This is a genomic window from Bacteroides sp. 1_1_30, from assembly GCF_020982715.1.
Classification (GTDB): domain Bacteria; phylum Bacteroidota; class Bacteroidia; order Bacteroidales; family Bacteroidaceae; genus Bacteroides; species Bacteroides xylanisolvens.
Window position 1 is genome coordinate 1 of record NZ_JAJKHN010000002.1, and the last position, 115343, is coordinate 115343.

67 protein-coding genes and 4 pseudogenes (1 of these 71 running past the window's edge) are annotated in these 115343 nt (G+C 42.4%); 26 read left to right on the forward strand and 45 right to left on the reverse strand.

Going from position 1 to position 115343, the window contains the following annotated elements; genetic code table 11:
• Nucleotides 1-251, reverse strand: a pseudogene (locus LPH68_RS00630) (DDE transposase); the annotation flags it as partial.
• Between the two features lie 136 nt (nt 252-387).
• On the opposite strand from LPH68_RS00630, the pseudogene LPH68_RS00635 reads away from it, so the two are divergent.
• The 9 genes and pseudogenes from LPH68_RS00635 to LPH68_RS00675 all read left to right on the forward strand — a co-directional run.
• Nucleotides 388-1161: pseudogene (locus LPH68_RS00635) on the forward strand (family 20 glycosylhydrolase); the annotation flags it as partial.
• Between the two features lie 123 nt (nt 1162-1284).
• Nucleotides 1285-2928, forward strand: a complete 1644-nt coding sequence (locus LPH68_RS00640; RefSeq protein ID WP_149953276.1) for a DUF6377 domain-containing protein — start codon at nt 1285-1287, stop codon at nt 2926-2928.
• Between the two features lie 210 nt (nt 2929-3138).
• Entirely contained in the window at nt 3139-6144 is a 3006-nt protein-coding gene (locus tag LPH68_RS00645; protein ID WP_074705711.1) for a TonB-dependent receptor, read from the forward strand.
• 14 nt (nt 6145-6158) lie between these two features.
• On the forward strand, nt 6159-7679 hold the full coding sequence (locus tag LPH68_RS00650; protein ID WP_009040967.1) for a RagB/SusD family nutrient uptake outer membrane protein: 1521 nt from the start codon (nt 6159-6161) through the stop codon (nt 7677-7679).
• 30 nt (nt 7680-7709) lie between these two features.
• Nucleotides 7710-9200: a glycoside hydrolase family 30 beta sandwich domain-containing protein gene (locus LPH68_RS00655; RefSeq protein ID WP_004309890.1), complete on the forward strand. Its 1491-nt coding sequence runs from the start codon at nt 7710-7712 to the stop codon at nt 9198-9200.
• A gap of 22 nt (nt 9201-9222) precedes the next feature.
• Complete coding sequence (locus tag LPH68_RS00660) at nt 9223-11220, forward strand: DUF5125 domain-containing protein (RefSeq protein WP_151923263.1); 1998 nt, start codon at nt 9223-9225, stop codon at nt 11218-11220.
• Between the two features lie 191 nt (nt 11221-11411).
• On the forward strand, nt 11412-13658 hold the full coding sequence (locus LPH68_RS00665; RefSeq protein WP_192923085.1) for a glycoside hydrolase family 3 C-terminal domain-containing protein: 2247 nt from the start codon (nt 11412-11414) through the stop codon (nt 13656-13658).
• Nucleotides 13659-14452: 794 nt separating this feature from the next.
• A complete protein-coding gene (locus LPH68_RS00670) occupies nt 14453-15262 on the forward strand; it encodes a Fic family protein (RefSeq protein WP_074705787.1) in 810 nt (269 codons plus the stop codon).
• A gap of 796 nt (nt 15263-16058) precedes the next feature.
• Entirely contained in the window at nt 16059-16547 is a 489-nt protein-coding gene (locus LPH68_RS00675; protein ID WP_008641706.1) for a hypothetical protein, read from the forward strand.
• A 165-nt stretch (nt 16548-16712) separates the two neighbouring features.
• On the opposite strand, the gene LPH68_RS00680 is transcribed toward LPH68_RS00675, so the two are convergent.
• The 6 genes from LPH68_RS00680 to dapB all read right to left on the reverse strand — a co-directional run bounded on the left by LPH68_RS00680 (nt 16713) and on the right by dapB (nt 21448).
• On the reverse strand, nt 16713-17114 hold the full coding sequence (locus tag LPH68_RS00680) for a putative toxin-antitoxin system toxin component, PIN family (RefSeq protein ID WP_008023883.1): 402 nt from the start codon (nt 17112-17114) through the stop codon (nt 16713-16715).
• A complete protein-coding gene (locus tag LPH68_RS00685; protein ID WP_022199954.1) occupies nt 17111-17317 on the reverse strand; it encodes a hypothetical protein in 207 nt (68 codons plus the stop codon). Before LPH68_RS00685 ends, LPH68_RS00680 begins: the two co-directional genes overlap by 4 nt.
• Nucleotides 17318-17455: 138 nt before the next feature.
• Complete coding sequence (locus tag LPH68_RS00690) at nt 17456-18094, reverse strand: WbqC family protein (protein ID WP_074705791.1); 639 nt, start codon at nt 18092-18094, stop codon at nt 17456-17458.
• An 80-nt stretch (nt 18095-18174) separates the two neighbouring features.
• A complete protein-coding gene (gene lepB / locus LPH68_RS00695; protein WP_074705722.1) occupies nt 18175-19116 on the reverse strand; it encodes a signal peptidase I in 942 nt (313 codons plus the stop codon).
• A 47-nt stretch (nt 19117-19163) separates the two neighbouring features.
• Complete coding sequence (gene lepB, locus LPH68_RS00700) at nt 19164-20648, reverse strand: signal peptidase I (RefSeq protein ID WP_004307501.1); 1485 nt, start codon at nt 20646-20648, stop codon at nt 19164-19166.
• Between the two features lie 35 nt (nt 20649-20683).
• Nucleotides 20684-21448 (reverse strand): 4-hydroxy-tetrahydrodipicolinate reductase, encoded by a 765-nt coding sequence (dapB, locus tag LPH68_RS00705; protein ID WP_004307500.1) that lies wholly within the window; start codon nt 21446-21448, stop codon nt 20684-20686.
• Between the two features lie 83 nt (nt 21449-21531).
• Here dapB and LPH68_RS00710 point away from each other — a divergent pair, with 83 nt between their 5' ends.
• From LPH68_RS00710 to LPH68_RS00720, 3 genes are all read left to right on the forward strand, one after another.
• The gene (locus LPH68_RS00710) at nt 21532-22821 is read left to right on the forward strand and encodes a DUF2851 family protein (protein WP_128858301.1); all 1290 of its coding nucleotides are present in this window, start codon (nt 21532-21534) and stop codon (nt 22819-22821) included.
• A 75-nt stretch (nt 22822-22896) separates the two neighbouring features.
• A complete protein-coding gene (locus LPH68_RS00715) occupies nt 22897-23457 on the forward strand; it encodes a hypothetical protein (RefSeq protein WP_032852245.1) in 561 nt (186 codons plus the stop codon).
• 67 nt (nt 23458-23524) lie between these two features.
• Nucleotides 23525-24565: a hypothetical protein gene (locus LPH68_RS00720; protein WP_128858302.1), complete on the forward strand. Its 1041-nt coding sequence runs from the start codon at nt 23525-23527 to the stop codon at nt 24563-24565.
• Nucleotides 24566-24570: 5 nt separating this feature from the next.
• On the opposite strand, the gene LPH68_RS00725 is transcribed toward LPH68_RS00720, so the two are convergent.
• From LPH68_RS00725 to LPH68_RS00745, 5 genes are read right to left on the reverse strand one after another with little or no spacing between them, the layout of a single operon-like run.
• Nucleotides 24571-25086: a DUF1573 domain-containing protein gene (locus LPH68_RS00725; protein ID WP_004307496.1), complete on the reverse strand. Its 516-nt coding sequence runs from the start codon at nt 25084-25086 to the stop codon at nt 24571-24573.
• Nucleotides 25087-25124: 38 nt separating this feature from the next.
• The gene (locus tag LPH68_RS00730) at nt 25125-27278 is read right to left on the reverse strand and encodes a DUF4838 domain-containing protein (RefSeq protein ID WP_128858303.1); all 2154 of its coding nucleotides are present in this window, start codon (nt 27276-27278) and stop codon (nt 25125-25127) included.
• Nucleotides 27253-30222, reverse strand: coding sequence for a hypothetical protein (locus tag LPH68_RS00735; RefSeq protein WP_004298137.1), 2970 nt, complete (start codon nt 30220-30222; stop codon nt 27253-27255). The genes LPH68_RS00730 and LPH68_RS00735 overlap by 26 nt, the downstream gene beginning before the upstream one ends.
• Nucleotides 30223-30252: 30 nt before the next feature.
• A complete protein-coding gene (locus LPH68_RS00740) occupies nt 30253-31728 on the reverse strand; it encodes a glycosyltransferase family 2 protein (protein WP_128858304.1) in 1476 nt (491 codons plus the stop codon).
• Between the two features lie 5 nt (nt 31729-31733).
• Nucleotides 31734-32906, reverse strand: a complete 1173-nt coding sequence (locus LPH68_RS00745; RefSeq protein ID WP_195443537.1) for a HEAT repeat domain-containing protein — start codon at nt 32904-32906, stop codon at nt 31734-31736.
• Between the two features lie 325 nt (nt 32907-33231).
• On the opposite strand from LPH68_RS00745, the gene LPH68_RS00750 reads away from it, so the two are divergent.
• From LPH68_RS00750 to LPH68_RS00760, 3 genes and pseudogenes are all read left to right on the forward strand, one after another.
• A complete protein-coding gene (locus LPH68_RS00750; RefSeq protein WP_117512389.1) occupies nt 33232-34599 on the forward strand; it encodes an LruC domain-containing protein in 1368 nt (455 codons plus the stop codon).
• 115 nt (nt 34600-34714) lie between these two features.
• Nucleotides 34715-35407: pseudogene (locus LPH68_RS00755) on the forward strand (DUF6250 domain-containing protein).
• 35 nt (nt 35408-35442) lie between these two features.
• Nucleotides 35443-38514, forward strand: coding sequence for a chondroitinase family polysaccharide lyase (locus LPH68_RS00760; protein ID WP_230296832.1), 3072 nt, complete (start codon nt 35443-35445; stop codon nt 38512-38514).
• Nucleotides 38515-38911: 397 nt separating this feature from the next.
• On the opposite strand, the gene LPH68_RS00765 is transcribed toward LPH68_RS00760, so the two are convergent.
• The 23 genes from LPH68_RS00765 to LPH68_RS00875 all read right to left on the reverse strand — a co-directional run bounded on the left by LPH68_RS00765 (nt 38912) and on the right by LPH68_RS00875 (nt 84145).
• Nucleotides 38912-40147 carry a DcaP family trimeric outer membrane transporter gene (locus LPH68_RS00765; protein ID WP_195443540.1) on the reverse strand — a complete coding sequence of 412 codons (1236 nt, stop codon included), beginning with the start codon at nt 40145-40147 and terminating at the stop codon, nt 38912-38914.
• A 54-nt stretch (nt 40148-40201) separates the two neighbouring features.
• Complete coding sequence (locus tag LPH68_RS00770; protein ID WP_128857396.1) at nt 40202-41146, reverse strand: tRNA-dihydrouridine synthase family protein; 945 nt, start codon at nt 41144-41146, stop codon at nt 40202-40204.
• Nucleotides 41147-41290: 144 nt separating this feature from the next.
• Nucleotides 41291-42391, reverse strand: a complete 1101-nt coding sequence (locus LPH68_RS00775) for a DUF5017 domain-containing protein (RefSeq protein WP_128857395.1) — start codon at nt 42389-42391, stop codon at nt 41291-41293.
• Between the two features lie 30 nt (nt 42392-42421).
• Nucleotides 42422-44194 (reverse strand): RagB/SusD family nutrient uptake outer membrane protein, encoded by a 1773-nt coding sequence (locus tag LPH68_RS00780; protein WP_128857394.1) that lies wholly within the window; start codon nt 44192-44194, stop codon nt 42422-42424.
• Between the two features lie 27 nt (nt 44195-44221).
• Nucleotides 44222-47380, reverse strand: a complete 3159-nt coding sequence (locus tag LPH68_RS00785; protein ID WP_049701569.1) for a TonB-dependent receptor — start codon at nt 47378-47380, stop codon at nt 44222-44224.
• A 159-nt stretch (nt 47381-47539) separates the two neighbouring features.
• Entirely contained in the window at nt 47540-49075 is a 1536-nt protein-coding gene (locus tag LPH68_RS00790; protein ID WP_049701570.1) for a sulfatase-like hydrolase/transferase, read from the reverse strand.
• Nucleotides 49076-49367: 292 nt separating this feature from the next.
• Complete coding sequence (locus tag LPH68_RS00795) at nt 49368-53426, reverse strand: two-component regulator propeller domain-containing protein (protein WP_151921802.1); 4059 nt, start codon at nt 53424-53426, stop codon at nt 49368-49370.
• A 195-nt stretch (nt 53427-53621) separates the two neighbouring features.
• Nucleotides 53622-54917, reverse strand: a complete 1296-nt coding sequence (locus LPH68_RS00800; RefSeq protein ID WP_004310359.1) for an acetylxylan esterase — start codon at nt 54915-54917, stop codon at nt 53622-53624.
• 5 nt (nt 54918-54922) lie between these two features.
• A complete protein-coding gene (locus tag LPH68_RS00805; protein ID WP_230296833.1) occupies nt 54923-55993 on the reverse strand; it encodes an endonuclease/exonuclease/phosphatase family protein in 1071 nt (356 codons plus the stop codon).
• A gap of 22 nt (nt 55994-56015) precedes the next feature.
• On the reverse strand, nt 56016-57788 hold the full coding sequence (locus LPH68_RS00810) for a RagB/SusD family nutrient uptake outer membrane protein (protein ID WP_230296834.1): 1773 nt from the start codon (nt 57786-57788) through the stop codon (nt 56016-56018).
• Between the two features lie 11 nt (nt 57789-57799).
• The gene (locus LPH68_RS00815) at nt 57800-60832 is read right to left on the reverse strand and encodes a SusC/RagA family TonB-linked outer membrane protein (protein ID WP_009039092.1); all 3033 of its coding nucleotides are present in this window, start codon (nt 60830-60832) and stop codon (nt 57800-57802) included.
• Between the two features lie 12 nt (nt 60833-60844).
• Nucleotides 60845-62683 carry a RagB/SusD family nutrient uptake outer membrane protein gene (locus tag LPH68_RS00820; RefSeq protein ID WP_004310363.1) on the reverse strand — a complete coding sequence of 613 codons (1839 nt, stop codon included), beginning with the start codon at nt 62681-62683 and terminating at the stop codon, nt 60845-60847.
• Nucleotides 62684-62702: 19 nt separating this feature from the next.
• Nucleotides 62703-65942 carry a TonB-dependent receptor gene (locus LPH68_RS00825; RefSeq protein ID WP_008641742.1) on the reverse strand — a complete coding sequence of 1080 codons (3240 nt, stop codon included), beginning with the start codon at nt 65940-65942 and terminating at the stop codon, nt 62703-62705.
• Between the two features lie 28 nt (nt 65943-65970).
• Complete coding sequence (locus tag LPH68_RS00830) at nt 65971-67719, reverse strand: leucine Rich repeat-containing domain protein (RefSeq protein WP_049701572.1); 1749 nt, start codon at nt 67717-67719, stop codon at nt 65971-65973.
• Nucleotides 67720-67756: 37 nt separating this feature from the next.
• Entirely contained in the window at nt 67757-71266 is a 3510-nt protein-coding gene (locus tag LPH68_RS00835; RefSeq protein WP_049701573.1) for an alpha-galactosidase, read from the reverse strand.
• Nucleotides 71263-73362, reverse strand: coding sequence for a glycoside hydrolase family 36 protein (locus tag LPH68_RS00840; protein WP_049701574.1), 2100 nt, complete (start codon nt 73360-73362; stop codon nt 71263-71265). Before LPH68_RS00840 ends, LPH68_RS00835 begins: the two co-directional genes overlap by 4 nt.
• A 12-nt stretch (nt 73363-73374) precedes the next feature.
• Nucleotides 73375-74529, reverse strand: coding sequence for a sugar MFS transporter (locus LPH68_RS00845; protein ID WP_008649023.1), 1155 nt, complete (start codon nt 74527-74529; stop codon nt 73375-73377).
• A 136-nt stretch (nt 74530-74665) separates the two neighbouring features.
• Nucleotides 74666-76267, reverse strand: a complete 1602-nt coding sequence (locus LPH68_RS00850; protein WP_008641751.1) for a hypothetical protein — start codon at nt 76265-76267, stop codon at nt 74666-74668.
• A 22-nt stretch (nt 76268-76289) separates the two neighbouring features.
• A complete protein-coding gene (locus tag LPH68_RS00855; RefSeq protein ID WP_004310374.1) occupies nt 76290-76868 on the reverse strand; it encodes an SIS domain-containing protein in 579 nt (192 codons plus the stop codon).
• A gap of 5 nt (nt 76869-76873) precedes the next feature.
• The gene (locus LPH68_RS00860) at nt 76874-77842 is read right to left on the reverse strand and encodes an ROK family protein (protein ID WP_004310376.1); all 969 of its coding nucleotides are present in this window, start codon (nt 77840-77842) and stop codon (nt 76874-76876) included.
• 5 nt (nt 77843-77847) lie between these two features.
• On the reverse strand, nt 77848-80250 hold the full coding sequence (locus LPH68_RS00865; protein WP_009039096.1) for a glycoside hydrolase family 2 protein: 2403 nt from the start codon (nt 80248-80250) through the stop codon (nt 77848-77850).
• Between the two features lie 122 nt (nt 80251-80372).
• Nucleotides 80373-83009, reverse strand: coding sequence for a family 78 glycoside hydrolase catalytic domain (locus tag LPH68_RS00870; protein WP_151923529.1), 2637 nt, complete (start codon nt 83007-83009; stop codon nt 80373-80375).
• Nucleotides 83010-83134: 125 nt separating this feature from the next.
• Nucleotides 83135-84145, reverse strand: coding sequence for a LacI family DNA-binding transcriptional regulator (locus tag LPH68_RS00875; RefSeq protein WP_008023950.1), 1011 nt, complete (start codon nt 84143-84145; stop codon nt 83135-83137).
• A 187-nt stretch (nt 84146-84332) separates the two neighbouring features.
• Between LPH68_RS00875 and LPH68_RS00880 the strand changes: the two genes are divergently transcribed.
• Nucleotides 84333-84974 (forward strand): carbohydrate-binding family 9-like protein, encoded by a 642-nt coding sequence (locus LPH68_RS00880; protein WP_004310385.1) that lies wholly within the window; start codon nt 84333-84335, stop codon nt 84972-84974.
• A gap of 84 nt (nt 84975-85058) precedes the next feature.
• Here LPH68_RS00880 and lpxA read toward each other — a convergent pair whose 3' ends face one another.
• From lpxA to LPH68_RS00910, 6 genes are all read right to left on the reverse strand, one after another.
• Nucleotides 85059-85829 carry an acyl-ACP--UDP-N-acetylglucosamine O-acyltransferase gene (gene lpxA / locus LPH68_RS00885; RefSeq protein WP_008023953.1) on the reverse strand — a complete coding sequence of 257 codons (771 nt, stop codon included), beginning with the start codon at nt 85827-85829 and terminating at the stop codon, nt 85059-85061.
• Nucleotides 85830-85847: 18 nt separating this feature from the next.
• Nucleotides 85848-87239 carry an efflux transporter outer membrane subunit gene (locus LPH68_RS00890; protein WP_049702253.1) on the reverse strand — a complete coding sequence of 464 codons (1392 nt, stop codon included), beginning with the start codon at nt 87237-87239 and terminating at the stop codon, nt 85848-85850.
• Nucleotides 87240-87250: 11 nt separating this feature from the next.
• Complete coding sequence (locus tag LPH68_RS00895; RefSeq protein ID WP_151923531.1) at nt 87251-90682, reverse strand: efflux RND transporter permease subunit; 3432 nt, start codon at nt 90680-90682, stop codon at nt 87251-87253.
• Between the two features lie 16 nt (nt 90683-90698).
• Nucleotides 90699-91874: an efflux RND transporter periplasmic adaptor subunit gene (locus tag LPH68_RS00900; protein WP_151923532.1), complete on the reverse strand. Its 1176-nt coding sequence runs from the start codon at nt 91872-91874 to the stop codon at nt 90699-90701.
• A gap of 181 nt (nt 91875-92055) precedes the next feature.
• Nucleotides 92056-95163: a glycoside hydrolase family 2 TIM barrel-domain containing protein gene (locus LPH68_RS00905; RefSeq protein ID WP_151923533.1), complete on the reverse strand. Its 3108-nt coding sequence runs from the start codon at nt 95161-95163 to the stop codon at nt 92056-92058.
• A 283-nt stretch (nt 95164-95446) separates the two neighbouring features.
• Complete coding sequence (locus LPH68_RS00910) at nt 95447-95923, reverse strand: HU family DNA-binding protein (RefSeq protein ID WP_149952748.1); 477 nt, start codon at nt 95921-95923, stop codon at nt 95447-95449.
• A gap of 361 nt (nt 95924-96284) precedes the next feature.
• On the opposite strand from LPH68_RS00910, the gene LPH68_RS00915 reads away from it, so the two are divergent.
• Entirely contained in the window at nt 96285-97241 is a 957-nt protein-coding gene (locus tag LPH68_RS00915; RefSeq protein ID WP_151923534.1) for an Rpn family recombination-promoting nuclease/putative transposase, read from the forward strand.
• A gap of 125 nt (nt 97242-97366) precedes the next feature.
• Here LPH68_RS00915 and LPH68_RS00920 read toward each other — a convergent pair whose 3' ends face one another.
• Complete coding sequence (locus LPH68_RS00920) at nt 97367-97978, reverse strand: DsbA family protein (protein WP_120143885.1); 612 nt, start codon at nt 97976-97978, stop codon at nt 97367-97369.
• A 337-nt stretch (nt 97979-98315) separates the two neighbouring features.
• Between LPH68_RS00920 and LPH68_RS00925 the strand changes: the two genes are divergently transcribed.
• A complete protein-coding gene (locus LPH68_RS00925; RefSeq protein WP_128859160.1) occupies nt 98316-100232 on the forward strand; it encodes an Ig-like domain-containing protein in 1917 nt (638 codons plus the stop codon).
• Nucleotides 100177-101052, forward strand: coding sequence for a DUF3108 domain-containing protein (locus LPH68_RS00930; RefSeq protein WP_008770449.1), 876 nt, complete (start codon nt 100177-100179; stop codon nt 101050-101052). Before LPH68_RS00925 ends, LPH68_RS00930 begins: the two co-directional genes overlap by 56 nt.
• Before the next feature lie 80 nt (nt 101053-101132).
• On the opposite strand, the gene LPH68_RS00935 is transcribed toward LPH68_RS00930, so the two are convergent.
• The 3 genes from LPH68_RS00935 to LPH68_RS00945 form a co-directional block, all read right to left on the reverse strand.
• Nucleotides 101133-101543 (reverse strand): PaaI family thioesterase, encoded by a 411-nt coding sequence (locus tag LPH68_RS00935; protein ID WP_118407466.1) that lies wholly within the window; start codon nt 101541-101543, stop codon nt 101133-101135.
• A 32-nt stretch (nt 101544-101575) separates the two neighbouring features.
• Nucleotides 101576-102568, reverse strand: coding sequence for a FecR family protein (locus LPH68_RS00940; protein ID WP_087317597.1), 993 nt, complete (start codon nt 102566-102568; stop codon nt 101576-101578).
• Between the two features lie 101 nt (nt 102569-102669).
• Entirely contained in the window at nt 102670-103266 is a 597-nt protein-coding gene (locus LPH68_RS00945; protein ID WP_151923535.1) for an RNA polymerase sigma-70 factor, read from the reverse strand.
• 407 nt (nt 103267-103673) lie between these two features.
• Here LPH68_RS00945 and LPH68_RS00950 point away from each other — a divergent pair, with 407 nt between their 5' ends.
• From LPH68_RS00950 to LPH68_RS00980, 7 genes and pseudogenes are all read left to right on the forward strand, one after another.
• A complete protein-coding gene (locus LPH68_RS00950) occupies nt 103674-105398 on the forward strand; it encodes a hypothetical protein (protein ID WP_151923536.1) in 1725 nt (574 codons plus the stop codon).
• A gap of 57 nt (nt 105399-105455) precedes the next feature.
• Entirely contained in the window at nt 105456-108956 is a 3501-nt protein-coding gene (locus LPH68_RS00955) for a TonB-dependent receptor (RefSeq protein WP_230296835.1), read from the forward strand.
• A 20-nt stretch (nt 108957-108976) separates the two neighbouring features.
• Nucleotides 108977-110809, forward strand: a complete 1833-nt coding sequence (locus tag LPH68_RS00960; protein WP_369798421.1) for a RagB/SusD family nutrient uptake outer membrane protein — start codon at nt 108977-108979, stop codon at nt 110807-110809.
• A gap of 26 nt (nt 110810-110835) precedes the next feature.
• Nucleotides 110836-111920: pseudogene (locus LPH68_RS00965) on the forward strand (family 43 glycosylhydrolase).
• 3 nt (nt 111921-111923) lie between these two features.
• Nucleotides 111924-113000, forward strand: coding sequence for a metallophosphoesterase (locus tag LPH68_RS00970; RefSeq protein ID WP_008649058.1), 1077 nt, complete (start codon nt 111924-111926; stop codon nt 112998-113000).
• A gap of 39 nt (nt 113001-113039) precedes the next feature.
• On the forward strand, nt 113040-114848 hold the full coding sequence (locus tag LPH68_RS00975; protein ID WP_151923832.1) for a glycoside hydrolase family 2 protein: 1809 nt from the start codon (nt 113040-113042) through the stop codon (nt 114846-114848).
• 282 nt (nt 114849-115130) lie between these two features.
• Nucleotides 115131-115343, forward strand: partial view of a glycoside hydrolase family 88 protein gene (locus tag LPH68_RS00980; RefSeq protein ID WP_004308000.1) — the 5' end (the start) only. 990 nt of this gene lie beyond the right edge of the window; the window shows 213 of its 1203 coding nt (coding positions 1-213); its start codon is at nt 115131-115133; the stop codon falls past the right edge of the window.

Sequence of the window (115343 nt, forward strand, 5' to 3'; positions counted from 1 at the left end):
TGTGCATCGGAAAAGTTGGTATAGGACTTCAAGACCATCAAGGCTATTTTACCTTCGGGAGAAAAATAACTTTTACGCCCAAAAGGAGAGGACTTCAAATGCATTTGTCGGGCCAGTTCCGAGAAAGGGAACAGAGAATGGAGGCGACCTAATTCACTCGTTGCAAAACTTTGACGATATTTTTTAAGCATATCGAACTCGGTAAAACCTAAACAAGGTTCGATTTCTGAGATTTTTTGTATCTTTACCATGTGTTTTTATTTTTAATTACCCCCGTTTTGGCCGTCAAACCGTTTTTTGGGGGGAATGCTTAAAGATACAAAAAAGGCAACTAACTCGCAATGAATTAGTTGCCTTAAATTTTATTATTTTAGGAATATCCCTACTTATTTATCCCAACGGGCAGCCGGTATCAATTCGTGGAAAACTGTTCCGGAATGGAAAGAGGATGAAATACCTTATCAGATAGCCAATAACGGTTATCCGGTCATCCTCTGCAATGTGAATAACTTCTATCTGGATTTGGCTTATGATGCTCATCCCGATGAACCGGGACACTTTTGGGGTGGCTATGTAGATGAATCCAAAGCATTCTCCATGCTTCCGTTCGATGTCTATCGTTCTTCACGTACGGATATGGCGGGCAATCCGGTTGAGATCAGTTCCGCGGGAAAAGGAAAAACGACATTGACTGCCTCCGGCAGGAAACAAATAAAAGGGGTACAGGCACAACTGTTTGCCGAAACAATTCGAGGATTTCAATGGGTAGAATATTATACGTTCCCTAAAGTGATGGGACTGGTAGAGCGTGGCTGGAATGCGCATCCGGATTGGGAAACCCTTTCTGGTGCAGCCGAGCAGCAAACCTTTGACCGGGATCTGGCACTGTTCTATGAAAAAATCAGTGTAAAGGAAATGCCTTATTGGAGCCGGATAGGGGTAAACTTCCGTTTGCCTCATCCCGGACTCACCATTCGGGACGGACTTCTGTATGCAAATACTTCTATCGAAGGAGCACAGATACGCTATACGACGGATGGGACTGAACCGACGGTTGAGTCGGAGCTATGGGAGACTCCCGTAGCCTGTCAGGCTGCTGTTGTAAAAGCAAAGTTGTTTTATAGGGATAAGCAAAGTGTGACCAGCTGTTATTGGCAGTAATTAGTGGAATAGTAGAATAGATGTACTTTTAATTTCTAGCCGTTTTATTCTTTAAAATACGAAGATTTTCTCTACATTTGTCTTTATTAGTCTTGTAATCTTCTATTAAAGTTTAATACTCCGATGAAAAAAAAGTACCTGATATTTCTTTTACTTCTCTCTTTTCCACTATATACCCGGGCCGATAAGACCTTGGACTCACTGTTGAATGTGCTTGATTTGACGATTCAAGAACATGAAATTTATGTGGTTCAACGTGAATCACGTATCAAGCACCTTAAAGAACTGACACACGGAATAGAACCTAATTCCGCGGAACAGTACAATCTGAACAGTCAGATATACAAAGAATATAAAGCCTTTATCTGCGACTCTGCAATTCACTATTTGAATGAAAATATCCGGATTGCAGAGCGCTTGCGTGATACGGACCGGAAGATAGAAAGTCAGTTGCAGCTTTCGCTATTATTATCATCAACTGGAATGTATAAAGAGTCTCTTGATGTGCTGGAATCGGTAGACCGTCGGAAAATCATTCCTCGTTTAATAGCCGATTATTACACCTGCTTTGACCATGTGTATGGCGAGTTGGGCGTTTATACACAGGATAAAACCCTTTCGGGACGTTATTGGAGTATCTCGCAGGCATATAGAGATTCATTATATGCTATATTGCCTCCGGAATCGGAAGAATACCTGCTGATGCGTGAAGCATCATTTCGCGATCAACGCCAGTATGAGGATGCCCTGAAAGTGAATGATCTCCGGTTGACGAAAATAGAACCATATACTCCCCAATATGCGATGGCTACTTATCATCGTTCTTTGATTTACAAGTACAGTAATGATAGTCTGGGAGAGAAACGGAATCTTTGTCTTTCTGCTATATCGGATATTCGTTCTGCCATTAAGGACCATGCTTCGTTGTGGATGCTTGCCCAGCTACTTTACGAAGATGGTGATATGGAACGTGCGTACCAATATATGCGCTTTTCGTGGAATGCGACCAAGTTCTACAATGCCCGTCTGCGTAGTTGGCAGAGTGCTGACGTGCTTTCATTGATTGATAAAACCTATCAGGCAATGATTGAAAAGCAGAACGACCGTCTTCAACAGAACCTGCTGCTTATCACTGCACTGTTGGTGTTGTTGATTGTAGCTTTGGGATATATCTACCGTCAGATGAAAAAGCTGGCAGATGCAAGAAATCATCTTCAGGTAGCTAATAAGCAGTTAAACGGATTGAATGAGGAGTTGAGGCAAATGAATAGTTGCCTGTCTTCTACCAATATCGAACTCTCGGAGTCCAATCAGATCAAGGAAGAGTATATTGCCCGTTTCATCAAGCTGTGTTCTACTTATATCAACCGTTTAGACGCTTACCGGCGGATGGTGAATAAGAAAGTGTCTGCCGGACAAATTGCGGAGTTATTAAAGATAACGCGTTCCCAAGATGCTCTTGACGAAGAGCTGGAAGAATTGTATGCTAACTTTGATACAGCCTTTTTGCATCTCTTCCCTAACTTTGTGGGAAAATTCAATGACTTATTACAGGAAAATGAACAGATTTTGCCGAAGAAAGGCGAGTTATTGAATACTGAACTGCGCATCTTTGCTTTGATACGTCTGGGTATTGAAGATAGTTCACAAATTGCGGAGTTTCTTCGTTATTCGGTGAATACAATTTATAATTATCGGGCGAAAGTAAGGAATAAAGCCCGTGGATCGAGAGAGGATTTTGACGATTTAGTGCGAAAAATTCGCTAATTCGGACTGTAAATCAACCACTTTTTTAGGTATACGTTCTGAATGTAAATAGATGAAAATAAGTGGATTACCGTTTTGCTTAATCCACTTATTGCCCCCTCCTTGTTAGCTCACTTTAATTTCTTTATACTTTTGACCTGTGCTTCGAAAGTAATGAGAGTAGCCCATTGCTGACGAGCGTCTTATTATTAACTTTAAAACTTAGTACGCATGAAAAAAAACAGGCGAAAAATCCTTTCGGGGAGTCGCAAGATTTTCTTTGCTATCTTGGCAATGTTTTTATCTTTGAGTGCATCCGCACAGCAAATTACTGCATCCGGTCAGGTCCTGGATGCTCAAAAAGAACCGCTAATCGGTGTTAGTGTACAAGAGAAAGGTACGTCTAACGGAGCAATAACCGATTTAGATGGTAACTTCACATTAAACGTTAAGCAAAACGCCATTTTGATATTCTCTTATGTGGGTTATAAGTCGCAGGAGGTAAAGGCAGCCCAACAGATGAAGATCACACTTCAGGAAGATAATGAAGTGCTTGATGAAGTGGTGGTCATCGGTTATGGTTCGGTGAAACGGAAAGATGTGACCACCGCTATCTCTTCCGTATCTACCAAGGATTTGGATATGCGGCCCATTGTTTCGGCCGGACAGGCCATTCAAGGTAAGGCAGCCGGTGTCTCGGTGATTCAGCCTAACGGTACGCCGGGCGGTGAAATGTCTATCCGTGTTCGTGGTACTACTTCAATGAATGGTAGTAATGATCCGTTGTATGTAGTAGATGGAGTGCCTGTAGACAATATCAAGTTCCTTTCTCCGAATGATATTGAGAGTATGCAGATATTGAAAGATGCTTCATCAGCATCTATCTACGGTTCGCGTGCCGCTAACGGAGTCATTCTAATTACTACGAAGGCCGGTGCAGCCGGTAATGCCAAAGTTTCTTTGACAGCCCAGTTCGGTTTGAACAAAGTAGCTGATAAAGTAGAATCCCTGAATGCAGCACAATATAAAGAATTGCAGGATGAAATCGGACTAGTGTCTTTGCCGGACGGATTACCCGATCGCACCGACTGGTTTGATGAAACGTATACGACCGGAAAGACTCAAAATTATCAGGTAGCTGTATCCAATGGTAATGAGAAAATGAAATATTACCTTTCTGCGGGTTACCTCAAAGAACAGGGAGTGTTGGACATCTCTTATTACAAGCGTTACAATTTCCGGGTAAATCTGGAAAATCAGGTTCGTAAATGGCTGACAGTAAGTGCTAATATCTCTTATTCAGATTATACAAGCAATGGAGGCGGAGCAATGGGAACAGGCTCGAATCGGGGTGGTGTTATTCTGGCTGTTATCAATACACCGACTTATGCGCCGGTGTGGGATGCTTTGAACCCTAATCAGTATTACAATAACTTCTATGGAGTGGGTAATATCACCAATCCATTAGAAAATATGGCCCGCGCGAAGAATAACAAAGACAAAGAAAACCGCTTGTTGGCATCGGGTAATATATTGCTGACTCCATTTCCGGAACTGAAGTTTAAGTCTACTCTTACTCTTGACCGTCGCAACGCCGTTAATACCACTTTTCTTGATCCGATTTCTACTGCTTGGGGCCGCAATCAGTACGGTGAGGCTTCGGACAATCGGAATATGAACACTGTGCTGACATTTGATAATGTATTGACTTATAATAAAAACTTCAAGAAACATGGTTTGGAAATAATGGCCGGTTCGTCATGGACGGATTCAGACTATTCAAATAGCTGGATCAATGGCTCCCACTATCGTAGCGATCAGATTCAAACATTGAATGCTGCCAATAAAATATCTTGGGATAATACAGGTACGGGTGCATCTCAATGGGGGATTATGTCATTCTTCGGACGTGTAGCTTATAACTTCGACAGTAAATACCTGGTAACGGCTAATCTTCGTGCCGATGGCTCTTCTAAATTGCATCCCAATCATCGTTGGGGCGTATTTCCTTCATTCTCTGCAGCCTGGCGTATTTCTTCAGAGAAGTTCATGGAGGACCTTACATGGATTGACGATTTAAAATTGCGCGGTGGCTGGGGACAAACCGGTAACCAGTCGGGCATTGGTGACTATGCATATTTGCAGCGTTACAATATCGGTCGTATCGAATGGTTTAAGAAAGGCGGCGAAGGTGATTCTACTGATTATGCAAATGCTGTTCCTACCATTAGCCAGGCCAACTTGCGTACATCTGATTTAACATGGGAAACCACGACACAGACCAATATAGGTCTGGATCTGACCATATTGAATGGACGGTTGACGTTTAATGCCGATTATTATTATAAGAAGACCAAAAACATGTTGATGAATGTGTCATTACCTGCCGGTGCCGCAGCCGCTACGTCTATTGCCCGTAACGAGGGTGAAATGGTAAATAAGGGTTTTGAGCTTTCTATTAGTTCGAAAAATCTTCGTGGAGGAGCATTTACATGGGATACAGACTTCAATATCTCTTTTAACCGGAATAAATTGACAAAACTGGAATTACAGAAAGTTTATTACGATGCTAAAACTGCGGATGTGGTGAATGACTATGTGGTACGTAATGAGCCGGGCCGTGCTTTGGGAGGTTTCTACGGTTATATAAGTGATGGGGTAGATCCTGAAACCGGTGAATTGATGTATCGTGATTTGAACAATGACGGTAAAATATCATCTTCCGACCGTACCTATATCGGTGATCCGAATCCCGATTTCACCTATGGTATGACTAATACCTTTTCATGGAAAGGCTTTAACTTGAGTATCTTTATCCAAGGTTCTTATGGAAACGATATTTATAATGCTTCACGTATTGAAACGGAAGGTATGTATGATGGTAAGAATCAGTCGGCCCGTGTACTGAATCGTTGGAAAATACCCGGACAGATAACAGACGTGCCTAAGGCTAATTTCAAATTGCTCAATTCTACCTATTTTGTAGAAGATGGCAGTTATTTAAGATTGAAGGATGTTTCCTTGTCCTACAATGTTAAAGGCAAACTGCTGAAGAAATGGGGAATTACCCGTTTGCAACCTTACTTCACGGCTACTAACCTGCTGACATGGACCAGCTATTCGGGAATGGACCCGGAAGTAAACCAATGGGGTAACAGCGGTACGGTACAAGGTATCGATTGGGGTACTTACCCGCATTGCAGATCATACGTGTTTGGTATTAATGTTGAATTCTAATGAAAGGATAGATTATGAAACTAAGAACTATATTTTACGGATTAACCTCCGGCTTGCTATTGGGACTTTCTTCCTGCTCGCTGAATTATGAGCCATTAGACACCTATTCGGATGTGACGGAAGGAGTGACAAGTGATGGTACAAAAATCGTATTCAAGGATAAAGCTGCAGTTGAAAGTCATCTGACAACGCTTTATAATCAAATGCGTGACCGTCAGGAACATTGGTATGTGGATTTACTTTTGATTTCAGATTCCCATTCGGATAATGCTTATGCCGGTACTACCGGAGCGGAAGTTGTCCCGTTTGAGAATAACTCTATTGAAGGTTCCAATTCTGTGTTGGAACGTGACTGGAACCGTTATCTGGAGGATGTGGCCCGTGCCAATAAACTCATTTGTAACATTGACCTGGTGACAGATAATTCGTTGACTACTGCCGAACGGGCGCAATACAAAGCAGAAGCGAAGATATTCCGTGCCATGGTAATGTTTGACATGGTACGTCTTTGGGGCGATTTTCCGGTGATTACAACGGTGGCTGATGATATTACTTCTGAAAACATTGATGAGGTATATCCACAATATTTCCCCAAACAAAATACGGAACTTGAAGCTTATCAGCAGATTGAAAAGGATTTGTTGGATGCAGTATTGTATGCTCCGGACAATACGCCGGGGAATAAGACGTTGTTTTCTAAATCTGTAGCTCGTACCTTATTGGCTAAAATATATGCCGAGAAACCTTTGCGTGATTATACGAAAGTTATCCAATATTGTGATGAGGTGAAAGCAGACGGTTTTGATCTGGTAGATGATTTCAGTGATTTGTTTGGAATGAATGCTGCGGGAACAGATGCAAAGATGCGTAATACAAAAGAATCGATTCTTGAAGCACAATTTACATCTGGAGCAGGTAACTGGTGTACATGGATGTTCGGGCGTGATCTCGTGAACTGGAATAACAATTTCACGTGGGCGAAATGGGTGACTCCATCACGTGACCTGATTAGTGCTTTCAAACAGGAAGGAGATGAAGTCCGTTTCAAAGAATCAATAGTCTATTACGATTGTAATTGGAGCAACTATTATCCGTCTGATAATTATCCGTTCATGTATAAATGCCGTTCTGCCAACAGCAGTATTATCAAGTATCGTTATGCCGATGTCCTGTTGCTGAAAGCAGAAGCGCTGATTATGCAGGATACGCCGGATTTGGAAGGAGCCGCCGATATAATAGATGAAGTGCGCGACCGTGCCAAATTGGGAGCACTTCCCACCTCTGTCCGTTCAAACAAAAACGTCCTGCTGAATGCCTTACTTAAAGAACGTCGGTTAGAACTGGCTTTTGAGGGACAAAGATGGTTTGATCTGGTCCGTCTGGACAAGGTAGAAGAGGTGATGAATGCAGTGTATGCTAAGGATTCAGGTCGCAAAGCGCAGATTTATACTTTTGATAAGAACTCTTATCGTTTGCCAATTCCGCAGTCGGTAATCGACGCGAATGATAAGATTCACCAGAATCCGGGTTATTAATTCAACTAAAAACATAGAAAACTTAAGATTATGATAGACATGAGAAATATAGCATTGACCTTTTTAGGATGCTTCACCATATTAGCTGCATGCAGCAACAGTGACGATGCGGAGAAACCGGTTACACCTGTTCCGACCGGAGATGTGACTATTTATGCGACCACTAGCAGCCTGACTCGGGATTTGACCCGTGATGCCGTTAATTTCAGTTCGAAAGATAATTTGGCACCTACTTCAATCACATTGAATCCGACTGAACAATATCAGACAATGGACGGCTTCGGAGCTGCTATCACAGGCGCCACTTGTTTTAATCTTCTGCAAATGAAACCGGAAGATCGTCACGCCTTCCTTACGGAAACATTCTCTGACGACAAAGGCTTCGGATTTAGCTATATCCGTATCTCTATCGGCTGCTCCGACTTTTCATTGAGCGAATATACCTGCTGTGATACGAAAGGTATTGAACATTTTGCTTTGCAAAGTGAAGAGAAAGACTATATCCTTCCGATTCTGAAAGAGATTTTGAGCATCAATCCTTCTATTAAAGTCATTGCCGCCCCTTGGACTTGTCCAAAATGGATGAAAGTAAAGAGTCTCACAGACCTTACTCCGCTGGATTCATGGACAAACGGTCAGCTGAATCCAGCCTATTATCAGGACTATGCCACTTATTTTGTGAAATGGGTACAAGCCTTCAACGCCGAAGGCATTGATATTTATGCTGTAACTCCCCAGAACGAACCGTTGAACCGTGGTAATTCCGCTTCGCTTTATATGAGTTGGGAAGAACAGAGGGACTTTGTGAAAACAGCACTCGGACCTAAATTCAAAACAGCCGGACTGGCTACGAAAATTTATGCATACGATCATAACTATGATTATAGTGATATTGCAACGGAAAAGAACTACCCCGGTAAGATGTATGAAGACGCAGCTGCTTCCCAATACCTGGCCGGAGCTGCTTATCACAACTATGGCGGGAATCGCGAAGAGCTTTTAAATATACATAAAGCTTATCCTGAAAAGGAACTTCTTTTCACGGAGACTTCTATCGGAACATGGAATAGCGGACGTGATTTGTCGAAACGATTGCTGGAAGATATGAAAGAAGTAGCATTGGGTACGATCAACAACTGGTGTAGGGGAGTTATAGTGTGGAACCTGATGCTTGATAATGACCGTGCTCCTAACCGTGAAGGCGGTTGCCAGACTTGCTACGGAGCGGTGGATATCAGTAATAGCGACTATAAGACAATTATCCGCAACTCACATTATTATATCATCGCCCATCTCTCAAGTGTGGTGAAACCGGGAGCGGTACGTATCGGTGCATCCGGCTATGCTGATAGCAATATCATGTATTCTGCTTTCGAGAATCCGGATGGAACATACGCTTTTGTACTGATGAATAATAATGAAAAGACTAAAAAGATAACCTTAAGTGATGGTAAGCGTCATTTTGCTTATGATGTTCCGGGCAAATCTGTGACTTCCTATCGTTGGGCAAAGTCGGAATAAGAACTTTAAAACGATCAAGACAATGAAAAAAAACAGTTATATTATATTGGCTTTGGCAGGAATGTTATCCATGAATTCCTGTAATGATGACGAATTCTTGCCCGGTAATCCGAGTATGGAAATCAAAGCAGAGAATGCAGATGCTCTTTTTGGTGACAGTCTTCCGTTCACGATTAAAGCCTCGGATGTGGATGTGCCTCTTTCTACGTTGAAAGCACAGCTTTTTTATGGAGAAGAACAAGTGTCTGAAACGGTCATCCGTACAAAGACAAGCGGAAATGACTATACTGGTAAAATCTTTGTTCCTTATTATGCTAATATTCCTAATGGAAAGGCAACTTTGAAATATATCCTTCAGAACATTCATTTTACTACCACAGAAATGACGAAAGAACTTGCTCTGGCACGACCGGACTTCCCCTATCTGACATTAGTGGATGAGGAAGGAAAAGAGTACCGGATGGAACGTCAATCCATGTACAAGTATAGTGTGACAGGAGACTTCTCGCAAAAGATGAAAGCGTATATCAAGACTCCGAAAGTGGGAGAGAATGGGAACGAATTGACCTTCGGCTGGGAGAATGGAACGATTGAAGCCGGTTCTACTAATGCTATCTCATTTTCTAATACGGAACCGGGAAATTATGCTATCAAGTTTAATACGTTGACTTACGAGGCAGAACCATTTGCCAAATTAAAGGTGAACGGTGAAGATATGGAATTGGTAGAGAATGATATCTATGCAATCAAGTTGACTTTGAAGAAAAATGACATTCTAACGTTTGAAGGGGTGCCTGATTATGATAATTGGTGGATAGACCAGGATTATTTTGAAAAGCAGGAAGATGGAACATTGAAATTCCTGCCGATTGACGGAAGTTACCAAATAACAGCCAATGGTAAAATGAAGTATTTCTCTGTCATTGCTTTGAAGAATGGTGAGGCTGCCAAGTTGCAGGATGATGGAACAGGTGCTATCTGGGCTATTGGAACAGGAATCGGTAAACCGTCGGTGGCACTTTCTGAAGTAGGGTGGACTCCGGAAAATGGTCTGTGTATGCCACAGCTTACTGCGAAGAAGTATCAACTGACATTTATAGCTGGCGTTACCATGAAAGTGGATGATATTAACTTTAAGTTCTTCCATATCAATAAATGGGACAACGGCGAGTTTAAGGGTGATGCTATTTCTACAACGAGTGAATTGGTTAAAATTTCATCGGACGGAAACTTGGGACTGGAAGAAGGTCAGAAGTTCGAAAGAGGAGGTATTTACAGGTTTACAGTTGATGTGACGAAAGGCAATACCAAGGCTGTGTTGACAGTGGAGAAAATAGGGAAGGTAGATTTACCTGCACCGGATATTTTCTTTGGTAATGATAAGATGGAGGTGACAGATACTGATATATATAAGTCGGAACAGGTGTTTACACAAGGACAAATGATAACTGTCACGGGCATTGATAATTTGAATGAATGGTGGATCGATCCTGATTTCTTTGAGAAACAAAGTGATGGTGCATTGAAGTTCCTGCCGATTAACGGAGATTATCGGGTGACAGCTAATGCTGTTTTGAAGTATTTTTCTGTAATGGCTTTGAAAGATGGTAAACCGGCCAAATTGCAAGATGACGGAACGGGTGCAATCTGGGCTATCGGGAAAGGAATCGGTAAGCCTTCTGTTACGTCTTCCGAAGTAGGTTGGGAGCCAGGTAAAGCGCTCTGTCTGGCGCAAGTTGCTCCTAAAAAGTATCAGCTAACCTTGAAAGCCGGGGAAACGTTGAAGACTAGTGGTGACTCGGAAGTGATTAGTTTTAAGTTCTTCCATCAAAATGATTGGGGAGGAGAATTCGGCAATTATGCAAACTCTATTTTAGTGGAACAGCTTAAACTTACAGATTCCGGAAACCTGGAAATGCAGGATAATAAAGCATTTGAAGAAGGAGCTGTCTATCGATTTACCATTGATGTAACGAATGGTAATGCAAATGCTGATTTGAAGGTTGAGAAAATAAATTGATCTGAAGATTGATGTCGGATTTTTATTGAACTTATCCTGAAAGGGTATGATGAATTGTACCCTTTCAGGATTCATCTTTGGTCGGAATAATGTAAAAAACATTAATAAACCCGTCCGCAACTAGGAAATATCCCCTGTTTGGGAGTCTATATAAATAAAGTATTAACTCATTTCTTATATCATCAATAAACATGAAACTCAAAGCAATGTTACTTGGCTTGTCTGTGATGACTGCGTTGTCTGCCTTTGCGCAGAAGCCCGTGTATCTGGATACTGGTAAGCCTATCGAAGAGCGAGTGAAAGATGCATTGAACCGGCTGACCCTTGAAGAAAAGGTGAAGATGATTCATGCACAGTCTAAATTTAGTTCGGCAGGCGTTCCCCGCCTCGGAATCCCCGAAGTATGGGCTACCGACGGTCCTCACGGTATCCGTCCGGAAGTGTTGTGGGATGAATGGGATCAGGCAGGATGGACAAACGACTCTTGTATTGCCTATCCGGCGCTGACGTGTCTTGCTGCTACATGGAATCCCGAAATGTCGCATCTTTATGGGAAAAGTATCGGTGAAGAGGCGCGTTATCGCAAGAAAGACATCTTGTTGGGTCCCGGTGTGAATATCTACCGTACTCCCTTGAACGGACGTAACTTCGAGTATATGGGAGAAGACCCGTATCTATCCGCCACTATGGTGGTTCCTTACATCAAAGGTGTACAAGAGAACGGGGTAGCTGCCTGTGTGAAGCATTATGCATTGAACAATCAGGAGTTCAACCGTCATACCACCAATGTGCAATTGAGTGATCGTGCTCTTTATGAAATATACCTGCCTACTTTTAAAGCGGCTGTTCAGGAAGGTGGAACATGGTCGATTATGGGCTCTTATAATCTTTATCAGGGACAGCACGCTTGTCACAACAAACGTCTGCTTAAAGATATTCTTCGTGATGAATGGGGTTTTGATGGCGTTGTAGTGTCCGACTGGGGAGGTGTGCACAACACCGAACAGGCTATTCACAATGGTATGGACTTGGAATTTGGTTCCTGGACGAACGGACTGTCTGCCGGAACGAGAAATGCGTATGATAATTATTACCTTGCTTTCCCTTACCTGAAACTGATAAAAGAGGGTAAAGTAGGAACAAAGGAACTGGACGAAAAGGTTAGCAATGTCCTTCGTCTGATATTCCGCACTTCAATGGATCCGCACAAACCGTTCGGCTCTTTAGGCTCTCCCGAACACGGACAAGCCGGACGTCAGATTGGAGAAGAAGGCATTGTATTGTTGCAGAACAACGGTAACGTATTGCCTATCGATTTGAATAAAGCGAAGAAAATAGCAGTGATCGGTGAAAATGCGATAAAGATGATGACTGTGGGCGGTGGTAGTTCTTCTTTGAAAGTGAAATATGAGATTTCTCCGTTGGATGGACTGAAAAGCCGTGTGGGCTCAAAAGCGGAAGTGGTATATGCCCGTGGATATGTAGGCGATCCGACAGGAGAGTATAACGGTGTGAAAACCGGTCAGGATTTGAAGGACAACCGTTCGGAAGATGAACTGCTCGCAGAGGCTTTGCAAGTGGCTAAAGATGCCGACTATGTTATCTTCTTCGGTGGCTTGAACAAGAGCAATCATCAGGATTGTGAAGATTCGGACCGTGCTTCTTTAGGTTTGCCTTACGCGCAGGATAGAGTGATAAGCGAACTGGCAAAGGTGAATAAAAACCTGATTGTTGTCAATATCTCCGGCAATGCAGTGGCTATGCCTTGGGTGAATGAAGTGCCTGCTATTGTTCAAGGTTGGTTCCTGGGTTCGGAAGCCGGAACAGCTCTTGCTTCCGTATTGGTGGGAGACGCTAATCCTTCAGGAAAACTTCCTTTCACTTTCCCTGCAAAACTGGAAGATGTAGGTGCTCATAAACTGGGAGAATATCCGGGTAATAAAGAAGAACTGGCACAGTCTAAACATAGAGGGGACACCATTAATGAAATCTATCGGGAAGATATTTTCGTAGGTTATCGCTGGGCGGATAAAGAGAAAATCAAACCGCTGTTCCCGTTCGGACACGGATTGAGCTACACTACTTTCTCCTATGGAAAACCCTCGGCCGACAAGAAAACAATGACTGCAGATGATACCATTTCTTTCACAGTCAATGTGAAGAATACAGGCACTCGTGAAGGTCAGGAGGTTGTTCAGCTTTATATCAGTGATAAGAAATCCTCGCTCCCTCGTCCGGTAAAAGAGTTGAAAGGTTTCCAAAAAGTGAAATTGGCTCCGGGAGAAGAGAAAGCGGTAACGCTGACGATTGATAAGAAAGCATTGAGCTTCTTTGATGATGCCAAACACGAATGGGTGGCCGAACCGGGCAAGTTTGAGGCAATCATCGGTAGTTCATCCAGAGATATTAAAGGTATTGTACCATTTGAGTTGAAATAGGTAGATGTTTGGTTAGAGATCTTTTTTTAGGAGATGAAGGCGGTTCCGGGTACAGGAGCCGCCTTCTTTGTTTATAGTCAGGATAGAACTTACTACCATTCACCCTTAATTTGTATTATCTTCCCATATAGGAAAAAGTAGCTTTAAGTTCGATGAGAAAAGGATAAAATCGAATTTGTCCACAAACTGTGGACGATTTGCCTGTTCCGTACAGAATCGAATAATTTTTCCCACTGGATATTTATTTCCCACCTTTTCAACTCCCCTTTCACCTTTTCTCTGTTTCCTCGATGAATAAGGAGTTTATGGGTGAAGGGCAACAACTTCACCATCTCTTCACCAGTAGCGATTAGTTTCAAGAATTGTTTCAAGGCTTGAAACAATCCGTTTCTCGGTGTGAAACACTTTGTTTCCCTGCTTGAAACACTTTGTTTCAAGGCTTGAAACTTTTAGTTTCAAATAGGGTTGAAACTAATTGCGAAATAGCTTTATTAATCTTGCTCAATGGTGTACGAGTTTGAGGCAGTCATCGGTAGTGCATCCAGAGATGTGAAAGGTACTGTGCCGTTTGAATTGAAATAGGTTGATGTTTGGTTAGAGATTCTTTTAAGGAGATGGCGGCGAGTTTGGGTATTCGCAAGATGTTAAGTGGTTGTAACAAATCGACTTAGCGTTTTTTTATTACCTACATTTTCTCTGTGTTTGCAAAAAATAGTAAGAAAATAGTCGTTTCGCTTGGTAAAGTGTTGTATCATAAGTAATTTTGGGAAAAATAACAATCAAGGTAACCTATGATGGAAAAGGGTATTTGGCAGGAAATAGAGGAACTGTATATGGAGTTTCAGCAACTCGGTATCAGTCAGTCGGTAGACTATGAGAAGTACTATCTCTATTCTCTTATTACCCATTCTACAGCCATTGAAGGTTCTACACTAACCGAAATGGATGCACAGCTTCTTTTTGATGAAGGTGTAACAGCTAAAGGAAAGCCGTTGGTATATCATCTGATGAATGAGGACCTGAAGAAAGCATACGAGCTTGCCAAAGAGGAAGCGCAATGTAATACTGCTATAACTCCTGCTTTCTTGCAGAAGTTAAATGCTACTTTGATGCGGACAACAGGGGGGATACATAATACAATAGGCGGCTCTTTTGATTCTTCCAGAGGAGAGTTTCGTTTGTGTGGTGTTACGGCTGGTGTAGGTGGGCGTTCTTATATGGGTTATCAAAAAGTATCTGCTAAAGTAGAGGAACTTTGCTTCCTGTTGCAGGAGCGGCAAAAGAGTGTGGAAACATTTCGTGAACAATACGAACTAAGTTTTAATGCTCACCTCAATTTAGTGACTATTCATCCTTGGGTGGACGGCAACGGGAGAGCAGCTCGTTTATTGATGAACTACATTCAATTCTGCTATCATCTTTTTCCCGCTAAGATTTTTAAGGAGGATAGGGCAGATTATATCCTTTCTTTACAACAAGCACAAGATGATGAAACCAGCCAGCCTTTTTTGGATTTCATGGCGGTGCAATTGAAAAAATCACTGTCTTTGGAAATTCAAAAATATAAAGCTTCTCACAATAAAGGATTTAGTCTTATGTTTTAATCTTGTAGGGCTTCTTTTGATAAGACTTCCACCCGTTGTATATTGTGTTGTTTTAAGTATTAATACTTGAGTTATAGGCTATTAATACTTTGTATCTAGGTTATTAATACTTGAGTTGTTGGATATATATACTCAAGACGCAGGATATATATATCCAACGTGCAGGATATATATGCCCAATACATTGGATATATATACCCAACAAATTGGATGTATACACCCATTAATCTATATGATGTAAGCATCTCTACAGTGCTATCTTGTCATTTATCCTTCGGATTTTTATCTTTGTAAGCGTCTCTGCGATGCCGTATTGTTTTATTTGCCATTGTGAAGGAGGTGAAGGATGGTTCTTTCTGTATTTTGCATCCTCTTTCACCATAAAGTTTTGATTTATAGTCATTCAGCTAAAGGTGAAACCGGTGAACCTTCAAAATGAATCTTATAGTTGCAAGTAGTCTTTAGACGGTTCTGTCTTAAGCTTATTGCTGTAAACTTCAATTAATACTGATTTTCTTTTCTCTTTTCTGATTTTATATTCTATCTTTGCAATGCTCTTTATCAAAATCCACAGCAGGGAAGCCTGCTGTATCTAATGTGGCAAGCTTTTTTTATGCTTGTCCCATTTTCCTATATGGCGGTTTCGCACCCCCATGTAGGATGTTAATGCACCTACTGCCTGTTGTGGATGGTGAAGAGCAATGGGACAGGCGGAACCGCTTCTTTTATTCCTTAAAACTACCTTTCTGTATCGCCCCATTAAACTTAATTTATTCACCATTTAATTAAAATTCTTATGGAAGAAGTTTTAAGCAACCAGGAGGCCCGTCCGGGGGACGCGACGCAACTCATGCACGCTATCTTTTCATCCGATGATGAAATGATGTCTTTTTATCTGACCCTCAATTGTTTTATGAATCCTGAAAGCTATCTAGTGGAACGAACAGATCGAAAGAGACTGGAGGATTTAGCTAATACGCTTTATAGTAATGTGGCGGCCTTTGAAGCTATCCGTACTTATAAGTCGATAAGTGTGAAAGAGGTGATTAGAGGATTCGGCGCGCACATGATGAATACGCAAATCTCCAATACCAATCGTTTCCAGAGTGCTGATGCAGTGGGAACGTTAATGAATTGTATACTGAATACCACTAAAAACAGTTGGCAATTTAAAAAAATGGATCGGAATAACAATATACATCTTCAGAATGTACGATACTTATTGAATCGGTTGGATGCGGCAGAATCTAATGAAGAGAAGAATCGTGAAGAAGTAGCGGTATAAACAGCTTTATAGAGCTCATTTAGTGATTATGGTTTAGTTGAGAGTATGATATGAGATACATCACATGTGACGCTATCGCTAAACCCTAATCATTTTGTCAATGATAGAAATATTTATAGATAATGACAGTTTGAAGCGGTAAATATCTTCCTCCAGATGGGAGGGCTACAATAACTTCATGAACTCTGTTATAGTTACAATTTTTGTCCGGTTATGTTTTTCTAGGACTAATAAATCTTTGTCTCCAGTAACAATGTAGTTAGCTTTGATCGTATCGGCTAGAGAGAGTAAATAAAGATCTTTTTTGTCTCTAATCTCTGATTTGCTTTTTGTTTGGATGACGACATATTTTCCGTATAAATGGATAAGTTTAAGTGTATCGTCTAGATCTTCCGGACGAATATATTTTCGTATTTTCTCCCGCGAAGAAACATCATAGAATTCATCTAGCAGCTCACGGCATACATATATTTCTAACGAGGGATGGGTAAGTAATGTGCGCATAGTCGCAATCTTGCGTCCTAGCATGAATGAAATCCATAGATTTGTATCAATAATTATTCTCATTTCTCGTATCTTATAGCATTTAATTCTGCAAGAATTTCTTCTTCAGAAAGATTCACTCTTTTTGGACGTGATGCTATATAGTCTTTTAAAAAGTCTTCTCTGATATCAATGTCCCAACCCATTTTCTTTGCAAGCTCTTTGAAGAATTTTATATCAGACTTTGGTATACTCAAAAAAACACCTTGATTCATAGTTGTATCCATAACTATTTCCCTTTCATTATTAAGTATCTAACGAATACAAAGATAAGAAAGTTCTCTTGTTTCTCAAATCATTTATCATATCTTTATTTCACTTTAGCAAAAATGAAGGATAACATACTGGGCACAAACAATGTGAGGTTATCGCTTGCCCAGTACCAACAGGCTTTCCGGTCCCATATTGAACAACAGGTCTATGATACTCAAATTAGGTAGAAAACCCAGTTTGGACTCGAAAACCTGATAGTAAGGTTGCGGAACAAACTCTGTATCCACTTCCCTGAAATCCTTTTTCGGATGAATCACTTCCCGAAAATCGGATTCTCCGGGAGCAAACTCCATCTTATATTCGGAAGTGCGCTCAATGGTGGGGTGAATATCAATCAGTTCACAGACCATCCGGCAGAGTTCTTCGTTGAAATCGATTAAAAACTCGTATTTCTTTTCATAGAAGGGGCGGAAGTCGTCCTTGTAGTACTCAAAGAAAGGAGTATTGTTGTAGGCCGATTCGATGGCGTTCCAATGTAGATGTCTCCAGTTGCCGTGGTCGGAGATGCGGATATCCTTCATTGGGCACTTCAATGTATCGGGCTTTACGGTTGGGATGGAAAGAGCTAACTCACCCGATGGGCTGGCAATGGTGCACCGGTTGCGGTAGGTTTGTTTTATATAGTGGTCGTATTGTTCTACAAATACCTTGTCATAAGCCAGTAGTTTGGTATAATATTCAACGGGAGCGAGATAGGCTGAAGATAAATAAGCGATGTTCATTTCTTTCATTTTAATTCGTTTAGGAGGCTCTGTTATTAAGGATATTATGAGATATAATGAAGGGGTTGTTTCTTTTATGATCCGGAAGATTATTTCACTGTTCTGAAGAAACGCCTCCATCGATATCCGTCAAACAAACCTGTTTCTTTTTCTTTAGAGAACCAAATGATGGAGGCTTTTCCGATGATATGGTCTTGCGGGACAAATCCGAAGAGCCGTGAGTCGGAGAAGTTGACGGTATTGTTAGACCCCATCCAATAGTAATCTTTGGTGAAATAACAGTGTTGTGTGGGTTTTCCGTCCACGTAGAGAGTGTCGTTCTTTATTTCTGCCTGTTTGCCTTCGTGCATCACGAGGGTATTCCGCAGCAAGGTCATGTTCCAGGGATAGACCCGGATAAATTTCCCTTTTCCGGGGACAATCAGCGGATTTGGTTCGGCATTTTCTTTGTTTGACAAAGGTTGGACGAAGCTCTCTTTCCCATTCATGGCCTGTTCCAACAGATAATATTCGTAACGGCTGAAACTGCGTACATGGGTGCTGTCATTACTTCCCATCAATCCGTCGTTGGTGATGGAAAGGGTATGCATGAGTGACGTAATCAGATTTTCTTTTGAGGCGGGATACGAATAAAGTCTTTTCTTATCCGGGTTAAACTGTGCCTCCGGAGAAATAACGGAGAAAAGAGAATCGACCAATAACGTATCTCCCGGAACTCCGAGACAGCGGCTGATATAGATTTCCCGACGGTCGATGACAGGTTGCCGGATTCCGGCAGGATTATTGAATACTACGATGTCTTGCCGACGCACAGGACTCTCGCACCAGCGGTGATAAGAAAAAAGCGACATGAAAGGAACCCGCAGCCCGTAACTCCATTTGTTGACCAGGATACGTTCACCCTGAAAAATGGAATTCTCCATGCCGGTGGAAGGGATAAGGCAGGACGTAAAAGCAAATCCCCGGAGCAGAAGCACTACGACTACTGCTCCGGCAAATGCTAGTATCCATTTGAATTTACGAATGTTCATCAATATTTATCACCTTATCACTCTATTCTATCCTATCCGTACACTTATCAGTCTACCCACTTGAAGAGGCGGTTCCAGCGAATCTTACCGTCAAACCATCCACGGTCTTTGTCAAGCGACAGCCATACGACAATCGGCTTGCCCACTACGTGATCTTCGGGTACAAAACCCCAATAACGGGAGTCGGCAGAGTTGTGACGGTTGTCACCCATCATCCAGTAATAATCCATTTTGAAGGTATATTCATTGGTCTTTTCACCGTTGATGTAGATACCGTCCGGTTTCACTTCCAGCTTGTTGCCTTCGTAGGCTACGATGCAACGCTCATAGATAGGCAGGTTGTCTTCTGTGAGGGTAATGGTAGCTCCTTTGGCAGGAATCCAGATCGGACCGTAATTGTTGCGGTTCCATTTGGTATAAAGGTTCAGCGGATACATCTGTCCGGCGTATTCTTCCGGTTCCATTACTATTTTGCTGATTAGCTTTTTATTGCCAAGGAGAGTGTCATACATCTTTTTAGTCAATGGAAGATGATATACCGGATTCAGTTTGCCTTGCGCATTCCGGTTGTCCAGTCCCATATCCAATAATCCGCCTTCCCAGCCAGAGTCTTCTATCAGCATGGTGTCATCCTTGCTGATGCCTAATTCGCGGAGCATATCTTCCGGAATGTACGGGCCGGTAGTCTGTACGAAGTAGTTGAATTGCAGGTTTTCGGGGTTCTCAATCGCCTTACCGTCAATCATCACCTGTCCGTCTACAATTTGCAATGTATCACCGGGCAAGCCGACACAACGTTTCACATAATTCTCGCGACGGTCTACCGGACGCCACAGTACTTCACCGTAAGTACGCGGATTGTTTAGAATCTGTTTACGTCCGGCGTCATAGTAGAGGTCATAGATTGCACGTTGCTGTGAACGTGTCAGGCTATCCATTTCAATCTGTTTGGAGTAGATGCGTTGTCCTTCACCATAAGCCAGCGTATAGAAGTCCGTTGTCTGTTGGTAGTTCACTGCCACCGTGTCTCCTGCCGGGAAGTTGAAAACCACAATGTCATTCAGCTTCACTTTGCCGAAGCCCGGTACCCGTTTGTATTTCCATTGTGGCCACTCGATATACGATTTAGTATTGAAGACAGGCAGCGTATGTTGTGCCAACGGCATAGAAAGGGGAGTGTTCGGTACGCGGGGACCGTAGCTCATCTTGCTTACATACAGGAAATCGCCTACCAGCAATGATTTTTCCAGCGAAGAGGAAGGAATCTGGTAATTCTGGAAGATGTAGATATTGACGAAGTAGACGGCAACCAACGCAAATACGATGGCATCCACCCAACTCATCACACTGCGGACAGCCGGATTCTTCGACTTCTTCCAAAAAGACCAAGGTATTTTCTTTGTGATATAAATATCGAAAATGAAAGGAACAACAATCAATCCCCACCAACTCCGTACCCAGAGGAGGAAGACGAGGTAAAGTAGAATAGCAATGGCACATTTGATCCATTGTGCGCGTGTGGCTTGTCTCATAATGTTATATTTGTTTAGAACTAGCTTCTGAAATCTTAGTCGTTCAAGAATGGGAATAAATCACTCATGCCCAAAAAACCTTCGTGTGTGGCAGTATATTCGGCTGCCAGTACGGCTCCCAATACAAATCCGCCACGACTTTTGGCATCATGCGTGATAGTTATGCTGTCTACATCAGATTCATAGCGAATGGTATGAAGGCCGAACACTTCTCCTTCGCGGATAGAGGCGATAGGAAGTTCATTAGGGGCGCAATCGTTGGTTCCGCTAATGGTTCCGTCCGGTGCAAGGAAAGTGCCTTTCACCCATTTGTCCTTACGGTCCAGCTTTTCCAGAATACCTTCCGCCAATGTAATGGCTGTTCCGCTGGGAGCATCCAGTTTGTGGATATGATGTGTCTCGCTCATGGTGACATCATAAGCAGGGAACTGATTCATGATTTTAGCCAGATACTTGTTGAGAGCGGAGAAGATGCTGACTCCCAGGCTGAAGTTGGACGACCAGAAGAGTGTTTTGCCCCCTTCCGTGCAGAGCTTCTTGATTTCTTCGCCATGCTCGGCCATCCATCCGGTACTGCCCGATACCAGTTTTACACCGGCTTTGAACGCTTTCATATAATTGCTGTAAGCTACCATCGGATTGGTAAACTCAATGGCCACATCGGCCGATTTGAATGCTTCCGATTCGAAGTCATCCTGATTATTGATGTCAATGATGCAGACGATTTCATGTCCGCGACTACGGGCAACCTTTTCTATCTCTTTGCCCATCTTTCCGTAACCGATCAGTGCTATTTTCATTGTTTTCTGACTTATATTCAAAATAATAGTCGCAAAGATAAGATTTTTATTACATTTGCAGCGCACATTAACGTCTTGTTAACATGGAACATCTTCTCCACTACGTGTGGAAACATAAATTATTTCCCCTGAAAGTACTGCAAACCACCAACGGCTTACCGGTAGAAGTGATTGACCCCGGTCTGCAAAACCCCAACGCCGGTCCCGACTTTTTCAACGCGAAACTAAAGATTGACGGCGCCTTATGGGTGGGAAACATCGAAATACATACACATTCTTCCGACTGGTTTCGCCACGGACATCATTCTGACAAAACATACGACTCTGTGATTCTCCATGTAGTGAGTGAAGCAGATACGGAAATAACCCGTTCCAACGGTGAACAGATACCACAACTATTGCTGACTTGTCCGGAAAATGTGCAATCCCATTATCATGAACTTTGCGTAGCCGATCATTATCCGGCTTGCTATCCCATCCTTGCTTCTCTTCCCAAACTTACCATCCATTCCTGGCTGACCGCTTTGCAAACAGAGCGTTTGGAGCAGAAAGCACAGTTAATCATGCAGCGTCTCGAACTTTGCAACAATAATTGGGAAGATGCTTTCTTTATCACCCTTGCCCGTAATTTCGGTTTCGGCTTGAATGGAGATACTTTTGAAACGTGGGCGGGATTGTTGCCATTTCGTGCGTTGGGTAAGCACCGGAATGATTTGTTTCAGATAGAAGCTTTTTTCTATGGTTTGGCTGGGTTGTTGGAAGAAACATTTCTGAAAAAAGAACAGGAAGACGAATATAGTCTTCGTCTTTGTAAAGAGTTTCGTTATTTACAGCATAAATTTGAAATCGGGCAGGGGATGGATGCTACTTTATGGCGTTTTCTCCGGCTTCGTCCGGAAAACTTTCCGCATATTCGCCTGGCGCAGTTGGCTTATCTTTATCAGAAAGGAGACAAGCTGTTTTCACGTTTGTTGGAAGCGGAAACTCTGGCGGACGTGAGAGCTTTACTGGATACCCGTACGTCTCCCTATTGGGAGAATCATTATCTATTCGGACGACTATCTTCTCAAAAGGAAAAGACGATGGGAGAGCGTTCCAAGGATTTGATTGTCATTAATACGGTGGTTCCTTTTCTTTATACTTACGGATTGCATAAGGCAGATGAACGAATGTGTGAACGTGCCGCACGCTTTCTGGAAGAATTGAAGGCGGAGAGTAATCACATCATTCGTTCGTGGAGCGATACCGGACTTCCGGTAGTCAGTGCGGCGGATAGTCAGGCACTGATACAGTTACAAAAAGAGTATTGCGATAAGCGGAAATGTCTGTACTGCCGCTTCGGCTATGAATATTTGAAACATACAAAGATTTAGTTCTTAAAATAACCAAGATGCCAAACTTGTCATTATCTTTGCGCCGTTAATTAAACTCTTAATTTATATAGTATTATGAGAGCTAAAAAGTTTGTATGCTGCTTGCTGGCTATGATGCTGCTCGCAGGTGTTTCGTTTATCTCCTGCGGTAATAGTTCCAAGGCAAAAGCCGATAGTGAACTGACTACACAAGACGGTGAAGATTTCAAATCCTTTTTGGATAAATTTACTTCCAGTGCAGCCTTCCAGTATACTCGTATCAAGTTCCCATTAAAGACTCCGATCACTTTGTTGGCAGATGACGGAGAAACCGAGAAAACATTCCCTTTCACTCGGGAAAAGTGGCCGTTGCTGGATAGTGAAACTATGAAAGAAGAGCGTATCACCCAGGAAGAGGGAGGTATTTATGTTTCCAAGTTTACGCTGAATGAACCGAAACACAAAATCTTTGAAGCGGGCTATGAAGAGTCCGAAGTGGATTTGCGTGTTGAGTTCGAATTGCAGGCTGACGGGAAATGGTATGTGGTAGATTGCTATACAGGTTGGTATGGATATGACTTGCCGATTGGGGAGTTAAAACAGACTATTCAGAATGTGAAAGAAGAGAATGCTGCTTTCAAGGAGTTGCATCCTTGAGAATGAACGTAGAAAGAGCATTTATACTGGACACGATACGGCGGAATATTATGAATGGATATAAAAGATGAAGCAAAATAATAAAAATGAAAAACGTAAAAGGAAACTGCGAATAGCGGCAAGAAAACGTAAAGAACGTCTTGAATATCGTGAAAAATACAGCACTAGCTCTCCACAAAATGATGAATGGAACGATTACAACCTAAAACTTGAATCCAATAAGAAAAAGGCAAAGATTTGGTGGCTTATAGCTTTTCTATTCACTTTTGGATTGTTCTTTTTCTCTATTGTCTATATAAGGTCAGAGGAACTGGGGACTACCTTATATCTACTTATTTATATATTGTGCTATGTTTCAGTACCTATAACATTTTGGATGGGTACAAGTTTTCAAAGTAGGTGTCATCATGCAATACAATTGGGAGAATGCCCGATTAGCCCTATGGGTGTTTTCCCGAAGTTAATTGGGATCAGGTATTGTGACAAGGGTAAAAATGAATTCTTTGAAGATGTTAAAGATGATATTTTTACATATTGTAGTGCGAAGAAGATTGTACTAACAAACGATTTCGGTAGTTTAGGCTGGATTGTTTTTATGCTTCTATCTATTTTTTTTATACTATATCTTATGGGTGCTTCTATCTATAACGATTGGAAATCGGATGAGGCATTTATGGCAATGCTTATAGTTCTTGGTCTTTTATCTGCTACCGTGTTTCCTTATTTATATTTGAAGAAGAATATATTTATTATTGACCGTGAAAATAAAATGATTACCATCCCTTCGATTTATAGATTTGGTAAGGAGAAGATTTTACCTTATGATCAAGTCGTAGTTTCATTTTGTTCCGGGGTTGCACCTACTAATAGACGTGGGGCACTAGTAGATGATTATATATCTCTGACGGGGAAAGGAGATTTACCCTTTGGTCCTAGTGTTGGATTCAGAGGTGATGTAAGCACTAAATACAGATTTGCATGGTTTATTTGTGAATATATGAATGTGCCAGATTTGGAAGTTATGCCCGAAATAGAAGGATTTGAGGATATAATCAGTAAAATAAAGCAGGATAATGCTTTGCGCGACAAATCATCCTGTAACTCTTGAACATTCTAAGGATTCCCTACATAATATCCCAACTCCGATTCTTTTCCGTCCACCATCTCCCTGACAATGCCGTTTTTGGTGTTGAAATCCTGATAGAGTTCTTCATAATCACGTGTATAATCTGCGTCGGGGACTACGTTAACATCAAATTTTAGTTCTGCTTTTCCATTTGGGAGCATATTGCCGAAAATCCGGATGCGGTGAACCACTTCGCCTACATTCTTGATGCTGTTGTAGGTTGCTTTGAATTGCCTGATACCGTCTTCGGGAATGATGATATGCGAACTTTTATCCAGAATGATACAGCCACAGGAAGGTTGCATTTCTGAAATGATTAACGGAGCGTCTCCCGTGTTGGTGATGGTAAACATGATATCGAGTTGCTGACCTTGCTTGATAGGGTAATAGTGCCTGACGGAATCTTTTATCGTCATGCTGGTGGGACGTACTTCCTTTCTGCACCCTGTAAAGTAGAGCGGAAGTGCCGTCAGTAGTAAAATATAGAATATAGATTTATTCATTGTTGCCATTTATTTTTGTTATATCACTTTTTCAGCATTTAAGGGATGAATGCAATTTCATCGATACCCATTTGCGTTCCCGGCTTCTTTAAACAACTGATTTTTATGCTTAATTGTTCTGTTCCGTTCAAGTCTGCCGGAACGGTGGCTTTCATCATTTCTCCTTTTTCTGGGGAGTCTTCCGGTTTTAAGTCTATTGTTTTATAGGCTACTCCGTCTTTCAACAGTTGAACTTGCTGTGGAGCATAGATGCGATGGCGGGGAAGATTCAAAAAACTGATATAGAATGTTCCTGATGCATTGAGTCCTTTAACCGGCAGGTTGATGGTACATTCTTCTCCCGGAATGATAACCCAACCGCAATGATAGTCTCCGGGTAAACCGTGAGTGCCATCGGTCAGTTTCTTTGAATCATTTTTATTTAGTTTAGGGGTTGCGGAAGGATGCATTCCCAGAAACAAACTTTTCTTTATGTCGGAAGCAAGTATATATTGTTCCCATTCCTTTATATAATAGTCAATCTCATAAGCTGACTCATTATAATATCCCATTCCGGCAAATGCTTGATGCTCTTTGAGCTGGGTGACCCATTTACGAGCTTGGGGAAGCGGTTGAATATCCTTTCCATTCCGCTTGGCATATCCGTAAGCGTCGAAACTGTGGTCACGTGCTAATTCCATGCGCGTGAAAGACAAGGCGGTCTGGAGCTCGTGCAGCTTTTTGCGCTCTTTCCCTTTTGCTTCGGATACAAAATCTCCCATTTCATCATAGAATTTGATAAACTTCTCCGGATAGAGGAATCCTTTTTCCGATTCTCTGATACCGGCGTAAAGTCCGAGCCGCTTTCCAGATTGGGCGTTGTTTTCTAGCTCTGTGTAGTAATCGTACAGCCATTTTTTGGATACCGGGTATTCCTGATTGAAATAGCTTTTAATTAACTCATCAACCGGAAGTTCCGGGTTGATAAGAAGGGCTGATAATACAAAAGTCCTCATTTCATCGAAAGAAGAATAGCTGTAGCCGCTTCCGTTGAAAAATATGCCGCTGGCTCCGTGTTGTTTGAAAAGTTGGAGTCTTTGCTGGGCTATCTTTAATATGGGGAAAGGAGTGAGGTAGTCGTCGAAGTTGTTGATATAGTCCCATATATAGATGTTGTTCGTTACTTTCTTCCAGTTGTCGAGTTGTTCCGCAAATTTCTTGTCTTGCTCGTCCTTGCCGTCTGTCCGGCGGAGCGGGTAGTCGATAGCGCTGACAATTACCCCGACGTTAGGCGGGAGCTGTTTGTTTGTGACTTGTTGCGTAGTCAGGTAGGAAGTCGTAAAGAACGTGTGTTTGGGAAAACGCTGCGACAGGCGGAGGATCAGTTCCGTAACGGCGGGAGTTGCGTTCTTCTCTGTATTTCCCAATGCGGTGCAGGTGGCACACGTACAGGCGTACGGAGTATCATCCGGTGCGATTACAAAACGGAAATTCCCCTTTTCACCGAAGTTATCTACGATGTAACTTTCTATCTGGCGATACATATCCTCGGAAGAAAAACACAGTTGTGAGTCATCTGTCTTCCCGTGAATGGTGGCATATACTTTCTCTGCATCTTTTCCCAAGACTTTTCGCAGGTTGTGTCCCCATATTCCCCAGCTGTCGTCAAAGTTGTCCAGGCCGATAACGCCTGTATGATCGGCGTTCAGGCCGTATGGAGAATAAATACTTTGATAGTCAAATGCAAAAGCTCCGCAAGTATCGTTGAGATTGATAAGGGCGGGAGGAAGATCCGAACCGTCTATACGCGGGTCTTCTTTGCTGATCTTCTTTATCAGTTGGTATTGCAGCCATAACATTTGTTTGTCGTCACTTGCGGTCAGTCTGATATCAGAGCCTTTGCAGGCTACTTTGAATCCTCTCTGCAATGTTGGGTCTATCTGTATGATGATGCGCCACATGTCCATTTCGGAAACGCCAAAAGCTACTATTTCATCGTCGTTTGCACGCTTCTTGAGATGCTCGTACAGGTATTTCGCCCACCGGGTGTCTCTGTCGGTCGGATCCTCACCAATGGTGACGAGATACCCTTCTTTAGATGGGAACATCTCCGTGCGTGCCTGCATACGGCAGCCGGATAAAAGGCAGCAAATACATATCATTCCTGCCAATACAGGGCCAAGCGTATCAGAATGAAATATAAACTTGTGCATAGATGTTATATAAGTTTTTATAGCGTGTCGATATGGATTCTATCTGGTTGGACGGACTTGTCCCTCGCACCGTATTGGTTTGGTTATAATAGGTGTTCCAAGTGCCCATCAAGCCTATGGTAATGTTGGGACTGACCATATACTGACCTCCCAATCCCACCATGGTATTGGTGTGAGAGAAAGAGCCGGGCAGCGCATAGTCCAGTACGGCCGTTTCCGGTGCCGATCCGATGCTTGCCATGGCGTTGATATTTGTCTTTGTATCGCTCGCCGGGAAGTATTTGGCGCCAATCTGCGCATTGTAATAGAAGTTAGAGTTGAAGAAGTGCATATCGATCTTCGTGTTGAGACGAACCACTTCAATGGTCTTGGCTAATTCTCCGCCTACAGTGAGTAGGTTAGTCTTTGACTCATTCCAACCCGTAAACAGATAGCCATTGTCTCCGGTGCCGCCTGCAAAGAATTCATCGTTCCATTCATAACGCTTTGTGTAGGCGGCTACCCGTCTATAACCCACATGTGCGCCTATTTCCCAATCATTCTTGAGATAATGCCGTAAAGCGACATCAGCCGTTATGTCCGGGAAGTATTTGGTCGCAAAGGCTGCATTGGCCGTGAGGCTCCACTTCGGTGAGAAGTGATGCGTCCACTCACCTTGTACCTGAATGCCAACCCCTCCTGGTGTCTGTTCTTCAGCCTCCATGCTGTCGCTTGCCGAGCCACTTCGCCCTGCATAGTTGAGGCGTCCTGTGTAGCTGTTCTTCTGGCCTTTTCGGGTATATTCGGCTGTTGCAACAGAGGTAATGATATCTTCTTCTCCGTAGCGTGCACGGAGATAGGTCAAAGCAATCTCATTCTTGAGCATCATGCTTCTAAGGCCCGATAAATGTCGTTGGAAAGAGCGATATTCCATGATGGATGGCTCGTAGTACTTTTGGTAATAATAGGCTGAATCCGCTTGACGGTTGGCTTCATATACCACTCCCTTGGTGTACTTCAATGATTTGTTCTGACTGTCATAAAGCAAAGCTGTATCAAGAACAGCGAGAGCCTTTTCCGGTTCTTTGGCTTTTGTCAGTTGCAGGGCACGGTATTCACTGCTCTGTGAGAATGCACCTATAATCTCTTTGTTGCTCGGGTATTTATTGAGTATCGGCTTCAGAAATTCCAAAGAAGCTTCGTATCTCTTGTCACGTTCAAGCACGGTAGCTCTTTTAGCCTGATAGAATGGTTCTTCAGGATAATAATTGATTCCTTGTGCTGTATATTTCTCGAATTCATCGTATTTTCCGAGTAAACCGGACGAATTGATGGCATACCGTAATCCGAGATCGCTCGATGGATTCAGGCTAATTAGCTTAACAGATTCCTCGTATGCTTTCTTCGTAGCTCCGGCTTCCATACATTTCTTGATGTACGGCACTGCTAGTTCCTCGTATCCGATAACATAGAAAATGCGCATATCCTCATCACTCTGCTCGATGGCAGATAGATACAGTTGCAAAGCCTCTTCGGTTTTATCCATTTTATCGAGAATAAATGCCCTTTTCAACGTGCCGTTTTCGTAATCAGGGAAGTGAAGAGTGATGGTGTCCAATGTTGCAAGTGCTTCATTGTAACGTTTCATATTGATATAGCAACTCAAGGCTTTTTCCCATGCGGCACCGTTCACTTCATTGTCGTCTACATGTTTTTGAGAAACGAACAATACGTGCGGCAATGCTTCTGCGTACAGACCAAGTTCCATCAGTTTTTCAGCTTTCTTCATGTGTTGTGCGCTCATGGCAAGCGTAATATCATAATCATCAGGATACATCTCATACATCTTTTTCAGCGTTGAATAGGCAAGATCATCCTCATTCATCTGGCGATAAAGCATATATTCTTTATAAAGAATTCCTTTATCATTGTTGCCATATTGTTTTTTAGCTTCTCTGATATAGAAGAGTGCGTCATCGGTATATCCCCGGGTGACGGAAGTGTTCAGCAGGTAGTCTAATGCTTCCTTGTTCTTATTACCTCCTTCGTAGGCCATGCCATATAATACATAAGGATCCCGCTGCTTCTCTGCTCGGGCAGCCTCCATTAACAGGTCGTTATACATACGTCGTATGGCAGGGCTGTTGTTTCTTCGCATTTGCTCGCGTATAAACACCAGAGCTTCCGGATAACGTGCCAATTCACTAAGGATACTCGCCCTTTTGACGATAAGCGCACCGCTTCCCGGTATGGCAGCCAAACCGTTGGATGACCAGCCTAGAGCAGCTTCCCGGTTTCCTTCCTGTAAATGCAGGTTAATGATGTCCAGATAATATTCTTCGTTTTGAGGAGATACTTTGATGAGCTCCGTCAGCTTTTCGATAGCCTCTTTTCGGTTACCACCTTTTTTCATTTGCTGGTAGCCTACCTCCATGCTGTAGATATAATCCTTCCTTAGAATGGTATCGTTCGGGTAAATCTGATTGATTCGTTTCAACAGACGATCTGCTTCCACATCGTTGTTCTGCTTGCGGTACAGTTCAATCTTTCTTCGCCATAAACCTCTCCAATACGGATTCACTTCCAGCAACTCATTAACGTAACAAATAGCACTGGAATAATTCTCGGTGATATCTTCTACATCTACCAGCAGATGTTTGGCATTGACGTTGTTGTAATTGTCATCTATCGCTTTGACAAGATGATAACGCGACTGGTCATAGTTCTTTTCGTGGAACCAGTATTTTCCCATGAGCCATTCAAGGTCAGAAACATTCGGGTATTTCTGAAGGCCCTCCTCCAACAGCTCTTTCCCTGCTTCCCATTCCTCGTTCGCAAAATGCTCCTGTACAATCTGGGCATATTGCTCCGGTGTCTGGAATCCGTTGTCGGTCCCGGAGGAAGAGGTTATCAGTAAAAACAGACAACCTAATATGGTGATCTTATGGAGAAATTCTCTGTTCATTCTATCTTGTCTTTAATCTTTCTTTCTTGTTTAAATCGTAGCAGGTTCGGGCTTCATTGCCGTTATATCAGTACCGTCTGCACTTTCTTCTTTCTGCTTGAATCCTTTCCGTTCCATGTTCTTCCACTTGAAGTCTCTATTGGTCAGATAACTGAGGTATCCTCTCAATGAACAGAAAGTGATGATGGGATGATAGAAGATGGGCTCCAATATGGACGCAATGATAATCCACAGGTATTCATATCCTCTTTTATATAGCATCCCGACATAGTAGTCGTAGGTAATAACAACGATGGAAAGGAACTGGCAGAACGTATAGATCGTCAGGTAAATCATCCATGCCGTGTTCCAGTTGACTGCTCCTGTAAAGGCCAGATAGATAAATACTATCAAACCGACGAGCTCGATGATCGGCGCTAGAAACTCAAAAACGAACATATAAGGCAGAGTTAACAGTCCCATCTGTTTATACGTCTTTTTGAAAATCATCTTACGATGGATATTAAGTGTCTGGAACAATCCCCGTGCCCAACGGGTACGTTGCCGGTAAAGCATTGCCAGGTTGGGAGGTCCTTCCGTCCAACAACAAGTATCAGGAATCTGTACGATCTTATAAGGACGGGAGAAGTCGCACATATATCCTACCATGCGGGTAATGAGGTCCATGTCTTCGGCAAAAGAGGGAGCATCGTATCCTCCGGCTGCAATCGCTACCGAACGATCGAAAAGACCGAATCCACCGGAAACATTCGGCATACCATTGATAGCGGACCATCCCATCTTACCAATCAGATAAGAGCGCATATATTCCAGATTCTGGAAAAGTGGAATCGGTGTACGGGGAGTTCTAACGTCTATGATTTGTCCGTCTTTCACGACGCATCCGTTAGCCATCAACATCGTTCCGCTGACTGCAATTACTTGTTTTTCTGAAGATATAATGGGCGAGATACAACGATAAAGAGCATACTTTTCCAAAATGCAATCCACATCCGTGCAGATAAAATAAGGATGAGAAGCAACGTTGATACCCGCATTGGATGCATCCGCTTTGGTTCCTCCATTTTCTTTGTCTACAACGATGAGTCGGCTGTATTTCGGGTTGGAGGATTTGAGGAGTCTTCGGAACGGCCTGGTTTTGATTCGCTCGATATAAGCATAGGGCACTTCTACCAGTTCATAATATTCGGTCATCTTTTCCAATGTGTTGTCCGTACTTCCATCATTTACAATAACCACCTCGAAAAGCGGATATTCCAATGCAAGCATGGAGTTCACATTATCAATGATTGTTTTTTCTTCATTGAAGGCAGGAGCAATTACCGAAATACCCGGTGTATAGGGAGATTCTTTGATTGTTTTCCGCATATAGCTTTCCACATAGTAATCCTTTCTCCGTTTTAGAGAAATGAAAGAGAGGAAGGCGAATGTGACGAAGAATATCGCCAGCATGCTCGTATAAAAGAATACGAAATAATTGAAGAATGTAAATATTATATCTCTCATATTCTCTAATTTAACTGGTTGATTAATGGATGCTTGGTGTGGGCAAACAATATAGCCGTGTGGGAATCTGCTTTTCTTTCCAATTGATCGAATGTTTTCCTTCCCATTGCACTATACTCATAGAGGGCTTTGAGTATAACTCTCTTGGTTCCCCAGTTATCTGCTTCATCATAAGCATTGTAAAGAAATCCTAAAGCCTTATCGGTTTTTAGATCCGCAATAGCCGAAATGATTTGTCGTTTGACTTCTTCCGGTTGTACATTATACATTTCAATCAGCTTAGGTTCAACCTCTTTGTATTTTAGTTTACCTAAAGTCTTGATTGCTTCACCCCGTATTTCCACAGAACGGACATTGAGTTGCTTCGCGAGAATTGGGGCACTTTCGGTTTCATTATATAACCGGATTTCGTTGATAAAGAATATCTTAACGTTTTCTTCAGCTGAAGTATTCACCCATTTAATAAAGGTGGGTGTGTTATATCCCACTTTCTTACGGTGTTCCAAGATAGCGTGTAACTCCATCATGTCCCATTGCCTTAACTTCATGCCAATATCTTCGTCGAAGAAGCGGAACGGATCACCCTGGCTTAACCACATATAAGTATAGCGTGCCGAGTTTCTTAGTTCTAGTTCACGATGATAGAGGAAACGCACCAATACTGCTTCAGAGGCATAGCCATTGATGGACTGAATAAGTTTCAGAGCTTGTATCTTTGATCTTTTGGAACCGAATTGAAGTTCGCGTTCAAGGAAACGTGTGATTTGGAATACGGTTTGAATCGTTTGATAGTTTAGTTCATTGATCTCATCTTCATGCACACTCTTGATTTCTGTTAACAGTTGAGTGATAATGCGCAACTCGTTAGGTTTCGGGCGCTTTTTTGTATCATATTCTAATCTGTCAGCTATCTCTCCTTCACTCAATGTATTGGAGTCTAGTGAGATAGCTTTCATTTCTTCATAATACTTATCAAATGCTTTATTGTATTTCCGCTTCTCTTTTCGTCTTTTAAATATACCATATATAATATGGAATAGGAGAAATAAGTACGCAATAATACAAAACATTACAGCAATTGAGCATATTCTTATGATTAAAGGATAGCCAATAAACTTGTAATATATCCAATAGAAATAATATTCTACGTAATCTATACCATACAGTACTTGATCCATTTCCCTTGATATATTTATATATAAAACTTGTATATTCAGAATAAAAGTTCTATATTTGTTGTATTGAATGTTCTGTCTAATGCAAATATACGAAATAACTTGTATATATTATCCATTGTTCATGAACAGGCCTTTTGAGCCCTATTTTAGCTCTTGTGATTATTTTCGATGGAAAGGATTGAAATTACAAATAAAGGCAAGCAAAAAGCTATTAGGCGTTAAATATATTTTTGATAAGTTAACAAATGAAGCCTGAAAATAAGTGTGATAAGCTAGGCTCTCATGCGAAACAGAAACAAACAATAAATTTAAAAATTAGATTAAGATGAAAATTAAAGGTTTGATGTATGTCCTTATGGGGACAATGTTGGTTACCACTTCCTGCTCTGATAATGAGTTGGAAAAAGGTAAAGATGGTTCGGGAACTGTTGACCCGGTAAATGCTTCTGCACTTGTGAATGTATATTCTGATAAAAGTGGTTCTGAAGCGAGTCTGCTTGTGGGAGATGTATTAGTGAAAGATTCCCGCACTCTTACGTTGAATGTTCCTGCTGCTTGCGAGAAAGTGTATATGAAATACAATACAGTTTCGGGAACAGAAGCTACAAAAGAATTTGCTTTGTCTCCTGTTAGTCGTGGTGTAGATCAGAGTACTGGTTTCAATTTTGAAACAAACCGTCTGGCATCGGTAACTCTTGCGCTTCCTGAAGATGCAGTGCAGCCGACAAATGAAACGGACCAAGGCTATCTTTTTTATCATAACACAGGTGTGGTGATGTTCGAAGATGGTTGGCCTACTCAATTGGCTTCATGGTATGATGAAGATTTCAATGATGTTGTTTTCGAGTATGATTTGAAGGTGACTGAATGTCATAGTCAACAAATGATGGAGACCGTAGGAGGCAAGGAGGAATTATTGCTGACTTTGGACGTTCGTGCAGTAGGTGGAACATTACCGACTGTGTTAGGTGTTGTTTTGGATGGTTTGAAAAGTGAGTATGTTGACCGGATTACTGCAAGCCTTGTACTGAAAGGTGGTCAGGGAACAATGACAGACTTAGCTAAAGAGGAACTTTCTACGAAAGATGTAGTGAAGATTGAAAATAAAAACTGGAATTGGAGCAATGATACTCGCACTGAACCACGTTTTGCAATCCTGACTGTAGATAAAGCACAGGCAGAAGGTACTGTTATCACATTGGATGGTTTAAGCTCTTTGAAAGATAATAATCAGGATATGTTCCAGGTAAGACCGAAAAAAGTAAGAGAAGGACTGCCTATGTTGCGTGCTGAAGTCAGATTGATTGGTAAAGAAGGGCTAACTGGAGCTGATAGAGATGCTCAGCTTGCAGCATTTAGAGAACTGATTCTTGATACTAATAGACAAAACTTCTTTATTTGGGCTAACAATAAGGAAATCCACATGAAGGGTTATGCACCGACTTCTGCTTATAAGGCTGAATATGATAAATTGGTTGCAAAGGACGCTACATTAGATAAAGATGTTTATTATTCAAACACTAACGGTTCCACTTGGGGAGTTAAGATGCCGGTTGGCGCACGTCATGCCTATGAGAGTGTACCTTTTGTAGAAGCGTATACAGGATTTGCTGATTGGGTAAATACTAACGGTAAATCAAATAAGAATTGGTATGAGGGCTTTGATCCAGAAAAAACTGTAAGATATTGGTAATGCAAATTATCAGTCAATACGTTATTTGAGATATTTTGTACAATTTGAACCCCTCTTTTTTCGAAAAGAGGGGTTTCTTTGTATTCGGAAGAATAATCTTTAAACTAATACCGTAATGACGAAGCGATTTTTTATAGGCTACAGTTTGATTACTTTTTTTCTCTTAAATAGTGTGGTGCTTTTGGCACAGCACAAAGCTTCTTTTGTGCAGCAATGGAAAATAGAAGATGCATCCCATGCTTTGCAAATAATAGAACGTGCGGATACATTAGAATTGATAGTTCCGGACTGACTGACTATGTGGTATCGGCAACGATTGGCAGGCGATTATGAAATAAGTTATCGTATTTGTATGGTGATGCAAGGTGGAAAGTATGACCGCTTGAGTGATCTGAACTGCTTCTGGGCTGCCAATGATCCTAAATACCCTGATGATCTTTTTGCCCGTAGTCAGTGGCGTGACGGCATCTTTAAAAACTACAATACATTAAACCTTTTCTACGTTGGATACGGAGGAAATGATAATTCAACGACCCGTTTCCGTCGATACAAAGGAGAATATTATGGAGTGGCAGATGACAAGGTGAAACCTTTATTGAAAGAATATACCGATGCCCCTCATTTACTCGTCCCCAATCAGTGGTATGAGATTCGGATTCGAGTGGAAAAGGGAATCACAACTTATTCTGTGAATGATGCAGAGTTGTTCCGCTATACCCTTGCGGGTGGTGAAGGTGACGGGCACTTCGGTTTACGTCTTTTACAGAATCACGTACTCTTTACAGATTTTAAAGCGACTATACTTTGACTTATATACTGAAAACCTAATAAGACCATATTTCCATGATGAAACAACTTTTTACTAAATTTGGAGTGACAACTCTGTTTTCTCTTTTGTGCTCAGCATTCCTTCATGCGCAAGTCGTAACAGATGAGCGGATGTTTTCTTTTGAAGAACCGCAAATACCGGATTGTATCACCGCTACCCATTCCCGCCTGTCGGTATCTGATCTGCATTATAAAGATGGAAAACATTCGTTGGAATGGACATTTGAACCGGGTGGTATATTGGAACTCAAGAAAGACTTGAAGTTTGAGAAGAAAGATCCGACCGGCAAGGATTTATATCTTTCGGCTTTTATTGTGTGGATTTATAATGAAGTGCCTCAGGATGCGACTATTGAGTTTCATTTTCTGAAAGACGGCAAAAAATGCACATCTTTCCCTTTTGGTATTAATTTCAGTGGTTGGCGCGCCGCATGGGTCTGCTATGAACGTGATATGCAAGGCACACCGGAAGAAGGCATGAATGAACTCCGAATTATTGCTCCAAATTCAAAAGGAAGCCTTTTCATCGATCATCTGATTACGGCTACTAAGGTTGATGCACGTCAACAGACGGCCGACCTGCAAGTCCCTTTTGTCAATGCCGGAACCACCAACCATTGGCTGGTTGTCTATCAACACTCGCTTTTGAAACCGGATATTGAATTGACTCCTGTAGACGATAAGCAAAGAGCAGAAATGCAACTGTTGGAAAAGCGTTTTCGTGATATGATCTACACGAAAGGGAAAACGACAGATAAAGAAGTAGAAACCATCCGTAAGAAATATGATTTCTATCAGATAACTTATAAGAATGGCCAAGTATCGGGAGTACCTATTTACATGGTACGTGCTTCAGAAGCTTATGAACGGATCATACCGAACTGGGATAAAGATATGCTGACTAAAATGGGAGTGGAAATGCGTGCTTATTTCGACCTGATGAAAAGAATTGCCGTTGCATATAATAATGCGGAGAATCCGGTGATTCGGGAAGAAATGAAGAAGAAATTCTTAGCAATGTACGATCATATAACCGATCAGGGAGTAGCTTATGGTAGTTGTTGGGGAAACATCCATCATTATGGCTATAGTGTTCGCGGTCTGTACCTGGCATATTTTCTGATGAAAGATGTGCTTAGGGAAACCGGGAAACTTCAGGAAGCCGAACGTACGTTACGTTGGTATGCGATTACTAACGAAGTATACCCTAAACCGGAAGTTAATGGAATTGATATGGACTCTTTCAATACACAGACCACAGGACGCATTGCCAGCATTTTAATGATGGAAGATACACCGGAAAAACTACAATATCTCCGGTCTTTCTCCCGTTGGATTGATTTTGGTTGCCGTCCTGCATTGGGATTGTCCGGTTCGTTTAAAGTAGACGGAGGTGCCTTCCATCATCGAAATAGCTATCCGGCTTATGCTGTGGGCGGACTCGATGGAGCAACCAATATGATCTATCTTTTCAGCCGGACGGAATTTGCTGTTTCCGAGTTAGCTCATGAAACAGTGAGAAATGTACTGTTGACCATGCGTTTCTACTGCAATAAGCTGAACTTCCCTCTTTCCATGTCCGGTCGTCATCCGGATGGAAAAGGTAAACTGGTTCCTATGCATTTTGCTATGATGGCTTTAGCCGGTTCTCCCGATGGAAAGGAGGAATATGATAGTGGAATGGCTTCTTCTTACCTCCGTCTGATTTCAGACCCAAGTATTGAAAATGACTCTCCTGAATATATGCCTAAGGTTTCAAATGCTGAAGAACGTAAGGTGGCAAAACTTCTTATAGAGAAAGGTTTCCGTCCGGAGCCGGACCCGCAGGGAAATATAGCGATGGGATATGGTTGCGTCTCTGTCCAACGTCGTAGTAACTGGTCGGCTGTGGCACGCGGACATTCCCGTTATTTATGGGCGGCAGAGCATTATCTGGGAGCAAATCTATACGGTCGTTACCTGGCGCACGGCAGTTTGCAAATATTGACTGCTGCACCGGGACAGACAGTAACTCCCGCCACTAGCGGCTGGCAGCAGGAAGGTTTTGACTGGAACCGTATTCCGGGAGTGACATCTATTCATTTGCCATTGGAGCAATTGCAGGCTAAGGTGCTCAATGTAGATAGTTACTCTGGAATGGAAGAGATGCTTTACTCCGACGAGGCTTTTGCCGGTGGTTTGTCTCAACAGAAGATGAATGGTAATTTTGGAATGAAGTTACATGAGCATGATAAGTACAACGGATCACATCGGGCACGTAAATCTTACCATTTCATCGATGGAATGATTGTCTGTCTTGGTTCGGATATTGAAAATACAAATACGGAGTTCCCGACAGAAACGACTATCTTCCAATTGGCAGTTACTGATAAAGCAGGGCATGATTATTGGAAAAATTATCAAGGAGATAAGAAAGTATACGTAGATCATTTGGGAACGGGTTATTATGTTCCAACTCCCATTCGGTTTGAGAAGAACTTTCCTCAATACTCGCGAATGCAAAACACAGGAAAGGAAACAAAGGGTGATTGGGTTTCTTTGGTTGTAGATCATGGAAAGGCACCGAAAAACGGAAGTTATGAATACGCTGTTCTGCCTCAGACGAATGAAGCTCTGATGAAGAAATTTGCAAAGAAGCCCACTTATAGGGTATTACAGCAAGACCGGAATGCACATATTGTAGAGTCCGTCTCCGAACAGATCATTTCTTATGTGTTGTTTGAAACTCCTGAAACGACATTGCCGGGTGGTTTATTACAACGTGTGGATACTTCCTGTCTGGTTATGACTCATAAAGAATCTGTTGATAAGATTAAGTTGACGGTGGCACAACCGGATTTGGCTTTGTATCGCGGTCCAAGCGATGAAGTGTTTGATAAAGATGGGAAACGTATCGAACGTAGTATCTATTCACGACCATGGATTGAAAATGCCAGTGGTGAAATACCTGTGACTGTAACGATAAAAGGGCAATGGAATGTAGAAAGAACTCCGTTTTGCAAGGTGATTTCTTCTGATAAGAAGCAAACAATTTTGCAGTTCAGTTGCAAAGATGGCGCTAGCTTTGAAGTGGAGTTAAGGAGATAAAAGTCAGACAACAGGCGATCATTTGCTTTCCCTGACAGAGAACAGTAGTTTTACCGTATGAAACTTTTAGTTTCAAGGCTTGAAACCAAAGGTTTCGCACCGGGAAACTAAAGTTTCAGCACCGAGAAACAATAGTTTCAACGGCATGGAAACTATTGTTTCATGCGGTGAAACAAAGATAATGCATTCATGAAATAAATAGGATTGCCTGGAGCTTCCGGAGTGAATACCTCCGCGTTGTGAAATGTAGTTTATCTGTTTCTGGTGACGGCATTATTGTTGTCACACTACTGTCACCTATTGCTGTCACGGTGTTAATTGTTAATAATCAAATCGTTAAGCAGCAATCGGTGACAGGTGACAGATATATAATTAAAATAATTGTATAGTAGAGAGGTTAGAACATAAACATGGCAACGGCAACAATACGGTTGTTACATACGGCATGGGTATCTTGAATTTTCCCATTGGACGTATTGAGCGAACCATACCATGCAGAGCTTAATGTATATTCCAACCCGAATTTCCAGTGGGGGACATTGTAGGTCAGCTCTGCTCCTGCCGTAACTAATTGGTTAAGGTCTGTTCCTGTTCCATAAAGTTTTGCATCATTTCCTTTGGGAGCATATAGCGCATCACTTGTTCCCAGATTCTTGGCATAGCCTACGAAGATTCCCGGCTTCCATTTCTGTCCGTAGACAACGTTGAACCAAGAGCTGGAGAAGCGTATCGGAGTATATTCTTGTTCTCCCGTTTGTTCGTTGACAGACTTGATTCCGAATCCACCCAAGCCGGAAGCTTGTGTCAGATTGGATCCTAATACACTCTTCGCAGCAATGAACCAGTCTTTGTTGGTGTATTTCACATGAGCTTCGTATGAAAGAGTTGTGATGCGTTCGTCTACCTTATATGTATCTTTATTTACGGTGGACTCCGTACGGGGTTTCAATGATAACAACTCAATGCCTACGCCGGCCAGCAAACCGCTATTCTTATAATCAGCTCCGACATAAAATTCGGGAATACAGCTTTGCTTCAGATACTTATGTGTTTTCCCTTCCGGTCCTTGTGAAGTATATTGTGATTGCCACACTGCGGCTCCGGTAAGTTGGAAATTCTTGTTTGTATAGCGATAACGAATTTGTGGCGCACGGCTGAATGGTTGGAACGGTGCTCCTACGGAGAGATTAAGAATCTGCGGAGACACATCTCCGAATAACGGATGCCAGTTCTGCCCGAGCAATAAAGCCGATTTACCCCAATCCAGATTCAAATAAGCATGACGAAGACGAATGACTGAATAAGAAGTGCCTGTGCCGCGGAAGTCGACTTCTACTTTGGCAGATGTCTTGGCTGTTCCCAGTTTTGGACCGGCAACGTCTACTCCAAGTCGTGAATATAAAGTATAGAAGTTACTGTTGGGTGTTGAGTTCAAATCGTTCCCCTCCGGATCACGCACTTTGTCTTTTGGATACATATAAAACAATCCGTCTACGGTTTCTTCGTTAGCACGACTATTATAATAGAAGTCAGTACGAATCTGTCCATAGAATTTGAACTTGAAATCCTGCATTTGTGCGAAACTGCCCGATACGGTTATCAGACAAAGAAAGATTAGAATGTATTTTTTCATAATGTGCTTGTTTATAAACGGGCGCAAAATTACGTAAAATTACTGGTTATCAGTTCATCGTTGATTAAAAAAGGCAAGAATCGCCTGATTATATTTATTCAGATTTCCGCTTTTATGAATTGCTTTCAGTAATTTTCTGTCTGCTTGCGGCATTAAATATTCCCAGAAAGTTTTCATTTTGTTCAGAAGTTGTTCGTCTCCTCCTTCCAACTGTTCTGCATATTGATTGTATACGCATTTGTGCATAGATTGCAATTTTTCTCTCATTTCATCGAACTCGAGCGCACGGTTTTGTCTATACTCCAAAGCTAATGCCGGGTTGGCAAGTAATCCCCGTCCTATCATAATTCCGGCTAGTCTGGGAAACTGTTCCTGAATGCGGTGAATATCTTCTACGCTATTGATATCTCCATTATAGATGAGCGGATGTTTGCAGGCACTCTGAAAAGCCTCAAACGCTTTAAGGTCAACTTCTCCTTTATATTGCTGTTTTCCCAAGCGGGGATGCATAACCACTTGTCGCAAGGGTAGCTCATTGATAATCGGAGCCAGTCTCAGACATTCTTCCGGATCTTCCCAGCCCAACCTCATTTTGATGGAGAAACTTATTTGCGGATATTCTGTAATCAGGTTAAGTAACGTCTGAACTTCTTCGGGATAAGGAAGAATGCCCGAACCATTGTGGCGTTTAGCCAACATGGGAAAAGGACATCCCATATTAATGTCGACTTCCTTATATCCCTTTTCAATGAATAGGGATAAAATTTTCTCTGCTTTCTCAAAAGAGGGAGCTATCAGTTGGGGAATCAGATGGGCTACCTGATTATTCCCGGGTTCGATTCCCCGCACATCTCTATGGCGGAATCCGCCTTTTTCGAGTCGTACAAATGGGGTATAATAAGTATCTATACCTCCGAAGCAGGCGGTATGGGCATTACGGTAAAACACTTCGGTGTAACCTTGTAATGGGGCAAAATGAATGGGAAGAGTCTTTGGCATTGTTTTTATTTTTGTGCAAAGATACGGAAAAAGTAAAAGAGAGGAACCTCGCGGTCCCTCTCTTTCTGATGTTAAATTGATTAAAGTCTGATTTTTATAAACGTTTTCTATGATTGAAGGTTAGAAAAATTGGGGGATATATTTTTATTCTACAACGTTTATAGTCAGTTCACGTACTACTTGACCACCTTGATGGATGTAGTTTGCATTGTTGGCTACGAAGGTAGCGGTATATGTACCGGCCTCTTCGTAAGTATGTGAGTATATCTCTAACGATTGCGAGATATTCTTAATCGCTACACCAGCGTCAGGATCGCAGGAACCGTTGAGGAGGATTGGATTGGAGATAAGCCAAGTATCCCCTTTAGTATACCCTGCTGCTCCGCCACTGGTTACGAAATCGCTTGGTTGGCTAATTCTCCAGAAATAAGGAATATTACCGTCTACAGTAGCGTATGCTATTTTGTCTTTATATTCTGCGCTTTTCATCTCTTCAAGTGTGAGGTTTTTATTACCTAATGCTTCCTTTAATTTGGTAAGATGAGTGTTGTTTTTTGAAAGATCGTCTAAATTGTAGGTTACATTTAAAGCCGAGAATTCGAAGTTCTTTGCATTAATCGTGGTTGATTTTCCATTGTTGAACTCCAGATTAAGCTGTAAGCCTTTAATATGTATTACAGGCATTGTGCTGCTATTATCAAGAGGGTTGAGGCGGAAAGCAATGTTGATTTCTTTACCCAAGTAAGATATCAAAGGACAAGAATAGTCTTTAGTATCTTTGGTTGCTTTAGGAAGCTCATTTTGACTGACAAGTTCCGTCCATTCACAATTGGTAACTGCTTCTTTGTCTTTTTCCACATTGTTGCCACTAATTCCTTCGAATTGATCGGATATTAATATGTGAGTAGAACCTTCGATGGTTTTCGCACTACCATAGTCATATACTACGGAGAAGTTGATTTCACATTTTTCTACGTCTTCCGGTTGCATTTCAATTCTGTTCCGGTGTTTGTATTCGTGCCCTATCTCACCGCTGAAGAAACTGATAAAATCAGGGTCACCATCGAAGCTGAACGTTACCGGACTTCCTTTCTTTACAGTTACAGTTTTGCCATCGAAGCTGACATTGCTGTCTGTCACCACACCAACTTCCATTGCTGTGTCTTCTTTTAATTCCTTGTCGCATGAAGCGAGACATAGTCCGGCAAAAGCGATAGTCATCAAACTTTTATATATTGTCTTCATATCCTTTTCTTTTTAAAGTTAATAAGGGATTTACCAACCCGGATTATTCGTTTTGATAGCACCGTTTGATCCTATTTCATTGGCAGGAATCGGGAAATAGTTGTAAGACTTCGGAATATTGAAGTAAGTATATACATTGATTCCGAATTTCCAAGATTCATCAGCCTGTGCCTTGTCCACTTGTTCCTGCATCAGTTTGTAATAGTCTCCCCAACGGATCAGGTCGAAACGGCGTGTATATTCGAAGCAGAGTTCCATAGCACGTTCGTCTTTGATAGCCTTGCGGAAGCCAGTTTCATCCAGATTTGTCGGAAGCTTGTTGATTCCTGCACGTTCTCTTACTGCATTGATACATTCATAAGCCAAATCATTAGGACCATGGTTGACTTCATTTTCGGCTTCTGCAATCATTAGCAGAATGTCGGAGTAGCGGAGAAGAGGGAAGTTGATAGAAGTATCGTTCTTGCTCTTCTTGTCTGCTTCATATTCTCTACGATATTTGGCAGCAACCCTGTTGCGATTCTTATTGGCATCATTCTTCGATTCGCGATCGCCGTAAGTAGACCCCGGATCTGTTTTACCATAGCTGAAGGATTTGTCCCAATATTGTTGTTCCACTTCATCTCTTTTTCCTTTCACAAATTCACGGCCGTCTACCGGAGTACCTTCTCCTGCTGACTGGGTGTAAGTGAATGGAGCGATGTTCCAGTTGCAACGGTCAATGTCACCGTTTGCTTCATACAATTCCAGCAGTTTAGGAGTATTCCAGATAAAAGCGTATGCATAGCCCGGATCACCTTTACCGGTGATGGATGCTTTGGAAGAAAGGTCCTTACCCTGAATACCGATAATATTACCAATTCTACCTTCTGCACGTACATCCGTTGAACGGTTACCTGCAAATTCTACCTCCCAGATACTTTCATTAGCCTTGGCACCATCCTTATTGAGAGCAGTGTTATACTTATCAGAACAAATGTCGATAAAGAAGTCCCAATATTTGGCAGTCAGTGAATGACCCTCATTCTTAACTAACTGTGCATAGTAACTTGCTTTTTTGAAATATTCTGTAATCTCGGCACTAGTCGTGTTGTTGGCCAAACCCACTTCCTTGTCACGTTTAGGTTCACCGGCTCTGAACATATATACACGCGCCAACATTCCCCAAGCAGCCGATTTAGAAACACGTCCCGGTAAATAGTTCAAATCTTGAGCAGATTTGAGATCCTCGGCAGAACCATACATCTCTTTAATGATAAAATCATAAATCGTCTGTTTGTCCGTACGTGGAATGGAGAGGTTATAGGCATCTTCTGTAGAAGTAGTCTTGAAAGGTACATCTCCCCAACATTCTACCAAAGTGAAATAATAGAATGCGCGTAAGAAACGGGCTTCGGCTTTGTACTGCTTGCGGGTGTCGTCGTTCATATCGGGCACTGCATCAATATTTTCCAGAAAAATATTGGCTCTGTTGATGCCGGAGTATAGTGTATACCACAATGCTGCAACGGCCGGATCACTTGTATTGGCATTGTTACAGATCAACCCACTTTTGTTAGGTCCGCGGTTGGCACCACCATAGTGTCCCAGATCGTCACCTCCTACAAGGTATAAGAACTCATTTCCGTAGAAGGAACTTTGTCCCAGAATAGCATAGGTTCCTGTTAGCCAAGAGGTAGCGTCCGCTTCATTTTTGAAGAAGTTTTCAGGAGTGGTGTATGTCGGGTCTTTTTCCAAGAAATCGCAGGAAGTCAGGTTAAGTCCGACAAGAAGTGATATGATGATTATTTTTATTGTTTTCATATACGTAATTGTTTGAAGGATGATTGATTAGAAACCTAAGTTTATACCAAAACTGATAGAGTAGGCTCTCGGATAAGCGGAGAAGTCCAGTCCCGGAGTCAGTGCGCCTTCACGGATAGATACTTCCGGGTCGTAACCGGAATACCCTGTACATGTCCATAGATTCTGACCGGCAACGAATACGCGTGCATTGTCTATCTTCCATTTCTTGGTCAGTTGTTTCGGCAGTGTATATCCTAAAGACACGGTCTTCAGACGAAGGAACGAACCATCTTCGATAATACGTGTAGAGAACACTTTGTTAGAACCGGAGTCGGTAGCTCTCGGAATATTACTTTCCGGATTTTCCGGTGTCCAGCGGTCTGCGTAACTTGCGTATTGGTTCAAGTCACGTGTTTTATTGCTGTTCTCGAAGAACAGGCGGTTGGCATTCAATACATCGTTTCCATACGACCATTGGAAGAAGATGCTCAAGTCAAATCCTTTGTATTCGAAATTGTTGGTAAATCCGCCCGTATGTTTCGGCATACCGTTACCGATCATAGTGCGGTCGTTATCGTCGATGATACCGTCACCATTCAGGTCTGCGTATTTCGGCATACCCGGTTGTGTATTACTTTCGGAAGAGAAATACGGAACATTGCGTTTCAGTGTATATGTATCACCTACTTTGTCGAAATCTTCGTATTTGTATGTACCTTCGTAGATGAATCCGTACATCATTCCCATCGGATAACCCACTTTGGCAATGTAGCTGTATTGAGAGTTATAGTTCTGGTCAAATTTGGCTGCACTCAACAGAGAAGATTGGTTTTCGGCCAATTCTAATACTTTGTTCTTGTTGAATGCGATATTAAAGTTAGTAGTCCATGAGAAATGACGGTTCTTGATATTGGTTGTGTTCAATGTGAGCTCGATACCTTGGTTGCGTACCTTTCCTACATTCTTCATGGCACTGAAATAACCGGAAGAGGTGGGAAGTGCAGTATTCAGCAACAAATCACGAGTCGTTTTACGATACCAGTCTACGGTTAATCCGATGCGTTCGTCCAGGAAGCCTAAGTCCAGGCCTAGGTTCCACTGTTCGGTAGTCTCCCATTTCAGTTTTCTGTTTCTTAAGGAAGTGGGCACTGTACCTACACTTGTCAGGCTGTTTTCGAACGGATATACACCACTCGGTAGGCTACCGATCGAAATAAAATCTCCAACTTTATCTTTTAATATCTGATATAAAGCATACGTATCATACTCGCCTACACGGTTGTTACCGGTCAATCCCCAGCTTGCTCTTAATTTACCGGAAGAAACAACAGACTTCAATGGTTTCATAAAATCTTCCTCCATGAATCCCCATGCCAATGAACCGGAAGGGAAATAGCCGAAACGGTTATCACCACGGAATTTGGAAGAACCGTCGGAACGGAAAGAAACCGTTGCATAATACAATGATTTGTAGTTATAGTTCAAACGTCCCAGGAAAGAGAGCATAGACCAGGAACTCTTTAATGATTTGGTCGTACTGGGAGTTCCTTCACTCATTCCTGCCATCCCGAGTGCTTCGTTTGGAATTTGCACTGTCTTGTATGAATAGTATTCATAGTCAGAATTTTGCAGAGTTACACCTACCATACTATTAAAGAAATGCTTCCGTTTGATATTGGTCTGATAGGTTAGAATATTTTCGTTCAACCACGTTGCACGTTGAGAATGGTAGATTTCTGCATTCACCTTATCGGATGATTTCGGATTACCATAACGAGTTTTCGAGTTGTTGAATGTTTCTCCTTTGCGGGTATCGAATGTGTAACCGCCGGAAACTTTCAACTTCAATCCTTTGATAAATTCATATTCTGCAAATCCGTTGAACTGGATATAGTTCGCGTACGTCTTGCGATATTCATTTTTCAAAGACATGATAGGGTTGAAACGATAGTCGTTGGTATTGTTTATCGCGTCGTCCATGATGTTATCCATCAACGAGTTTAATGGTCTGTCCGGTTCGGTCACAGGGCGATATCCCCATACACTATAGAACAGGTTATTCATACCACTGTATGAGTTCTGGGAAGGAGAACCACCAGTGGTTGTAGTGCTTGAATAGTTGGTTGTCAGATAGATTTTCAGTTTCTTCTTTTGGATGGTAGTACCCATACGGCCTTGTACACGTTTGTAGTTTGATTCCAATAAGATACCGTCCTGGTCATAATAAGATAAAGAAGCATTGTAGCGAACTCCTTCCGAACCACCGGTCAGGCTGACATTATGGCTTTGCATCCATGCGCTGCGGAAGATTTCATCCTGCCAGTTATATTGCGGGATATTCCTATAATCTTCCAGTCCCCATTTCTTACCGTCATAATCCATGAAGTAGGTAGTTTCCATATCTTTGGGACTACGTTCTGCCTGTAGTTTGACGAACTCGTATGCATCCATCATCGGAATCGTTTTGGTGATATGCTGAATACCGAAACTTCCGTCATATTTAATTTTAGGCTGGCCGATTGTTCCTTTCTTGGTTGTAATCATCACGACACCATTGGCACCACGGGCACCGTAGATAGCAGTAGCGGAGGCATCCTTCAGGAAATCGAGTGACTCAATATCGTTCTGATTGATGGCTGCGGCTATGGAAGGGTCTTCCACCGGGAAACCGTCAATGACATAAAGAGGAGAGTTGTCCTGTGTCAAAGAGTTGTTACCACGGATGACGATGTTCATCTGTCCGCCCGGCATACCTTCGCCCGAACTTACGTTGACACCGGCAATACGTCCGCCTAATGTCTCGCCGAAAGAAGCAGTCGGAGTGCTAAGAAGTTCTGCCATGCTGGCTTTGGCAACAGAACCCGTCAGATCCTTCTTGCGTATTTCCTGATAGCCGACTACTACCACTTCGTCCAATGTCTTTGTGTCTTCCTTCAATGTGATAACCATTGGCTTTTGAGTATCCGCCTTTATTTCTACAGTGACATAACCAATGAAAGAAATAACCAATATTGAATTCTTATTGGGCACGTTAAAAGCAAATTTACCGTCAAGGTCAGTGATTGTTCCTTGCGAAGTACCTTTTACCTGAACACTGGCTCCCGGCACTCCTTCTCCTAAGTTATCCTTCACTGTACCTTTAACAAGTACCTGTGCAAGTACAAAAGAAACAGAAAACAAGATCAGTCCGATGGAGGAGAGCATCCTTTTTCTAGTTTGAGTGGATAAATGTTTTTTCATATATTAAAAATTAAGTGATTTTATTGAATCTACGCTTGCAAAGATAGACGGATTGAATATTCTAATATGGATAGAATTATTCAAGATTGGTGCAAAATCATACAATTTTTCTGTTCTCATAAACTATTTTTCTTTAACGGATTCCAGTAATTCAGATAATTCTTTCACTATGTCGGGATATTGTTTTGATACATTCGTTTTCTCCGATGGATCGGAGGATAAATCGTAAAGTTGAGGCTGTTTGTCGTTGCCTAACTCCATTTTCGTCCAATGTTCGATAGCAGGGCCGTCGCTCGGTTCGATGTATTTCCATTGACCTTTTATGATGGCAAGTGTGTTATTGAGATTCTGTTGAACGACATACTCACGGTTTGTATTATTTTTGCCGAGGAGAACGTTCAGATGCTCCTGACTGTCGGGGGCAGCTCCCTTGCGTAAAGGTTGCTCTAAAAGTGAAGCGAGCGATGCATACACATCTATTTGAGAGAAAAGAGCTTGTTGCTTGTTCGGCTTCACCCGGGCAGGCCAACGGACAATAAATGGAACGCGTGTACCCGCTTCGTAAGCGCTGTATTTTCCACCACGGTAGATACCCATTGGAGTATGTCCGTTGAGAAGTTCGTAAGCTTGGTCTTGATAGCCGTCGTCGATAACAGGACCGTTATCGCTGGTAAAGATCAGGATGGTGTTGTCTGCGATGTGGAGGCTGTCCAGTGTGTGCATGATTTCACCTATGGTCCAGTCCAGTTGCAGGATGACGTCGCCACGAGTGCCGAGTCCGCTTTTGCCTGCGAAACGTGGGTGGGGGATGCGCGGTACATGTACGTCTTGCGTACCCATATATAAGAAGAAGGGTTCTTCCTGATGGGATGCAATGAAATTTTTAGCCTTATGAGTGATGATATCGGCTATGTCTTCATCTTTCCAAAGGGCGGATTTTCCTCCGGTCATCCAACCGATGCGGGGAATGCCGTTGATAATTGTATTGTTGTGTCCCTGGCTGGGCTTTAAAGTGACGAGCTCCGGATTCTCTTCTCCCGTAGGCCAGTCGCCTACTTTGTGGTCGTAGCTTACGGTGATAGGGTCATTGGGGTCAAGTCCTACGACATGTCCGTTTTCTACAAATACACAAGGTACACGGTCTACGGTAGCCGGAATAATAAATTCGTAGTCGAAACCGATGCTTTGCGCGTTAGGGGTAATTGGGTTGTTAAAGTCGGTTCCACCTTTCGGACCGAGTCCCAGATGCCATTTCCCTACTGCACCGGTTGCGTATCCTGCATCTTTCAGCATATCTGCCATGGTGACGCAGGTAGTGTCGATAATGAGTTCGGAGTTACCGGGAGCGATTCCTGTGTTTTCCTGTCTCCAGGGATACATACCTGTCAGGAGTCCGAAACGGGAAGGGGTGCTGGTGGCAGAAGTTGCATAAGCATTGGTGAATTGTACTCCTTGTCCTGCCAACCGGTCAATGTTGGGAGTGCTCACTTTTGTTGCTCCATAACAACTTAAATCACCAATGCCGAGATCATCTGCAAATATATAAATAATGTTAGGCTTTTGGCTATTCTGCCCATTGTTCTTTTGGGGTGCATGATTGCATCCTGACAGCGTGACGATGCCAGACAATAGGGGAAGTAGACGCGAAACGTTTTTCATAATGCTGAATGTTTTAGGAAATAATGTAATGAACACAAAGATAAGCGAATGGAAGAAAAAGAATGAGTAGGAATGTACAAGTGAAGTACAAAATAGTACACTTAAGAAGTTACCTTCTTTATTCGGGCGAAGATGTCCGGACTAAGAAACCGTTTATATCATAAATTTAGGCACGGATCACACGGATTAATGCTGTTGTTCTCATACTCAGCGTTTTTTTATCCGTGAAATCCGTGTGATCCGTGCCTAATAATATAAGATTATTTTGCAAGAGTGCTTATAGAGTTACCTGTTAATCTGTTTCTTCTCCGTCTCCTTCTTCTTCGCTCTCTTCTCCTTTACGATAAGCCAGCGGACTGACGTGATAAATCTCTTTGAAACATTTACTGAAATAGCGGGAGGAGGAGAACCCAATCCGGTCAGAAATCTCCGTGATATTCAGTTCCGGGTTATTCCTTAACATGACAGCGCCTTTTTTGAGACGTATGCTTAAGATGAAATCATTCGGGGTCTGGCCTGTAACTGCTTTCAATTTGGTGAACAGGTTTGTACGTGCCATACCCATTTCACGGGCGAAGATATTAACGTTGAAATCTGTATTGTCCAGATGACGTTCGATAATGGCCATCGCGCGGTCGAGCATCTCCTTATCCATCGGGTTGGTAGCCAACATTTGAGCAAAAGCCTGCGGTTGTTTGCTGAACTTCTCTTGCAATAGCCGGCGGGAGTTAACCAGGTTATTGCAGCGGGAAATCAGAAGATTGGTATTAAACGGCTTCGTGATATAATCATCCGCACCAATCTTTAAACCTTCGATATTGTGCTCTATAGCAGTACGTGCAGTTAATAATACTACCGGAATATGGCAAGTATTAAAGTCTGTCTTGATCTGTTTGCAAAGTTCCGTACCCGACATGCGTGGCATTACGACATCACTTAAAATGATGCTCGGCATATCCTTCTGTATCATCTCTAATGCTTCTACTCCGTCGGAAGCCGTACTGACCTGATAGAATGTTTCGAAAATACCGGCTAACATCTGCTTGATAGATTCATTGTCTTCCACTATCAGCATTTTGGCGTCTTCGATACGCTTGTTATCTTCTTCTTTCCATTCCGAATCAGGGATTATTTCTACTGAAGGAACAATAGTCTCTGTTTGCTGGATGGTTTCCGTATCATCTTTCGCTATTTGCTCTTCTGTGAAGTGTTCCTTGCCTAGTTTGAGGGTGATAATGAAACTGCTTCCTTTGCCCGGCTCGCTTTCCACCCGGATTGTGCCGTGATGAAGTTCCACAATACCTTTCGTCAGTGCCAGTCCGATGCCTGTACCGGCTCCGGTATTCAGCGAGTTGAGATGCTCGGTCTGATAGAAACGGTCGAATATCTTATCAATTTCGGCTGCGGCGATACCTGTACCGGTATCTTTTATTTCAATGATGACATGGTCTTTCTCCTGCGATACATTAATCGAAATCGTATCTTCGGCCTTGGTATGCTTCACTGCATTAGACAGCAGGTTGTTTATTACTTTCTGCATCTGCTTTTGGTCATACCACACTTCAATGTCATCCTTTTGTTTGTTGAACTTGAAGTTGATTTGTTTACTGCTGGCGTATTCGAGGAAGAGCAGATAATTCTCATACAGGAAGTTAACCAGGTTGTGCTGGCTTACTTTGATCTTCATGTGTCCCTGTTCCTGTTTACGGAAATCAAGAAGTTCCGTAATCAGTTCCCGTAATTGGAGACTGTTCTTGTAGATTCCCAACACCTTATTATATATATTAGGCGTAAATGTCTGCACCTGCAACAAAGTTTCCACTTGTCCCACGATCAGCGTTAACGGTGTGCGGAATTCGTGCGAGATGTTAGTGAAGAAACGGAGTTTTGACTGGTTCAATGCTTCAAGGTCTTCAATATGCTTCTTTTCGTACTTCAAAGACTCACGGAGTTTGATGCGCGAATTATAGTTCTGAATAAGATACCATAACAGACTGATAGTGACAATGGTATAAATCAGGTAAGCCCACCATGTCTCATACCATGAAGGGAGTACGATAATCAGCAGTCTGGCCTCTTTTATTCCTTCCCTCTGTGATTTGATGACAAGGGTATATTTACCCGGATTCAGGTTTGTATAAGTAATCAGCGTTTGCTTCCGGTAAGTATGGTTCCATTCGTCCGAGAAACCCTCCAGGCGATAGAGAATTTCATCTCTGTTGGCAGGGATGAAGTTGGAAGTGGCATATTCGATGCTAAACATCGATTGATTCGCTTTCAGACTGATTTCCGGAGTATGACAGATCGACTGTTCCAGGATGCCGCTTTCATCTCCCGGAACTACTTCTTTTCCGTTGACAAGCAGGCGGGAAAGAATGATATTATACGATTTAGGAGTGAAATGTAATTTCTTCTCCCAGAAAGAAATCATTCCCTGAATACCGCCAAGGAATACTTCTCCGTCATGTGTCACAAATAGTGCGTTTTCATTGACGGCAGTCAACGGGAATCCATTTTCCGTACCGTAATTATAGAATTTCTTGCTTGGATAGTTGAACTGTGAGAATCCCTGATTGGTAATCAGCAATAAGTCTCCTTTCTGTATGGACGATTCGCATACTTCGTAGATACAGTCGCTGGATAAACCATCTGTCTGTACATCGAAGTTTTCAAAGTCATCACTTGCCTTACGGTAACGGTCGAGACCGCTTCCGGAGGTGCAGAACCACAGATTACCGTTACTGTCCTGCATGATACTGTTGATATTATTGTTGCTAAGACTGTTCGGATTAGCGGGATTGTGTGGATAATTAGTAAGTTTACCGCTGTCGAACCGGTAAGAATAAACACCCTCCCCGGTAGCCGCAATCCACAATGTACCGTCTTTATCAATGCAAAGACTGGCTACCATGCCAATACCTCTTCCTTCTTTAGTCTCTTTGAAGAGCTGTTGGCAAGCGCCTGTTGCCGGATTGAAAAGACAAACACCGTTTTGTGTGGCGACAACCAGCTTGTCCTTATAAGGTACAATGTCTCGGACGATATCCGAAGGTAGTGAGGTTGGGTCTCCGGCTTTCATTCGGTAGACTGTGAAACGGTTAGTACGCAGGTCGAGTTTGTTCAATCCTCCCAAGTGTGTACCTATCCACATGATTTCATTAGTCCGGTCGTAGTAGATTGCTTTGACATTGTTATGGGAAATGCTATTTTTGCCCTCTTCGTGGCGATACCACCGATAGGTGTTATCCTTCCGGTTATACACATTCACGCCGCCGCCTTCGGTACAAATCCACAGGTTTCCGTCCTTATCTTCAGTCATTCTACCGACGATCGGACTACTTAGACCTTCTTTCTCTGTATCTCCGGTTTTGTAACGGGTATAGATTTCATATTCTGGATTGAAATAGTTGACACCTCCGAAATAAGTACCCAGCCAAATTGTTCCTTGTTCATCTTTGACGATGCACCAGATGGAGGAGTGGGTAAGTCCGTCGGGTTTGTTCGCGTTGGCAGTGTAAAGTTGGAATTTACCTGTGCTCTTTTCATAGCGATTTAACCCGTGAAAGGTTCCTATCCACAGATTTCCTGCATTATCTTCACAGCAACTCCTTACGAAATCGGTGCAAATACTGTTTGGATTTTTAGGATCATGACGGAAGTTCTCAATGGTACTATCTGTTTTTATCCGGTAGAGTCCTTCTTCCCAGGTACAGATCCATAATTCTTTAGACGAATCTTCGTAAATACTCGCGATATTACCTCTTGTGACAGGTTGGGAAATCTTTTTGTCTCCCGATAAACAGTAAAGTCCGTTACTGGTAGTTCCCATCCACAGATTTTTCTTTTCGTCCAGGTGGAGGCAGGAGAGGGTGATATCTTTTCCGGCAAGATGATAGTAGAGATCGAAGTTTCCGGTACTTTCATTATATACAAACACTTCTTCTCTTTTCCCGATATATAATTTCTCGTTGAAATAAATAGCATCCACATTGCCTTGCAGCAACGTTTTGAATCTTTGTGTGGTCAGATCGAACTCTGCTACCCCGTCCGTACAGAGCAGGTATACCTTCCCGTTTTTGTTTCCGGTGATACGCAGCACTGTATTGCTGAACAAACTGTTCGGATCGTTTTTATTAAGTTTGAAACTTTTGATATCGTTACCGTTATACCGGTTCAGTCCTTCACGCGTGCCAATCCATATAATCCCCCGTTCATCAATATAAAGGCTATTGACAGAAAATTGGGAGAGTCCGTCGTCCGTGGTCAAGTGGCTAAAAGTGATGTTTTGACCTTGTGTGCGGACTCCAGCTACGCTTAAAAATAGCAGAAATAAAAGAATTACTTTTCTCACTAATTTATTTTTTAAGGTGTTTACATCTATGCAAATATATTGTTTTTATTCGATTTCAGTGAATCTTATTAGAAGAAAGTAACTATAAAACACCGGAAGAGAATTCTATTTAACAGAATTACTCTTCTGGTTTCTAACCTAACTAACCTCTTGTTATAGTGTTTGTGCCTGTTTCGTTTTTATCAGTTCAGATTATTACCACACTACATACTGATTGAAAAAACGAGTACTTTCAGCAATCCATGAGTCCATGTTCTCATAAGCTGCAAAGTGTCCTGATGTAGGGTAACATATCCAGCGTTTAGGTGTACGGATGTGATTGTATGCTGCAAAATTTGTATGTGGTGGTGTAATGTTGTCCTGAAGTCCGAATCCCATTAATACTGGGCATTTGATCCATCCGGTCAGATTCTTCAAGTCAAAGTAAGTTAGTAATGAGAATATTTTATCTTTGTCAATATTCTGCCGGGCAGCTCCTTCGAATACCAAGTTGGCAGGCCAGTGAACCAAACGGAAATAATCGGGATAGTCTGACAGAAAGGGTACGATAGGCGCAGCTGCGGAAATACGATGGTCGAGTGACGCTGCTGCTAGTGTGAGCGCTCCACCTTGCGAAATACCTGTAGCAAAAAGGTTTTGTCCGTCAAAGCATGGCTGAGCAAAAATAAAATCAATACTGCGGACTGTATCAGCAAAAGCACCTCTGTAATAGTAATGTTTGGGTGAATCCAGTCCGAAAGCAATCCACTCACCAAAGCGGTTATAAGGTTTGTTGAGGCCTTGTCCACGGGGTGGAATGACCAAGATACACCAACCGGGATAGTCGTCGGGACTGGGAATCCAGGTGACGGCATCATAACCTTGATAAACCACTACGGCCGGATGACTCTGACCATCTGTTGGGACTGCCCAATACCCCCGTAAGATTTCTCCTTCAAGCGAGCGCATTTCTACTTCGTAAACATCACGCTCTGGCTTCGAAGATTCAGGTAGACGTGTCATTTTATAGGCAGGGTGTACACGTTTAAGTTCGGTGATGGTTTTATTCCAAAATCTTTTTAAGTTAGGGGGACCATCCGGTTTGGATAAAATCTGTTCGGCTTCGTATCCAAAGAAGAAATGTTTCAGAGTGTCGGTGCCGGCAATGAAACAAACCTGGTAAAATCCGGGAGTGAGATTCGTGAGAGTGACTGATGCACGACTGCGAAAGCCTCCACCGGGAGCTATCGAATCTGTTCCGAAAGAGTAGGTTATAAAGGTAGACGATACAGCATTGCCGAAATCTGTTGCAATGTCCATGCGTATCCTATCCGAAAAACCTGACTGTGCAGATGTCAATTCCAGCATGAAGCGTACTGGATGTTCGTTATCGAACATCCAGTTTTGCTCAACAGGAATATTGAGATTTATGGTCTTCTGTGTATAACTTCTTATTGAGTATCCGGTCAGGAGTATAATGACGTATATCCACTTTTGCATCCTGTTAATCATTGTAATTACTCTTTGATATAAAACGTAATCAGCACTCCTTTATGATCGCTTGGCCACTGATTGTTTACGGGCGGAATGATTGGATCTTTGGTTTGTTCTTCTATTCTTTGTCCGCGTACAATAGAGCCTGTTGGACCTACTATCTGGGCACTTTTTATTTGTAGATTTTTATTTGGATAATAGTAAACGAAATCAATTCGTTCGCGTTCATCTGCCTCCGGTGCCCATGAGAGATTCTCTGGAATGACTGATTTATTGTCTGCTGGAAAAGTGAATCCTGGACATTTCACCGGATCGGGATGAATTACCCGGTAGGCATCTTTATATTCCCGTTGAACCAACAATTTGGAAGTTCCCCAATTGACGATACATCCGCGATGATCGAATAGATCTTTTGTATCGGCCTGCCAATCCAGATAAGAAGGCTCATTCAGATCTCCGGCAAAAAACACGAGTGCTCCTTGCTCTAGCTCTTTGGCAGCGTTGTTGATAAAAGCTTGGGCGGATTCTATACGGTCTGATTCTTCGCAGACAGCAAGTATCTTGTTTACATCAGTGATAGGAGCCGGAAGTTTATCCCAATTAACGCTACCGTCATTGTATCCCCGGGGATAGTAACAGGTGTAGTAACGATACTCTGAATGTGCCGGGTAAACGGCCACTCGTTTCCCATTGACATCCAGAATCGCTTTGAACATCCATTTGTTGATGCGTTCTGTCTCTTTGAACGGATATTTTGATATGACCGCTCTTCCGTCTATTCGTGCATCGTAATAGATGAGTCCCTTATCTTTAAGCCCTTGCATTAGTTTAGGCATCACGGGATCGTCTTGTGGACCTTTATATAATTCGCAAAATGTAGCAATGTCTGGCTGTAGGGTAGCAATCTGTTCTATCAGATATTCCGGAGCATGCTCCACCTTGGTACACTCCACCCATAAGTTGAGTTGAAGGAACTTAATCTCTGTTTTCTTTCCTGTTTCTTCTTCCGGTGCAGATACTTCCGTATCGGTTTTAGAACATGCAGTGATAACAGGAAGTATGGCAATAATAATAGTTAATAACCACTTTTGCATAATCTGTATTTTTTAGATTTGATTACCAGCCCGGATTCTGACAGTTAGTTCCTGAAGCATTCTGTAACCGGATTGCTTCGTCACCCGGTATTGGATATAATAGGAATTTTTCACTATATGCTTTTCGGTTATTATCTACTACAAAACGGGAGTAACTTCCATCTGAGTTTGCTTTCATTCCGGTGATTACTTTATCTGTTTGATCCAGTATCTTCCAACGGCGTACATCAAAGAAGCGGTGTTCTTCAAAAGCAAGTTCTACGCGTCTTTCGTTCCTGATTCGCAGACGAAACTGATCACAGGATAATCCGTAAGGAATGCCTGGCATACCTACTCTGGAACGTACTGCATTGACTGCGTCTACCGCATCATTGGGTACAGTTCCGGTAGTGGATGCTTCATTAGCTGCCTCTGCATAATTCAAATATAATTCAGCCAGGCGGAACTCTTTGAAGTAGCCATCCAGATTGCCGGAACGTCCGGATTTATAATGCGAGAACTTACGTGTATAATAGCCGGTACAGGTGTAACGTGCATTACTGGGATCAAGTGCACAGTTTCCTCCTGTCTTGGTTGAGAGTAGTGCACCGGTTTCCAGGTTTAGTTTGGAACCATCATAATAAATAGAAGCTTTAAGACGCGGATCACGGTTCTCATACGGTTTGGCTTGATTGTAGAGACCTTGAACAGCCGAATTCAAGTTAGGCTGCAGATGATTGGCATCTAGATAAGGGCTCTCTAAATTGAGCAGAGGATAAGATTCTGTCATGTCACCGTTCACAACTTCATAGGCATCAAGTAGCTCTTGCGACGGACACGCACCGGCATCTGTCTGGCCGTCGGTAGTTGGCAGGCCAGCATAATTCCACATATACATTTGTCCAACTTCCATAATGGTTTCTTTGTCATTAACTACCGGCAAGTCAGTGCGCGAATAGAAATACACATCATAAGGAGAATAACCAGCTGTAGCATTCGGCTGTTTCTTATAAAGTTCATAATTGTTCGCCAGACAGTCATCCAGAGACTTTTTAGTAATTTCTGCGGCTTCTGTCCAAGTGATTGTTCCGTCATTGTACAGAGGACTGGCTGCATAGAGTGATATCTGTGAACGGATGGCTGCACAGATGGCTTTTGTCATAACGTGACGGTAGTTCTCCTTATCTAAGGAACGCCATCCCCATTCTTCAACAGTGGGAATATCAATAGCAGCCTGACAATCAGCTAATATTTGGCGGGCACACTCGCCAAATGTACCTCTTTTAACCTTGGTATAATCGTAGTCGGGAGTTGTTATGATGGGAACACCTCCATAACGTTTCACCAATTGAAGATAATAGAAAGCGCGTAATGTAAGTACCTGTGCCTTGAAACTGTTACGTATATCTTCCGAGTAGACACTGGCAGTAGGGATATTGGCAAGAAAGATGTTGCAGGCACGAATCCCTTGATAATAATAATTGTAGTTTTCCGGATTTCCTTCGATGCCCTCCAGCGGATTGCTGAAGGGAGATAATTGTCCTTCATTCCATTTGCGGGTAACTCCGTTCTGTAGTTTCCAGGAATCTTTGGCTTCATCCGTACAACCAGCTAGCATGGTATAGTTATAGTTCATTCCGTAATTCAGAATCCATCCATAACATTGATTCATATAAGTATACGTTTTACGGTTCGTGGTAAACAAATCGCTGTAATCCGTACGGCCGTCCGGATGATCTTCAATTTCAGTACATCCTATGAATGAGGATAATATGAGTAAGGAGAATACTCCTGATATGATTTTATTTATTTTCATAACTTCAGTCTTTAGAAATTCAGGTTAAGTCCTATGTTAAATGTTCTGTAAATGGGGTATACAGAGTAGGAATATTGTTCCGGGTCCAGATTATCGAACTTGAGAGATGAGGTGGTCAACAAATTGGCTCCGCTGATATAGAATCTCATTTTCTCCAGTTTCAGCTTACTGCTCCAACGTTTAGGAAGTGTATAACCTAATACTACATTCTTCAATCTCATATAGTTATTTTTGGAATAGAAGAATTCATTCGATTGGAGACTTGAAGAGCTTCCTGTGGTCAAAGCCGGATAGCTGATTTTTTCATTTGCCGCATAGCGATCTGCTGTCCAGGCATTACGGTGCAGGTCTGTGTACACTCCTTGGTAAGCATTATCGAAGATACCGCATCCACTGTAATAGGCTGCTGTACCTGATACACCTTGTAACTGAACATACAAGTCAAAGTTTTTGTATTCCAGTTGAATAGAACCACCATAAGAAAGTGTAGGTAGTGTCTGGGCTTTGTCCATCGGTGCCTGGTCACGCTCATCTATATTTCCGTCGTTATTTAAGTCTTTGTAAATGAAATCACCTGGGCGCGGAGAAGCACCAGAGAATCGCAGACCGCTTTTATCTATTTCCTCCTGGCTATTATAGTAGCCGTTTCCGTTGGAATAGTCAATCAGATATCCGAACTGTTGTCCTGCAGAATAGCCGGTTTTACGATATGGATAGTAATATCCGCTGGCGGTACGGTTCAACTCTTTTATGTCAGTTACTTCATTTTTATTGTATCCCATATTCCCTCTGATAGTCATTCTTAATCCACATTTCAGATTCTTGATATAAGATAGTTCAAGATCAAATCCTTTGTTGTTCATCTTACCCAGATTTTCAAATGGCAGATTTTCACTGGCGATACCTTGTGCAGAAGATACACTGTTATTTTGGATAGCCATTTGGGTCTGTTTCACGTTCCAATAATCAAATGTGATACCTAGTGAGTTGAATAAGGTAACATCTATTCCGTAATTTTGCTGGAAAGATTCTTCATAATGGATATACGGATTACCTTGCATACCTTCTACAGTATGAAAGCCATAGTAGTTGCTTAGTAAGTAACCTGCATCTTTATAACGTACATCTGTAGCATACAGGAAACGGGTGTCAGATATCTGGTCATTGCCCAGCCAGCCGGCAGATGCGCGTATTTTGAGGAAGGACAACCAATCTGTGTCTTTCAGGAAACTTTCGTTGGATACCACCCAAGCGGCAGATACTGTCGGGAAGAATTTAAAACGGTTACCCGGTTTGAACTGTTCTGTGCCATCATAGGTAAAGTCTCCCTGTATATAGTACCGTGAATCATAGCCGTATTTCACATGTCCCATTAATGACAAACGATCGTATGGGAGATCACCGTTTTTCATCATATTCTCATTGAAATAGCTGACAAATGCATCTACTTCATGTTTGCCTCCAAAAATACGATTATAGTTGATGAACCCTTGGAAGTTGATAAAGTAGCGCATATTAGCGGTCTTACTTAAACTTAGAGGAAGAGTGGTGTGAGTACCGAAAAGTCCGCTGCCATTGGCTGCATAACGTGCGTAGTCAGTAGAACCATAGATTGTTCCGTCATAGTTTGCTTCATAACCTACTATTCCTTTTACGCTCAATCCTTTAGTGAGGAATCCCAGATCCAGATTCATTCCATAAGCGACGTTCAGATTGATACCTGTTTGATGGCTATATCCGGAGCGGTTGATAAGTCCGTAAGTAGGATATTCATTGTATTCTGCAGTAATCACTTTTCCGTCTTCGGTGATAGGTCCAGGTACGGTGGGGGCCATCTGATAGATCGAATTCATGATATCTCCTGTCCCGTTGTATCCTTGATTTATCCGGTCGATAGTGACATTTGTGTTAAGGAAACAGTTTAGATAACGATGCAGAGTGACGTCCACATTAGCTAAAATGTTGAAGCGATGCAATTTGAGTGCAGGATTATAATTATCATTCTTCTCTGCATCAATCAGGCTGTTTTGGTGAAGATAACCGGCATTAACAAGGTATTTAACCCGGTTGTTACCTCCGCTGATATTTACGTTGTAACGTTGCATACTGGCTGCATCATTCATGAAAGTGTCATACCAGTCGTGTCCCGGCATAGTTCCATCTGTAAACCCGGCTATTTCATATAAAGAATAGAGTGGAGTGCCACCGTCATTGAGTAAGGCCTGGTTACGCATTTGTGCGTATTCACCGGTACTTACTATTTTAGGACGCTGGGTAGCCTGTTGTATGGAGAAGTCCATGTTCACATTTACTTTAGTACGTCCTATTTCGCCTCTTTTTGTAGTAATAAGAATTACTCCGGAAGAAGCTCGCGGACCATATAATGCTTTAGCTGCGGCATCTTTCAGAATACTGACAGATTCTACAGTGTTGGCATCGAGTGTATTCATATCGAATAATGGAGCCGGAATTCCATCGAGTACAACCAAAGGTGAATTACCGTTTATGGAATTCAGACCACGTATATACATCGTTGTTGCATCATCGGCTGGTGTGCTGGTGGATTGGATAGAAGTCAATCCTGCCAAGCGTCCGGTCAGCGTAGCTGAAAATCCGCTATTAGGTGTTTTAACTAACTCTTCTCCCTGAACGGTAGAGATTGCTCCTGTATAACCTCCTTTTCTCTCTTTCTGCAGCATGGCTACTTCGAGAGATGTATCCTGACCGGCGATGTCTGATATCAGACAAAACTCTACCGGTTTATTCAGAGTGAATTTCATTGTCTGGTTCCGATATCCCGGAATCTTACAAATGACCATACTGGCTCCCGACGGAATCTCCATGATGAATTTTCCGTCTTTATCACTGCTTGTGGTGTATTCGGGATTGTCCGGGACAGAAATGATTGCGCCGTCTAAAGGTTCGTTGCTCTCATTCCGCACCACACCGGATATAACTTCTTGCACTTGTGCCCGGCATACTTCATTGCCTGTGAACAGGCATACGATGCACAAAAGTGTGATTATTCTGTTTTTCATATACATTCTGTTTTATGATTACCATCCTGCATTTTGCCACGTCTGTCCTGTCGTGCCTTCCAATACGGCTGCTTCATTGGCAGGGATAGGATATACGTGCCATTTCTTTTCATAACTCATTTTGCTCGGTTTGCTGCCGTCTGTTCCTAGATTGATTCTTTCATAAGAGAATGAGTTTCCATTTTTGGTGATTCTCATACCTGTGGTAAACTTCTCATTTTCCATATTCTCATTGGCGGGTGTCCAACGGCGGATATCGAAATATCTGTCTTCTTCACAAGCCAGCTCTATCTGGCGTTCGTGGCGTACCAATAAACGAGCTTCGTTCTTGTCGTTTGTCGACAGATCAACCGAAGGATCAAAACCTGCGCGATGACGGATTTCATTGATCCATTCCAGGCCTTCGGTAAGGTGTCCGCTTTCAATAGCGGCTTCGGCGGCATTCAGATAAATTTTGCCTAATCGGTAAAAACGGAAACGGCCATCATATCCAGCCACTCCGGCTGCCTTACAGTTACCGTTTACCATTCTTTTTCTCCAATAATAACCGGTACGTGTATTCGTATTTCCACTTGTACGGATTTCGCTATTTCCTCCCACGTACGTTTCTACTACTGCCGGTTCCTTTCCTAACAGCACAGGACTGTTATTATAAAAAATTGTAGCCTGGAAACGAGGATCACGTCCCTTATAAGGGTTGGCTGGGTCATAACCGCTATTAGGGTTATAATTAGGTGACAGATGCTTCTCATCGTTATAAGGTTTCGATAAATCCAGTACAGGCTTTCCTGTTGCTAGCATATCATAGGCGTCTACTAATTCTTGGGAAGGAACAATAGTTAATTGAGCGTTTCCCAATACCGGAGCTCCGATAACGTCATACAAAGGATTGGTGTATGGGTCGGGCCAATAGCCTTCGGTACTTTGCCAGATTGTTTCTTTATCACTGGGATCTGTTCCGATATAGTTATTGAGCGTAAAGTACTCCATATAAGCATTGTTATAGTACTTTTCAGTATCCGCACATTTAGTATACAATTCATATCCATTGGCTTTCAGCTGTTCCAGACAGTCTTTGTTGATTGTGTAAGCCCATTCCCAAAGATCTTTGCCGCCATTGTTGTAAGTGCTGGCTGCGAATAGACATGCTTCGGAACGGATAGCCATTGCGATACCTTTGGTCATTCTGATCTTCTCGTTGAGTGTTGTCAGTCGCCAAGGGAGGTTGCTGGATTGCAAAGCTATTTCGCAATCATCTACAATGAATCGGGCACAGTCTTCGAAAGTAGGACGTGATAGAGTTGAATAATCATAGTCTAAACCGTATGGCTCTTTCTCAATAGGCACAGGACCATACCATTTCAGTAACTCCATATAGAAATAAGCACGGAGTACATGAGCCTCTGCTACCCAACGGTCACGGTCGCTTTCTCTTGGTATGGCGGCGGTGGCTGCCCGTTGGAGGAATGTGTTGATAATACGGATTTGCCCCCAGTATAACTGCCAGTATCCTCCTTCTGAGTAGGTGTCACCCATATCTCTGCGAACGTCGAGATAGAAGTCGGTGGTGGTACAGTTGCCGGATGCGGCATGTGCAAAGCCGGCACCGGAACCATCCGTGCAATCCCACGCTTCATCACTAAGTGCTACGGGATAGTTGCTCCAGAAATGATATCGTAAACTCTTTTTAGGCAGATAGTCAAAGCAAGTACTGAAATAAGCTTTAGTCAGATCGGGATCTTGGAATACTTCGTCCAGTGATAATCTTCCGTCGGGAGCTACATCCAACGCTTCATTACAAGAACTGAATGTGAGCAAGGAAGCAAACATGCATATATAAATCAATCTTTTTTTCATATCGGTTTTGTTTTAGCCGTTAAAATGTAATATTTAAACCTACATTGTACGTACGCATTGTTGGATAGGCTGCCGGACTGTTTTGTTCGGGATCGAAGCTGTCAGTCTTCAGGTGAGTCCATGTATACAAGTTGTTACCACTTAAATAGAAACGTACATTGGAAGCACCGATTTTCTTGCTGATGCTTTCCGGTAATGTATATCCTACTTCTGCATTTTTCAGACGTATATATGAGGCATCCATGATAAAGAAGTCGTTGGGCTGCAAGCTCGGGCCGCCACTGCTGGACAGACGAGGATACGTAATCTTTTCGTGATTATTATAGCGTTCTTCGCTCCAACGTTCCATGTGCATCTTGTAAAAGTTGCCGCTGCTTTCATAAATACCGGCTCCTGAATAAGTCTTGCTGTATTGGCCTACTCCCTGCAACATGATAGAAACATCGAATCCTTTCCAGTTGGCAGATAAAGAGAAACCGTAGTTGATGCGAGGCAATAGGGAGGAATAGCCAATGGGAGCCTTGTCACGGTCATTGATGACACCGTCTCCGTTGAGATCTTTATAAATAAAGTCTCCGGGTTCCGGTGTTCCTACACCTTCATAAGTCAGTCCGCTCTTGGCAATACTCTCGTCGCTATAGAAGAATCCTGTGCCGTCACGCCCTTTTTCAGGATCATAGCTGTGGTCGATGATATATCCCCAGTTTTGTCCTAATGAGAAGCCGGTGGTGCGGGTGCGATAAGCATAATCCTTACCTAATAGTGGCTCGTCATATTCCAATACTTTGTTTTTGGCATAACTGAAGTTTGCATTAGCAGAAACAGATAGCCCGTTTTTGAATTGTTTCTGATATCCGAGGACCATTTCGAATCCCTGATTCTTTACTTCACCATCGTTCATCAGTGGAAGAGCGGATGAGGGAAGACCTTGAATCATAGGAGTAGTCTGCGGGATAATCAGAATATTTTTTCTTTTTTCAACAAAGTAGTCAAATGAGAAGGAAAGATCATGATACAAGGATATGTCTATACCATAATTCTGTTTTTCAGCTGTTTCCCATGTGATGCTTTTGTTTCCTATGTAGTTTTCGGCTATCTTGTAACCTTGTCCCCAACCGGAACCATTGGAAGCATATCCCAAGCTTGGGGATAACCAATGATCTCCTTTACTGTCGGTGACTACGGAATATTGACTGATATTATCCAGATAAAGGAAACGGGCTGAACCGAAGGCGTCGTTACCAACTTTTCCCCAAGAAGCTCTTAACTTCAGATTGGTCAAAACCGGATTATCCTGAAGGAAGCCCTCATTAGTAATCAGCCAACCGAAAGAGGCAGCCGGGAAGAGACCAAATCGTTTGTCCGGTGAAAATTGTTCAGAGCCGTTATAACCTACGTTGACCTCTGCAAAATAACGTCTGTCATAGTCATAAGTTGCACGTCCGGCAATACCGATGACGTTGTAAGGAAGCAGTAGGTCACCGGATGTTTCTTTGGATTCTTTGATGTCCCGTTGAGCTAGAAACATAGCAGTGACATTATGCTTTCCGGCGAAGGTCTGGTTATAGTTGATTTGTCCCTGTAAGTTCATAACCCAATAAGATTCGGAAGACTTTGTGAGTTCAATCGGGCCGTCTTCGTCCTCCAGGCTAGGATGGCGATTGATAAACAAATGCTCTCCTGAAGCTAATGTCTGATACGTATACCAGGTATAGGAACGTTTTCCGATTGTTTTCCCAAATCCTTTGGAGTCGAAAGATACCTGGCCTTTGACAGAGAGCCCTTTAGTGATAAATCCCAAATCTATTTCTACTCCTCCGATAACATTGATTCCCGATCTGGTTTCCAGTTGATAGCCCGAACGGTTGATTAGCGGATATGCACTCAATGAATTGTTGGCGGGATCTTCTACGGATAATCCGGCACCAATAGGGAAAGTACGTATAGCATCAGTAGCGTATGCACCTTCCGGGGTGAGATACATGGAAGTAGGGCGTGAGGTCAAAGCGCTGTTGAATACACTTGACATACTTGCGGAAGTTCCGTTGATCCGTTCCAGATAAGAGGAAGCGTTTAAGTTAATCTTTACCGACTTATTGACTTTGTAGTCGATATTTGAGCGGAAGTTGTAGCGGTCTAATGAAGACTGGGCATTGTATCCCAACTTGGATTTAGGTTCTACGTTGAACATACCTCCCTGATGCAGATAGCCTGCACTTACAAAGTATTGAAGTTTGTCCGAACCTCCCGAAACGTTCATGTTGGCTCTGGTCATGGGAGCATAATCTCTGAACAAGATATCTTGCCAGTTATTATTCGGATAAAAATCCGGGTCTACAGGATTACCTGTTTTCCATGAGTCGAACTTATCAATGTCCGGCCCGAGGAATTCAGCGGAATTTCCGTCGTTCACGAGTGCTTCATTGCGAAGTCTGACCCAGTCCCATGAATCCAGACGTTCGGGCTTGAAAGCGATTTCCTGCATGCTGAATTCTACATTGGCACTGATACGGGCAGTTCCTTTTTCACCTCTACGAGTGGTAATCATTATCACTCCGTTGGCACCACGTACTCCGAATACTGCTGTTGCGGAAGCATCTTTCAATACGGAGATATTAGCAATCTCGTTCGGGTCGATAGATCGCATATCGTCTACAGCTACTCCATCTACCATAATTAATGGGTTTGTTCCGTTTGTAGTGGCAGCACCACGCAGGAACATGGTGACTTCGTCACGTCCCGGTTCACCGGAGGTCTGGATAGTTGTCAATCCTGGGAGTTTTCCGGATAAAGCGGAACTTAGGTTGGGCGATGAGGATTTCATCAAATCTTTTCGATCAATGGAAGCTACGGAACCGATGACAGAAACCTTTTTCTGGGTACCGTAAGCTACCACTACAACTTCCTCCAGGTTCGCTACGTCCGGATGCATGATGATACGCATGTCTTTTTTAGCAGGAATGTCCTGCTTTTGATAACCTACATAACTGATTTCCAGTATAGCGTTGGGGGCAACCGATAAAGAGAAACGACCGTCTATGTCTGTAATAGTACCATTCGTTGCTGCTCCTTTTTCTATGACGGAAGCTCCGATCAGGCTTTCACCGGACTCGTCTACGACGACTCCAGAGGCTGTTATTTTAGACTGTTGCTGTGTCAGGGTAGCATCTCCGATATCCGATGCATTTCCTGTAACGGGAATACAGATTCCCAACCCAAGCAACAGGCACATTTTGTATAGCCAATAACTTTTTTTCATAACTATAACGTTTAAGATTGTTTTCTGTCTAATTAAATGAACTCAACATTTTATCCTTGTCGTATCCTATGTATTCATAGCGTTCTATCCGGACACCTTGATTCTTTGCGGTAATACATGGGCTTGTGCCATTCCATGGGCTATCCATCCACCATTCTTCTACTAGTAGCTTCCTTTGAGTTGAAGAGCTGTCGGTAAATGAGAACTGAACTTTTGAGGCATCTACAGCTCCACCGGAATAACCTAGTACGGAATAAGTACCTGCCAGATTACGCAGATCAACATAAGTGAGCGGACAACCGGATGCATTTAGTGATGTGATGGATTTGCACCGGTTTATATCCAGATATGCTAATCCCGGATTGTTGCTCACATCTATAGAGGTTATCATATACTGATCGCCAGAAATGAATTTGGTTAATCCTGCATTCTTGGCACTGAAAGTCTGAATTCCTTTCTCATCTACCGGACCTGCCGTGTAGCTGGTACTGATTGCGTATTTACTAAGATCGATTTCTCCCAGATTATTTCCATCCAGAATGAGGTTTTTGTATCCGCAGAAGTATTGTAGTCCTTCCAGATTAGTGATTCCCTTATTGCTAAGATCAAGGGTCGTGTTATTCTTGAAGTATTCAGTATTCAGAGCAGCCACTGTCAGAACTTTATCTCCATCGAATACATCCGGAACCAATGCTTTGAGTGCGTTTCGTAGATTGATATCAGGAATTTCTCCATACTTTTTCATTGTCTTCTGATATTTTCCGTAACTGTAATAGTAGTTGTTGTTTCCATCGGGATAGTCGTGCATCCAGTCGTACCCTTCCACTGTCACTCCATTATTGATGGCATCTACGATAGAACCGCTATTGCTGTAGTATGAGTCCATCCACCAGGATTCCATTTTCAGGAGTCGTTCTTTACTTGCGTCATCGCTGAAAGTAAATTTGAAGTCTGTGCTGTTGTAGTTCAGACATCCGCCATAGATACTGTGGTAATTGCGTACATCCAGATATACCAGTTTACAGTTTAGAGCAGAGAACTTCTCAATGTTATAACAATAATACAGGTCGACAGATTCTAGTTTGGTACTTCCATCTATGTTGAGAGATACCAATGTCGTGTTCGGCTGTTCCGAAGTGGCTAGTTCCAGTTTGGTCAGACCAGTGTTTTGTGCAGTCAGTTCAGACAGTCTGGATAGTACTTCTGCAGGAATTTCACTGATATCATTATTGTTGCAGATCAGTTTCCGAATGTTGCTGAAATATTCGAGTCCCTCCAGAGAAGTGATATTTTTATCGCTGATATTTAGTGTGCCATCAGTGAAAGTGACATATTTAGCACTGGAAGATATCTTTTCTCCTTTAAATATATCAGGGAAAAGAGCAGACAAGGCATTACGCAGGTTTTCGTCGGGCATAACTCCAACAGTACTGTTGATGACGCCTAATGTTCGCATTTTGCTACCGCGTACCAATACAAGTCCATAAGAATCTTTGGTGGCCGTAGAGGGGTAAAGTACCGTGATATGATCGGATTGTACTTCTCTGGTTTCCATGTAGATGGGCTGTTCGGTTCCTCCTGAAAGGGGAGAAAGAGCCAGTACATCACAGTCGATAAAGCCATTTCCCTGAATGGTAATCTCTGTGCCCAGGGATTCTTCCGAAATATCCGGAAGCACTACATTGGTTACTCCTAGGTCTGTGCCTAACTTTTCGTCTTCACATCCCAAAAGGAATACCATTCCAAGCATTAATAAAATGTAGAAATGTGTTTTCATAAATACTATTTGTTTAATGAATAAATAGAGTACATAGTTATTCTTGTTTTAAGACGATCACAGAATGAGCCGGAAGTAAACATAGAATTTTATCGTTCACTTTGAGAGGCTGGGCGTCCGGAGCCAACATTTGGTCTGTGGTAGGTAAACCGTCTTTGATATAACGGTAAACCTGATAATTCCCTTTGGTTTGCGTATGTTGGTTGATGAGGCTTATTGCTTTCTCCTGGTCCATTCCATTGGCGAAAACATATACCCATTTGCCATTTGTGTTTCGAACAGCAGTTCCTGCATACCATTCTTCCGGTGTTGCTATCGGATAGATTTCAGCTCCCGGGCGTATGAAACGTGTCAACAGAGAATAGGCATAGTACTGTGGGCGTACCTCGTAATCACTTTTGATATCGTTGTAGTATGGTTCCGAAGCGTATGTTTTCTTTACATACTTCCATAAACCCAGTTGCTGCATTGCTCCGTAGTCTGCATCCTTACCATAGTATTGGTCTATCAGGCTCCAATAGCTAACACCGCTTGCTCCTGCATTGAGTAGATTGATGGCTATGCGTGTCATGAGTACTCCTCGTTCATACAAGTCGATATCTTTTTGTCTGGTGGCACCTACGCATTGATTACCTCCGAATTCACCGATGAAATGGGCTTTTCCAACTGAAGAGGCCAATTGAGAGTTTTGTTTTTCCCAATCCAGAATTGTGGAGTTCGGAGTTTCGTAGCCGAAGATATAGGTGTGGGAGTTGAATACGTCAGCAACGTTCGCCAGTCCTTTCGTGCAGGCTGCCAGATATTTATGCGTTCCTGTACCTCCGTCTGAATTGTCAGAAAGGCTGAAATGTACTTTATTTCTTATTCCATCCTCTTTGAAACGTCTGTCGAGTACTTTACACATTTCAATATAGTCGGCGGTGGGAGCAGCTTTACCTTTGATGATATATGACCAATCTGGTTCGTTGATCGGAGTAATCTCTTTGACGCACGTGTATTTTTTGTTGTTGAGCAGGTGTTGTACAAGTGCGGAAAAGTTCTCGCTCCATTCTTCATAGTTAGTCGGGGCTACTACCCAGTTACCATAATTCCCTTCGGCCAGGAAATGTCCCGGAGGGGCTCCCCAAAGTACAAGGGTGACTTCCATTTTCTGTTCTTGTGCCATATCCAATACTTTGTAGAGTGATTGCATTTCTACAGAGTTGAAAGTGAAATTATGCCAGTCGATTTTGGATGCATCCGGATTGTCATTCTTTGGCTCATACCATTGTGGCATCACCATCACCCGTAAGCTTTGCAGTCCCATTTCTTTGACACGTTTCACAACGATGCGATCCCAGTCTTCAGCTTTAGCTCCATCATTGCGGGTCACATTTTGTGAGAGAAAGTGGGGATCTAGTTCTGCACCTATAGCACGGAGCTTTACACCGGTTTTCTTTCCTACAGAAAGTTTCTGTATGGCAGTTGTTGAACTTTGGTATTTGATTATCAGACAACTTTGCGGGTTATCCAGTGTCAGCGTGAAGCCGTTAGCCAGTTCTTTACCGGTTTTCTTTATAGCTTCTCCTGTATCTTTATTGGTGAGTATATAAGTGTGGTCAGGGTGTAGCCCTGATAAATTGACAGTATAGCTCTTGTCCGGATTGTCTTTGCGGCGGAAAGCTACGATGTATCCGCTGTCATCCGACGGACGATAAAGTTGGTATGCTAGCCAGATATTTTCCGAAGTAATGTTGTTTATTCCACTCAACGGATAGTAATCTTCATAGAAATAGGGGCGGAGTTCTTTGAACTCTGCCTGGCGGTCGCGCATATCATAGATGGATTGTCCGGCTTCGGTTATTTTCCAGTTGTAGATAATAGAGGTTCCGAGGCTGGAACGGAAAGTGAATTTATCGGCACTCACAGTTCCTGTACCATGCAGGGGAAGGTATAAGTTCAATCCGTAAGTATGGCATTGATAGCCGATTGGTTCTCCATAACTGTAATCTGTTCTCCACATCGGTGCACTGCGTGAGATACTTTCGAGGTCAATACGGCGTCCGCCACTGGCACAATTATCAACCAGCAAGCCCGGAAAGCGGTTCAGCAGATATTCCCAGAAAGAATAAAGTCCTTCAATGTATCGGATTTCGCAGATACCTTGTCTGCCAGGTTCATCATTGGCAGCCCAGAAACCTTCCGGCTCTATATTGAAATCCTGGCGGTAGTAGTCTATGCCATTTTCTTCGAGGAAGTCTCCGATATATTTACTCATCCATCGACATGCCTCCGGATTTCCGAGATTGAATAGATAAGAGTCGTGCTCACCATCTTTTGTCCAGTCTTCCTGTTTGGCTTTTCCTCTGGCATCCAACATCCATTGAGGGTGTTGCAGTGCCCAAGCTGAGCCTTTCATAACACGCTCCGGTTCAAACCATACCATGAACTTGGAACCAACTCTATGCACTTCGTCGGCGATGGGGCGTAATCCTTCGGGGAAACGAATAGAGTCGACGGTCCAGTTTCCTACGGTGTTCGCCCAATTCTTATGATTGGCTACATCTGCAGAGTGATTGTACCATCCGGCATCCAGCCAGAATACTTCGGGTACTAATTTGAATTGTTCATACCGTTTCACCATAGCAATGGCATAATCTGTAGTCAGGCAGGTATATTCATTACAGGGAGTAGGATCACCGTAGTTGAAACTGGTCGATATTGGATATACGGTCGGTTTACCACCTACTTTCCAAGTGTGGTGGGCTTGCACGAAACGGCGGAACTGGTTGTGTCCTTTCATCCGGTCGGAACCGTTCCAGAATGACAGGCATACACTGGAAGTGCGGATGCTCTCTTCCGGATACAGATAGGTTTTCAAACGTTCAATTCCGGAGGTAAGCGCTACGCTTTGCTGGTCTGCACAGCGCACATCGGCAAACCAGGTTCCTGTCCATCCGATGGCTACGATAACTCCTTGATTAGCCGGAGATTCAATATTGAAGAATGGCATACGCATTTGTGAAGAGCGTCCACCTTCCGGTCTCATATAAAGATTATCACCCGGAGACAAGATTGTAAGTTGCTGGCTGAAATCTGATTTGGATGCATGGCTGCCTTCGGAATGATGAAGGTTGAATGCTCCCGGATGCTGGTAGCGGAATGTGATATCAGACACTTTTATGTTGGCAATCTCCGGCGTATTTTTCTTTCCCTGGTTGGTGAAACGGAGTACCCATTCCACCGTATTGAAGTCGGTAAAGCCTTTCACTTCACATTCGACTTTTAATCCTCCGGATGGTTCACGATAAGTATAAAGGTATTTCAGAACCTTGGGATCGTCACTTTTCTGACGCGTAGCCGTATAAGACCAGCTTTTGATAAATTCCTGTGAAGGTTTACCTCCATATTCGAAAGAGAAAGGAGGGACCACACCGCGGGCAAAGTGGGTGGTTATCCATTGGCTGGTGTTTACCGGGCGGTCGCTCATGCGGGCTACCGTCTGTCCTGTTCCATTATGAGGGAACAGAAGCAGAATGAATAGATAATATAGTATTCTTTTTTTCATTCTTTATTCGGTTTTTCGTTGGTAACTTTATATTTTAGTAATAAGGAACTATGTGGCTTTTCGAGGATCAGTGGCAACTGACTGGTCAGTTCTTTTCCCTGATAGATTTTGCTCTGTCGGCTATCCATGTCTGTCACTGTATAGTATTTTTCCGGATCCACTCCTGAAAGTCTGACGGTGATTTTTTTGTCTTTGGAGGCGGTTCTGCGGAAAGCAACGATAATACCACTGTCGTCCGACGGACGATGCATTTGATAGGCTAGCCAGATATTATCCCGCGTCATGTCTTCTGTACCCGTCAGTGGGTAATAATCTTCGTAATAGTAAGGTCTGATTTCGTGGAATTCTTTCAGACAACGTTGCATTTCGTAAACGGAGGCATTTTTATCGGTTATTTTCCAGTTATAAATCAAAGCTGTGCTGACGCTTGAGCGGAAAGAATACGGATCGGTCTGTAAACTACCTGTTCCATGTAAAGGTAGGAAGAAATTCAGGCCATACGTGTGACATTGGTAGCCGTCCGGATCGTCGTAATGATAATAATCACTCCTCCATAGTGGTGCGCTTCGGCCGATTGTTTCCCAGTCAATACGTCGTCCCCCACTGGCACAGTTGTCTATGAGCAGGTTCGGGAATCGGCTCAGCAGATAATCCCAGAAGTAGTATAGTCCTTCGATGTGTCGTATCTCTTTCATTCCTGTACGTCCGGGCTCATCGTTGGCTGCCCAGTAGATATCCGGCTGCATATTGAAATCCTGACGGTAATAGTCTATGCCGTTTTCTTCGAGCATATCGCCTATATATTTACTCATCCAGTGGCAGGCTTCCGGATTTCCCAGATCGAACAGTAGGTAGGTGTCATTGTTGTGTTCGGGAATGTCGAGCATCCAGTCGGGGTGTTCTACTGCCCATTGGGTACCACGGATGACACGCTCGGGTTCGAACCAGACCATGAATTTAGCTCCTACTTTGTGTATTTCGTCGGCTACAGGACGAAGTCCTTTGGGGAAGCGCAATGTATCTACAGTCCAGTTACCGGCTGTGTTGGCCCAGGTCTTGCCATGTTCGAAGTCTGCAGCATCGGTGTTCCATCCGGCATCCAGCCAGAATACTTCGGGTTTCAATCCGAACTGTATGTAACGTTTCACCATGGCAATGGCATAATCGGCTGTCAGGCATGAGTATTCCGTACAAGGTGCGGGGTCCCGATAGTTGAATCCGCTGGAAAGAGGATATTCGGCAAATTTTCCGTTGATTTTCCGTGACTTGTGTGCCAGGACAAAACGGCGGAATTTATTGTGTCCTGCCATCCGGTCGATATTTTCCCAAAACATCAGACTGATACTTGGGGTACGAATTGTTTCCTGTGGACGTAAGTATAATTTCATGGTTTTCATTCCCGAAGCCATGGATATTGTACGATTATCTTGTACGCATACATCTGCATACCAGGTGCCCGACCAGCCTACTCCTAATATGACTCCCTGTCCGGCAGGTGATTCAATGTTGAAGAAAGGAAGATAGTCCCCTTCTGAAGAGCGTCCTCCTTGTGGAGACATCTGTTTGGTTTCACCCGTTGCCAGAGTAACCGAACGTGGATGGAAATCATATTTGGAGATATGGTTTCCGTCTGCATAGTGTAACTTGAATTCTCCTTTAGAAGCGTATTGCATGGCAAGGTCCACTACTTTCACTTGTTCCAGAGTGGGAGAGTTGCTCGTACCTTTGTTGGTGAAGTTCAATACCCATTCGGCAGCCTGATAACTGGGATAGCCTTTTACGGTACATTCTACTTTCAGTCCGTTGGTAGGATTGTAGTAGGTAAAGAGATACTTTATCACATCCGCTTCTTCGGATTCTATCTTTTGCTGGGAATAGTCCCATTGGCGGATAAATTCTGCGGAAGGTTTCCCGTCACATATAAACGAGAACGGAGGTGTTTTTCCTTTAGCGAATTGTTTCTGAATCCATTTTTCGATTTCAGGAATGTGTTTGGAGATTTTAGCCGTCGTCTGACCCACGGCTATGATGCTCCACACACTCATAATCAGTAATGAGAACAGGAATTTCGATTCGATTTTCTTGAAATGTTTCATTAGAATATAGGTTTATGTGGTTTTTATTTTTCTCATTATTCCGATCAGATAGCACCATACAATGGCAAGTACTATGATTGCAGATAACTGACTGTGGAATGAATCGGTAATTACTCCTAAAATAGGCGGGAGGACGGCACCGCCAGATACACCGACGATAAGAAGTGCAGATACTTCGTTCGCTTTCTCGGGAACACGTTTCAAAGACAGAGAGAAGATGATGGAAAACAGATTGGCATATCCTATCCCGAAAACTGCTACACATCCGAGGATAAACCAGAGATTAGTGCTAATGGTCATCAGTATCAATCCTGCGAGAGCTATCCAGACGCTATAAATATAGAATTTACTTTCTGAATATTTCATCAGTAGGATACCACCCAAAAAGGCTCCTACAGTGCGGGCGAAGAAATACACACTATTTCCCATTCCTGCATCTGTCAGTGGTAGATCACAACGTTCCATCAGGAATTTAGGGAAAGTCATATTGATACCTACGTCTACACCTACCAGCACGAGAATACCGATAAAGAAAGCAAGAATGTATTTGTCTTTGAATAATTCAAGAGTGACTTTGAAAGAAATGTTCTTCCGTTCCTGTTGTTTTTCTTGTATAGGGGTAAGCCATAGCCATATCAAAGCGAGCAGTGACAGTCCGGCATAAACGGGGAATATCATTTTCCATCCGAAAAAACTACCAGTCACCCAAGCTGCCAGGATAGGACCCAGGAATGAACTGACTGCTTTGACAAATTGTCCTAGGGTTAATGTACCTGTCAACTTATCGTTTGCAACGACATCCGTTACTAATGGGTTGAGTGAAACTTGCAATAGAGTGTTACCGATACCTATCAAGGCAAATGCGATTAATATGGCGGTAAAGTCATATGCAACGAGTGGAAGGCACATAGCTAATACATGGAATGCGAAGCTAAGTAATACGGTTTTCTTGCGTCCGATGCGATTCATTAACATTCCGGTGGGAATAGAAAGCACCAGGAACCACAAGAAACAGGATAGAGAGATGAGATTAACCATCGTATCGGTGAGATGGCTGAAATCATTCTTCACATAGCTCGTGGTTATTCCGACAATGTCAACAAATCCCATAACGAAGAATCCGAACATGACGGAGAGCATTTTTACTATGGATATTTCTTTTTTCATTCGTGTACTTTTGATGATAAATTACTTGGTTGGTGGGCATATATATCCAGCACGGCGGATATATATGGCTAACATGGTGAATATATATGCCCAATACGGTGTATATATATCCCCACTAAATGGGGGGTATATACTTCTATTTTTGTACTAATACCCTGATTGATGAACGAGATAATTTAAGTTTTAGGTTATTCTCTTGCGTGTTGACCGTTTCTGTTGATTCTATAAGATTATCACCTTCCGGTAGGCGTCCTTCCATATATTTGTAGACATTGTATTCTCCATTGGCACCTTCTTTATCATTTTCCAACTGTATCATCTTGTCTTTGTCTGTAGCGTTGGAAAGTACATACGTCCATTTTCCCTCTGTGTTGAGAAAAGCACTTCCGGCTATCAACTCGTCGCCGAGATCCAATGGATATACTTCGTCGCCCTGGCGGACAAAACGTGTCAACAGACTATATGCATAGTATTGAGGACGTACCTCGTAGTCTTCCTTGATTTTGGAATATACATCTGGGTCTTCGGTATAAGCGGATTTTAGATATTTCCATAAACCGAGTTGCTGCATTTCCGAATAGGAGGCATTGCGGTTATAATATTGATCGATCAGACTCCAGTAGCTTACTCCGCAAGCACCGGCATTCAGATAGTTCAGAGCAACGCGGATTATCTGTACCCCTCGCGTATACGTGTCTATACCATATTGACGGGCACTTCCGTATCCAGGAAAACCGAATTCTCCAACAAAATGTCTTTTACCTCCTGCAGAAGCTATATTTTGACGTTCCCAATTTACGAGAGTCGAATTAGGGGTGTTGTAGTCAAACTTGTATACATGAGAGTTATACAGGTCGGCTTCATCGTTTGTGAAAGCGGAAACACAGGCAGCGATATATCCGGGTGTACCGTCTGTATTGTCAGAAAGGTTGAAGTGTACCTTACTGCGTATTCCATCTGCTTTAAACTTGGCATCCAGTGCTTTCACCATGGGGGCGTAGGTGTCCTGCCAACCCATGGTTTCAAAATCACCTTGCCACATGATGCGGCCGTAACCTGCTATATGACTGTCAGGTTCATTGAATGGAGTAATTTGATTGATACAGGTATAATGCTTTTCTTCAATCAGGTATTTCACCATTGTGGAGAAGTTTTCAGCAAATTCTTCATAGTTATCTATACCGGCAATCCAACCCGGATTAACGTTATAACTTCGTGCATCACACAAGAAATGCTTTTGACCATTGTTAATGCCTGATAGTAAGTCGATATTGGTTATGGCTCCCCATACGACTAATGTCACTCCGATATTATTCTCCTGGGCCAGATCCAATACTTTGTATACAGATTGCATTTCTTCCGAATCAAAAGTGAATTTGCTCATATCCGCGACATTAGGATCGTTGTTGTCATTGGAGGGTTCCCACCATTGTGGCTGCATCATGATTCGGAATTGTTGTACTTTCATTTTCTTTACCCGTTGTACAACTATATTTTCCCAATCTTCAGCCTTTGAACCATCATTGCGGGTGATGTTTTGTGAGAAGAAGTGTGGATCCATCTCGACACCGATAGCATGAACCGGAGTTCCTGTTGAATTCCCTACTGCAACAGGATAATAGTTGCAAGCCGGGCAATCGTCATATTTGTTATAATCATCCGAGCAGGCGGACATTCCCCAAAGTGTGCAAACAATACTCAATAGAGTTTTACTGATATGTGTCATTTTCATTGCCATATTGATTAAATTTAGTAGGTTATTATTCAAAGCCTAATTCTGCCTCAATTGCCTGAATCAGAATGTGGATAACTTTGATGTGAATTTCTTGTATTCTGTCGGAATGTGCTGCTCGTGGCGCGCAGACTGCAATGTCTGCCAGTCGTGACAGTTCATTCTCTCCTTTTGAAGTCAGCGCTATCACTTTCATTCCATTGTTGTGTGCTTGTACGGCAGCTTTCAGTATGTTCTCGGAATGTCCGCTTGTGCTGATGGCCAATAATACATCTCCCTTACATCCCATAGCTTCTACATAGCGGGAGAAGATCTCGTTGAACGAAAAATCATTTCCCACACAGGTCATGTAAGCCGGGTCATTGATTGCAATTGCCGGTAGCGGGATGCGGTTGTTGCGGTAACGTCCGGTTAGTTCTTCTGCAAAGTGGGTGGCGTCACATAAAGAACCTCCATTACCACAGCTGATAATCTTATTTCCGGCTTTTAATGCTTCGGCGCAGGTAGAGGCTGCCTGTGAAATAATCCCGACTGTTGTTGTTTCCTCAAGAAAGCTCTCCAACGTTTGCCGAGCCTCTTCCAGTGTTGTTTCAATAAGCTCTTTCATAATAGTTAATCGGTTAAGTTAGCGGCTACAGAAAGAGCTGCATAATCTCCTATCTGCTCTCCCAAGGCGGCTGGTTTCACTTTACATACTCTGTTTGCACAGGATAATGCTTCCTGATCGATTATCTTTTGCATGATGGGTTCCATCATATTTTTATTCCGGGTATAGATGCCACCTATCACAATGACTTCCGGATTCAAGATATCGATCACCATGGATAATCCTTTTCCCAGATAAATAGCAGACGTCTCATATATGCTTTGGGCTAATTTATCACCTTTGGCAGCTTCTTCAGCCACTTTTCGGGCAGTAAGCTGATCTAGTTCCTGTAAGGTACACCATTCAACTTTCTGTCCGGTCTGCAATTTCTCCATCACATACATTTTGGAGAGTTGAGCAATACCTCCACCGCTGGCAAATCCCTCAAAAGAGCCCTTTTTACCGTAACCTATCGGACCGAAATCCGACAGGCGGATATGTCCCAGTTCTCCGGCATTGTCATTGGTGCCCGTATACAGTTTGCCATTTAATATTAATCCTGCTCCCAGTCCCGTACCGAATGTGAGAAAGACCATATTCTTAGTTCCTTTTCCTGCTCCGAACTTCCATTCGGCTAAAGCACAGGCATTGGCATCATTGTGTAGATTGGTTTTAATGCCCGTCTTTTTTTCCACCATTGCCACAATGGGGATGTTGTCCCATCCCGGTAGGTTAGGGGGAGACATCACGATGCCTGTTTCACTGTTGAGAGGACCTCCGCAACAGATTCCAATCGCTTTTGTGTTAGTAGGGGTTAGCTGGTGGAGGTTCATCATCTTTTCGGTTTCACAGAGAATTCTGTCTATTGTTTCGTCGACTGTGGTCGTATCAAATTTCTTTTTGTCGATGATATGTAGCTCGTCGTTTTCTTTGATACCGTAGATGATGGCGCATTTGGTGCCTCCTACGTCAATTCCTAACAAGTTCTCTTTCATAACTATTATTTTTTAGCGTATAATCCGGTTTTTTGTAACAGCCGCTTGTATTCTTTCAAGTTGAAAGGTGCCTTGCCGTATAGGTAATGATTCATGAATTTCTGATTACCGATCTGGTATTGGATCAGATAGATTCCTTGACCGCTTTCTTCCGGTAGTGAGGCTATTCTGACCTTTTGATTGGCTGGAATACGGAAAGTGCTCTCATAGATTTTACGTCCCGAGGATGCATCTGTTACCGTTACATTACCACTTTGTACGTTGCGTGTGTCATTCGTTCCTATCAGTGGGTAATTTCCGCCTTCTGCATCATTGATTAGTACACAAACATCCTGTTGAACATTCTTGATGAAATAATATGCCATCTTCTTTGAATTGTAGTAGTCAACAATCGCATCAGAGATCACTGGCCATCCATCCCGCAGGTTCCACCAGACAATACCAGTCTTGTCGTCAAACTTCTTTCCACGCCACATTTCTATGAAATATTTCATAGCTTCTGCCTGTACGGATTGAGAAGCGAATATAAAATCATCCAGTTTGGAGGGAACTTCACCAAAAAGTAAACGTACCTGATTAATCATAAGATTATTGCGATCGAATGTCTTTCCCCATTCTGGGAATCTACGAACAGATTTGGTAACCCATTCATCATTCCATTCATGATTTTTTGTCCAGGGATATACGGCATCTTTTGTCATCATTTTCTGGAGACTTTCTAAATTAGGGCAGCCGTGATAGCCGATTTCACTGACAAAGCAGCAGGTAGCATCCGTATAGAATTTGTCTTTGTAATATCCTCTGGGACCCCATAAATGGTTTTCTGGTAAATATTGGTCAGCACTTCCTCTTTCATATACCGCTTGGCTGTAGTAAGGAGAGCTGGGAAGATAAGGGCGAGTAGGGTCAAACTCATAAATAACTGCCGGGAGGACCTTGCGGCTAACTACATCCTGATTTGGATTAATATTAAATGGTTGCAAAGACCAGCGCAGTGCACAATCGTCTTCATTATTTCCTGACCATAAAACGAGTGATGGATGATTGCGTAACTTGCATACAACGGAAATGGCCTCTTCTTCCAATGCTTGTGTAAATGAGCTGCGTTGAGGATAGAAAGTACATCCCATCGTAAAATCCTGCCATACCATAATGCCGTTTTCATCGCATAAATTAAAGAAATGATGATCTTCATACACGTTGCCACCCCAACAACGTATCATATTGCAGTTTAATTCTACAGCCATGCGGATAGATTCGTCTACGAAAGAATGATCCCGGCTATGGAGTGCATCCATGGGTACCCAATTGGTTCCGTGAATAAAAATAGGTTCTCCATTGACTATGAAACAGAATTTACCCGGATGATCCGGTGGGAGGTTGATGTCTGTAATGTCTAGTTGAATCGTGCGGAGGCCTACCCGTTTATTATCTGTTGATAAAATAGTGCCGTCAGAATCTACTAACTCTACTTTTGCATCATATAAAGCCGGTTCTCCATATCCTCTTGGCCACCATAAATCAGCATTCTTGATTTCCATTATATATCGGAATGCTGGGGAAACGACAACAGAGCTTCCTTTATATATTTCTTTCCCATGGCGACTTAATGTATATACGGCTTTCACTTTGTCGAACTTTTCGAAAGGTAGTTTTACTTGTACATCAGTATACAAACGTACATTTCTGGTAGCAGTGTCTACATTGGCGACCATATAGTGAACATCTGTGAGACGTGCCGGATTCAATACGCGTAATTCTACATCTCTCCACAAACCTGCACTGACTAATCGTGGCAGAATGTCCCATCCATAGGTGTGCGGAGCTTTTCTGATGAATACGGATTCTTCAGACGGGAAGTTTCCAATACTGAATGTCCCTAACAGATGTTTTTGTCCTTCAATAACAGATGAACGGAGTATCACTTGGAGTTGATTGCTTTCTCCTGCTTTTATTTCTTTAGTTACATTAAAAGCATGTTCAATCATCATATTTTCTGCTTTGCCAATGTGCTTTCCATTCAGCCATATATCGGCCAGACAGTCTATTCCGGCAAAGAAGAGTTGATATTGTTGTCCTGGTTTTAGTTGTGGCGCTACGAATGATTTGGAATAACACCATTGATAGCCTTCCCATTTGCGTAATTCATTTACATTACTGCCAATCATCGGATCTTTAATTAAGTTGGCAGCCATTAGGTCTAGTTCTACATTACCGGGGACTTGGGCTGATAGATGTTTCACTTCAGCTAGTTGCATGTCCTTGGGCGAAGTTATAGGTTCTTCAGGTTGCATCCAATAAGAGAGTTCCCATGTTCCATTTAAGGAGATGGAACTACCGGAATCGGCAAAAACACCACTTGTACAAGTGAGAAATATCAAAAATAGCAGTGTACTGATTTTATTCATTGTTAATAGATTTGATTGATGGTGTGACAAAGTAACTAGTGTTATATTTTTATAGTATTACATAACGGTCTCATTTTTGCTTCTTTATATACCTCTATTAAACCTCCTTTCTTTTGTTTCAATTAAAATGTGAGTTGATGTTTTCCTGACCTTAAATCTATCTTTTTACCATTATATTCTACTGTTGCATTCGTATTGACTGGGATCGTGACTTTGAGAATCACTTGTTCTCCTTTACGTTCCCATTCAGAACGAATGATTCCGTTTACAGATTTATATTCTGCTTTTACCCAGTCAAGACCTTTTACGAAATGAGGTTGGATAAGAATATGTTTGAATCCGGGTTTCTGTTCATCATAATTAATGCCTGCCAATATATTGTACATCCATGCATTAATGTCTCCAAGAAACATGTGATTTACGGAGGCATCTCTAAATTCAGGTGAAAGTATCCATGTTTCTGCTAGTGTAGTGAAACCTTGTTTTATCCAATTGCCCCAAGATGGAGCTTCTTCTTGTGCGGCCATCTGATATGCCAAGTCAGCATATCCATATTTGGAAAGCATCCGCAGGACTGTTTTACTGCCTAAAACTCCAAAATCGAGCAGGTTTTTATTGGCTTTTATCATCGTAGAAAGATTATCTGCAACCTGCTGTTCGTATTCTTTAGGAACGATTCCAAGGTATAAGGCAACTCCTTGTGCTGCTTGCGAACCATTGGCATAAATAGCTTTGGATGTGTCGAAGTATTTGTGATTGATAAGCAATTTCAATTCTTCTGCTTTCTTAGCATAACTACTACCATCTTTTCCAATGAGTTCTGCAAATTTAGCCATATACAGATTGTCTAAATAATAATAGCAGGTAGTGGTGAATTCTGTAGGGGTTTGTGTTTTATGGAATACCCAGTCACCAATTCCGTAAGTTACGGTTCCTTCCGCGTCCTCGCGTCCTGCGAGGTAGGCAAGGTATTTGGTGCATACAGGCCATAGTTTTTCGATGCTTCTTGTATCTCCATAGTAGTGGTAAATTGCCATTGGCACGATAAACATGGCAGCATCCCATACAGGACCTATCCAGTCATCATAGCCCCATCCGGAACTAGGAATGATTCCCGATATACGTCCTTCTTCATTTTGATTATCAATCATATCATCCAGCCATTTTTCATAGAAAGTAATACCATCGAAGTTTAATAATCCTAAATCCATTGTTATGTGTGCATCGGCAGTCCATCCATTTTTCTCTCGTTGGGGACAGTCAGTCGGGATACTCATCAGATTTGATAAATATGATTGATTAGCAGCTTTCCATATTTTATTTAATAGTTCATTTGAACAACTGAATTTACCAACAGGAGGAACAGCCGTATGTATGAATTGAGCGGTTAAGCTCTCTTTAGTAAGTTTTACAGGACGATCTGAACGAACTTCTACATATTGAAATCCATGATATGTAAAATCTGGAGTGAATGTACCTTGTTTTCCGTCCAATATATAAGTGTCTGTTTGAAAAGCGAGGCCAGGTAATGGTTTGTAGTAAATATCTAAGTTGCGCATTTCCAAGCGTCCGTTATCTTTTAGCAATTCGCCGTGTTGCATACTGACTTTAGTGCCTTTCTTGTCATTGATAGAAAGAGTACAGACCCCTGACATATTAACTCCAAAATCGTATACATAGACTGTATCACCAAAAGAACGCATATTGATTGGAGTGATAAATTGTTCCGTTTCAATAGCAGGCATGTTTTGTGATACTAGTAGGGGAGAAGGGGCAGCCACCTGAATTGCATTTGTCCATTTAGAGTCATCAAAACCCGGTTTGTCCCATCCAGCAATTGCAAGACATGCATCATAGGTATCACCACTATAAATATTGTTTTGTATATAAGGACCGATACTCGTTTTCCAAGTAGAATCTGAATGGATGGTTTGCTTTTCTCCATTTTTATATAATATCTCCATTTCGCAGATCATTCTTGGGCGGTTACGCCAGCGGGCTTGCTCATAGCTCCATGTTGCTACAGGGGCCGATTCGTTGTAGAATCCGTTCCCAAGTATTGCAGATAGTACGTTCTCTCCTTTGAGCAGTTGTGAAGTGACGTCGTATGTGTTATACAGATTTCTTTTATTATAATGAGTAAAACCCGGATTGAGATGTGATGATGTTATTGATTTACCATTTAATGTCATTTTATAATATGCAGCGGCACTTACATATAATCTTGCTTGTTGTATATCATCTTGAGCGATAAACGACTTGCGCAACATGGGCGCTGGCGTATAATCTTTATCATGATTATCAGTAATCCATACTCCTGTCCAGTCACTTTGGTTGAGTTGAGCTGTTTCAAAACTGGATATAGGAGAGATAATCTTATGTTCCTTTGTTTTATCCCATGCTATTACTTGCCAGTAATAACGAGTTCTGGATTTCAATTTTTCTGATCCTTGATAGGTCGCATGAGGAGTATCAGAGTAAATAGTGTCAGATTGCCAGCTATTATCGGATGAGTTTCTCAAATCTTGTTCCCGGGTGGCGATATATAGCTGATAGCTGTCTTGAGAAAACTCTGTTGCATCTTCATTATTGGTTGTGTAATTCCAAGTAAAACGCGGTGCTGGTGAATCAATGCCAATTGGAGAAATTTGATATTCACATCGCATATTTTCAATATCAATGTTGTTACTGCTGCATGCCCATACTAGAAGTCCTAATAGAGCCAGCATGTATTTTTCATTTTTAATTTGGAACTTCATAATTCTGTATCTTTATGTTAATAATTAGAGGGCTATTTTCTTTATTGTTACATTTGTTAATTTGATATCATTATTTATTTTCACTAAACCGGTTAAGTGATTGAAGAAAAAATGTAAAATCATGACTAGGGTAATGAACATGGCAGGACAAGTGTTTCTACTTCTCTTTTTTCGGTCGAATTTTCCAAGCGATATTTGATATCGCCAAGTAGAATCCTTACGGCATTCTTACCGATCTCTTCTATTGGCATTCTTGCGATGTTCATATTAGGTGCTAAGACACGGAATGCTGATACTCCATGAATACAAGCCAATTCATATCCTTTATTTATATTGATTCCTTTTTCATAAAAGTAACGGAATGCTTCCAGAGCCAAAATATGGGTTGTGAAGAAGAACCCATCTACATCAGGTACTTTGCTGAATATTTGATCAAGAGTCTTGAAAACATTCTTCTCATAATCAACAAAGGTCACCTCTCCATATAGATCAGGATCAACGGGTAGGTTGGCTTCAATTAAAGCTCTTGCATACCCTTCTCGTCTCATATTCATTGTGCGGAGATGAGGATTCGTGGTAATAATAGCTATTTTAGATGATCCGTTATCGATCATTTTCTTTACTAACTCGTAGCTACTGCCTTCATTGTCAATAATGATGTAGTTTGTCTGCATCTCAGGAAAGTAGCGGTCAAATAAGACTAATGGATAGCCTTCTTTGACTAGATTCTGTATTTCAATTTTAGAAACTTTTGTGGGGGCTACTATAATTCCATCCACCTGTTTCGCTTTGAATAACCGGATCATTCTGTTTTCTCTTTCTATTTCAGATTCAGAGCTACAAATCATTAATGAATAGCCTTGTGTTTCCGCTTCCTTTTCTATAGAACGGGCAACTTTGGAGTAAAAAGAGTCTGTAATATCCGGTATGATTAATCCGATTGTGCCTGATATACCCGTATTTAGGCTTCTGGCTAATAAATTAGGCTGGTAATTCAACTGTTTGGCGCATTGAAAGACTTTTTCTTGTGTAGCAAGACTAATACCTTTTTCATCCCCCTTACCAGAAAGTACCCAAGAGATTGTTGTCTTGGATAATTTTAAGGTTTCTGCTATGTCTTTAAGGGATGTTTTCATAAACAGTATCTATTTAATCGGTTAAGTGATGGCAAATATATGAAAAAATATCTCATTATATAATAGTTGAGTAATATTTAACTAAATATTATTTTTTGATATAATAATTTGCAATTTAAAAATAACATAGAAATAAGGTGTAAACCAAAGAAAGTAACTATATTTGTATCATTCAAACGAAAGATATATGAAAGTAAAGAAAATTAGTGCGGCTAACGTGGAGGCTTGTTCGCTTCCTAAACTATTCGATGAAGAAAAAATAGATTTTCAGTCGATTCAGTGTGTCAATTGGGCTGAATATCCTTACAAACCTAAAGTGAATTTTCGAATTGCTCACACACAGAACTCGATTTTGCTACATTTTAAAGTGAAAGAGGAGAGTGTACGTGCCAAGTATGGAAAAGATAACGGTTCTGTATGGACTGACTCCTGCGTGGAATTCTTTTCCATACCTGCAGGCGACGGGATCTATTATAATATAGAATGCAATTGCATCGGAACTATTCTGGTGGGTGCCGGACCTGTGCGTAACAACCGCGAACATGCACCGAAAGAGGTGACTGCTCTTGTACAACGCTGGTCTAGTCTGGGTAATCAGCCTTTTGCTGAACGCATCGGTGAAACGGACTGGGAAGTGGCCCTTATTATTCCGTATTCTGTGTTCTTTAAGCACCAGATTGATTCGCTCGACGGAAAGGAGATAAAAGCTAATTTCTATAAATGTGGCGATGAATTGCAGACCCCTCATTTCCTTTCATGGAATCCGATACAGATTGAACAGCCGGATTTCCACCGCCCTGATTTCTTCGGAACGTTGGAGTTTGAATAGTGAATTGAATCTTTGAATTTGAATATAAAAAAGAAGGTTGATACTTGAAAAAGTATCAACCTTCTTTATATGGACTCACTTTGTTTATTTCACAATCCCTCTTTCCGAGTTCTTCACGAAATTTACAATATTCTCGATCTCCTCACTCATAGGAACCTGATCGATGATCTTCTGTACAGCATCCTGAACGCTAAAATTACCCTGATAAATCAAACGGTATGCATTAGCGATGTGACGAAGGATTCTTTCCGATGTATTGTGATGTTGAGAAAGAACTACGGCGTTTACACCGTGATATGCTACCGGATTTCCTGACATGATAACGTACGGAGGTACATCTTTAGATATACGGCATCCGCTCTGTATCAGTGTCCAGCTACCTATATGGCAATACTGGTGCAAGGTGACATTTCCACTTAGGATAACGCAATCATCCAACGTACATTCTCCTGCAATAGTGGTGCCGATACCTACCACACAGTTATTGTTGATTTGTACGTCATGGCAAAGATGTACTTTATCCATCAGGTAGTTTCCGTTTCCGATTTTGGTAGCATTGCCGGCAAATGTAGCGCGGCTGATTACTACATTCTCACGAATATCGTTATTATCTCCGATAATCAGGCTGCTTTCTTCTCCAGTATAGTGGAAATCTTGTGGTTCCGCTCCGAGGACAGCATTCTGATGTACCTTGTTTCCTTTTCCCATTTTAGTACCTTGCAGGATACTAGCGTAAGACATGATGACGCAATCATCCCCGATCTCTACATTCTTTTCAATGTAGGCAAAAGGCAGAACGGTTACATTCTTGCCCAGCTTTGCTTCGGGATCTACGTAAGCTAACGGACTAATCATAATAGTATAAGTTTAAAGTTATTCTTCTCTTCCACCACCCAGTGCCTGGTAAAGGCTTACTACAGCCTGCATCCGATCAAAGCAATCAGAAACCTGTGAAATTTGTGCGCTCAAGTAAGCCTGCTGTGCAGACAATACTTCCAGGTAGGTTGAAGTCCCTAAGTTAAACAATTCTTTTGTATCTTCCGAAGCTTTTTTGGCAGATTCTACTTGCATTTGACGAGATTCTACCTTTTCACTCGTCTTTTGGTATAAACTTAGCGCATTGCTGACTTCACTACCGGCATTCAACAAGGCCTGCTGGAAAGATAATTTCGCTTGTTCTTCCTGCGCTTTGGCAGCTTTCAGACGAGCAATGTTTTGTCCCCGGTAGAACAAAGGCTGTGTCAGCGAACCAATGGCAGAAGCCAACAACTTACCCGGATTTATAATCGCACTTCCGGCGCTGTTTGTCCATCCCGCAGAGCCGCTGAGCGTGATTTGCGGATAGAATGAAGCACGTGCCGAATTTGTATTGTAATAACAACTTGCCAATGACATTTCGGCTGCTTTCACGTCCGGGCGGTTGGATAGCAATTGAATAGGTATACCTGCGGAAAGTTCCGTTGGAAGTACTTGTGCTTCCAATACACCACGTTTGATGGCATGAGGAGCTTCTCCGAGGAAAGTGGACAGGGCATTTTCTGTCTCACGGATGCTTTGTTCAATGTCGGGAATAGTGGCAAGTACTTGCGCATAGGCAGCCTTGCTCTGTTCTACGCCTGCCGAATTGATATTGTACATAGCAGAGTTTTTCATTGCTTCCATTGTCTCGGCATTCTTTTTCAGAATTTCAGCCGTGGCTTTGGTTATTTCCAGTTGGCGGTCCAACATCATTAATGTATAATACATATTGGCGATGTTAGAGACAACTTGTGTTTGTACTGCCTGGCGGTAAGCTTTCATTTGCTTCAGTGTAACTTGCGCATTTCGTTTCGAGTTCAGCAACTGACCGAATAAATCGATTTGCCAACTGGCTGTGACAGGTAATGAATAAGTTTTTGTAGCTGCATTCTTGTCAAAGCTGCTGATCGTTCCTTGCGGAGACAATCCTAATGACGGGGCATAAGCCAGGCGTGCCGACATGAGGGACGCTTCTGCTGCTTTCACATTTTGAGCGGCGGACAAGAGGTCTGTATTTTGTTTCAGTCCCGTTTCGATGAGAGACTGGAGTTGCGGGTCGGTGAAGACTTCTCTCCACGGCAGATTACCGAAGTTGGCTGTATCCGAAACCAGTGTATCATTATCCGCTACCGGATCGCGATACAGGCCGGAAGTAGTGATGTCTTCGGGTCTGTCATACGACTTATAGATGTGGCAGCTGCTCAGGAGAGCAGTTGCGCACAACATATATAGAATCTGTTTCTTCATATCGAATTTCATTATTTAGCGTATTGTTCAATCTCTGTTACGGCATCTGTATTGTCGATATCTTCCCATTCCATCGGTTTAACCTTCTCTTGTAAGTACTGGAAGACTACAAACAGCGCAGGAACGATAAAAATCTGGCAAATCATACCGATTAACATACCACCGATAGAAGCTGTACCCAGTGTACGGTTACCGTGAGCACCTACACCGAAGGCAAACATCAACGGAAGCAAACCGACTACCATAGCCAATGATGTCATCAAAATCGGGCGGAGACGGGCACCGGCACCCAATACGGCTGCCCAAGTGATACTCATACCCATCTTACGACGGTCGAGGGCGAACTCTACAATCAAGATGGCATTCTTTGCCAACAGACCCATCAACATGATTAACGCGATCTGCATATAGATATTGTTGGACATCGTACCCAGAATCATCTTCAATGCCGAAATATTACCGATAGCACTTACACCGTTTACAAACAGGAAGCTGCCTAACAGACCGAACGGAACGGATAACAATACAGCCAGCGGAAGAATGTAACTTTCGTACTGTGCACTCAACAATAAGTAAACGAATACGAAACAGAGCACAAAAATCAGTCCGGTAGCACTTCCGCTACTTTGAGCCTCTTCACGCGCCATACCTCCTAATTCATACGTATAACCGGTAGGCAGGTTTTCTTGGGCAACCTCGGCGAGGGCAGTCAATGCCTGACCGGATGTATAACCGCTTGCCGGAGCTACCATTACTTTCATAGAGGTATAAAGGTTGAAACGGCTGATAATATCCGGACCATATACTTTCTCCACAGAGATGAACTGGGCAATCGGGGCCATCTCACCTGCACTATTACGCACCTTGATATTCTTCAAAGATTCCAAGTTTTTGCGTGACAATGGATCTGACTGAATCATAACACGATACATCTTACCGAAACGGTTGAAGTTGGATGCATACAAACCTCCGTAATATCCTTGCATGGTAGTGAGGATATCGCTCGGGCTGATACCTGCTTTTTTACAAGCTGCTGCATCGATGTCGATCATGTATTGCGGGAAATTCGGGTTGAAGGAAGTCTTTGCCGAATTGATTTCCGGACGTGCTTCCAGTGCTGCCGTATAATCATTAACCACATCGAAGAATTTGTTCAGGTCACCACCGGTCTTATCTTGCATATTTACCTCAATATCTGTAGATGCCGAGTAACCCGGGATCATAGGAGGAGCGAAGAACAATACCTGTGCTTCTTTGATAATCTTTTGTGCACGCATATACAAGGAACCGACTACAACGTCTGAATTCTGTATCATGGAACGTTCGTCCCAGTCTTTCAGTTTGATGATGAAAGAACCATAGGAAGGTCCCTGACCACCGATAAAGCTGAATCCGGAAATCATGGTACGTGACAATACCGCAGGATCGGAAGCGATCAGACTGTCTACACGTGCCAGGATTTTTTCAGAACGGTCTTGAGAAGTACCCGGAGGCAATGTTACTGCTCCCATCAGCGTTCCGGTATCTTCATTAGGCACCATACCTGTCGGAGTGGTGTTCATGAAGAATACAAGTATCGCAATGGAAGCGACAACTAATCCCATAGACAACCATTTCTTCTGGATAAAGAACAGTACTCGTTTCTTATAACGTTTCAGGATTGATTCGTATGTATCGTTGAATCTGTTTTTAAACTTCTTCGTACTCATTCCGATCAGTGCCAGCATACTAAGCACTACGAAAATTGCAGTAACTATCGGATTGATACTGAACAAACCAAAGATCATGCCGAGAATGGCAATAAGCGTGAAAGTCAGTGTAATTCCCGGATGCAACATCTTTCCGATAGCCTCGGTATATCTGTTGATCATGGTTGTATGGGCTGCCGTATAGGCTACTTTCATACGTTCTTTTAATGTGGAGTCTTCCGTAGTTCCGTCTTCTTTTTTGTGAGGTTTCAGAAGAACGGCACACAAAGCCGGACTCAAAGTCAATGCGTTCAATGCGGACAGACCGATAGCGATTGCCATAGTCATACCGAACTGACGATAGAATGTTCCTGCTGTACCTCCCATGAAACTTACCGGAACGAATACGGCCATCATGACCAGCGTAATAGATACGATAGCACCACCCAATTCATTCATAGCATCGATAGAAGCCAGACGGGCAGATGTATAACCTTGGTCAAGCTTGGCATGCACACCCTCGACGACCACAATCGCATCGTCGACCACAATCGCGATAGCAAGCACGAGCGCACATAACGTCAACAAGTTCAAACTGAATCCTACCAGGGACAGGATGAAGAAAGTACCGATCAGAGCTACCGGAATGGCGATAGTCGGAATCAATGTGGAACGTAAATCCTGCAAGAAGATATACACTACGATAAACACCAGGATAAATGCTTCGATCAACGTCTTCAACACTTCATGGATAGAAGCGAAAAGGAAGTCGTTGGCATTCATGGAGATGTTCAGCTTCAATCCGGTAGGCAACGTTTTTGATGCTTCATCCAACAATGCTTCAATATCACTGATGGTCTGTGTCGCATTGGTTCCTGCCATCTGGTATACGATACAAGTCACAGACTTGTGCCCGTCTACCCGGTTGGTAAAGTTATATCCCAAGCGGTCCAGCTGAATTTCTGCTATATCTTTCAGACGGAGTACTTCACCGTCAGGAAGAGATTTGATAACGATATTTTCAAACTCTTCAGGCTGTTGCAAGCGTCCTTTATAACGGATGGTGTATTGGAAAGTCTGGTTACTGCGTTCACCGAACTGTCCTGGAGCAGCTTCGACATTCTGTTCTGCCAGAGCAGCGGAAACATCACCGGGAACGAGCTTGTATTGTGCCATGACGTCCGGTCGTAACCAGATACGCATAGAATAATCCTGACCCAAAACGTTGGCGTCACCTACACCCTGTACACGTTGAACTTGAGGAATCAGGTTGATCTTAGCATAGTTTTCAATAAACGATTCGCTATATGTATCTGTCTCGTCATAGAGAGAGAATACTACCAGCATGGAAGTCTGGCGTTTTTGAGTGGTTACACCGACTCTAGTTACTTCGGCAGGCAGCAGACCTTGTGCCATGGAGACACGGTTTTGCACATTGACGGCAGCCATGTCCGGGTCTGTTCCTTGTTTGAAATATATGGATATATCACCGGAACCCGTGTTTGACGCAGTTGAGGTCATATACATCATGTTTTCTACACCGTTGATTTGTTCCTCCAATGGAGCAATTACGGAATTCAATACGGTCGATGCACTGGCTCCCGTATAGGTGGCTCTTACCGAAACGGTAGGAGGCGCGATGTCCGGATACTGCGTGATAGGCAGTGTCGCCAATCCGATAGCCCCCAGGATGACTATCAGGATAGAAATAACGGTTGATAGTACCGGACGGTTAATAAATCTATCTAATTTCATAATGATTATCTGATTATTAGTTGAAGGCTGTGGCTAAATTACCGTCGTGTTGGTCTTTCAAATGTTGTTGATAGTTTGCTTCTTTTTGCGCCGGTGCGATAGGCTGAACCTTCTGACCGTCTTTCAGGTTTTGTACTCCTTCGATTACGATTTTATCTCCTGAATTCAAACCGGAAGTAACCAAGTACTCTTTTCCGTTATCCAGATTGAAGATTTTGATTTCTGTATATTTTACCGTGTTGTCCGGTTGCAAAACATAAACGAACTTCTTATCCTGGATTTCTACTGTTGCAGACTGCGGTATAGTGATTACATTCTCCATGGTATAAGGAATCAGAACGTTTGCAGTACCTCCGCTACGCAATACATGTTCCTTATTCGGGAAGATAGCACGGATGCTTACCGAACCGGTAGATTGGTCGATAACACCTGTGATAGCATCTACTTTACCCTCTATATCGTATGTGGAACCATCAATTAATTGCAGTTTGATAGTCGGTATTTTGCTGATTTCTTCTTTGATAGTGCTACCGGACTTGGTCATTGCCAGCAATTCCTTTTCTGTCATTGAGAAGTATACATATACTTCGTCAATCTCGGAAACAGTAGTCATCGGTGTAGCGATAGAAGGACTTACCAATGCTCCTACACGATAAGGGATATTGTTGATAACGCCATCTGACGGACTTTTAACCTGTGTGAATGACAAGTTCTGTTGAGCAGTGGTCAGTTGTGCTTTTGCTTGTGCCAATTGGGCTTTGGTCTGTGCCAGGGAATTTTCTGCCATTGCCAGGTCATAGTCACTGATGATTTGCTTTTTGTTCAACTCTTTCTTATTGTCATACGTCATCTGTTGAGTACTCACTGCTGCTTCTGCTGTAGCCACTGCTGCTTTGGCAGTGCGTACAGCTGCTTCGTATTGAGTCGGATCAACAATGAACAACACTTGTCCTTTACGGACAGCTGCTCCTTCGTCTACACAGAGTTTCGTGATGAAGCCCGATACTTGGGGGCGGATTTCTACATCTTGTTTTCCTTTAATTGTAGCCGGATAGGCAGTTGTTAAATTAGCAGTCGTTTTTTGTAACTCTTGTACTGCATATTCAGGAACCTTTCCTGTGTCATTGCCCTTATTGCCACAACTAGACAAGAGGGCTACGCAAAATGCAAATAAAACAATTCTACTTTTCATACTTATAAATATCTGTTTTTTAATTTAATGCGTTTGTTGCCAGTGTGCTGTTCATCCATATAGATAAGGGGGTTAAGGAAGAAAAACCGGAAACTAAATTCCTTAATTTAGTTTCCGGTTGCAAAAGTACTTTAAATTCGGTATTCTTGTTCTCTGATACCGTGTTTTTTAACTATGTTTTTTACTTTATTTTATGATATACAGGAGTCATAATAAAACTTAACTCATAATCCTGATAAGGAAGACGATATTTTTCCAGTGCAATAGCTCCCCAACTGTTGACACAGGCAAGTCCGGTTTGTGCCTTGTCGATACAGAAGTTGGTGAAGTCTGCCTTTTCTACTTCCGGTGAGTGACGCTGGTCTTTGCTGTCGCCGTCATCCAATGACTCGATGGTGTAATTCAGGGCAGAAGCGGAGAAAGGAGCACTCGATACGAATTGCAGTCCGTTGCCACTGATGTTCAGAAGTCTCCACCAGCGGATATCCGTTTTTGTTCCGGTTTCCTGCGGGCGGATGTAAGGATAGAATTGTTCTTCCACTGTCTGGCGATATTTTCCTAACATTGCCGCGTGGTTGCGGTCGGCATAGTTTTCTCCCGGACCACGACCGTAATATTCTATCTCGTTGAAGTTGACAGGCATACGCATTTGCATACCGAAACGGAACATGTCAGAAACTTTCTTGCTCTTGTCTGCCGCCATCTTTTGGGTAACTTTCACTGCTCCCTTGTTGTTAATGGTGTAAGTCAGCGATAATGTTCCGCCAATCGACTTCATATCATATTCGGCACGAACCACTGCCTGATCGTTTTCAATAGCATGTTTCAGAGAAGTCAGTTTCAGTTCCGGATTCTTCCAGGCGGCATATTTGCGTTGCAGTCCGGCTCCGAAGTCATTGTCGGTCGGTGCACGCCAGAAGTTAGGAGTCAGTGCGCTGCCATCTTCCATCAGTTGCATGCCGTTGACGTCGTAACGGCAGAGATAACCATTGTGTTTGTTGAAATCCATAGAGAAGTTTTCACCTTTCACAATCAGGAAGTTGCGGTCGTTGTCCAAAATGGTGGGCACGATGACCGGAAGGTTAGATGCCTGTTGGTTTTCCAGTTTCAGTTCCGGTGCTTTATAGTCACGGATGCTTAGTTGGTCGTAAGCGATGGTGGTTCCGGCCGGCAGCAGTGTTTCGGCGGCTTTCAGTTTGTAGCTCACGTTGAGCAGCAGTTCTTTGCAAGGACAGATGTTCTTTGTGTCAAATGGAATTTGCACTTTCACAGTTTGTTGGGGCGCTACTTTCAGGTCGGATACGATGCCTGTTTGCACTACTTCTCCGTTTGCCAGTAATTGCCATTCCATGTAATAAGCAGACAAGTCGCGGAAGAAATACTCGTTGAAGATGTTGATTTCGCCTTTGGCAAGATCGGCAGGAGTCGTCCATATATCCTGATAGAAATAAGCTACTTCGTATGCATGCGGATTGGGTACGCGGTCGGGGCTAATCAAACCGTTGTCGTTGAAGTTATTATCCGAAGCGTCGTATTTGTTGAAGTCGCCGCCATAGCCGTAGATGCTTACTCCGTCTTTGTTTTTCCAGTGGCAGGACTGGTCTACGAAGTCCCAGATAAATCCGCCCTGATATTTCGGATATTTGCGGATGATGTCCCAGTATTCTTTGAATCCTCCCTGTGAATTACCCATAGCGTGCGCGTATTCACATTGGATTAACGGCTTTTGGATATTGCCTTCGCTATATTTGATACAAGCGTCATAGTCATAGTACATCGGGCAGAAAATATCGGTGAATTCGCTGGTTCCTGCTTGTTCGTACTGTACGGCACGTGTCTTGTCTTCATTCTTAATCCAAGTGTAGCATTTCTCAAAGTTTGGTCCCATGCCGGCTTCATTACCCAATGACCAGAAGATGATGGACGGATGGTTGTAACCGCGTTGTACGTTGCGTTGGTTACGTTCCATGTGGGCTTTGGCGTAGATTGGGTTCTTTGCCAGTGTCTGGTCGCCGTAGCCCATTCCGTGAGATTCTACGTTTGCCTCGGCTACTACATATAGACCGTATTGGTCGCACAGGTCATACCAACGGTTGTCGTCTGGGTAATGGCAGGTACGCACGGCGTTGATATTGAGTTCTTTCATCACTTTGATATCTTGCAGCATACGTTCGGTAGAAACCACATAACCGCCGTCCGGGTCCATTTCGTGACGGTCGGCTCCTTTGAAGAGTACCGGTTGTCCGTTTACGAGTATCTGTCCGCCTTTCAATTCAATCTTGCGGAAACCTACTTTGACAGGGATTACTTCTACTACGTTGTTGCCGTTTTTCAGTGTAGCGGTCAGCGTGTAGAGATTAGGCGTTTCAGCAGTCCATTTCGCCGGATTGGAGACGGATAGGGTTGTGTTTAGTTTTCCCGAACCTTTCAGGTCGGCAGTCGCTACGCTGTTGCCTTGAACATCTGTCAAGTCCAAAGCTACTGTGCCGCTTCCTTTCAGGTCAACGGCTATATTTAATGTACCGTCTTTATATTGGCTGTCCAAATCGGGAGTGATGCGAATATCCTGGATGTATTTCTTGTCGCGTGCGTAAAGATAACAGTCGCGTCCTACGCCGGAGTAGCGGAAGAAGTCCTGATCTTCCAGGTAACTACCGTCGCACCAGCGGAAAACTTGAAAGGCGATGACGTTCTTACCCGGTTTCAGGTAGTTAGTCAGGTTGAATTCAGCTTCCAGTTTGCTGTCTTCGCTATATCCTACGTAGCGTCCGTTCACCCAAAGGTACATATTGGACGTTACCGAGCCGAAATGTGCGAAAATTTCTTTGCCTTTCCAGTCGGCAGGAAGGATGATTTCTTTGCGGTAAGAGCCTACGTGGTTGTTTTCTGTCGGTACTAGCGGAGGGTTGTTTTTGAATTGGCTTCTCCAGGCATATCCTACGTTGACATAGATAGGGTCACCGTAGCCGTTCAACTCCCAAACGCCGGGAACTTGAAGGTCATCCCAACCTTTGTCGTTGAAATTAGTCTGATAAAAATCAGTCGGGCGCGCGTCTGCGTGTCTCACCCAGTTGAATTTCCAAAGACCGTTCAGGGTCATGAAATTCGCGGAATTTTCTTTAATGCCGGCTTTAGCTTCATCAGCCGATGCGAAAGCAAAGTAATTAGTGTGCATAGCGGAACGGTTTACGGAATTCACTTCCGGATCTTTCCACTCGTTGAAGCTTTGCGCTTGAATTGCTGTCAGTCCCAATGCAGCCAAGCAGCAAGAGAGTAGTTGTTTCTTCATGGGTTTTTTGTATTAGGTTTGAATTTCGGGAGTCAAAGATAGGGAATATTTTATTCAGTAAAGGTCAAAAAATCATTCAATTAAGGCTAGTTTTTAATAAATTAGCTAGAAAATAGAGTATTTTACTTACTCTAATCAGTAAAAACGTGAGATACAGCTTTCCTCCGCGGTGGAAAAGGTATCTCACGTTAATAAAAATTGGCTGTTACATTAGTCAGCTCTTATACGCTGTTTATACGTAGACTTGCGTATAACTACTACATATATAGATATGATTCATACGTTATGCTGCAGGATCCGGAGCCTCACCGCTACCGCCTTCGTCCGGATTTTCCGGTTTATTTCCCCCTCCATTTCCGGAAGAGGTGCCGCCGTTTCCTTCCGTCTTGTAAATACTTACATTATCCAGCATATCCTTAAATTTATATCCCGGCGTAAATACAATTTTCACTCGACGAACGGTATCGGCATCTACATCTTTTTCTTCATTCTGACTTTTACAGTTCATGCTCGGACGGAAACATCCGAAGTCACCTAATTGTACAGACAATCCTTTGTTGAGGTTCGTGTTCAACGCATCAATCAGTGCGTCAATCACGTGTTTCACTGCGCCTTCGGGAATCATACCGAACATGGATACTTCCTTGCATAAATCTCTGAAATTTACCGTATTGGTAATTACATTCTGTGCTACATACTTTTCAGTCTTTGTTTTGTCAAAGCCGAAAACTCTTTTCTTGACAACATACTTTAATGCCATAGTCTTTCTTCTTTTAATAGTTAGTTAATCTGTTTTATTGTTGTTTTGTGATCACGACGCAAAGATATGGTTCCCGAAATTCATGACCAAGCTAAAAAAAAATGTGCGTTAATAAATTAGTTAATAAGTAGAGTGTTGCTTTACTGGGGATTTTATGTAAAAAGATTTGGCGGAAAGATAGAAGAAGAGGATGCTGATTGAGATATTGGGGTATCAAGTGTGGGGAAGGCATCCTCTTCGAAGATAGAAAGAAAGGACTACTTGCACAAGCAATCTTTTTTTGCTGTGTTATATAATACTTTTGACTGAAATTTATCCCTTTTACCAATATAATGCTTACCTTTGCTAAAAACGTATTCTTATGGAACAGAAAGACAAATATATTCGTTTTGACTGGGCAATCAAGCGCCTTTTACGTAATAAGGCTAACTTTGGCGTGCTTGAAGGTTTCCTCACAGTATTATTAGGTGAGGAGATTCATATTCTTGAAATTTTAGAAAGTGAAGGTAATCAGCAACGGGAAGATGATAAATTTAATCGTGTTGATATTAAAGCCCGTAATAGTAAAGATGAAATAGTTCTTGTCGAAGTTCAAAATACTCGTGAACTCTATTATCTGGAACGAATCCTGTATGGAGTAGCTAAGACTATTACCGAACATATCGATTTGGGTGAAATCTACTCTAACGTAAAGAAAGTATATTCTATCAGTATTCTTTATTTTGACATTGGACAAGGAAGTGATTACCTTTATCATGGACAGAATACATTTTTGGGTGTACACACGGGCGATCATCTGAAAGTTACTACCAAAGAACAGGGAGCTATTGTTCGTAAGTTGCCTGCTGAAATCTTTCCAGAATATTTCCTTATCCGTGTGAATGAGTTTAATAAAGTAGCTGTTACTCCTCTGGAAGAATGGATCGAATATCTGAAGACAGGGTGCATACGTCCCGATACAAAGGCACCCGGACTTGAAGAGGCTCGTAAGAAACTGGTTTATTATAATATGGATAAGGCTGAAAAGCTGGCATACGATCGCCATATAGATGCGGTAATGATACAGAATGATGTGTTGAGTACTGCTAAATTAGAAGGGCATGAAGAAGGACACCAGCTTGGACTTGAAGAAGGACGACAACGAGGACTTGAGGAAGGCATTGAAAAAGGTATTGAGCAAGGCATTGAGCGAGGTATAGAAAAAGGAATCGAAAAAGAAAAAACAATCACTGCCCGTAAGTTGAAATCTCTCAATATCTCTGTTGATACTATTATGCAGGTTACAGGATTGTCTGCTGAAGAAATAGAGAAACTCTAATTGTTTTTTGCTATTTTTTTATTTAGGAACTCCTCTTTCTATGAATATATTAAAAGAATTCTGCACTGAACAATTGTTTTTTGTCCAGTGCAGAATTTTTGGTCATTCCGCTAAATAATTCTAATTTATTCTTCAGCTTTCTTTGCGTAAACCACCAGTTTGCCTGCTCCATAACGGATCAATAATCCACGTTCGATAAAGATATTTAATTCATTGATCGCCCGTTGTTTGTCATGTCCTGTCATTCGGCAATAATCTGCACGGGTCAGGCAGGGAAATCGTTGGAGGTGTTCATTGATTAGCTTCAGACATTCTTCTTCACTGCGTCCTTTCCCGTGAGGGCGGGTGAACGATGCTCCGCGCTCCGGTCTCATTTGTTGGCCCACTTCTTTCTTGAACTGTTTGCCTGCCCTGAAATTGATATTTTTCAAGCTGATGGATTGTGCATGCACATCTTTCTTTTTCATTACGGGAGGTCCTTGTAGAGATACGGAAAAATATCCGATGTCACCCAGTTCTACAATCCATCCGTTTGCAAGCAAATCTCGCAATTCATTTTGGAAAGACTGCATGGCACCTACCAGTAGGCTACGGCTTATTCCGGTGAATTTGTGAACACGATCCAGAAATTCTTCCTGATCGATCGTTCCGTTGAAAACAACACGGGGATGAAGCGGTTGTTCTTCGCCTTTCTTCTGAATGTCGGGCGTGTCGTAAAGGTCGTAATGTATACTCATAATCAGAATTGTTTTATATCGGCACTTTTATCTATCCGATTGCCTGCGCGGATTTGTTTCATTCGTTATTCTTACTTCGTTTGACTATAGTTTCCCTTTCGTATGACTATAGTTATACGCAAGGGAGACTATAGTTGTCTTTGCGTATAACTATAGTTAAACGAAAAAAGATTAGGCAACAAAGGTAATCTCTTTAGGCAATAAAACTAATTATATTAGCAGGAAAAAAATAAAAACGTCGCAAATATTGTTTATTACCTTAAGTCACCCTTTCCTTTTTTAATAAATTAGCTAGAAAGTGTGGTATTTATTGAATAAGAACGCTTATTTTTGCAGCATGTTACAATTTGAGAATCAAAAGATAAAACAAATAGTTCGCAAGGTGCTTCCGGTAGTAACGCTGGGGGCGATGTTATATTCCTGCGCCAGTATTGGACGGCCGGACGGTGGACCATACGATGAGACGCCGCCCCGTTTCATCGGCAGCACTCCGGAGGCGGGGGCTTTGAATAATAAAAGGACTAAAGTCTCTTTGATGTTCGACGAGTTTATTAAGCTGGAGAAAGCGACCGAGAAAGTCGTTGTTTCCCCTCCCCAGATACAGCAACCGGAAATCAAGGCTTCCGGCAAGAGAATACAAGTCAACCTGCTCGACTCTCTGAAACCTAACACGACCTACACGATTGACTTCTCGGATGCAATTGTCGACAATAATGAAGGTAATCCGTTGGGTAACTTTGCATTTACGTTCTCTACCGGTACGGAAATCGATACGATGGAAGTAGCAGGTACGATGCTCGATGCCTCTAACCTGGAGCCTATTAAAGGTATGCTTGTCGGACTACATTCCAACCTGAACGATTCGGCTTTCAACAAATTGCCTTTCGACCGTGTGGCACGTACAGACAGCCGTGGACGTTTCTCCATCCGTGGTGTAGCTCCCGGCAAATATCGCATCTATGGATTGATGGATGCCGACCAGAATTTTACCTTCAACCAGAAGAGTGAGATGATCGCTTTCCATGACTCGTTGATTATCCCCCGCATGGAAGAACGCATCCGCATGGATACGGCTTGGGTGGACTCATTGACTTACGACACGGTAGTGGAAAAGAAATATATGCATTATTTGCCGGATGATGTCATTCTCCGTGCTTTTAAAGAACTCAACTATTCGCAATATCTTATCAAGTCGGAAAGACTGGTTCCTCAAAAGTTCACTTTCTATTTTGCCGGTAAGGCGGACACTTTGCCTGTCTTGAAAGGTTTGAACTTCGATGAAAAGGATGCTTTTGTCATCGAAAAGAATCAGCGGAACGATACGATCCATTATTGGGTGAAAGATTCTCTGCTCTTCAAGCAGGATACGCTGGCCATGAGTCTGACTTATCTTTATACGGATACCTTGAATCAGCTAGTGCCCCGTACGGATACGTTGAACCTTGTTTCGAAGCAGAAATATAAGAAAGAGGAGCCGGATAAGGATAAAAAGAAAAAGAAGAAAAAGAAAGGGGAAGAGGATGAACCCGAACCGACGAAATTCTTGCCGGTGAATGTCAATGCCCCTTCGTCAATGGATGTATATGGATCTATTTCTTTGAATTTTGAAGAACCGATAGCCAGTTTCGACACTGCCGCCATACATCTGCGGCAAAAAGTAGATACGCTCTGGAAAGATATACCATTCGAATTTGAGCAGGATTCAGTGAATCTGAAGAAGTTTAATCTGTATTATGACTGGGAACCGACATTGGAATATGAATTCTCGGTAGACTCGACTGCCTTCCACGGAATATACGGATTATTTACCGATAAGATAAAACAAGGATTCAAGGTGCGTAGTGAAGATGAATATTTCACGCTTCATTTCAATGTGACGGGAGCAGACTCACTGGCCTTTGTCGAATTGCTTGACGCCCAGGACAAGGTGGTCCGTAAGCGGAGAGTGGAAGAGGACGGAATGGTCGATTTCTACTTCCTGAATCCGGGAAAATATGCAGCCCGACTAATCAATGACACAAATGGAAATGGTGAATGGGACACGGGAGACTTTGCTAAAGGCATCCAGCCGGAGGCTGTTTACTACTATCCGACGATATTGGAATATAAAGCGTTGTGGGATGTGACCCAACCGTGGGATATTCATGCGACTCCTGTGGATAAGCAGAAACCGGACGAACTTAAAAAACAAAAACCAGATGAAGACAAGAAAAAGAAAGATAGGGATCGAAATAATCAGAACCGCCGTCGTTGACGCTCGACGTAACCTTATTATTGGATTGGTGGCATTACTGACGGGAATCTTCGCCCTCCCTGCCAGTGCCCAATGTGAAGCGAAGAATGATGCGTTTCAATCCGGCGAACATGTAATGTATGATTTATACTTCAACTGGAAGTTTGTCTGGGTGAAAGCCGGACTCGCCAGTCTGACAACGAATGCGACCACTTATCATTCGCAACCGGCCTACCGGATTAACCTGCTTGCTTTAGGTAGCAAACGGGCAGATTTCTTTTTCAAGATGCGCGATACGCTGACTTGTGTGATCGGTGAAAAACTGGAACCACGCTATTTCCGCAAAGGTGCCGAAGAGGGAAAACGTTACACGGTCGATGAGGCTTGGTTTTCATATAAGGATGGTCTTTGTCTCGTAAATCAGAAGCGTACTTACCGGGATGGAGCGTTTGATGAATCTGAAGCTAGCGATAGCCGTTGTATATACGATATGTTGAGTATTCTGGCGCAGGCACGTTCTTACGACCCTGCAGATTATAAGGTGGGAGACAAAATCAAGTTCCCGATGGCTACGGGCCGTAAAGTGGAAGAACAAACGCTTATCTACCGTGGAAAAGAAAATGTAAAAGCGGAGAATGGAGTTACTTACCGTTGTCTGATCTTCTCATTGGTAGAATATGATAAGAAAGGAAAAGAAAAGGAGGTGATTACTTTCTTCGTAACGGACGACTTGAACCATCTTCCTGTCCGCCTGGATTTATTCCTGAACTTCGGTTCGGCAAAAGCATTCCTGAATAATGTGACGGGTAACCGGCATCCGCTGACTTCTATCGTTAAATAGATATATAGAAAAAACGAAGGTATATCAGAAGTAAATTGACCTGCCAACCTGTTAAGAGTGTTGATATACCTTCCTGTTTTTTATTCCTGAACTTCGAAAGGCACTTTCTGATCCTTTCGGAACACGCTGGATTCAAAAGTTGCAATCAGCTCTCCGTCTTGGTTTGTTATATCTACCTGATAGCAACCTGTGCTTCGGCCGATATAGCGTTCGCGTGCTTCGGCAAAGAGAGTATCTCCGGGTCCGCTAGCACGTAGAAAAGTAATAGTGGACGAGAGAGAGAAAGCTAGTGTGCCGTGCGAGTTGGCTGCTGCGGCAAGTGCAAGGTCTGCCAGCGTAAAGATCGCTCCTCCTTGTGTGCGGGCACCTGCATTAAGATGTTCGGCTTTTATTTCTAATTTGGCTTTACTGTAACCTTTGCGTGCTTCCAGCAGTACTACGCCTGCATTTTCGGCAAACAGATCGTTCTTAAAAAACTCTTGTGCGGTCATGATATTATTTTTGAAGATTCTTTAATCGTTTCTTATTTTTTCAATGAATAGATATATACCTTATCTTTTTCAATTGAGTAGCTAAATTTATTTGTTTCAGACATAATATCCAATATTTTCTCCAAGTTATTTGTTTCTATAATAAAACTTCCATGGAAAATCAAATTCTTGAGCTGCTCTGACTCAAATGCGAATGTCACATCAAATTGGCGCTCCAATTCTTTAGAAATGATCGACATAGGAATTTCATCCCAGAATACTTTGCAGTTGATCCACTGTTCAGCATAGTCAGCACTCTCGGTCAGCTTATAAGTTTGGTCAAGCTTATTAACTGTCATCGTTTGATTAGGCTTCATTATAAACTCTTGGTTGATGCACGATAAGGCAATGGAACCTTCTAGGAGTGATACCTTTATATAATTCTCATCACCATAATTTTTTACGTTAAACTTAGTACCCAGTACCTTGATCTGTGCAGAGTCTGTTTGTACAACAAATGGATGCTCTCCATGCGCTACCTCAAAATACCCTTCGCCTTCCAGTTGGACATTGCGATTCTTCCGACTAAAACTCTCGGAGTAAGAAAGCTTGGAATCTGCGTTTAACCACACTATAGAACCGTCAGGAAGCTTCATTTTTAATTTCGATTTTCTTGGAGCGTATACTTCGGAAATCAAAGAATCATCAGGTGTTGTAAAATTATAAATTATAAAAGGAGTGGTAAACAGTAATATAATGATTGCCGCTGCGTAACCTGCATACTTCACAAATAAGGCTCTTCTTACCTTTCCTGCCGGAGCACTCTTATGTTTACGGATTCGTTCCGCAAACCTGCTATAGGCACGTTCTTCGTGTACAGATGCATTTTCATACTCGGCAGACAGAAGCCAGATTCGTTTCTGCTGTTCAAAATATTCCTGATTCTCCGGATCGGAGTATACCCATTCGTTCAACTTATGCAAGTCCTCTTTGGTGATACTTCCCGAGAGGAAATCATATATCAGTCTGTCAAATTCTTCTTTCATACCATCTTAAACTTAATATCTATTGAAAATTACCTACCTGCGCTATCATCAGGACAGTCTGTCAATAGAAGAAGTATAGTGAATAACTCTGCTTTTTAATATTAATTAAATATATTCGTAATAAACATTACAATTAGGGCAAGATAAGATTTTGCTGCTTCTTTCAGCTTATCCAGTGCACTTCGCATGTGATATTTCACTGTATGAATAGTGATTCCCATGATTTCGGCAATTTCTTCTTGTCTTTTGTTCTCAAAACGACTCAATAAAAATACCTTCCGGGTTTCCGGAGATAAGCCGTCAATCGTCTTCTGGATAATAGAATGTAGCTCTTTACCCTCTAAATGCTCAACCGGATTTTCGCCCAAGGACCATAAATCGCTGTAAATGACCAGGTCTTCTGACGAGCAGGCCGTTTCCCTTCTCACATATTCAAGCTGAAGATAATTGATACACTTATTGGCTACACTTCTGAAAAGGTAGTTCTTCAATGAGGTGTTAATTGTTATTTTAGAGCGGTTTTCCCATAGGCTATACACCAAATCTTCTACTATAGATTCTGATAGATAAGAGTCTGTCAAATACCCTTTCGCTATCCGGCAAAGATCTGTATAGTAAGTTCTATAGATGTATCGGAATGCCTCCTCTTTACCCGATTTCAGGGCCTCGATAATCTCTGTTTCCAGGTTCTTTTCCATTATGTCTTTCAGAAATCGTATATTTGATTTATTAGTTAATATATTAAGGTGAATACTCACAGGTTTTGTTTCTCCGATGGATAATTCGGGGGCAAGGTATTGAAAAAATGTAAGATGACCAAACTCACCAATAAAAAGATGAGTTGAAAGGCTTTACGAAAAAAGAATCATTTCTCACTATACTTTTTATTAATCTGGCTGTCATATTAATGAATAGGCCAATAAAGCATATATTAACCTGAATCTCTATGAATGGTAAAAAGAAGAATTGTAAAAGAGCATAGCGCGACACTCTTTTTTTAAGTTATAAGGTATACAAACAGCTGTTTTAGTTTAAATCATACAGGATAAAGATTGTTTTCAGGGATGACAGAAAGATAAGCTATTTCTTATTTAAATAATATTGTATGAAAAAACTACATTTTCTATTAAGCACATTCCTTGTGTTTATATTCACGTCATGCGGAGAAGATGAACTGAAAGGTGTTGTCTTATCCGAAGATCCGGGGTACGTAAAAGAACCATTGGTAGCCATACAGGCAGAAGATGGCACAGGGAACTGGATAAATGGTCTTATTGACCAGAACAGTAGGGTCATAGCCTTAGATTTTCGCATTTTGGACGACCAAAGTGCGGTGAATGTGAAACTCAAACTGGCGGATGAATGGGCAAAGCCCATTGATCCGCTCACTACTGATGCTGTACTGGACTTGAGCAGCGGTATCACCCGTATTAAAGTGAATGATGGAGCAGATGATATCGAATATACCATTTTCAGCACTTCTACTCAGCTACTTCGAGGCGTAACGGCTACTTGTAACACAGAGCAGGTTAGTGCTAACTTTATTAATGGCATCGCTTCGTTACGTTTCAAACAAAACACTGTATTTGCAAACGTAGTGTTGATGCCGACTTTGGCAGATAACGCAGAAATCATCTCTACGGATCCCTCCAGTCAAAAAGATGAAAATGGGAACCTGATTGTTGACCTAAATAGCACACTTACTATTACTGTAAAAGACAATACGAACAACATGACTAAAAAATATCAGTTGAGTGCTGTAAATGGAATTATTGACGCAGGGGTAAACTGGAAAAATATTACTGCTGATCTAAAAAGCCAACACAGTAGTATTTGTATTCCTGATTTCATGATTGTCTATGAAAATAAAAACTTGCATGGAAGGAGCGGTAATACGGGATGGTTGATAACTATTCCTGCCGGTAGAATAAATATGAAGGTTAGCTGGGATATGAATAAAGACAATGTAACATGGGCTGAACCCACTGCTCAACATCGTACAACAGCTATCATGAATGATAATATGGATTATTCATTGTTTGTTCCGGGATTGTCCGGGCAATTCTGGGTACCGATATTTTATAGCCTCGGGTGGAATGATAGTGGGCTGCTATCCGCACCGCGTCTCGGATATAACCTATCTACTTCTTTGAAGTATTGTCCGGGAACTCTGGGAATTACAGCTGATGGAAAAGCGGAGATTTCGTATGCAGAAGTGATAGATAATAACTTGTATAAGTTTACCAGCGGCGGAGCCGGCAAACAAGCTGCCAATGGGGTACAGTGGTCTCCAACCAGTGCTATCAGTGGATATTCCTATCCGTTGCAAAAAGGGCAGATCATGATTGCCGGAGAAAATGCAGAACTTTACAAGGCATTTGCCACTAATGAAGGAAGAAATACTTCGACCCGTAACAGAGGAATGGATGGAGCATTGTCAGGAAGTAATTCATGGGCTGCTAATCCGGTAAGCATTTGGACTTTTGATGGCAAGCCTGTAGGACGCCGGGCTGTCGGTATCACGGAAGAAGGAGACTTGGTCATTTTTGTAAGTAATCGTTTTACGAATTCTTATAACTCGGTAAAAGCAGCTTGGAATGTCTTTAGTGATGGTTCCTCTTTACGAGAAGTAGCGGTGGCGTTACAGGAAGTGGGTTGTACGGATGCCATTGTGTTTGGTGAGAACTACCATAGTCCTGTTGTCATTCGGGATGATAATAGAGGGATACCTTTAGGGAAAGTTGCCGGCAGATACGATTGGGAAACGAACGGCAATGTGAAAAATGCGGATAATGAAGCTAGTTCGCAATCCTGGATAATGTTTAAATAAGAACATTGTAAGACAATGAGTTAGTAACAAAAGATATACATATAAAAACTTAAATCAATGAGTAAAATCATCAAATGCATGTTCTTCGTGCTATTAGCCGCAGTTCTTCCACTGTCGGTTCACGCACAGCAGGTGACCTTACATTTGCAGGACGTAACGGTGCGCAAAGCGTTCCGGGAGTTGGAGGTCAAAGGAAATGTATCCTTAGTATATGAGAAAAATGATGTGGACCTGACCCGTAAAGTAACCGTGAAGGTAGATAATCAACCAATAAGCAAGGCACTGGATCAGATTCTGAAAGGGCAGGAATTAATTTATAAAATAAAAGATAATCATATTATCATCACCCGGCCTGTCGTTCAGAAATCAGATAAGAAACGGCGTATCAATGGTATCGTCAGTGATGTCAATGATGAATTGTTAATTGGAGTATCGGTATCAATTCCCGGTACTAATATTGGCACGGTGAGTAATATGGAAGGGAAATTTGAACTGGAAATACCGAAGGACGCTAAGAAATTGCAAGTGTCTTATATCGGTTTTGACACGCAGGAAATTTCATTGTCGCCTGGCAAGACGACATTCAACATTGTAATGGGAGAGAATGTGAAAATGCTTTCAGAAGTAGTAGTGGTTGGTTATGGCACACAAAAGAAGGTGAACCTGACCGGTTCGGTTGCTACGGTAAATTTGGAAAAGGAATCACTTTCCCGTCCTTTGGTCAGTGCTTCGCAGGCGTTGAGCGGTATGACAGCCGGTTTACAGGTGATGCAAAGCTCCGGGACTCCATATAATGAAGGCTTTTCTTTCAATATTCGGGGAGTAGGTACCCTGAACAGTTCTTCACCACTCGTGTTGGTGGATGGGATGGAGCAAAGTCTGAATAATGTAGATCCCAACGATATTGCTTCTATTTCCATCCTGAAAGATGCGGCCTCGTGTGCTATTTATGGTAACCGAGGGGCAAATGGGGTTATTCTGGTTACTACCAAAACCGGACAAACAGGAAAGGTCAGCGTGTCCTACAATGCTACTTTTTCACTGAATCAACCTACCAAACTGATAAAAACGGTATCTAACTACGCCAAGTATATGGAATTGATGAACGAAGCTGCTACTAATATAGGAGAATCTGCTCCTTTCAGCGACATTACCATCAATCAATGGCGTGAGGCGGAAAAAGATCCGAATGGCATTTCGGCTTCCGGCTATCCTAATTATGTAGCTTATCCTAATACAGATTGGTACGATGAGATATATAGTAACGACTGGATGATGAAACATTCGCTTTCCGTCACTGGACAGGAGGGACGTACCGGATATAATCTTTCTATATCTTATACTGACAATCCGGGATTAATCAAGGATACCGGATACCAACGCTATTTTCTGCGTGCCAATGTTTATTCGGATATTACTAAGTGGTTACGTATTGGTACTCGCGTATGGGGGTATCACACTGACCAGAAGAAAAGCGATACCGGTTCACTCACCAATATTAATACTCAAAAGATGATACCGGGCGTATATCCATATTATGACGGAAAATATGGTGCGCCGGAAGCGAACGAGGAAGATCCGCAATCTCACAATCCTCTGTGGGACATGGCGCAATCGGAAGGGCATATCAAGAACACGCAGTTCTTCACTACTTTCTATGCCAACGTGAAGTTTCTGAAACACTTCTCATACGATGTTAATCTGAACTATAAGGATTATCGTTATGAATCGATGTCCGTAAATACGGATTATGGGAAATATAGTTTTAGTACAGATCAGTGGATAGCTGCCCCCAAAGATCCTGCCGATTTGTATACCCGTATGGCGTATGTCCGTGAGAACCACTGGAAATTAACGCACTTGCTCAATTATAACCAGACTTTTTATAAGCATGATATTGGTATGTTATTGGGCTTTGAAGAAGAACGTTTTGTCAAACGGACTACCGACACTGCCAAACTTGGATTAATAGATTCGTCTGTGGGTGATCCAAGTTCTGCTACTACTCCTTCTTCCATAGGTGGTACAGGTGAGGAATTTACATCCCGTTCTTACTTCGGTCGTATTAACTATGCTTTCGACAGCCGTTATTTATTCGAGGTTAATATGCGTTATGACGGTTCCTCCCGTTTTGCTCCGGATAATCGCTGGGGGCTTTTTCCATCTTTCTCTGCCGGGTGGAGAATCAGTGAAGAGAGATTAATGAAAGGACTTCCTATCGACAATCTGAAATTACGTGCTTCGTGGGGTAAGTTAGGGAACAATGCGATTGGTAACTACGAATGGCAGGCTGTATACAACTCGGCAAAGTACGCGTTTGGAGGTAGCCTTAATAATGGTTTGGCAATTACTTCTATTTCCAACAACCTGTTGGAGTGGGAAAGTACTGCCATTACGAATATTGGTATCGACTTTGCAACTTTAAGAAACCGTCTGACGTTTGAGGCTGAATTTTATAATAAAGTAACGGATGGAATCTTATATCGCCCTGATATGTATATGTCTCTCGGGACAGCCAGTGGCCCTCGTCAGAACATTGCGGAAGTGACTAACCGCGGTATTGAAATGACCCTGAATTGGCAAGACCGTATCGGTAAAGTAGAATATCGTGTATCCGGTAACTTTGCCTATAACCAGAACAAGGTCAGTAAATACAAAGGAGAGTTGCAGCGTGGCTGGGTGACAGATGAAAACGGGAACCGTATTTATCAAACCAATATCGGTGATGTCTCTACCGGAGGATCTACCCGTGTAATAGAAGGTAAAATGATTAATGAATACTATATGTTGCAACCATATAAAGGTAATGGAAACGGCTTTAACGCAGATGGAACAGTCAATATCAACGGTGGTCCGAGAGACGGAATGATCCGCACAGTAGACGACATGAAATGGCTGAATGCCATGGTAGGGGCAGGGTATAAGTTTTATCCGCGTCAGAACGTCAGTAAGAGTGGCATTTGGTATGGTGATTACATCTATGCAGACTTAAATGGCGACGGTGTATATGGTAATGACGCTGATAATGAGTTTCAGGGATGTTCCAATGTGCCCAAGTATAACTTCGGTCTGCAGGCAAGCGCTAATTGGAAAGGCTTCGATTTCTCCATGAACTGGTCCGGTGCGGCAGGTTTCAAGATTTACTACTATCGTTTGGCATTGAACAGCAGTGCTACCATCAAAGGATATGCTATCGGGGAAGCAATAGCAAACGATCACTATTTCTTTGATCCCAAAAATCCCAATGATCCGCGCACGAACTTGAGTTCAAAGAATCCTCGTTTGACAAATAACTCCGGTAACGACCAAAGTGGTATGACACAGTCATCAGTACATTTGCAAAAAGGGGATTATATTAAACTGAAGAACCTGACTATCGGATATACATTGCCTGCTGTCCTGTCGAAAAAAGTATATGCACAGAATATCCGTTTCTTTGCTTCCGGTGAAAATTTATTTACCATTACCGGGTATGAAGGAATGGACCCGGAAATGCGTACCGCAGTGGGATATTCTACTATGAGACAATATGCATTCGGTGTAAATATCACTTTCTAAACTTACTCTAAAACGATTTTATGATGAAAAACAAAATAAAAATATTTCGGAAATTAGTAAGATGTGCATCTATTGCCTTGCTGTCTTTCTCTATGGCTGGATGCGGTGCGGACTTTTTAGATACTACTCCTACCAATAACATAAGCGGTAGTAGTATCTGGACGAAAGCAACTTTGGCCGAACAGGCTGTTATCGGCGTATATAATGTCTTTCTGGATCAATATTGTCCTAACTCCGGCATTTTGGATTCGCACCGGATTCCATGGGATGCTTATTCTTCTGTGATGGATACAGACAAGAACTGGATTAAGCGAATGCCTAATTGTACAGGAGCAGCTACTCCCTCAAGTGGCCTGTTCAGTGATATTTATAAACGTTTTTATACTTTTATCTATCGTGCTAATGATGTGATAGATAATATTGGTCAGGTTCCTGATATGTCGACCGGAGAGAAGCAACGGGCTATCGCCGAATGTAAATTCTTGCGTGCATTTGCTTATATGCGCTTGAATATCTTGTATAAAGGAGTGCCGTTATATATGAATGCAATCACGAGTCCTGAAAACGGTAACAAAGCCCGTTCTTCAGAAGCGGATGTTTGGGCGGCTATACTCCAGGATCTGACAGATTGTGTGAATGAACCCAATCTACCGGGTAAATATAATTCGGGTGACTCTAACTATGGACGGGTAACCAAAGGAGCTGCTTATGCATTACGCGGACAAGTATATATGTGGCAGAAGAATTGGGAGGCGGCGGTTGATGATTTTAATTCTGTGGCTGACTGTGGCTTCGGGTTATATACTAAGGCCGGTGCTACCAGTTATAAGCAGTTGTTGAAAATAGCAAATGAACAATGTGAAGAAATGATATTCTCTGTGCAATGCATCAAGCAATATGGCTACTCCAATACAAGGAACATCACTTACGGCAACCGTTGTACAGCAGGTTCTATGTGGAATAACTATTTGCCTAATCCGCATTTTGTAGAATCTTTTGAGACGGCGACCGGAGAAAAGTTTAATTGGGATAACTACTTGCCGGGCTATAGTGCGATGAAAGAAAAAGAACGTGTGGTGTTTTTTCTACGCGATGGACTGTCTGCGGCGGAAAAGGAACGTATGGCTGCCTATGGGGCCGATATGAGCAAATATCTGGATAGTGGCAATGAAGCACGTATCAAAAAAGCTTACGAGAGCCGTGATCCACGTCTGCAAATGGCTGTCATTACCCCTTACGCACAATACAATGGTGCTTCTTCTGGAATAGCTCATACTTATACATTGCGTTGGCCTTATCGTGGCTCGGACAGTGCAGAGCCTTTTGATATCCGTACTGATACAAACGATAAGTTTTACTATCTATGGAGAAAGTTTGTACCTGAAGGTCTGGAACAGACAGAACGTGATACTTATGGATTGGATATTCCATTAATACGCTATGCGGAAGTATTGCTCCTGAAAGCAGAAGCGCTAAATGAATGGGGAAGTACCCATGAAAGCGAAGCAATCAGATGTGTTAATGAAGTAAGACGTCGTGCAGGGCATGTCGAATTGAATAATGCAACTTATCCTGCTACGAAAGTTAACGGGCAGAGTGATTTGCGTGAACGTATCCGGAATGAGTATTACTGGGAAATCGGTGGCGAAGATTCCATGTATTTCCATGAATTGCGTTGGGGAACGTGGAAAGATAAGAAGTTTGATAATAATCGTAACGGTCTGATGCAGATGTGGGGTGAAACGACTTATACCTGGTACTGGTTGGGAGATCAGTGCTGGAGCTGGCCTATTCCTGCTAAAGAAATGGAAATGAACTCGAATTTGGAACAGAATGAAGGTTGGATAAATTAATCTTAGTTTTAACTAATAAAGTATATATGAAAAAATTATCTTTTTTAATTGCAACAGCATTGTGTATCATGGCATGTTCCGGTGGCTCTGACGAACAACCGGATGGGCCGGGTAACGGTAATGGAAATGGGGGTGGGGGGAGTACACCTAACCCTGTTTCATTCTCCAATCCTATAGTCGGCAAACAGTTGCCTGATCCGACAATAATTCATGCGGCAGACGGGAACTTTTATTTGTATGTTACCCAACAGGATAATATCTATATTCCGATTTACAAATCTACTAATATGACACAGTGGACTTATGCTGGGGCAGCCTTTCTGCAAAAACCGAACTGGCAGCCGGACACTCGCTTATGGGCTCCGGACATTAACTATATCAATGGCAAATATGTGCTCTATTATACTCTCGGGCACTGGGACTTGCCTAAGAATAGTTGTATCGGGGTGGCGGTCAGCGACTCTCCTGTAGGGCCTTTTACGGATCACGGAAAACTTCTTGACTACAATTCTGGTACTATGCAGTGCATCGACCCTTGTTATTTTGAAGATAATGGTAAGAAGTATCTTTTCTGGGGAAGTTATAATAGTACTTCTAAAGGCTATGAAGGAGGTATCCGTTATGTAGAGTTAAGTGCTGACGGTCTATCCATTAAAGGGGCTGTTTCCGAAAAGATAGCGGGTCCTTCAATAGAAGGCATCATGGTTCATAAACGCGGGAATTATTATTATCTATTTGGCTCTACGGGTAGTTGTTGTGAAGAGGAAAGAAGTACGTACCGTGTAGTGTGGGGCGTTCTAAAAATATCGAAGGTCCTTATGTGGGTAAAAACGGTACTGTGATGAAAGAAAATAGTAGTTATAATGAAGTAATTCTACAGGGTAATAACCTGTTTGCCGGAACCGGACACAATTCCGAAATTATCACGGATGACGAGGGTAACGACTGGTTCTTCTATCATGCTTGGCAGAAAGCGAAAATAGATAATGGTCGTCAATTGATGTGTGACCGCATACAATGGAGCAGTGATGGCTGGCCTTATATTACTAATGGCACACCGGCATCCGTATCTCGTGCACCTGTATTTAAAAACGAAGAAGAAAAAGAGTAACTTATGAAACTATTCAACTATTTATTGGCCGGGATATTGTGTGCTTCTGCTACTTGTCTCCCGGCGCAGCATCGGGCTGATCCCCAGAAATTGGTCAATCCGGAATCCTTTTCTATGATTTTGCTCGGTGATCCACAGGGATATACCAAGTATGATATTAACCAGCCGCTTTTTGATCTTTGTACCGCATGGATTGCGGACAATATAGAGTCGCTTAAAATTAAAGCTGTCCTTTGTACAGGCGATTTGGTGGAGCAGAATGATAATAATGTATTAAACCGTAAGATGCTGAACCAGACCAGTCGTGAAATGTGGGAGGCAGCATCGCAGGCTTTGAAAAGACTGGATAACAAAGTACCTTATATTATTGCCGCAGGCAATCATGATTATGGATACAAAGCCGCAGAAAACGGTCGTACTTATTTTCCCGATTATATTCCTTTTGAACGTAATTCTACCTGGCGGAATATCTGTGTCAGTGAATTTCCTAATCGTGAAGGCAGGGCGTCTTTAGAGAATTCGGCTTTTGAGTTTGATGAGCCGGGATGGGGAAAGATTTTGGTTATAGCAGTAGAGTTTGTGCCTCGTGATGAAGTGCTGCAATGGGCGAAAAATTTGGTAAACAAGCCGGAATACAAGAATCATAAGGTGATTTTTATCACTCATTCTTATCTTGATATAGGTAATAAGCGCGTTACGAAAGATGGGTATAAGATTTCTCCACAAAACTCGGGGCAGGCTATTTGGGAGAAACTTATTTATCCTTCTTCCAATATCCGTCTCGTACTTTGCGGACATGTGGGAAGAGGCACCGGTGAATATGAGAATAATGTGGCTTATCGGGTGGATAAGAACAGTGCCGGGAAAGATGTATCACAAATGACGTTTAATGTACAATATGTAGGAGGCGGTCCGGAAGGGAACGGAGGGGATGGTTGGCTTCGCATTCTGGAATTTATGCCGGATGGTAAAACGATCAAAGTACGTACTTATTCTCCCTTGTTTGGGATTTCAAAATTGACCAGGCATCTGGCACATCGTACGGCACCTTACGATCAGTTTGATATTATATTGGAATAACTTGACCTAGTAAAAATACTCTTAATAGAAATAATGTAGATGAGAAAAATTGTATGTTCTTTAGTGATACTTATTAATAGTGTTTATCTATTTGCACAGTGGAAACCGGTTGGCGGTCGAATTATGACGGAATGGGCGGCGAAAATAGATGTTGAAAACGTGTTGCCCGAATATCCCCGCCCAATTATGGAACGTGCTGACTGGATAAATCTGAACGGATTGTGGAATTATGCTATTTCTCCGGTAGGTCAAGCTATGCCACAAAGTTATGATGGTCGGATTTTAGTTCCTTTTGCTGTAGAATCAAGCTTGTCCGGAGTGGGGAAAAGTCTTGGGGAGAAGAATGAACTTTGGTATCAGCGTCAATTCTCGGTTCCCTCCAAATGGAAAGGACATAGGATCTTATTGCATTTTGGGGCTGTTGACTGGAAAGCGGATGTTTGGGTAAATAAGGTAAAGGTGGGACAACATACAGGAGGATTTACTCCTTTTTCTTTTGATATCACGCCTGCCTTGCTGAATGGGGAAAATGAATTGATCGTGAAAGTGTGGGACCCGACTGATAAAGGTCCTCAACCCAGAGGAAAGCAGGTTGGTAAGCCGGGAAGTATTTGGTATACTCCAGTTAGTGGTATTTGGCAAACAGTTTGGCTGGAACCTGTGCCAATCCGGTCGATTGTCAATGTCAAGACGACTCCTGATATTGACAGGAATAAGTTGACAGTAGAGGTTATGACAGATCATCAGATGCTTTCAGATAAATTGGAGGTGAAGGTATTAGAAGGAAAGCAGCTGGTGGCTGTAGGAAGTTCCGTAAATGGTATTCCGGTTGAAATTGCTATGCCGTCTGATGTAAAGTGGTGGTCGCCGGATTCTCCGTTTTTATATGATATGGAAATTTGTCTATATTCAGAAAATAAGTTGATCGATAAGGTTAAGAGCTATACTGCCATGCGTAAATATTCAACGAAACGCGATAAAAATGGAATTGTGCGTCTACAATTGAATAATAAGGACTTGTTTCAGTTTGGTCTTTTAGATCAGGGCTGGTGGCCGGATGGCTTGTATACGGCACCTTCGGATGAGGCTTTAGTATATGATATTCAAAAGACAAAAGATTTTGGATATAATATGATTCGCAAACATATAAAAGTAGAGCCTGCCCGTTGGTATACGTATTGTGATCGTTTAGGGGTTATTGTGTGGCAGGACATGCCGAGTGGCGATAAGAATCCCGAGTGGCAGAATCGGAAGTATTTTGAGGGAACAGAATTTAAACGGTCTGCTGAATCAGAGGCTATTTATCGTAAAGAATGGAAAGAAATTATCGACTGCCTTTACTCTTATCCTTGTATTGGCACATGGGTACCTTTCAATGAGGCTTGGGGGCAGTTTAAAACCCCTGAAATAGCAGAATGGACAAAGCAATATGATCCTTCCCGTTTAGTGAATCCTGCCAGTGGAGGTAATCATTATACCTGTGGTGATATGCTCGATTTGCATAATTATCCCGGTCCGGAGATGTATTTATATGACGCACAGCGTGCAACTGTACTCGGAGAGTATGGAGGAATTGGTTTAGTGCTGAAGGAGCATCTTTGGGAGCCGAATCGTAATTGGGGGTATGTTCAGTTTAGTACTTCCAAAGAAGCTACTGATGAGTATCTGAAGTATGCTAATATGCTGAAGGATATGATTGCACGTGGATTCTCGGCTGCTGTTTATACACAGACTACAGATGTTGAGATCGAAGTGAACGGATTGATGACATACGACCGCAAAGTAATAAAACTGGATGAACAGAATTTGAAGAGGGTAAATACGGAAATTTGTGAAAGTTTAAAGTAAGAAGCCGGATTAGCCATTTGGCTGAACAAGGCAACTCATCTGTAGCCATTCGAATTATAGATATAGTTTGCAATATTATATAATTGAGAAAACAGAATTCAGATACTTTCTTTGTATCTGGACTCTGTTTTTTTGAATATATAATTCTATCCATTCCTTCATTTTTCAGTGAAATGTACCAAAATTGTCCTTCATTTGGATTATTTAGGTCGGTCAATTCTATTTAAATGCACTACTTTTGCCATCAGGAAAATTAATCACTTAACAAATAATCCTTGTATTATGAAAACAATTCTTAGCGCATTAGGACTTTCCCTATTGATCTTTACGAGTTGCGGTGGACAAAAAAAGGTTGAAGTAGACTTTATTCAGGACAACATCGACAACGCTGTGGCACAGAACACAATCCAGACGGACATTATCGAGAAGTCCGGTAAAATCTTGAATCCGAGAACAATCAACGAAGATGGGAGTATCTCTTACATACCGATGGAA

Bases quoted from the DNA above. Each gene is read 5' to 3' on its own strand.
- LPH68_RS00640 (WP_149953276.1), top strand. From the start codon at position 1,285: ATGAAAAAAAAGTACCTGATATTTCTTTTACTTCTCTCTTTTCCACTA.
- LPH68_RS00645 (WP_074705711.1), top strand. From the start codon at position 3,139: ATGAAAAAAAACAGGCGAAAAATCCTTTCGGGGAGTCGCAAGATTTTC.
- LPH68_RS00650 (WP_009040967.1), top strand. From the start codon at position 6,159: ATGAAACTAAGAACTATATTTTACGGATTAACCTCCGGCTTGCTATTG.
- LPH68_RS00655 (WP_004309890.1), top strand. From the start codon at position 7,710: ATGATAGACATGAGAAATATAGCATTGACCTTTTTAGGATGCTTCACC.
- LPH68_RS00660 (WP_151923263.1), top strand. From the start codon at position 9,223: ATGAAAAAAAACAGTTATATTATATTGGCTTTGGCAGGAATGTTATCC.
- LPH68_RS00665 (WP_192923085.1), top strand. From the start codon at position 11,412: ATGAAACTCAAAGCAATGTTACTTGGCTTGTCTGTGATGACTGCGTTG.
- LPH68_RS00670 (WP_074705787.1), top strand. From the start codon at position 14,453: ATGGAAAAGGGTATTTGGCAGGAAATAGAGGAACTGTATATGGAGTTT.
- LPH68_RS00675 (WP_008641706.1), top strand. From the start codon at position 16,059: ATGGAAGAAGTTTTAAGCAACCAGGAGGCCCGTCCGGGGGACGCGACG.
- LPH68_RS00680 (WP_008023883.1), bottom strand. From the start codon at position 17,114: ATGAGAATAATTATTGATACAAATCTATGGATTTCATTCATGCTAGGA.
- LPH68_RS00685 (WP_022199954.1), bottom strand. From the start codon at position 17,317: ATGGATACAACTATGAATCAAGGTGTTTTTTTGAGTATACCAAAGTCT.
- LPH68_RS00690 (WP_074705791.1), bottom strand. From the start codon at position 18,094: ATGAAAGAAATGAACATCGCTTATTTATCTTCAGCCTATCTCGCTCCC.
- lepB (WP_074705722.1), bottom strand. From the start codon at position 19,116: ATGAACATTCGTAAATTCAAATGGATACTAGCATTTGCCGGAGCAGTA.
- lepB (WP_004307501.1), bottom strand. From the start codon at position 20,648: ATGAGACAAGCCACACGCGCACAATGGATCAAATGTGCCATTGCTATT.
- dapB (WP_004307500.1), bottom strand. From the start codon at position 21,448: ATGAAAATAGCACTGATCGGTTACGGAAAGATGGGCAAAGAGATAGAA.
- LPH68_RS00710 (WP_128858301.1), top strand. From the start codon at position 21,532: ATGGAACATCTTCTCCACTACGTGTGGAAACATAAATTATTTCCCCTG.
- LPH68_RS00715 (WP_032852245.1), top strand. From the start codon at position 22,897: ATGAGAGCTAAAAAGTTTGTATGCTGCTTGCTGGCTATGATGCTGCTC.
- LPH68_RS00720 (WP_128858302.1), top strand. From the start codon at position 23,525: ATGAAGCAAAATAATAAAAATGAAAAACGTAAAAGGAAACTGCGAATA.
- LPH68_RS00725 (WP_004307496.1), bottom strand. From the start codon at position 25,086: ATGAATAAATCTATATTCTATATTTTACTACTGACGGCACTTCCGCTC.
- LPH68_RS00730 (WP_128858303.1), bottom strand. From the start codon at position 27,278: ATGCACAAGTTTATATTTCATTCTGATACGCTTGGCCCTGTATTGGCA.
- LPH68_RS00735 (WP_004298137.1), bottom strand. From the start codon at position 30,222: ATGAACAGAGAATTTCTCCATAAGATCACCATATTAGGTTGTCTGTTT.
- LPH68_RS00740 (WP_128858304.1), bottom strand. From the start codon at position 31,728: ATGAGAGATATAATATTTACATTCTTCAATTATTTCGTATTCTTTTAT.
- LPH68_RS00745 (WP_195443537.1), bottom strand. From the start codon at position 32,906: ATGGATCAAGTACTGTATGGTATAGATTACGTAGAATATTATTTCTAT.
- LPH68_RS00750 (WP_117512389.1), top strand. From the start codon at position 33,232: ATGAAAATTAAAGGTTTGATGTATGTCCTTATGGGGACAATGTTGGTT.
- LPH68_RS00760 (WP_230296832.1), top strand. From the start codon at position 35,443: ATGATGAAACAACTTTTTACTAAATTTGGAGTGACAACTCTGTTTTCT.
- LPH68_RS00765 (WP_195443540.1), bottom strand. From the start codon at position 40,147: ATGAAAAAATACATTCTAATCTTTCTTTGTCTGATAACCGTATCGGGC.
- LPH68_RS00770 (WP_128857396.1), bottom strand. From the start codon at position 41,146: ATGCCAAAGACTCTTCCCATTCATTTTGCCCCATTACAAGGTTACACC.
- LPH68_RS00775 (WP_128857395.1), bottom strand. From the start codon at position 42,391: ATGAAGACAATATATAAAAGTTTGATGACTATCGCTTTTGCCGGACTA.
- LPH68_RS00780 (WP_128857394.1), bottom strand. From the start codon at position 44,194: ATGAAAACAATAAAAATAATCATCATATCACTTCTTGTCGGACTTAAC.
- LPH68_RS00785 (WP_049701569.1), bottom strand. From the start codon at position 47,380: ATGCTCTCCTCCATCGGACTGATCTTGTTTTCTGTTTCTTTTGTACTT.
- LPH68_RS00790 (WP_049701570.1), bottom strand. From the start codon at position 49,075: ATGAAAAACGTTTCGCGTCTACTTCCCCTATTGTCTGGCATCGTCACG.
- LPH68_RS00800 (WP_004310359.1), bottom strand. From the start codon at position 54,917: ATGATTAACAGGATGCAAAAGTGGATATACGTCATTATACTCCTGACC.
- LPH68_RS00805 (WP_230296833.1), bottom strand. From the start codon at position 55,993: ATGCAAAAGTGGTTATTAACTATTATTATTGCCATACTTCCTGTTATC.
- LPH68_RS00810 (WP_230296834.1), bottom strand. From the start codon at position 57,788: ATGAAAATAAATAAAATCATATCAGGAGTATTCTCCTTACTCATATTA.
- LPH68_RS00815 (WP_009039092.1), bottom strand. From the start codon at position 60,832: ATGTATATGAAAAACAGAATAATCACACTTTTGTGCATCGTATGCCTG.
- LPH68_RS00820 (WP_004310363.1), bottom strand. From the start codon at position 62,683: ATGAAAAAAAGATTGATTTATATATGCATGTTTGCTTCCTTGCTCACA.
- LPH68_RS00825 (WP_008641742.1), bottom strand. From the start codon at position 65,942: ATGAAAAAAAGTTATTGGCTATACAAAATGTGCCTGTTGCTTGGGTTG.
- LPH68_RS00830 (WP_049701572.1), bottom strand. From the start codon at position 67,719: ATGAAAACACATTTCTACATTTTATTAATGCTTGGAATGGTATTCCTT.
- LPH68_RS00835 (WP_049701573.1), bottom strand. From the start codon at position 71,266: ATGAAAAAAAGAATACTATATTATCTATTCATTCTGCTTCTGTTCCCT.
- LPH68_RS00840 (WP_049701574.1), bottom strand. From the start codon at position 73,362: ATGAAACATTTCAAGAAAATCGAATCGAAATTCCTGTTCTCATTACTG.
- LPH68_RS00845 (WP_008649023.1), bottom strand. From the start codon at position 74,529: ATGAAAAAAGAAATATCCATAGTAAAAATGCTCTCCGTCATGTTCGGA.
- LPH68_RS00850 (WP_008641751.1), bottom strand. From the start codon at position 76,267: ATGGCAATGAAAATGACACATATCAGTAAAACTCTATTGAGTATTGTT.
- LPH68_RS00855 (WP_004310374.1), bottom strand. From the start codon at position 76,868: ATGAAAGAGCTTATTGAAACAACACTGGAAGAGGCTCGGCAAACGTTG.
- LPH68_RS00860 (WP_004310376.1), bottom strand. From the start codon at position 77,842: ATGAAAGAGAACTTGTTAGGAATTGACGTAGGAGGCACCAAATGCGCC.
- LPH68_RS00865 (WP_009039096.1), bottom strand. From the start codon at position 80,250: ATGAATAAAATCAGTACACTGCTATTTTTGATATTTCTCACTTGTACA.
- LPH68_RS00870 (WP_151923529.1), bottom strand. From the start codon at position 83,009: ATGAAGTTCCAAATTAAAAATGAAAAATACATGCTGGCTCTATTAGGA.
- LPH68_RS00875 (WP_008023950.1), bottom strand. From the start codon at position 84,145: ATGAAAACATCCCTTAAAGACATAGCAGAAACCTTAAAATTATCCAAG.
- LPH68_RS00880 (WP_004310385.1), top strand. From the start codon at position 84,333: ATGAAAGTAAAGAAAATTAGTGCGGCTAACGTGGAGGCTTGTTCGCTT.
- lpxA (WP_008023953.1), bottom strand. From the start codon at position 85,829: ATGATTAGTCCGTTAGCTTACGTAGATCCCGAAGCAAAGCTGGGCAAG.
- LPH68_RS00890 (WP_049702253.1), bottom strand. From the start codon at position 87,239: ATGAAGAAACAGATTCTATATATGTTGTGCGCAACTGCTCTCCTGAGC.
- LPH68_RS00895 (WP_151923531.1), bottom strand. From the start codon at position 90,682: ATGAAATTAGATAGATTTATTAACCGTCCGGTACTATCAACCGTTATT.
- LPH68_RS00900 (WP_151923532.1), bottom strand. From the start codon at position 91,874: ATGAAAAGTAGAATTGTTTTATTTGCATTTTGCGTAGCCCTCTTGTCT.
- LPH68_RS00905 (WP_151923533.1), bottom strand. From the start codon at position 95,163: ATGAAGAAACAACTACTCTCTTGCTGCTTGGCTGCATTGGGACTGACA.
- LPH68_RS00910 (WP_149952748.1), bottom strand. From the start codon at position 95,923: ATGGCATTAAAGTATGTTGTCAAGAAAAGAGTTTTCGGCTTTGACAAA.
- LPH68_RS00915 (WP_151923534.1), top strand. From the start codon at position 96,285: ATGGAACAGAAAGACAAATATATTCGTTTTGACTGGGCAATCAAGCGC.
- LPH68_RS00920 (WP_120143885.1), bottom strand. From the start codon at position 97,978: ATGAGTATACATTACGACCTTTACGACACGCCCGACATTCAGAAGAAA.
- LPH68_RS00925 (WP_128859160.1), top strand. From the start codon at position 98,316: ATGTTACAATTTGAGAATCAAAAGATAAAACAAATAGTTCGCAAGGTG.
- LPH68_RS00930 (WP_008770449.1), top strand. From the start codon at position 100,177: ATGAAGACAAGAAAAAGAAAGATAGGGATCGAAATAATCAGAACCGCC.
- LPH68_RS00935 (WP_118407466.1), bottom strand. From the start codon at position 101,543: ATGACCGCACAAGAGTTTTTTAAGAACGATCTGTTTGCCGAAAATGCA.
- LPH68_RS00940 (WP_087317597.1), bottom strand. From the start codon at position 102,568: ATGAAAGAAGAATTTGACAGACTGATATATGATTTCCTCTCGGGAAGT.
- LPH68_RS00945 (WP_151923535.1), bottom strand. From the start codon at position 103,266: ATGGAAAAGAACCTGGAAACAGAGATTATCGAGGCCCTGAAATCGGGT.
- LPH68_RS00950 (WP_151923536.1), top strand. From the start codon at position 103,674: ATGAAAAAACTACATTTTCTATTAAGCACATTCCTTGTGTTTATATTC.
- LPH68_RS00955 (WP_230296835.1), top strand. From the start codon at position 105,456: ATGAGTAAAATCATCAAATGCATGTTCTTCGTGCTATTAGCCGCAGTT.
- LPH68_RS00960 (WP_369798421.1), top strand. From the start codon at position 108,977: ATGATGAAAAACAAAATAAAAATATTTCGGAAATTAGTAAGATGTGCA.
- LPH68_RS00970 (WP_008649058.1), top strand. From the start codon at position 111,924: ATGAAACTATTCAACTATTTATTGGCCGGGATATTGTGTGCTTCTGCT.
- LPH68_RS00975 (WP_151923832.1), top strand. From the start codon at position 113,040: ATGAGAAAAATTGTATGTTCTTTAGTGATACTTATTAATAGTGTTTAT.